This window comes from Brevibacillus sp. MER 51 (genome assembly GCF_023714195.1).
GTDB lineage: Bacteria > Bacillota > Bacilli > Brevibacillales > Brevibacillaceae > Brevibacillus.
The window spans coordinates 399,141-514,483 of the sequence record NZ_JAMAUS010000002.1 but is presented as its reverse complement, the minus strand read 5'-3'; the positions used below and the strand labels follow the sequence as shown (position 1 = coordinate 514,483).

107 protein-coding genes, 2 pseudogenes and 1 riboswitch (2 of these 110 cut by a window edge) are annotated in these 115,343 nt (G+C 47.5%); of the genes and pseudogenes, 72 read left to right on the top strand and 37 right to left on the bottom strand.

Annotated elements, in window-relative coordinates:
- The 5 genes from M3630_RS06725 to M3630_RS06705 all read left to right on the top strand — a co-directional run.
- Window positions 1-520, top strand: partial view of a nucleotide sugar dehydrogenase gene (locus tag M3630_RS06725; protein ID WP_251251629.1) — the 3' portion only. It extends 779 nt beyond the left edge of the window; 520 of the gene's 1,299 nt are visible here — the last part of the coding sequence; the start codon falls outside the window, past its left edge; it ends in the stop codon at window positions 518-520.
- A 145-nt stretch (window positions 521-665) separates the two neighbouring features.
- The gene (locus M3630_RS06720; RefSeq protein WP_173608634.1) at window positions 666-1,253 is read left to right on the top strand and encodes a sigma-70 family RNA polymerase sigma factor; all 588 of its coding nucleotides are present in this window, start codon (window positions 666-668) and stop codon (window positions 1,251-1,253) included.
- Window positions 1,232-1,993, top strand: coding sequence for a DUF4179 domain-containing protein (locus M3630_RS06715; protein ID WP_251251628.1), 762 nt, complete (start codon window positions 1,232-1,234; stop codon window positions 1,991-1,993). Before M3630_RS06720 ends, M3630_RS06715 begins: the two co-directional genes overlap by 22 nt.
- A 106-nt stretch (window positions 1,994-2,099) precedes the next feature.
- A complete protein-coding gene (locus M3630_RS06710; RefSeq protein WP_012685372.1) occupies window positions 2,100-2,300 on the top strand; it encodes a cold-shock protein in 201 nt (66 codons plus the stop codon).
- Between the two features lie 246 nt (window positions 2,301-2,546).
- Window positions 2,547-3,155, top strand: a complete 609-nt coding sequence (locus M3630_RS06705; RefSeq protein ID WP_221867738.1) for a hypothetical protein — start codon at window positions 2,547-2,549, stop codon at window positions 3,153-3,155.
- Window positions 3,156-3,222: 67 nt separating this feature from the next.
- Here M3630_RS06705 and M3630_RS06700 read toward each other — a convergent pair whose 3' ends face one another.
- Entirely contained in the window at window positions 3,223-4,050 is an 828-nt protein-coding gene (locus M3630_RS06700) for a M55 family metallopeptidase (protein WP_016739026.1), read from the bottom strand.
- 163 nt (window positions 4,051-4,213) lie between these two features.
- A complete protein-coding gene (locus tag M3630_RS06695) occupies window positions 4,214-5,347 on the bottom strand; it encodes a glycosyltransferase (RefSeq protein WP_251251627.1) in 1,134 nt (377 codons plus the stop codon).
- A 210-nt stretch (window positions 5,348-5,557) separates the two neighbouring features.
- Between M3630_RS06695 and M3630_RS06690 the strand changes: the two genes are divergently transcribed.
- A complete protein-coding gene (locus tag M3630_RS06690; RefSeq protein WP_251251626.1) occupies window positions 5,558-6,907 on the top strand; it encodes a glycosyltransferase family 4 protein in 1,350 nt (449 codons plus the stop codon).
- 152 nt (window positions 6,908-7,059) lie between these two features.
- Here the strand turns inward: M3630_RS06690 and M3630_RS06685 are convergent, their stop codons facing one another.
- Genes M3630_RS06685 through M3630_RS06675 form a run of 3 tightly spaced genes read right to left on the bottom strand, consistent with a single transcriptional unit; the run spans window position 7,060 to window position 10,766 of the window.
- Window positions 7,060-7,878 carry a hypothetical protein gene (locus tag M3630_RS06685; protein WP_221867739.1) on the bottom strand — a complete coding sequence of 273 codons (819 nt, stop codon included), beginning with the start codon at window positions 7,876-7,878 and terminating at the stop codon, window positions 7,060-7,062.
- Complete coding sequence (locus M3630_RS06680) at window positions 7,871-9,499, bottom strand: hypothetical protein (RefSeq protein ID WP_251251625.1); 1,629 nt, start codon at window positions 9,497-9,499, stop codon at window positions 7,871-7,873. The genes M3630_RS06685 and M3630_RS06680 overlap by 8 nt, the downstream gene beginning before the upstream one ends.
- Window positions 9,500-9,503: 4 nt before the next feature.
- Entirely contained in the window at window positions 9,504-10,766 is a 1,263-nt protein-coding gene (locus M3630_RS06675; RefSeq protein ID WP_251251624.1) for an O-antigen ligase family protein, read from the bottom strand.
- A 189-nt stretch (window positions 10,767-10,955) separates the two neighbouring features.
- On the opposite strand from M3630_RS06675, the gene murJ reads away from it, so the two are divergent.
- On the top strand, window positions 10,956-12,482 hold the full coding sequence (gene murJ / locus M3630_RS06670; RefSeq protein ID WP_251251623.1) for a murein biosynthesis integral membrane protein MurJ: 1,527 nt from the start codon (window positions 10,956-10,958) through the stop codon (window positions 12,480-12,482).
- Here the strand turns inward: murJ and M3630_RS06665 are convergent.
- Window positions 12,457-13,833 (bottom strand): phenylacetate--CoA ligase family protein, encoded by a 1,377-nt coding sequence (locus tag M3630_RS06665; RefSeq protein ID WP_251251622.1) that lies wholly within the window; start codon window positions 13,831-13,833, stop codon window positions 12,457-12,459. The two genes, murJ and M3630_RS06665, sit on opposite strands and share 26 nt — an antisense overlap.
- Window positions 13,834-14,037: 204 nt before the next feature.
- Between M3630_RS06665 and M3630_RS06660 the strand changes: the two genes are divergently transcribed.
- On the top strand, window positions 14,038-15,690 hold the full coding sequence (locus tag M3630_RS06660) for a putative polysaccharide biosynthesis protein (protein ID WP_251251621.1): 1,653 nt from the start codon (window positions 14,038-14,040) through the stop codon (window positions 15,688-15,690).
- Window positions 15,691-15,747: 57 nt separating this feature from the next.
- On the opposite strand, the gene M3630_RS06655 is transcribed toward M3630_RS06660, so the two are convergent.
- Entirely contained in the window at window positions 15,748-16,599 is an 852-nt protein-coding gene (locus M3630_RS06655) for a class I SAM-dependent methyltransferase (RefSeq protein ID WP_173608622.1), read from the bottom strand.
- A 24-nt stretch (window positions 16,600-16,623) separates the two neighbouring features.
- Window positions 16,624-17,721, bottom strand: a complete 1,098-nt coding sequence (gene csaB / locus M3630_RS06650) for a polysaccharide pyruvyl transferase CsaB (protein ID WP_251251620.1) — start codon at window positions 17,719-17,721, stop codon at window positions 16,624-16,626.
- 430 nt (window positions 17,722-18,151) lie between these two features.
- Between csaB and M3630_RS06645 the strand changes: the two genes are divergently transcribed.
- The 18 genes from M3630_RS06645 (at window position 18,152) to M3630_RS06560 (ending at window position 36,456) form a co-directional block, all read left to right on the top strand.
- Window positions 18,152-19,075: a 50S ribosomal protein L11 methyltransferase gene (locus M3630_RS06645; RefSeq protein ID WP_173608621.1), complete on the top strand. Its 924-nt coding sequence runs from the start codon at window positions 18,152-18,154 to the stop codon at window positions 19,073-19,075.
- A 64-nt stretch (window positions 19,076-19,139) separates the two neighbouring features.
- Complete coding sequence (locus tag M3630_RS06640) at window positions 19,140-20,315, top strand: acetyl-CoA C-acetyltransferase (protein WP_251251619.1); 1,176 nt, start codon at window positions 19,140-19,142, stop codon at window positions 20,313-20,315.
- Between the two features lie 53 nt (window positions 20,316-20,368).
- Entirely contained in the window at window positions 20,369-21,358 is a 990-nt protein-coding gene (locus M3630_RS06635; protein WP_251251618.1) for an LCP family protein, read from the top strand.
- A 206-nt stretch (window positions 21,359-21,564) separates the two neighbouring features.
- Entirely contained in the window at window positions 21,565-23,265 is a 1,701-nt protein-coding gene (locus tag M3630_RS06630) for a long-chain-fatty-acid--CoA ligase (protein WP_251251617.1), read from the top strand.
- A gap of 153 nt (window positions 23,266-23,418) precedes the next feature.
- Complete coding sequence (locus M3630_RS06625; protein ID WP_047071034.1) at window positions 23,419-24,009, top strand: fatty acid metabolism transcriptional regulator FadR; 591 nt, start codon at window positions 23,419-23,421, stop codon at window positions 24,007-24,009.
- Between the two features lie 118 nt (window positions 24,010-24,127).
- On the top strand, window positions 24,128-24,901 hold the full coding sequence (locus M3630_RS06620) for an enoyl-CoA hydratase (protein WP_173608617.1): 774 nt from the start codon (window positions 24,128-24,130) through the stop codon (window positions 24,899-24,901).
- A gap of 52 nt (window positions 24,902-24,953) precedes the next feature.
- Complete coding sequence (locus tag M3630_RS06615) at window positions 24,954-25,721, top strand: electron transfer flavoprotein subunit beta/FixA family protein (protein ID WP_088906589.1); 768 nt, start codon at window positions 24,954-24,956, stop codon at window positions 25,719-25,721.
- A 20-nt stretch (window positions 25,722-25,741) separates the two neighbouring features.
- On the top strand, window positions 25,742-26,701 hold the full coding sequence (locus M3630_RS06610) for an electron transfer flavoprotein subunit alpha/FixB family protein (RefSeq protein ID WP_251251616.1): 960 nt from the start codon (window positions 25,742-25,744) through the stop codon (window positions 26,699-26,701).
- A gap of 108 nt (window positions 26,702-26,809) precedes the next feature.
- Window positions 26,810-27,202: a hypothetical protein gene (locus M3630_RS06605; protein ID WP_251251673.1), complete on the top strand. Its 393-nt coding sequence runs from the start codon at window positions 26,810-26,812 to the stop codon at window positions 27,200-27,202.
- A gap of 140 nt (window positions 27,203-27,342) precedes the next feature.
- Window positions 27,343-27,660, top strand: a complete 318-nt coding sequence (gene trxA, locus M3630_RS06600; protein ID WP_007722428.1) for a thioredoxin — start codon at window positions 27,343-27,345, stop codon at window positions 27,658-27,660.
- Window positions 27,661-27,843: 183 nt separating this feature from the next.
- Window positions 27,844-29,025: an ABC transporter substrate-binding protein gene (locus tag M3630_RS06595; RefSeq protein ID WP_251251615.1), complete on the top strand. Its 1,182-nt coding sequence runs from the start codon at window positions 27,844-27,846 to the stop codon at window positions 29,023-29,025.
- A 148-nt stretch (window positions 29,026-29,173) separates the two neighbouring features.
- Window positions 29,174-30,040 carry a branched-chain amino acid ABC transporter permease gene (locus M3630_RS06590; protein WP_173608613.1) on the top strand — a complete coding sequence of 289 codons (867 nt, stop codon included), beginning with the start codon at window positions 29,174-29,176 and terminating at the stop codon, window positions 30,038-30,040.
- A gap of 5 nt (window positions 30,041-30,045) precedes the next feature.
- A complete protein-coding gene (locus M3630_RS06585; protein ID WP_251251614.1) occupies window positions 30,046-31,017 on the top strand; it encodes a branched-chain amino acid ABC transporter permease in 972 nt (323 codons plus the stop codon).
- A 1-nt stretch (window position 31,018) separates the two neighbouring features.
- The gene (locus M3630_RS06580) at window positions 31,019-31,780 is read left to right on the top strand and encodes an ABC transporter ATP-binding protein (RefSeq protein WP_251251613.1); all 762 of its coding nucleotides are present in this window, start codon (window positions 31,019-31,021) and stop codon (window positions 31,778-31,780) included.
- Window position 31,781: 1 nt separating this feature from the next.
- Window positions 31,782-32,495 (top strand): ABC transporter ATP-binding protein, encoded by a 714-nt coding sequence (locus M3630_RS06575; protein ID WP_251251612.1) that lies wholly within the window; start codon window positions 31,782-31,784, stop codon window positions 32,493-32,495.
- Window positions 32,496-32,621: 126 nt separating this feature from the next.
- Complete coding sequence (locus M3630_RS06570) at window positions 32,622-32,873, top strand: DUF2164 domain-containing protein (RefSeq protein ID WP_251251611.1); 252 nt, start codon at window positions 32,622-32,624, stop codon at window positions 32,871-32,873.
- A 38-nt stretch (window positions 32,874-32,911) separates the two neighbouring features.
- Window positions 32,912-34,693 carry an excinuclease ABC subunit UvrC gene (gene uvrC, locus M3630_RS06565; protein ID WP_251251610.1) on the top strand — a complete coding sequence of 594 codons (1,782 nt, stop codon included), beginning with the start codon at window positions 32,912-32,914 and terminating at the stop codon, window positions 34,691-34,693.
- 102 nt (window positions 34,694-34,795) lie between these two features.
- Window positions 34,796-34,983: riboswitch (Lysine riboswitch) on the top strand.
- 231 nt (window positions 34,984-35,214) lie between these two features.
- Window positions 35,215-36,456, top strand: coding sequence for an aspartate kinase (locus tag M3630_RS06560; protein ID WP_251251609.1), 1,242 nt, complete (start codon window positions 35,215-35,217; stop codon window positions 36,454-36,456).
- A gap of 49 nt (window positions 36,457-36,505) precedes the next feature.
- Here M3630_RS06560 and M3630_RS06555 read toward each other — a convergent pair whose 3' ends face one another.
- Window positions 36,506-36,958, bottom strand: a complete 453-nt coding sequence (locus tag M3630_RS06555) for a YslB family protein (protein ID WP_251251608.1) — start codon at window positions 36,956-36,958, stop codon at window positions 36,506-36,508.
- A 428-nt stretch (window positions 36,959-37,386) separates the two neighbouring features.
- Here M3630_RS06555 and M3630_RS06550 point away from each other — a divergent pair, with 428 nt between their 5' ends.
- The 3 genes from M3630_RS06550 to sdhB are packed head-to-tail and all read left to right on the top strand — an operon-like array spanning window position 37,387 to window position 40,543.
- On the top strand, window positions 37,387-37,998 hold the full coding sequence (locus M3630_RS06550; RefSeq protein ID WP_251251607.1) for a succinate dehydrogenase cytochrome b558 subunit: 612 nt from the start codon (window positions 37,387-37,389) through the stop codon (window positions 37,996-37,998).
- Between the two features lie 19 nt (window positions 37,999-38,017).
- Complete coding sequence (gene sdhA, locus M3630_RS06545) at window positions 38,018-39,775, top strand: succinate dehydrogenase flavoprotein subunit (protein ID WP_173608606.1); 1,758 nt, start codon at window positions 38,018-38,020, stop codon at window positions 39,773-39,775.
- 18 nt (window positions 39,776-39,793) lie between these two features.
- Window positions 39,794-40,543: a succinate dehydrogenase iron-sulfur subunit gene (gene sdhB, locus M3630_RS06540; protein ID WP_012685406.1), complete on the top strand. Its 750-nt coding sequence runs from the start codon at window positions 39,794-39,796 to the stop codon at window positions 40,541-40,543.
- A gap of 567 nt (window positions 40,544-41,110) precedes the next feature.
- Here sdhB and M3630_RS06535 read toward each other — a convergent pair.
- The gene (locus tag M3630_RS06535) at window positions 41,111-41,551 is read right to left on the bottom strand and encodes a MarR family winged helix-turn-helix transcriptional regulator (RefSeq protein ID WP_251251606.1); all 441 of its coding nucleotides are present in this window, start codon (window positions 41,549-41,551) and stop codon (window positions 41,111-41,113) included.
- Between the two features lie 190 nt (window positions 41,552-41,741).
- On the opposite strand from M3630_RS06535, the gene M3630_RS30935 reads away from it, so the two are divergent.
- The 10 genes from M3630_RS30935 to M3630_RS06480 all read left to right on the top strand — a co-directional run bounded on the left by M3630_RS30935 (window position 41,742) and on the right by M3630_RS06480 (window position 53,544).
- Window positions 41,742-45,473, top strand: coding sequence for a S8 family serine peptidase (locus M3630_RS30935; protein WP_285860277.1), 3,732 nt, complete (start codon window positions 41,742-41,744; stop codon window positions 45,471-45,473).
- A 71-nt stretch (window positions 45,474-45,544) separates the two neighbouring features.
- A complete protein-coding gene (locus M3630_RS06520; protein WP_221867750.1) occupies window positions 45,545-45,943 on the top strand; it encodes a hypothetical protein in 399 nt (132 codons plus the stop codon).
- 92 nt (window positions 45,944-46,035) lie between these two features.
- Window positions 46,036-46,494 (top strand): chemotaxis protein CheX, encoded by a 459-nt coding sequence (locus M3630_RS06515; RefSeq protein WP_056497752.1) that lies wholly within the window; start codon window positions 46,036-46,038, stop codon window positions 46,492-46,494.
- Between the two features lie 73 nt (window positions 46,495-46,567).
- Entirely contained in the window at window positions 46,568-47,092 is a 525-nt protein-coding gene (locus tag M3630_RS06510; protein WP_251251605.1) for a hypothetical protein, read from the top strand.
- Between the two features lie 20 nt (window positions 47,093-47,112).
- Window positions 47,113-49,203 (top strand): ABC transporter transmembrane domain-containing protein, encoded by a 2,091-nt coding sequence (locus tag M3630_RS06505; RefSeq protein WP_251251604.1) that lies wholly within the window; start codon window positions 47,113-47,115, stop codon window positions 49,201-49,203.
- 32 nt (window positions 49,204-49,235) lie between these two features.
- The gene (locus tag M3630_RS06500) at window positions 49,236-49,760 is read left to right on the top strand and encodes a GNAT family N-acetyltransferase (protein WP_251251603.1); all 525 of its coding nucleotides are present in this window, start codon (window positions 49,236-49,238) and stop codon (window positions 49,758-49,760) included.
- A gap of 350 nt (window positions 49,761-50,110) precedes the next feature.
- A complete protein-coding gene (locus M3630_RS06495; protein ID WP_251251602.1) occupies window positions 50,111-50,974 on the top strand; it encodes an ABC transporter permease subunit in 864 nt (287 codons plus the stop codon).
- Window positions 50,975-51,008: 34 nt separating this feature from the next.
- Window positions 51,009-51,932 (top strand): ABC transporter permease, encoded by a 924-nt coding sequence (locus M3630_RS06490; RefSeq protein WP_173608600.1) that lies wholly within the window; start codon window positions 51,009-51,011, stop codon window positions 51,930-51,932.
- A 44-nt stretch (window positions 51,933-51,976) separates the two neighbouring features.
- A complete protein-coding gene (locus tag M3630_RS06485) occupies window positions 51,977-52,900 on the top strand; it encodes an ABC transporter permease (RefSeq protein WP_251251601.1) in 924 nt (307 codons plus the stop codon).
- 422 nt (window positions 52,901-53,322) lie between these two features.
- Window positions 53,323-53,544: a helix-turn-helix domain-containing protein gene (locus tag M3630_RS06480; protein WP_003387736.1), complete on the top strand. Its 222-nt coding sequence runs from the start codon at window positions 53,323-53,325 to the stop codon at window positions 53,542-53,544.
- Window positions 53,545-54,436: 892 nt separating this feature from the next.
- Here the strand turns inward: M3630_RS06480 and M3630_RS06475 are convergent.
- Window positions 54,437-54,880 carry a hypothetical protein gene (locus M3630_RS06475; protein ID WP_251251600.1) on the bottom strand — a complete coding sequence of 148 codons (444 nt, stop codon included), beginning with the start codon at window positions 54,878-54,880 and terminating at the stop codon, window positions 54,437-54,439.
- A 286-nt stretch (window positions 54,881-55,166) separates the two neighbouring features.
- Here M3630_RS06475 and M3630_RS06470 point away from each other — a divergent pair, with 286 nt between their 5' ends.
- Entirely contained in the window at window positions 55,167-55,337 is a 171-nt protein-coding gene (locus M3630_RS06470) for a helix-turn-helix domain-containing protein (protein ID WP_251251599.1), read from the top strand.
- Between the two features lie 103 nt (window positions 55,338-55,440).
- On the opposite strand, the gene M3630_RS06465 is transcribed toward M3630_RS06470, so the two are convergent.
- Together M3630_RS06465 and M3630_RS06460 are read right to left on the bottom strand one after the other, a co-directional pair.
- The gene (locus tag M3630_RS06465; protein WP_251251598.1) at window positions 55,441-55,842 is read right to left on the bottom strand and encodes a YkvA family protein; all 402 of its coding nucleotides are present in this window, start codon (window positions 55,840-55,842) and stop codon (window positions 55,441-55,443) included.
- A gap of 122 nt (window positions 55,843-55,964) precedes the next feature.
- On the bottom strand, window positions 55,965-56,348 hold the full coding sequence (locus tag M3630_RS06460; protein WP_251251597.1) for a hypothetical protein: 384 nt from the start codon (window positions 56,346-56,348) through the stop codon (window positions 55,965-55,967).
- A 415-nt stretch (window positions 56,349-56,763) separates the two neighbouring features.
- Between M3630_RS06460 and M3630_RS06455 the strand changes: the two genes are divergently transcribed.
- Window positions 56,764-56,919 carry a hypothetical protein gene (locus M3630_RS06455; protein WP_229087990.1) on the top strand — a complete coding sequence of 52 codons (156 nt, stop codon included), beginning with the start codon at window positions 56,764-56,766 and terminating at the stop codon, window positions 56,917-56,919.
- A gap of 130 nt (window positions 56,920-57,049) precedes the next feature.
- On the opposite strand, the gene M3630_RS06450 is transcribed toward M3630_RS06455, so the two are convergent.
- The 4 genes and pseudogenes from M3630_RS06450 to M3630_RS06435 form a co-directional block, all read right to left on the bottom strand.
- Window positions 57,050-57,523 carry a hypothetical protein gene (locus tag M3630_RS06450; protein ID WP_251251596.1) on the bottom strand — a complete coding sequence of 158 codons (474 nt, stop codon included), beginning with the start codon at window positions 57,521-57,523 and terminating at the stop codon, window positions 57,050-57,052.
- Window positions 57,524-57,870: 347 nt separating this feature from the next.
- Window positions 57,871-57,966, bottom strand: a pseudogene (locus tag M3630_RS06445) (VOC family protein); the annotation flags it as partial.
- 189 nt (window positions 57,967-58,155) lie between these two features.
- On the bottom strand, window positions 58,156-58,674 hold the full coding sequence (locus M3630_RS06440; RefSeq protein WP_173608593.1) for a hypothetical protein: 519 nt from the start codon (window positions 58,672-58,674) through the stop codon (window positions 58,156-58,158).
- A 288-nt stretch (window positions 58,675-58,962) separates the two neighbouring features.
- Window positions 58,963-59,484, bottom strand: coding sequence for a M23 family metallopeptidase (locus tag M3630_RS06435; protein WP_251251595.1), 522 nt, complete (start codon window positions 59,482-59,484; stop codon window positions 58,963-58,965).
- A gap of 297 nt (window positions 59,485-59,781) precedes the next feature.
- Between M3630_RS06435 and M3630_RS06430 the strand changes: the two genes are divergently transcribed.
- The gene (locus M3630_RS06430) at window positions 59,782-61,962 is read left to right on the top strand and encodes a glycosyl hydrolase family 18 protein (protein ID WP_251251594.1); all 2,181 of its coding nucleotides are present in this window, start codon (window positions 59,782-59,784) and stop codon (window positions 61,960-61,962) included.
- Window positions 61,963-62,211: 249 nt separating this feature from the next.
- Here M3630_RS06430 and M3630_RS06425 read toward each other — a convergent pair whose 3' ends face one another.
- Complete coding sequence (locus tag M3630_RS06425) at window positions 62,212-62,454, bottom strand: hypothetical protein (protein WP_251251593.1); 243 nt, start codon at window positions 62,452-62,454, stop codon at window positions 62,212-62,214.
- A gap of 269 nt (window positions 62,455-62,723) precedes the next feature.
- On the opposite strand from M3630_RS06425, the gene M3630_RS06420 reads away from it, so the two are divergent.
- Window positions 62,724-64,256: a DUF4901 domain-containing protein gene (locus M3630_RS06420; RefSeq protein WP_251251592.1), complete on the top strand. Its 1,533-nt coding sequence runs from the start codon at window positions 62,724-62,726 to the stop codon at window positions 64,254-64,256.
- Between the two features lie 35 nt (window positions 64,257-64,291).
- Here the strand turns inward: M3630_RS06420 and M3630_RS06415 are convergent, their stop codons facing one another.
- A complete protein-coding gene (locus tag M3630_RS06415; protein WP_251251591.1) occupies window positions 64,292-64,801 on the bottom strand; it encodes a hypothetical protein in 510 nt (169 codons plus the stop codon).
- Between the two features lie 63 nt (window positions 64,802-64,864).
- On the opposite strand from M3630_RS06415, the gene M3630_RS06410 reads away from it, so the two are divergent.
- The 13 genes from M3630_RS06410 (at window position 64,865) to M3630_RS06350 (ending at window position 78,645) form a co-directional block, all read left to right on the top strand.
- Window positions 64,865-66,070 carry an ROK family transcriptional regulator gene (locus M3630_RS06410; protein WP_251251590.1) on the top strand — a complete coding sequence of 402 codons (1,206 nt, stop codon included), beginning with the start codon at window positions 64,865-64,867 and terminating at the stop codon, window positions 66,068-66,070.
- Window positions 66,071-66,221: 151 nt separating this feature from the next.
- The gene (locus tag M3630_RS06405) at window positions 66,222-67,502 is read left to right on the top strand and encodes an ABC transporter substrate-binding protein (RefSeq protein WP_251251589.1); all 1,281 of its coding nucleotides are present in this window, start codon (window positions 66,222-66,224) and stop codon (window positions 67,500-67,502) included.
- Window positions 67,503-67,578: 76 nt separating this feature from the next.
- Entirely contained in the window at window positions 67,579-68,538 is a 960-nt protein-coding gene (locus M3630_RS06400; protein WP_173608585.1) for a carbohydrate ABC transporter permease, read from the top strand.
- A 30-nt stretch (window positions 68,539-68,568) separates the two neighbouring features.
- Window positions 68,569-69,411, top strand: a complete 843-nt coding sequence (locus M3630_RS06395) for a carbohydrate ABC transporter permease (protein ID WP_173608584.1) — start codon at window positions 68,569-68,571, stop codon at window positions 69,409-69,411.
- Window positions 69,412-69,441: 30 nt separating this feature from the next.
- Window positions 69,442-70,431, top strand: coding sequence for a Gfo/Idh/MocA family protein (locus M3630_RS06390; RefSeq protein ID WP_173608583.1), 990 nt, complete (start codon window positions 69,442-69,444; stop codon window positions 70,429-70,431).
- 13 nt (window positions 70,432-70,444) lie between these two features.
- The gene (locus M3630_RS06385) at window positions 70,445-71,419 is read left to right on the top strand and encodes a Gfo/Idh/MocA family protein (RefSeq protein WP_232774264.1); all 975 of its coding nucleotides are present in this window, start codon (window positions 70,445-70,447) and stop codon (window positions 71,417-71,419) included.
- 15 nt (window positions 71,420-71,434) lie between these two features.
- The gene (locus tag M3630_RS06380) at window positions 71,435-72,409 is read left to right on the top strand and encodes a Gfo/Idh/MocA family protein (RefSeq protein WP_251251588.1); all 975 of its coding nucleotides are present in this window, start codon (window positions 71,435-71,437) and stop codon (window positions 72,407-72,409) included.
- Window positions 72,410-72,414: 5 nt separating this feature from the next.
- Window positions 72,415-73,239 carry a sugar phosphate isomerase/epimerase family protein gene (locus tag M3630_RS06375; protein ID WP_251251587.1) on the top strand — a complete coding sequence of 275 codons (825 nt, stop codon included), beginning with the start codon at window positions 72,415-72,417 and terminating at the stop codon, window positions 73,237-73,239.
- A 27-nt stretch (window positions 73,240-73,266) separates the two neighbouring features.
- Complete coding sequence (locus tag M3630_RS06370; protein WP_173608579.1) at window positions 73,267-74,253, top strand: ROK family protein; 987 nt, start codon at window positions 73,267-73,269, stop codon at window positions 74,251-74,253.
- A gap of 163 nt (window positions 74,254-74,416) precedes the next feature.
- Window positions 74,417-75,235 (top strand): hypothetical protein, encoded by an 819-nt coding sequence (locus M3630_RS06365; protein WP_251251586.1) that lies wholly within the window; start codon window positions 74,417-74,419, stop codon window positions 75,233-75,235.
- 127 nt (window positions 75,236-75,362) lie between these two features.
- Window positions 75,363-76,415, top strand: coding sequence for a hypothetical protein (locus M3630_RS06360; RefSeq protein WP_251251585.1), 1,053 nt, complete (start codon window positions 75,363-75,365; stop codon window positions 76,413-76,415).
- A gap of 136 nt (window positions 76,416-76,551) precedes the next feature.
- Window positions 76,552-77,466, top strand: a complete 915-nt coding sequence (gene cysK, locus M3630_RS06355; protein ID WP_088906631.1) for a cysteine synthase A — start codon at window positions 76,552-76,554, stop codon at window positions 77,464-77,466.
- A 15-nt stretch (window positions 77,467-77,481) separates the two neighbouring features.
- Window positions 77,482-78,645, top strand: coding sequence for an FAD-dependent monooxygenase (locus M3630_RS06350; RefSeq protein ID WP_251251584.1), 1,164 nt, complete (start codon window positions 77,482-77,484; stop codon window positions 78,643-78,645).
- A gap of 61 nt (window positions 78,646-78,706) precedes the next feature.
- Here the strand turns inward: M3630_RS06350 and M3630_RS06345 are convergent, their stop codons facing one another.
- Window positions 78,707-79,891 carry an amidohydrolase gene (locus tag M3630_RS06345; protein WP_251251583.1) on the bottom strand — a complete coding sequence of 395 codons (1,185 nt, stop codon included), beginning with the start codon at window positions 79,889-79,891 and terminating at the stop codon, window positions 78,707-78,709.
- Window positions 79,892-80,132: 241 nt separating this feature from the next.
- On the opposite strand from M3630_RS06345, the gene M3630_RS06340 reads away from it, so the two are divergent.
- Window positions 80,133-81,461: an ATP-binding protein gene (locus tag M3630_RS06340; RefSeq protein ID WP_173608573.1), complete on the top strand. Its 1,329-nt coding sequence runs from the start codon at window positions 80,133-80,135 to the stop codon at window positions 81,459-81,461.
- A 76-nt stretch (window positions 81,462-81,537) separates the two neighbouring features.
- Here M3630_RS06340 and M3630_RS06335 read toward each other — a convergent pair whose 3' ends face one another.
- The gene (locus M3630_RS06335) at window positions 81,538-82,725 is read right to left on the bottom strand and encodes an MFS transporter (RefSeq protein WP_251251582.1); all 1,188 of its coding nucleotides are present in this window, start codon (window positions 82,723-82,725) and stop codon (window positions 81,538-81,540) included.
- A 400-nt stretch (window positions 82,726-83,125) separates the two neighbouring features.
- Between M3630_RS06335 and M3630_RS06330 the strand changes: the two are divergent.
- Window positions 83,126-83,255 (top strand): annotated as a pseudogene (locus M3630_RS06330) (IS256 family transposase); the annotation flags it as partial.
- Window positions 83,256-83,625: 370 nt separating this feature from the next.
- On the opposite strand, the gene M3630_RS06325 reads toward M3630_RS06330, so the two are convergent.
- The 6 genes from M3630_RS06325 to M3630_RS06300 form a co-directional block, all read right to left on the bottom strand.
- Window positions 83,626-83,796: a hypothetical protein gene (locus M3630_RS06325; RefSeq protein WP_173608571.1), complete on the bottom strand. Its 171-nt coding sequence runs from the start codon at window positions 83,794-83,796 to the stop codon at window positions 83,626-83,628.
- 26 nt (window positions 83,797-83,822) lie between these two features.
- Window positions 83,823-84,518 (bottom strand): ABC transporter permease, encoded by a 696-nt coding sequence (locus M3630_RS06320; RefSeq protein ID WP_251251581.1) that lies wholly within the window; start codon window positions 84,516-84,518, stop codon window positions 83,823-83,825.
- The gene (locus M3630_RS06315) at window positions 84,511-85,434 is read right to left on the bottom strand and encodes an ABC transporter ATP-binding protein (protein WP_173608570.1); all 924 of its coding nucleotides are present in this window, start codon (window positions 85,432-85,434) and stop codon (window positions 84,511-84,513) included. Before M3630_RS06315 ends, M3630_RS06320 begins: the two co-directional genes overlap by 8 nt.
- 83 nt (window positions 85,435-85,517) lie before the next feature.
- Window positions 85,518-86,459, bottom strand: coding sequence for a sensor histidine kinase (locus M3630_RS06310; protein ID WP_251251580.1), 942 nt, complete (start codon window positions 86,457-86,459; stop codon window positions 85,518-85,520).
- A gap of 4 nt (window positions 86,460-86,463) precedes the next feature.
- The gene (locus M3630_RS06305) at window positions 86,464-87,177 is read right to left on the bottom strand and encodes a response regulator transcription factor (protein ID WP_285860258.1); all 714 of its coding nucleotides are present in this window, start codon (window positions 87,175-87,177) and stop codon (window positions 86,464-86,466) included.
- Between the two features lie 268 nt (window positions 87,178-87,445).
- Window positions 87,446-88,204 (bottom strand): TrmB family transcriptional regulator, encoded by a 759-nt coding sequence (locus M3630_RS06300; RefSeq protein ID WP_173608568.1) that lies wholly within the window; start codon window positions 88,202-88,204, stop codon window positions 87,446-87,448.
- Between the two features lie 396 nt (window positions 88,205-88,600).
- On the opposite strand from M3630_RS06300, the gene M3630_RS06295 reads away from it, so the two are divergent.
- The 6 genes from M3630_RS06295 (at window position 88,601) to M3630_RS06270 (ending at window position 94,700) form a co-directional block, all read left to right on the top strand.
- Window positions 88,601-90,862 carry an immune inhibitor A domain-containing protein gene (locus tag M3630_RS06295; RefSeq protein ID WP_237900435.1) on the top strand — a complete coding sequence of 754 codons (2,262 nt, stop codon included), beginning with the start codon at window positions 88,601-88,603 and terminating at the stop codon, window positions 90,860-90,862.
- A gap of 199 nt (window positions 90,863-91,061) precedes the next feature.
- The gene (locus M3630_RS06290; RefSeq protein ID WP_173608566.1) at window positions 91,062-91,892 is read left to right on the top strand and encodes an electron transfer flavoprotein subunit beta/FixA family protein; all 831 of its coding nucleotides are present in this window, start codon (window positions 91,062-91,064) and stop codon (window positions 91,890-91,892) included.
- A complete protein-coding gene (locus M3630_RS06285; RefSeq protein WP_173608565.1) occupies window positions 91,889-92,911 on the top strand; it encodes an electron transfer flavoprotein subunit alpha/FixB family protein in 1,023 nt (340 codons plus the stop codon). Before M3630_RS06290 ends, M3630_RS06285 begins: the two co-directional genes overlap by 4 nt.
- Complete coding sequence (locus tag M3630_RS06280) at window positions 92,904-94,199, top strand: FAD-dependent oxidoreductase (protein ID WP_173608564.1); 1,296 nt, start codon at window positions 92,904-92,906, stop codon at window positions 94,197-94,199. The genes M3630_RS06285 and M3630_RS06280 overlap by 8 nt, the downstream gene beginning before the upstream one ends.
- The gene (locus tag M3630_RS06275) at window positions 94,199-94,495 is read left to right on the top strand and encodes a ferredoxin family protein (RefSeq protein WP_007726971.1); all 297 of its coding nucleotides are present in this window, start codon (window positions 94,199-94,201) and stop codon (window positions 94,493-94,495) included. Before M3630_RS06280 ends, M3630_RS06275 begins: the two co-directional genes overlap by 1 nt.
- A gap of 16 nt (window positions 94,496-94,511) precedes the next feature.
- A complete protein-coding gene (locus M3630_RS06270) occupies window positions 94,512-94,700 on the top strand; it encodes a hypothetical protein (protein ID WP_173608563.1) in 189 nt (62 codons plus the stop codon).
- Between the two features lie 36 nt (window positions 94,701-94,736).
- On the opposite strand, the gene M3630_RS06265 is transcribed toward M3630_RS06270, so the two are convergent.
- The 5 genes from M3630_RS06265 to M3630_RS06245 all read right to left on the bottom strand — a co-directional run bounded on the left by M3630_RS06265 (window position 94,737) and on the right by M3630_RS06245 (window position 102,473).
- Window positions 94,737-95,126, bottom strand: coding sequence for a M67 family metallopeptidase (locus M3630_RS06265; protein ID WP_251251579.1), 390 nt, complete (start codon window positions 95,124-95,126; stop codon window positions 94,737-94,739).
- A 22-nt stretch (window positions 95,127-95,148) separates the two neighbouring features.
- Window positions 95,149-95,325, bottom strand: a complete 177-nt coding sequence (locus M3630_RS06260) for a hypothetical protein (protein WP_217366941.1) — start codon at window positions 95,323-95,325, stop codon at window positions 95,149-95,151.
- Window positions 95,326-95,408: 83 nt separating this feature from the next.
- A complete protein-coding gene (locus M3630_RS06255; RefSeq protein ID WP_251251578.1) occupies window positions 95,409-100,118 on the bottom strand; it encodes a hypothetical protein in 4,710 nt (1,569 codons plus the stop codon).
- Between the two features lie 154 nt (window positions 100,119-100,272).
- On the bottom strand, window positions 100,273-101,478 hold the full coding sequence (locus M3630_RS06250) for a BMQ_0737 family morphogenetic spore coat protein (RefSeq protein WP_251251577.1): 1,206 nt from the start codon (window positions 101,476-101,478) through the stop codon (window positions 100,273-100,275).
- 110 nt (window positions 101,479-101,588) lie between these two features.
- Window positions 101,589-102,473, bottom strand: coding sequence for a glycosyltransferase family 2 protein (locus M3630_RS06245; protein WP_232774648.1), 885 nt, complete (start codon window positions 102,471-102,473; stop codon window positions 101,589-101,591).
- Window positions 102,474-102,610: 137 nt separating this feature from the next.
- On the opposite strand from M3630_RS06245, the gene M3630_RS06240 reads away from it, so the two are divergent.
- Window positions 102,611-103,969: a hypothetical protein gene (locus tag M3630_RS06240; RefSeq protein WP_251251576.1), complete on the top strand. Its 1,359-nt coding sequence runs from the start codon at window positions 102,611-102,613 to the stop codon at window positions 103,967-103,969.
- 55 nt (window positions 103,970-104,024) lie between these two features.
- On the opposite strand, the gene M3630_RS06235 is transcribed toward M3630_RS06240, so the two are convergent.
- Entirely contained in the window at window positions 104,025-105,113 is a 1,089-nt protein-coding gene (locus tag M3630_RS06235) for a peptidoglycan-binding protein (RefSeq protein WP_251251575.1), read from the bottom strand.
- Window positions 105,114-105,208: 95 nt separating this feature from the next.
- On the opposite strand from M3630_RS06235, the gene M3630_RS06230 reads away from it, so the two are divergent.
- On the top strand, window positions 105,209-105,556 hold the full coding sequence (locus M3630_RS06230) for a DUF1360 domain-containing protein (RefSeq protein WP_137029958.1): 348 nt from the start codon (window positions 105,209-105,211) through the stop codon (window positions 105,554-105,556).
- 4 nt (window positions 105,557-105,560) lie between these two features.
- On the opposite strand, the gene M3630_RS06225 is transcribed toward M3630_RS06230, so the two are convergent.
- Together M3630_RS06225 and M3630_RS06220 are read right to left on the bottom strand one after the other, a co-directional pair.
- A complete protein-coding gene (locus tag M3630_RS06225) occupies window positions 105,561-106,748 on the bottom strand; it encodes a glycosyltransferase family 2 protein (protein WP_173608556.1) in 1,188 nt (395 codons plus the stop codon).
- 123 nt (window positions 106,749-106,871) lie between these two features.
- Window positions 106,872-107,720: a DUF1698 domain-containing protein gene (locus M3630_RS06220; RefSeq protein ID WP_251251574.1), complete on the bottom strand. Its 849-nt coding sequence runs from the start codon at window positions 107,718-107,720 to the stop codon at window positions 106,872-106,874.
- A gap of 214 nt (window positions 107,721-107,934) precedes the next feature.
- Between M3630_RS06220 and M3630_RS06215 the strand changes: the two genes are divergently transcribed.
- The 6 genes from M3630_RS06215 (at window position 107,935) to M3630_RS06190 (ending at window position 113,717) form a co-directional block, all read left to right on the top strand.
- Complete coding sequence (locus tag M3630_RS06215) at window positions 107,935-108,780, top strand: hypothetical protein (protein ID WP_173608554.1); 846 nt, start codon at window positions 107,935-107,937, stop codon at window positions 108,778-108,780.
- 114 nt (window positions 108,781-108,894) lie between these two features.
- Window positions 108,895-110,298, top strand: coding sequence for a sugar phosphate nucleotidyltransferase (locus tag M3630_RS06210; protein ID WP_251251573.1), 1,404 nt, complete (start codon window positions 108,895-108,897; stop codon window positions 110,296-110,298).
- Window positions 110,291-111,382 carry a CDP-glucose 4,6-dehydratase gene (rfbG, locus tag M3630_RS06205; protein WP_251251670.1) on the top strand — a complete coding sequence of 364 codons (1,092 nt, stop codon included), beginning with the start codon at window positions 110,291-110,293 and terminating at the stop codon, window positions 111,380-111,382. The genes M3630_RS06210 and rfbG overlap by 8 nt, the downstream gene beginning before the upstream one ends.
- A gap of 24 nt (window positions 111,383-111,406) precedes the next feature.
- Window positions 111,407-112,186: a glucose-1-phosphate cytidylyltransferase gene (rfbF, locus tag M3630_RS06200; RefSeq protein ID WP_251251572.1), complete on the top strand. Its 780-nt coding sequence runs from the start codon at window positions 111,407-111,409 to the stop codon at window positions 112,184-112,186.
- Window positions 112,187-112,199: 13 nt separating this feature from the next.
- Window positions 112,200-112,793 carry an FkbM family methyltransferase gene (locus M3630_RS06195; protein ID WP_173608551.1) on the top strand — a complete coding sequence of 198 codons (594 nt, stop codon included), beginning with the start codon at window positions 112,200-112,202 and terminating at the stop codon, window positions 112,791-112,793.
- A 36-nt stretch (window positions 112,794-112,829) separates the two neighbouring features.
- Window positions 112,830-113,717, top strand: coding sequence for an NAD-dependent epimerase/dehydratase family protein (locus tag M3630_RS06190; RefSeq protein WP_251251571.1), 888 nt, complete (start codon window positions 112,830-112,832; stop codon window positions 113,715-113,717).
- Between the two features lie 52 nt (window positions 113,718-113,769).
- Here M3630_RS06190 and M3630_RS06185 read toward each other — a convergent pair whose 3' ends face one another.
- Both M3630_RS06185 and M3630_RS06180 read right to left on the bottom strand, forming a co-directional pair.
- On the bottom strand, window positions 113,770-115,209 hold the full coding sequence (locus tag M3630_RS06185; RefSeq protein ID WP_251251570.1) for an FkbM family methyltransferase: 1,440 nt from the start codon (window positions 115,207-115,209) through the stop codon (window positions 113,770-113,772).
- Between the two features lie 26 nt (window positions 115,210-115,235).
- Window positions 115,236-115,343: the end of a glycosyltransferase family 4 protein gene (locus tag M3630_RS06180; RefSeq protein WP_251251569.1), read on the bottom strand. 999 nt of this gene lie beyond the right edge of the window; only the last 108 of its 1,107 coding nucleotides appear in the window; the start codon falls outside the window, past its right edge — the gene reads right to left on this strand; the stop codon is at window positions 115,236-115,238.

Here is a 115,343-nt window from a genome sequence, read left to right as displayed (position 1 = left end):
AGGACCGGGTGTAGGCGGCTTCTGCTTGCCGAATGCACTGTACTACTTGCAGCCTAAGGCACGTGAATTGGAAGTAAACCTGCCGATTCTGCAATTGGCTCGCAACACGAATGATGCAGTCCCTGATGTTTTGATCGGAATGCTCGAGCAAGCCTTGAAAAATAATGGCAAGACATTGGCAGGAAGCCGCGTAGCTGTATTGGGAATGGCGATGAAAGACTTTTCCAATGACGACCGCGTAAGCCCTGTCCATGACCTGATTAAGCTGCTCATGGCAAAAGGAGTAGACGTTCGATCCTACGATCCGGCTGTTCCGACTGTGTATGATCACAAGGTTGACAGTTTGGACAAAGCAGTGAATGGAGCAGATGCGTTGTTCTTGACTGCTGTACAAAAGGAATTTGCTGAGGCAGATTGGGCTCATGTTGCTGAAAAGATGGCTGACGCACCGATCCTCTTCGACACGAAGAACCGCATCCCGCGTGACCTTGCTAGCAAGGCGACTGTGGTGCGCATTTAATTCTTGAACAAGTTCCACTGATTTGAATGCCAAAACCTCTCTAAACGCACGTAAAAGCGTTTGGAGAGGTTTTTTTCATAAAGTAGTGAACCATATTGAATGTGAGAGCCAATACAAGGTGTATACAATTTCAGGGGGCCCTCCGATGAATGATCAAATGTTAGAACTGTGGCTGGACCGTTTGCGTGATGGAGATCAAGAAGCTTTTGAGGTGATCTACAGCATGACGCGGACAAAAATTTACGGTACCGTAGCAGCCATGGTCACGAATAAAGAAGATGTTCATGATATTGTAAGCGAAATTTACTATCAGCTATGGAGATCACTGCCTGCTTATGATCGCAAGCGTCCGTTTCTGTTCTGGGTGAATGGGATTGTCATTAGACAGGTGAAAAACTGGCGAAGACAGATTTGGAGAAGATTCCGTCTGTTAGAACGAAAACAGAGCTTGGAAGAAGAGAAACATGTCGAAACGCCGGATGAGCCAATGCTTGCGATGGAATCTGCCACAGAGATGCAGCAAGCAATCCAAATGCTGCCGTTCAAGCTGCGGATCGTCGTCATTTATCGGTATTACTACGATTATACGTACGACCAGATTGCCGAACTGCTGCAAATACCTGTGGGGACAGCAAAATCGAGAAATCATCTGGCATTAAAGCGAATCCGCGAGTGGATTGACGTTGAATGGAATGAGGAGGAACTCCAAACATGTCTATCGAAAAAATCATAAAACAGTCTCTCACCAAACAAATAGACGAGACCACGATCCCTGATGAACTCGATCAGCGCGTAAGGCAGTCCTTTCATCGCTATCACGAAAAAAAGGAGACTGTAACGATGAAGAAAAAATTAGTTATGATGGGATTAATTGCTGCTATTATACTGCCGACTGGAGTATATGCGGCTTTAAATGGAACCTCTTATTTTGCAGACAATCCAAAAGACTTGAACAAGTTGGTGGGTGAAGGGGTTAAGCGAGCAGCGGCAGAAGGATTGTCCATTCCGATCGATCAAAAAATTACCGATCAGGGGATTACAATTCATTTTACGGAAGTGTATGCGGAAGATAGCAAGGTTCTGTTGCACTATCGCATTGAACAACAAAATGGAGAACTGGTGCCTTTCGAATTCGATACGACAGGTTTAGATGTGGTAGGCGAAGCAAATGGCAATCCCGTGTACCAGGAAAAAGGCTTGGAAGGTACAAGTGTTCTAAACTTTTTCGGAACCAAAGAGGATACTATGCCTTTCTACTTAACAGATGAATCCGGTAAGGAACTAGAGGTAGGAATAGCCGATCATAACAAGCCAGAGGGCGTTCTTGCCTTCACCTCGCATGAATCCAAGCTACCACAACCACTCACCTTAAATATCGATGTGAACCGGATCGGCAAAACAAAGGGCAACTGGAAGGGACAGTTTATTGTGGACCAGAGCAAAGCCAAAGAAGCAACAGAGGCTGCGAAGTAGGAGAAAAAAATTCGGTCACGTATAATAAGCCTCGTAAATGGCAATAGTAACCGAGGTAAGACAATATTTCAAATGTCATGTAAGGGTTACATGCTAGGAGGCAAAAATGGAACGTGGAAGAGTAAAGTGGTTCAACAGTGAAAAAGGTTTCGGTTTTATCGAGCGTGATGGTGGAGATGACGTATTCGTCCATTTCTCCGCAATTCAGGGCGAAGGGTACAAATCCTTGGACGAAGGGCAAGAGGTTGAGTTTGACGTAGAAAACGGTCAACGCGGTCCTCAAGCGACGAACGTTCGGAAATTATAAAAGCTGAAACGACAAGCAGACTCAGATGATGGGTCTGCTTTTTTATTTGGTTGAGGAGTAGCTGTAGTGGGGAAAGAAGTGAATTTCCAGTCTACGCTTCAGCCTACGCCATACTGAGGGAGGGACTGTCCGCTTCGGAATGCGAACAAAAGTGCATTTTTTGCAACTCCACACCATTTGTCCAACACGCTTTGTCCGTCTTTCGCATTTACATGTAATAGTCTCATGTAAAGGAATGAACTGCACATGTCTCGTCGGAAAGATAAGCTGACTGTCATTTACCAAAAGGGTAAAAAGCGAATGGTCGTGAAGACGTTTTTGCACGAAACCAGTAGGGTGGTTGTTGTACTGAATACGCAGTTTACGAACGCCCCAAACACGACTCAAATTGCCAGCGGAGCAGGACGAAGTAGTGCTGCCGGTAATGATGCAGCCATCGATTCAGCCAACACACTGCAACAACAGAGCGTGGGAGCTGGTGGAATTGCGCGAAATCGGGGAATGGCCGGCAAGCAATCGGAGTATCGTGGTCACCATAAGGGCAAAAAGAAAAACGGAAAAGAAGCCATTGTGGTGATAAACGACCAGGTAGTCAAGCTGGCAAGACGCCTTGCAAATGCTTCCGCCACACAAGTAGCAGGTGGGGGTGGCACATACAGTACAGGTGGCACAAATGCTGCGATTGAAAGCTCCAACACGAAGCAACAGCACGCTGTTGGAGGCGGGCCAGGCTCTCGGGCTTCCAATCGAGGAATGAACAACAGGCAAAAGGTGAAAGCGAAGGCAAAAGCAAGAAAGGGAAAAAGAGGATTTCGGTCACGTGTAGCGCGGAAACGGAAGAATGGGCGCGCTTGAAAAATCTCCCGTCAAAATGGAGAACGGAAGAGCTGATTTCAAGCCCTTCCGTTCCTCCCTTCTCTTATTAAAAAAATTCAGCACCCGACGCCAGGTTCAGCATGGCGCGCATTGTTTTGTACATATCTTGCGGATTGGCTGCATTGTAATAAACCGTGTTTGTTGCTGTTTCGTAGCGCGTGCCCGGGACAATTGCGGCCATCTCGGCTTGTCCTGCATGCGAGAATTCCATTGCCAGCTCTACAGGTACAGCTGTACGGAATGGCTGGATGTTGTTCCGGTTGCGCAAGGCATTGGCCGTCTTGCGCTTCAGTTCAGCGGTCGCTTCTTCACGCGAGAGACAGATCGCAGCTGTGCGGGATACCGCTTCCTTCACGATCGCTGTTTGGATGCCCGGAATTAGTTCCTGTGCTTCGACGGCAATGAGATTATCACCAGACACCATGACAACAGGAACGTTGTGCATGCCCGCAATCGCGGCGTTAAAGCCGAACTCACCCACTACTTGTCCGTTGATATACATATTGTGAACCACCCCGGACATCGTATGACTGAGCACGCCAGGAATTCCTTGGCGGGTATGATAGCCGATAAACATCGCTGCATCAAAGCTCTCATCGATTCCCTGCATCATCGATGAATCGCGTGGAGAACCTGCCAACAGTCTCGCTTTCGGATGGAGCTTTTCCCAGAGAATGTTGTTCATGGTGTTGTGGCTGTCTGCTACCACAATTTCCGTTACGCCAGACTCAAGTGCAGCTTCAATAACTGCATTGGCATCATCTGTCATAAACTGGCGGCCACGCTGATAGTTAACCCCCGAAGCCGGATTAATATAGCTCGTATCGACAATGCCTGAAATGCCTTCCATATCTACCGAAAGAAATAGTTTCATCTCATTTTCACCCTTTCTGTCTGGTGCAGCTTGGTATACAAAATAGTTCCAATTCATATGTAACCAGATTGATCATGAGTAGGCAACCATAAAAACAGATTCTTCAAACAAATCATATGAAAAAAGCACGATGCCCGCTGTTCGCGTTTCACCGTGCCTTTCGTCATTTCAGTAACGTACGATAAAGAGCAACAATTTGTTCGGTCATGAGTTGAATGGTAAAAGTGGATTCTACTTTGTTCAGCGCGTTTTGCACCATGGTCTCACGCAATTGTGGTGAAGTCCAAAGCCGTTCCATTGCCTGCGCCAACAATGCGGGATTTCCCGGTTCAACGATCAGCCCCGTTTCGCCATCGAAAACAAACTCTTTCACACCGCCGACACTGCTTGCTACGACAGGAACCTCCGAAGCCATCGCCTCGATAATCGTATAGCCTAGCCCTTCGTACAAGGAAGAGTGGACAAAGCCATCTAAGGCATGCAAGCACGCTGGAATATCTTGCCGAAATCCAGCAAAGCGAACACGTGATTCCAGTCCCAATTCTTTTACCTTGGCTTCGAGCGCAGCACGTTCAGAGCCGTCCCCGATCAACACGAGGTAAGGAGTCTCTTTCTTGTCCGCCACAAGCGTATGAAAAGCATCGAGCAGAATCGGGAGACCTTTTACGGGAACAAAGCGAGCTGCTGTCCCGAACAAAAAGGCGTCCTCTGGTATGTTCCATTCCGCACGCAGTCGATTGCGGTCATTTTCCCGTAAATGGTTTTGCCGATAAGGCTTCATGTCCATTCCGTTATAAATCACGCTAATGTCAGACGAGCGCACACCCTGCCCCCGCAAAATATCGGCAATCGCACCACTGATCGCGATATAATGACGGTTCCAATGTCTCGTGCTCATTTCCATTATGCTGACAATGGCATAGGCCAAAGAGCTTGTATAATCATAACGAAGTGAGCTGTGAACGGTGGTCAGCAAAGGAACCTTCATACCGAGAGCTGCCAGTCGGGAAAAGAAATTGGCTTTAATCCCATGCGTATGAATAATCGCTGGTTGGAATGTGGAAAAGGCAGTCCGCAGAGCCTGCAGCAATCGTAAGTCAAAACGTCCGAACTGATTCAGTGTAATGACCTGGATGCCTGATTCCCGCAACTTACTCGCGAAGAGAGAATCATAGAAGCATACGACCGCGACTTCCACTTCGTCGACTGGAAAAGTAGTGACCAAATTGAGAATATGTTGTTCAGCACCGCCAAATTCCCCCCCGCCAATCACGTGGAGGACTCGTAATTTGCTCATCTGAATTCACCCGAATCGTAATTAAAAAACCTCAGCTGAGGTATGTACATGGAGGCACGACCGAATAGAGGCGGTGTACCGAAAAAAAGGACGATCATTTGTAAACAAAGCCATTTTCACTATAGCAGATGCCTGCTAGATTCGCAATAAGACAGCACTTATGGTATCGTTGATGATGGAAAATTGAAATGGAGAAGGACGGTTACGTAAATGAATACGCACAACGTGTTGATCATATGCTACATATTTCCTCCAATTGGTGGAGGCGGCGTGCCAAGACCGTTGAAAATGGCCAAATATTTGGGGGAGTTTGGCTGGAATGTCCATGTGCTGACAGTAGATCCTGCTTATCATGCGACGCTTGATCCATCCCTTTTGGCACAGCTGCCGAGTGATGTCACTATTCACCGTGCGAAGGAGTGGCAGTTGCTGCCGAATCGAGGGGGACAAGCCGCATCAGCAAGTGCCAATACAGCGTCCGCACCATCACAGCCGTCATTTAAGGCGAAGGTAAAAAAGCAGGTCGTCCATGTGCTGAAAAAAGTAAAGCCATACTTGTTGATTCCAGACGACCAAATCCTGTGGATGCCGAATGCGCTCAAGCTGGGGCGGGAAATAATGCGCCGTGAAAAGATCGACGTGATTTTTTCCACATCGGGACCGGTGACGAATCACTTGATTGCGAAAAAGCTTTCCCGTGAGTTTGGCTGCAAATGGGTAGCGGATTTCCGTGACCCGTGGACGCAAAATATGCACACCTCTGGCATCGAATGGCGAGAGCGCATGGAAGAGCGAATGGAGGAGGCGGTGATGTCCCAAGCGGATGCGATCACGACCGTTACTGCGACCTTCGCCTATAATTTTCGCGAGAAGCACCAGAACCGTATCAAGCGAATGGAGCTGATCTACAATGGGTTTGATCAGGCTGATTTTCAAGGGTTGGCTCCGAGTCATGCTGTTCCGGAAAAGTTTCATGCGGTGTACGCAGGTATTTTGTATCAAAAGCGCAATCCACGCCTCCTCCTGCAAGCCATCCGGGAACTCATCGATGAAAAAGCAGTAGACCGAAATGATCTCTTGCTCAGCTTTGCCGGGGTGTTCGATTATCCGGGGTATTCCGAAAATCGCGATTGTGTGGAAGCATTGGGACTGGGTGACATCATTCGTGTGTTGGGGAACCTGCCGCATAAAGAAGCGCTCGGACTGATGAAAGGCGCCAATGCCCTCTTGCTGATCGGGGATGTGTCCGCTGACGCCGGAGCGTATATTCCGGGCAAGCTCTACGAATACATGGGGATTGGCAACCCGATCCTAGCTCTGAACAAAAGAGGCGAAGCGACAGAGATTATTGAAGATTTCCGTCTCGGACAAGTAGCCGATCCAGAGCAAAAAGATGAGATCAAGCAAGCATACCTGAAGCTGTACCAGGAGTGGAAAGCGCAAGGACAAACGGGTAGCGAGGAACGCGGAGCAGATTTTGCAGAGCGTGTGAAACCTTATGAGCGCCGCGAACAGGCGAAGCAACTGGCGCAATTGATGGATGAACTGGTGAAAAAATAGTACGGCATCGCCCCGGAGCCAATGAAGGCTGCGGGGTTTTCTTCGTGTGGCAGGCATACTTCTTTCGTTTCAAAATAAAAGGACCTGACGATGTTCGCCAGGTCCTGATTCGTACCGATTTGTCTGCTGCCAAGCTAAGGTAGCAGGCTTTTTTAGTACAGTAAATATTTCTCTATTTCTTCCGGTTCCTTAATGTGAATGCCACCAGTATCACCGTATTTAAACAGGTTGAACATCACTTGCTGGTCCATCGTTCCGGCTTCAGGAAGCGGGAGAATGATCCAGGTCTCGTACTGGTGGATCAGACGGTCTTCCTTGCCGAACCAAAACGTTGTTTTGATCGTGGATTCCTTCAAGATGTAATCCAGATCAGGGCGTTCTCCCAATTGCTTTTTCAATGGTTCAAACAGTGGGCTTTGGCTATTTTTCAGCCATTCTGCTCCTGTCATTTTCAATTGGAACGGAACGCTGACTACACCGATAGCTTTTTCCTCAGGCAATTGGACAGCCTTGTCCATGAAAGGCAGCCAGTCCTCGAAGCCCTTCAATACGTCGAAGGCAAGTGGCTCCTCTGGAGCGGTCACGAACTGCTCATTCGCCTTGATATAGCGCTTGTCGTTAATTCGATAGTACGAATACGGCTGGGCCGCGATGCGTGCATCCACATTGTAGCCTTTCCCGTTGATGACAGCTCCATTGAACATACTCGTCGTGGTACGAGACAGGATTGTGTTTTTCACATAACCTTTATACCAGTAAGTCTGTGCCTCTTCATTCGTTTTGCCCTTTTCCAGGGCTGTTTTCAACCACTCGGCCCCTGACTCGGTTTGGACCGTTGTCGTTTGATCCGGCTTCTGGTCAAAATTGGTAGTGGCAAAAGCCTTCGTCCCTGATTCATACGTGCAGCCACCGAGCAGGGAGGCTGTGCAGATGGCAGCGAGCAATGCCCATGCTTTCGTCGCTTTACGCATGGCGAAACCTCCTTACGACTCCGTATCCCAAGAGTCCCACGAATAGCGCGATTGTGAGTCCGAGTACCGGAATGTTGTGCTGCTTAAACACGAGAATACGATGCGTATTGTACATGTTGGCCACAATTTCGTTTTCTTTGTCTCCATCGATATCGCCGATTTGCACATTGATCAGCGGCATGTAAATGCGCCAGGTTTGTTTCAAGCCCTCTGGCGTGTAGTCATAGCCAGACAAATAGCGAGTATCTGTGGTACTGACCCAGCTTTTCGCTTTGGCTACGATCTCAGGCTTGGCGTTGTTACCAATCGTAGCAAAGTTGGAGAAGCGGAAGCTCTTATCGTGGTCACCGCTTGCCCACAAAATTTCCCACGTACCGTCTGCTTTTGGTTTCAAGATGTACGAAGGTTTGCCTGCCACGAGCAGCTCATCGACCTTGTCGTTGTCGATATCGGCAGGAATGAACTCACCAGTTGCCAATTCGGCCTGTTTGCGTGTCAGTGTGTACGATTCTGTCAGTGTACCATCTGGCTCTACAGACAGTACACTCAGGTGCTCGCCCATGACAACGATTCCTTCGCGGCCATCCGGCAGCATCATGGTGGTCATCAGCTTGGTTGCTTTTGTCGTGCCGCCAAAAGGCTTGCCGTCGTAGTTGCCTGTCAGCATACCATCCTTGATGTGTAGATCCGTGTACTTGGAACCCAATGTTTGTCGTACGTCCATACTGCCTGCGTTATCCGCCAGTTGGTTTGCGATGTTCTCCATATCAAGCATAAACGCACGATACGGTGCCGTTCCGATTTGCATCATGCCTTCCGCATATGGTTGGCGTTGGACATTCGGTACCAATTGACCGTCTTTCATCGTGTAATACGGGAAGCCCGGATAATCGGTCGGCAATTTTTCCTGGATGATCTTCATGGTTTCTGCCGGAATCTGATCATTCGGCATCCGTACCATTTGACCATCTTTCCAGGTCAGGACGTAAAGAGAAACAGGTTCCGCCTGCAAATGGCGCAGCTTCTCCGCCATTGCTTTTTTCTCTTCTTCCGTCTCTGGCTTTTCAATTTTTTCCGGCAGTGGAAGCTCCTCGGCATTGCCGTACGTGATGATCTCCATACTGCCATCGCCATTGACGTCATGCAGCGCGATCGGGAAGTAATCCACCCAATCGCCGTTGTACAAACGGTCAGATTCGTATGTCACGGTAAAGTGGCTCAGTGCAGTCAGCGTATCTCTGTTGAACGTCACATTCGCCAAGAGGGCGATCAGAACCAACGAGCCGACTGCACGCCAGTTGAGGCGTCCATACCATTTCACGAGAAGCGCAATCACGATGACTGCGATTGCTCCACCGATCAACAGAGCAGCAGTCGTTTTCACATCGACGCGTGTCAGTGCCCGATCCAGGAGCAAGAAGCCGATGGTAAACACAAGCACTTGACGTCGCTCCGACGGATGCACCACGAAGTAGCAAAAAGCTAGCAGTGGCAGGAAAATGAGTACAGCAATCCACGTTAAATCAAGGAACGCTGGTTTTACGAGCAAATGGTAAATCAGAAACAGGGCAATGGCGTACAGCGCCCAGCTTATCGTTTCGAGAATAGGATTCCGGCGCATGTGCTCACCACCTTTTGTTTTGTGTCTGGTCGACGAATAATGCGCAGAGGAAGCCGCCAAACAGCCAGAAATAGAGTGCCATGAACGGCACCTCGAAAATGTTTTCCACGAGGTTATGAGTAGCTACCGCGATTAATCCGCCCAGCAGTCCGAGAATCGCGAAAAAGTGTGGCGAACCCTGGATGTTGCGGATAAGCCCAGCTCCGTATTTGAACATACTGATCACGGTTCCGATCAACAGGATGATCCCGATCAGACCGTATTCCGCCAAACTTTTAAAGAAGTAGCTGTCTGAATAAATGGTACCGAAATGGCGAGCTGCAACTGCTCCGCCGTGATGACCGAGTCCGACACCGAACAATGGCTCGATACGCATATTGTCATATGCTTTTCCCCAGCGCCCGATGCGTCCACCTTCACTGCTAGATTCGAAGTATTCAGGTGTAAACAGCGTGAAAATGCGATCTTTTACTTTTCCGACAAGCGGAACTGAATCAGGAACGAAGAACAGGGCTACAACCCCGATAATCCCTGCGATCACCAAATATCCTGCTACTCGTTTGTTCCAGATGTAGAAGCAAACGAACACGGCAAAGGCAAGAGCGAACCAGGCACCGCGGGACCCGGTTAATAGCAAAGCAAGCACGGTGGTCAGTGCAACAATGGCCCAAATCAATTTTTGCTTGAGAGTAGTAGCTGTCATGAACAGACCAGCGGCAATCGGTGTAACCAACGCCATATAGCTGCCCAATACGTTCGGGCTCGTTACGAAGGAGAATGCACGCGTTGTAACGGCTTCCCCTTCCTGTACCCAAGATTCAGGGGTTTTAACGCCTATGATGACTTGCAAGACACCGTACAGTGCCGCTACGAAACCAACCAGCACAAGTCCCTTCATGAACTTGTCCAAGTCTTCCATCGACTTCAGTAAATAGAAGCCCATGAAAAAGGCGAGGATGTACTGGTAGACGGAACGGAATCCTTCCACAGTCGCTTCCCAGTTCGCCATGTCAGTCACCATGATGGCAATTCCGAGGACGAAAAAGGCTCCAAGCCAATGTTTGATTCCAGGCATCGTCCGATTTGACTGTAAAAACGCAACGAACGTAAACAGCATCAGAACGATAAGCAGTGCTTCATCCCACAAAGAAGATATGACTGGAATCGGTAGAATCTGTCGCAAGACGTAATCGATTACGGGATAGGCCAACAGCAAATACAACCACGTAGATGATTGGCTTCCCCACTTCAACACGGTTTCTCTCATTTTTATTGTAGTCCTCCTACAGGTAGGGATTAACCTACCTATTATAATGAATCTGACAACCCGGTAGCAAGCCGGGGGGAAAGAGGTTGGTAGGAACGGTAGAAATAAGATATGATAACTAGGTAGTTTGAGGGGTTAGAATCAAGCCTGGAACGTAGGGTTTCAAATAGGGATAGGAGAAAAGTGGACATGAGTTTGTTAAAAATTGCTTCCATGATTGTCGTGCTGACTCTCGTTGGAAGGCTTCTGGGCTTTTTTCGCAGTGTGTATGTATCCAACTTGTACGGTACTGGCATGGAGGCAGATGCGTTTAATATCGCGGCAACGATCCCGCTGACGCTGTTCTTGGTCATACCGGGAGCGGTCAATGCTGTACTGATTCCGACCATGCGCGGCATGATGGAAAAAGGAGAGCGGACGACTGACTTATATCAGAAGATGCTCACGATCATTTTGGGTATATTCGTTGCTCTCTCTGCTTTAGGGGTTGTCTTTTCTTACCAGCTGGCTGCGATGTTTGGACTGACGGGTGAGAAGCTGGAGCTCACGGCTAGCATGCTGCAATGGATGTGGCCATCAGCTATTTTCATCGGGTTAACGGGGCTTTGGTCGAGTATTTGCAATGCTCACCAACATTTCTTTACACCGACGCTCGGCACGGTAGTCAATGGAGCTTTGGTGATTGTCAGCATGTATGTGCTCGTTCCGATGTATGGTTCCATTGGATTGGCAATGGCTACGACAATCGGTTACTTGGCTGCACTGCTGCCGATTCTCCCTACCTTGCGAGGATTCGGCTATCAGCAGCACTTCTCCTTTGCTTGGCGTGAGGACGCAGCTCTCAAAGGCATGGGCGAGCGCGTCATTCCGATTTTAATTGGTGCGGTGGTTGCTCAGGCGACTACATTTTTGGAGCGAGGCTTCGCGGAAGGGCTTGGAACGGGTGTCGTTTCCGCTCTCGCCAACGCGAACCAGATCATGCAATTGCCTCTGGCTATTTTTGTCGGGGCGTTTACGCTGCCGTTATTCCCGCTGTTGGCTAGTCATGTCAAGCGGGGGGAAATGACGGAGATGAAGCAAATCCTGCAAAAGGGACTTGCCTATCTTCTCATTTTGCTACTGCCCGTGACGGTTGGACTTGCGCTATACGCAGAGCCAATCATCCGACTAGCTTTTGAGCGTGGTGCGTTCGATGAGCATTCTGTCGCTTTGACAGCGTGGGCACTGCCGTTTTACGGCGTGGGGCTTTTCTTTTTAGCGTCGAGAGACTTGCTGACTCGCGCCTTTTATGCACTGGAAAACACGAAGACACCCGTTATGATCGGGGCGATTGGGATCGGTGTGTATGCCCTTGCCAACTGGTTGCTCATTCCCTTGCTTGGTCATGGCGGAATTGCTCTTGCCAATGCGGTATCGGCTATCAGTCAAGCGCTCCTGCTGTTCATTTTGCTATGGAGGGCAGTAGGCAGCCCTGTACGAGCGAATTTCCTCATGACCACGGGGAAAACCATTCTGGGCTGCGCAGTCATGGCTGGTGCTATTTTGTTCGTCGATCCATGGTTATCCGTATTGCCTGTCTGGTTGTACCTGCCGCTAGGAATTATGGGCGCAGCTCTTTTATATCTTGTCGTGCTCATTTTGGTTCGCGAGCCAATTGTGTCAGAACTGCTGCAAAAAGTACGCAAGCGGTCTACTCCAGCGGGAGGGCGCTCGTAAGCGGGAATTCCCTGATGGCATAGCGGGTCTTACCCGAGCTTGCGGGGGGAATGGTTTCCACGTAAGAAACGTGGATGCTGACCTGGCCTAATGCCGCGCGAATTCCTTCCAAAAGCTTGGCTTCATCAGCAGGCAAAAAACGTTCGGGCTCCTTCACCAGTCGCAGGCTCAGTCGCTCCGGATCATGCTGGACGATCTGAAAGGTGCGGAAGCTGTCCATATTCCGCACGATGTGATTAAAATAATGTCCGTGCACGTACCGTCCGTTGAGCGATAGGAACATGTCGTCTTCTCTGCCATCAATCGAGGCAAGAAGTGGAAAAGGGAGATTGCAAGAGCAGGTTGAATCGGAAAGCGCGACGACATCTCCTAATTGGTAGCGCAGGCGAGGCATGACGGTATTGTGCAAGTCTGTGACGAGCAGTGCTCCCGGGTGCCCTTTGTGGACGGGAATATGCGTAAGAGGATCGACTACCTCCAAATAACAGTTCCCGGAAAAGGCATGCATGCTCCCAGCCGTGCATTGGTAGGCGATAATTCCGCCGTCACGAGCGCCGTACTCATTCACAACAGGCGCATCAAAAGCCTGGGCAATTGTTTGCCGCTGGTGCTCGTGCAGGCTTTCTGCTGTAGAGACCACGGCTTTGAGCGGGATTCCGAGCGTCATGCCCCGTCGTAGCATCATCATGGCGAGGGTATGCAACGCGGAGGCGTACCCGTATAAATAGGCTGGACGGAATTCCCGGATGAGGCGCAGGTTTGCTTCCAAATGACTTTCGTCCAATTCATAGGCAGAAATCATCATGCGGTTTTTCAACCAGCGTTCCTTCCAGCGGTAGCGGCGAGCTTGCTGGGCGTTTAATTCGAGAGGAGAGCCCCAGATCATCACACATGGGTCTCCAATGCGAATGCCGTACCAGGATAGCCCCAACCAGCGCGCAGCTTCATACCGCTCGACCGTTTGACGATCAAGATAAAAATGGGTAGGTTCACCTGTGGAGCCTCCCGTACGATTTCCAATGAGCCTGCATGTTTGGAGGCCCTGGCTCAAATATTGATCAGCGTTTTGCCGAAAGTGTGCTTTGGTCAGAACAGGAATACGCTGCAAAAAACGTTCAGGCATCTCGCGCATTTTGCTCCAGTCTGGGGCGAAGGCAGTGTAAGCTGGTACGTTTTGTATCGCATGATCGAGTAGCTTCACCAGCTTTTCTCGCTGCTGCACGTTAAGAGCTTCGGCAGATAGACGCTGAGTTGCTTGCAATTCTTTCATGTAAGGACGGATGCGATTTCCTTTCAAGGCCTCCATTAACGGCCACTGTACATGGCGGATCAAAAATCCGGTTGTGGGCATATTTCCCCCTCCTACTCACTGATCACACAGGCAAACGATTAAAAAAAATCAATGCAATCTGTTTTTCACCAGTATTCCTGCGAAATTCCATCGATATACCTGTTTGCTGGAAGAGGGAAATGATAGTAGGATAGAGAGTGGGTTCATGTCGATTGGTGCTGCCTTACGGGTATCCAGTCAAAGAGACGAATAAAGGAGTTACCCATGTTGAAAAAAAGTCATTTTCTCGCGGGAGCGTTGATCTTAGCCATAGCGGGGATTTTGTCAAAAGTTATCGGGATGTTTTACCGAATTCCGCTTCAAGAGATAGTAGGCGACAGAGGTCTCGGACTCTATCAGGAAGTATATCCTCTCTACCTGACCTTTCTCATTTTGGCGACAGCAGGTGTGCCAGTAGCATTGTCGAGAGTGATTGCAGAGGCATTGGCTGAAGGAAAACAAGGCTCTATTGGACAAATTTTGGCCCGTAGCATGGTTATGATGGGCGCCATCGGACTTATCTTGTTTGCGCTCCTGTACGTCAGCTCCCCACTTATCGCAAAGCTCATGGGGAATCCGCATTTGATTGAACCGATTCGAGCGATTTCCATGTCGCTGCTGTTCGTTCCTTTGATTGCGGTTATTCGCGGCTTTTTCTACGGCCATCAAAAAATGTTGTTTGTCGGACTCTCGCAAATTGTGGAGCAGACCTTGCGTGTCGTATTTATTTTGGTAGCTTCCCTGTATCTCGTGTCACTCGGTGAAGATACGGATACCGTGATTACCGGAGTCAACTTCGGTACGATGATCAGTACGTTTTTGAGTCTCGGGTTTCTAGCATTACTCATGTGGCTCCACAACCGGAAAAATTCCGTGTTTAGCGGGGCAGAGTGGGGGCGTCTTACTTGGTGGTATGATCGTGCCTTCTTCGCCTCGATGTGGCGAATTGCCTGGCCAATTTGTATCAGCGCCTTAGTTATCCCGATTTTCAGCCTGACGGATTCCTTTCTGGCGATTAACATCTTCCGCTACATATGGAATGTGGACGGCTTGACGGCGGATACGTGGTTTGGCATTTACAGCAGGGGAGGACCACTTCTGCAAATGGCGAGCTTGTTCGGATCGTCGATTGCTCTCTCGATCGTCCCTGCCATTGCCGAAGCAATCAGACAAAAGGATCAGGAACGGATTACGACCTTGACCAAGCTCTCACTGCGCTTTGCTTGGCTAATCGGTCTGCCTGCCGGGCTGGGACTGACAGCTGTAGCTGAAGGGGCGAATTTGGCGTTGTATGGTGATATGGAAGGCACGCGTGCAATGGCGATTTTAGGAATCACAGCGATCCCGCTTTCCTTGTTGCTTGCTACAAACGGCATTTTGCAAGGGATCGGCAAAGAAAAAATCCCTGCGCGTCATCTGCTTTATGGTGTCATTGTAAAAGTACTGGCAACACTCGTGTTTACCTCGATGTTCGGTATGGATGGATTGTCCCTGTCTTGGCTGGTTGCTACTGCATTTGTCTGCGTACTGAATATGCGAGCCATCAACCGTTACGTATCGATTCCGATTAACTGGCGCTTCGATACCATTTATCCGTTACTGGTGGCTAACCTCATGCTCATTCTGGCTTGGGGAGCGACAGAGGCAGTTGATTTCCTGTTCAGGGGAAGAGAGCCAGTGCGCATTTTGGGAGCGATAGAGACCGTCGCTGGAGTCGGTGTAGGGCTCATCGTCTACCTGGGACTGCTCATCCTCATTCCACTTATTGAAGACAAGGAGCTGGACTGGCTGCCAGGCGGAAACAAGCTGCGCGCCTTTATCCAGTTCATTCGGAGAAAGCAGGCCTCCTCGTTAAAGTCCAATACGAATAACGATTAATCCAATCATAAAACCCCTTTCTCCACAAACGGAGGAAGGGGTTTTATGTGATCTTTCTTATTTCGCTTTTTGATAAACACATACGACCATTTTTACGAAAAATTCACGGGTAGCAGGCAATTTCGCCAAGGCCTGCAACTGATTGCGCAACGGAATCTCTCGCTGGTAAACCGCAGGCTGTACCACGCCTTGTTGAATTTTTCGAAACCGTTTGATCGTCATGCGATTGATGTACGAGATCGTATCTCTGCCATCAGGGAGCTTGTCGAAGCGAAATGCAATCCGGTCAGAACCGTCTGGCAAGTCGCTAACTAGCTTTTTATAGGCGTCAATCAAGGCCTGCTCCGAAAAGAGGGCATGGACCCAAGGAATGCCGATCGCATCTGACAAATGAGCACCGTATGGATGATAATACGGCGGAAAATTGATGTAGAGATGCCCGCCAGGCTTCAAGACCCGAAAGCATTCCTCCAGCGTCTTTTCCGGTTCGCCAACGTGCTCCATCGCATCATTCATGATGATCGTATCGAACGTGTTGTCCGGGAAGTCCATTCTTGCGGCATCACCAGTCATGAACGAGACGAGATGATCCAGTCCCTTTTTCTTTGCGAATGCATTTCCTTCCTCCGCGTAGTGGGGGACGATATCGATGCCGATCATTTTTTTCGGTCCATAGGTGGCGTAATAGCAGGTTTTGCCCCCGCCGCCACAGCCGATGTCCAAAACTGTTTTGTCACGGAACATTTGCTCCTGTGAATGGAAGGGGAGGAAAAACTGAATGGTTTGATCCCCTTTTTGAAATTGCCATTCGGTATAGCTCATTTCCCCGTTGTTTGCCAGGTTGAAAGGGTGAACGGGGAGAGGAAATAATCGATTTAAACGAAGTAACACTTGTGAAGAAAAGGACATGATGTCCTCCTTTCCAGGTCAGCCTTATTTACGCAGCGCCTGCAAAACAAGTTCACTGCTTTTGGATGCTTCGATCGCTAACAGATGGGAATGCTTCGTTACTACATCAATTTCGTGATCGAGGTTGTCCAGTTTTTCAGCGAGCAAGGTCAAAAGTGTAGTTTCATCGAGTTGAGTAATATGACCAGCATTGGGCATTCCAGCGCGTTCAACGAATCGATCGATTTTCGGATCGTAGGAGATACCGATAAAAGGAATTCGCAGCATGCAAGCAAGAATGAGAGAGTGAAGCCGCATTCCTACGACGTAGTTGCATTGCTTCAGTACCGACATGATGTCATGAAAAGTCACAGGTGCATCGAGAAGACGTGCTCCTGGTTGGCTCATCTGGTCCATGATTTCCCGGGACGGTGCCATATCACTAGGGACATGCATCGGGAGGAAGAGAACATTCCATCCGCGCATGATAAACCAATCTGCTGCCCGGGCTATCTTCTGTTTGAATTGTTGTTCCTGCTTCCAGTCCCGAACTGAGATGGCGACCAAAGGCTTGGAAGGATCATCAAACATACCATGGAGCAGCTCTTTTCCCCGTTGATCTGCAATATCGTCTGGGGATATCGTCAGAGCAGGGTCAGCTGTTATATAGATAGGGGCTTTTTTTACGCCGCAGGCTTTGAAGTCCTCTCCTGATTCGTAGTCGCGAACCGTGATAATGTTGACGTGATTCACCACGCGTTTAATCATCGTGCGACTGAGCGATTTGAGGATGGGTCCAAACCCTTGCGCGTAAAAGACCACGGGTTTACCTAAAAGCTTGGCAATGGTGACGATGCCCAAATAGTAGAGGACACTGCGCGGACTGGTTACATCCTGCATCAGTGTACCGCCGCCCATCACCAGCATGTCACTTCGCGAAAGCTCGCGGACGATGGTTCCAAAGCTCCAGCGGTTATAGGCTTCAATCCCGAACAGTTCCGCAGTCCGATCAGGCTGATTGGACAAGACGGCGAGAGAGATATTTGGTTGTTCCCGCTTAAGAGAGCTGATGATGCCGTACAGGACCACATCGTCTCCGGCATTATTAAAGCCGTAGTACCCGGAGATGAGAATTCGCGACATGGAGTGAACCTTCTTTCTATATCAAACGTACAGGAAAAATACATTCTCAAGTATAATCGAGTAAACAAGGGGAAGTAAAGCAACCACAGTAGAAAACTTCACGCCCCAATTGTTTGGACAGATACAGTGGGTGCAGCGAGGTTCGTAGGGTATAATGATGTTGTTCCGACTTACGAGAACATATAGAGGAAACCCATACCGAACATGCCGATGCCAAGAACGATGAGGGCAATCATGACGATGAAAAGTCCCTTGTTTTTGCGGCGACGGTAAAAAAATTCGTCAAACATGGTAAGCCTCCCTGTGGTGGTGATAGTCCATTCTACTATCATACCATGTTCTCTATCATCCTTGCCATCCACAGATGAGTGAATAGATGTCCGCAAGAATAGGGGCGAATGACAGCAAAAGGGAAGGAGCATTTTTCATCATGGAAAGCATGTGGCTCAAATACACATTACTAGTGGAATCAGAGATTGAGGATTTGTTTGTGGCAGAGGTATTGACCAGCTCCTACACACTTGGCTGGATCGAACCGCAAATCGAAGTACTGACAACGGAAAACGGATATGATTACGCAGAAAATACGGAAGGTCCACTTGTTGGTTATCTGTTTGAACCCCAGCACGATCGTGAAGAGGAGCATGTATCCCGCCTGAAGACCTACATTCAGCGGTGGAATGGACAAGTCACTATAAAAGAAGTAGAACTCGTAGCGGAGGAAAATGATTCGTGGAAAGAGGAGTTCCGTGAAGTCAAAATAGGCGACTGGTGGGTGGCACCAACGTGGACCGACCCCGCAGCGCTGGAGTCGGCTCGGCATATCCTATGGATCGATCCAGGTGCAGCCTTCGGAACGGGCTATCATGGAACGACGCAGGACATTCTTTTGTTTTTGCAAGAAATGGATCTGGAGGGTAAGCAAGTCATTGATGTAGGAGCTGGCTCAGGAATTCTCTCTTTGTACTGCGCCTTGAATGGAGCGAAGCATCCTGTATGGGCAGTGGACATTAATCCACAAAGCGAGTATCAGGTTCTCGTCAATGCGACCAATAATCATCTTCCTGACCACGCTGTACAAGTCGTCATTGGGGATGCGAGCGAGGACGCAGTGAAGTCTCAATTGCCTGACCAAGCAGATGTCATTCTGGTCAATATCGGTGGCGATGAAAATGTCGCGATGCTTCCGATGATTACGGAGCGAATGGCACCAGGAGGAACGTTGATTCTCTCGGGAATTGTCGAATGGAATCGGGAAGCTGTCATTGCTACATTTGAACAGGCAGGCTTCCAGGTGGAGAAAGAAAGCCAGCATGACGAATGGGTCACCGTTGTATTGAAAAACATCGTTTAGAACCGCCCTGTAACTTCCGTGTGAGACAATAAAGAAAAAGGTTACTCAATGGAGGGGAAAACAAATGGAGCAGGTTGTCATTGCTGCTGCCGGACGTACGCCTATTGGTACGTTTGGTGGCGTCCTGAGAGATGTAAGCGCTCGCAAGCTGGCAGAAACCGTCATTCGTGGTGTCATGGATCGATCTGGCCTGGAAGCTTCTCAGATCAATGAAGTCATTTTAGGCAATTGCATTCAGCGCACAGACGAGCCAAACATAGCGCGAGTGGCAGCATTAGACGCAGGATTGGGAAAAGAAGTGACGGGCTTCACGATTCAACGTCAATGCGCGTCCGGCATGCAAGCGATTGTGAGCGGCGCTTCCCAAATTCTTTTAGGCGACAGTGAAATCGTTTTGGCAGGCGGCGTAGAGAGCATGAGCAACGCCCCGTATGTCCTGAAAAATGCGCGCTGGGGCAAACGATTGACACATGGGGAAATGACCGATGCGATGTGGGAGTTGTTGACAGATCCCCACCATCAAATCCTGATGGGCGAAACGGCAGAACGGCTGGTCGATCGTTATGGGATCACGCGTGAGGAGTCGGATGAAATTGCCTTGCTCAGTCAGCAAAACGCGATCCGCGCCATAGACAGCGGTTTGTTTGCGGAGGAAATCATAGGGGTTTCTATTAAAAAACGGACCGAAGAAATTATGGTTACGGAAGACGAATTCCCTCGCCGGGGAGTGACTCTGGAAAGTCTCGCGAAACTTAGACCCAGTTTCCGGGACAATGGTACAGTGACGCCAGGCAATGCCTCCGGGCTCAACGATGGGGCGTCCGCAGCCGTTTTGATGAAAGAAGGAAAAGCGAGAGAGCTCGGGATCGAACCACTCGGCAAAATTGTCTCGTGGGCGGTAGCGGGGGTAGAGCCTGATTTGATGGGATATGGACCCGTTCCAGCAGTAAAGCGTGCATTGGCAAAAGCCGGTTTGACGCTCGCGGATATCGAACTGATCGAAGTAAACGAAGCCTTTGCCGCGCAATACCTCGCCGTGGAAAAACTGCTGGAGCTGCCGCGGGAAATAACGAATGTGAACGGAAGCGGAATCGCGCTGGGTCACCCTGTCGGTTCTACCGGCTGCCGAATTGTCGTAACCTTGCTGCATGAAATGAAGCGACGACAGCTGAAACGAGGCTTGGCTGCCCTTTGTGTTGGCGGCGGTATGGGTATGGCGATGGTTGTCGAACGCACATAGGTTTAAACGAAGTCTCCCCTGTTAAAAATGGAAGCAAAGGGGGAGGCTTTGTCATGTTTATATGGTTATTTTTCAAACGACATGGAAAACAGATTGCGTTTCATACCTTATCCTGTTTGGCAATCGGGGCGTTGTTGCTGGTTGCCTACAGTGCCTATCAATACAAGCAAATGACAAATCAGTGGTATGCTCCGATTGATGGAGTCAAAGGAAGCGCAAAGCAGGCAACTGCGTCCCTTCCTCCTCGTAATCTTTTGACAGGAACAGAGCCATTAAAGCCTTTCGTCGCCCTGCTTCTCGGCGTGGATAGCCGAGACGGGGAAAGTGCACGCTCAGATACAATGATGCTTGCGGCGATTCATCCCGGGAAGCAATCCGTCTATCTTTTGGCGATTCCGCGTGACAGCTACATGGAGCTCCCGGGAAAAGGATATGACAAAGTGAACCATGCGATGGCTTTTGGTGGTCCGAAGATGGTGAAAGAGTCGTTGGAAAAATTTTTGCAAATAAAAATTGATCGGTATATCTCCGTAGATTTCGATGGCTTCCGTCAAATTGTAGACGAGCTGGGCGGTGTCACTGTCGATGTGAAGAAACGTATGAAGTACAGTGATCCGAGCGACGACACGTACATCGACATTCAGCCAGGGCTGCAGACTTTATCAGGTAAACAGGCATTGGATTACGCCCGCTATCGCAAAAGTGATCTAGGCAAGGAAGACAGTGATTACATGCGGATTGGCCGACAGCAGGAGATTCTCAAAGCGTTGGCTTCTAAAGGCACCTCGCTTCAAGTGTATACCAAGGCATTTTCACTCATGGAAATACTGGGTCAGCATGTGAAAACGGACCTTACTGAGCAGGAAATCGCCTCTTTATTATTGTCTTATGGCGATGGCACTCCGAACTCCATTCAAGCGGATACACTGGTCGGGCAGGATGAGCGCATTTGGCATAATGGAATCGTTGGCTGGTATCATCTCGTCCCCACAACTGAACGGGAAAGAGCACGCCAGCAAATCATCAAGGAAGTTACGCCGTAAGAAACAAAGACCATAAGAGCAAGAGCAAAGGACACGGCTTTCATCATGGACGTGTCCTTTTTTGTCGAATGCTCTTGTCCCGATAGAAAGCACATGATTTTAATTGGAAAATTGAATATGTTTCGAATACAATAGTCATTAGGAAGAGATTATGAATGTAGATCATAGGGAGAGGCAAGGCCATTTAAGGGATGGAGGGAATGACCATGTCAAATGCCAAGCCTTGGATTGCCAATTACCCGCCCGAAACTGCGCCGTCATTGGATTACCCCCGTGTTCCTTTGACGCATTTTCTGGAGCAGTCTGCAGCTATGTATCCAGACAGTAACGCGATCTATTTCATGGGAAAAAGCATTACGTATCGAGAGCTTTTGCAGTTGTCATACCAATTTGCCAATGCATTGATCAAACGCGGTGTAAAGAAAGGGGACCGCGTGGCGATTATGCTGCCAAATACTCCACAAGCCGTCATCAGTTACTACGGGGCGCTTTTTGCAGGTGCTATCGTGGTCATGACCAACCCGCTGTATACCGAGCGAGAATTGATTCACCAAATGAACGATTCAGGCGCCGAGACCATCATCACACTGGATTTGTTGTACAAACGTGTTACCCAAGTCCGTGCATCTACCTCACTTCAACGAATCATCATCACAAGCATTGGCGATTTCCTTCCCTTATTGAAAAAATGGCTATACCCGTTCGTACAGAAGAAACAAGGACAAAATCCGCAGGTTACATATAGCGCAGATATTGAGCCTTTTCTTTCCGTGTTAAAAGAAAGCGCTACCAAGCCTGCTGAAGTACCAGTCGATCCGACCCAGGACATCGCGCTCCTCCAGTATACAGGGGGGACAACAGGTGTTGCCAAAGGCGTCATGTTGACGCACGCCAATCTCATTGCGAATGCAGTCCAGTGCCAAGCGGTCCTTTACAAGCTGAAAAAGGGAAAGGAACGGATTCTGTGTGTGCTCCCGCTGTTCCACGTGTATGGGATGACTACCGTGATGAACAAAGGCATTTGTATCGCAGCAGAAATTATTCTCGTTCCCAAATTCGACGTGAAGCAAATATTTGAAATGATAGACAAGCGCAAGCCCACTCTTTTCCCAGGGGCACCCACCATGTATATCGGTCTCATCAACCACCCAGACTTGAAAAAGCATGATCTGTCTTCCATCGAAGCATGTGTCAGTGGATCAGCTCCGTTGCCGGTCGAAGTGAAGCTCAAATTTGAGGAGTTGACGGGTGGCAAGCTGGTCGAGGGGTATGGGATGACAGAGGCTTCTCCCGTAACTCATTCCAATCCCATTTGGGAAAAAGGCATTACGGGAAGCATCGGAATGCCGTGGCCAGATACGGATTGCCGAATTGTGGACCCAGCAACAGGAGAAGAGATGCCCCAAGGCGAGGTCGGGGAGTTGGCCGTAAAAGGACCCCAAGTCATGCTCGGCTACTGGAATCGCCCAGAGGATACTGCTGCCGTATTAAGGGATGGCTGGTTTTTGACGGGAGATATGGGCTATATGGACGAAAACGGCTATTTCTATATCGTAGATCGCAAAAAAGACATGATTATCGCTGGCGGCTTTAATATTTATCCGCGCGAAGTAGAAGAAGTGCTGTTTGAGCATCCTGCCATCCAGGAGGCAGCAGTCATCGGTGTTCCAGACCCGTACCGGGGCGAAACAGTGAAAGCATTCGTCGTTTTCAAGGATGGACAACTCGCGAGTGAAGAGGATCTGGAATCGCATTGCAGACAGAGACTCGCCGCCTATAAGATTCCGAGACAATACGAGATTCGTACAGATTTGCCCAAAACCATGGTCGGAAAAGTATTGCGTCGCCAATTACAAGAAGAAGACAAGAAGAAAAGGGAAGCCCAAGAAGAAATCAAAACGAGCTAGTGTAGCTGATGTTTTGAGGCTTGCGATCCCAGGCGGAAAGCGGCCTTTTTTGCTGGCCTCTTGCGATTGACAGAGGAGTGGCCCTGTATTACACTAATTATGAATGAGTGATCATTCATTTCGTCATCAATGTTAGTAAACATGGAGGTAGTTATGGCAAAGAAAACGGGGGAAAAGTATCAAGCCATTATTGATGCTGCTGTTCGAGTAATCGCCAGACAGGGCTATTACAGTGCCCAGGTATCGAAAATTGCGAAAGAGGCGAAGGTAGCAGACGGCACCATATACCTCTATTTTGAAAACAAGGATGATATTTTGATTTCACTGTTTAACGAAAAGATGGGCCAGTTTGTGGAGACAAACCGCAAACGCATTTCGGAAGCGACGACCATTGAGCAAAAGCTGTATGTACTCATTCATGCACACTTGAGCCAGCTATCGAATGACCATGATCTGGCAAAAGTGACGCAAATCGAGCTACGCCAATCCAGTCCGGTCATTAGTGAAGGAATCGGCAACGTGATGAAGCAGTATTTTAACCTCATTGACGAAGTGATCGTAGAGGGTATGGAGCAGGGCGTATTCCGATCTGATCTCGAGGTGCGGATTACGCGCAAAATGATTTTTGGAACGCTGGACGAAGTGACAACATCTTGGGTGATGAAACAGTGCAAGTACGACCTTGTCTCTTATGTTGATTCCATTCATAACCTCTTCCTGCTTGGTATGAAGGGAAAAGAATGAAAAGAAAAGCTTTTTTTGCATGAAAACGTTTGTTACAATGGAAACAGTAAGACTGAGCGATCGCTCGGAATGAATAGTAGCTGTTTTTTATATATGGGGAGAGTTTGGGGGGAGAGGAATGGCGTCGCATTGGAATGTAGAAATCGTTGATCGCGTTGCTACGGTTACGATCAGCAACCCGCCTGCTAACGCACTCAGTCAAGCAGTGCTCGGTCAATTGAGTGAACTTTTGGACCAGTGGGAAAATAACGATGAAATCAAAGCAATCGTTTTGACTGGTGAAGGTCGGTTTTTCATTGCAGGAGCGGACATCAAAGAATTTACCCAACTGAATCGGGATAATGCAGAAGAAATGGCGAAGAAGGGTCAAGCATTGTTTAATCGCATGGAAACGTTCCCGAAGCCAATCATTGCAGCAATTAACGGCGCTTGCCTTGGTGGAGGACTGGAGCTTGCGTTGGCGTGCCATATCCGCTTGGCAGCACCTGAAGCCAAGCTCGGGCTGCCAGAGTTGAATCTCGGACTCATTCCAGGGTACGGGGGGACGCAACGTCTACCGCGTCTGGTTGGTCGAGGCAAAGCGACACAGATGATTCTCACATCAGAGATGATCGGTGGCGAGGAAGCATTGCGTATCGGTCTTGTGGAAGCGGTTTATCCCGTAGAGCAGTTGCTCGCAGAAGCACAAAAGCTGGCGGCTGTTTTCGCAAGTAAGAGCGCGATTACCCTGAAGTTTGCCCTAGCGTCCATCCATAACACAACGGAGCTGTCGCTGTCACAAGGCTTGGAGCAAGAAGCAAAGCTCTTTGGTGATGCTTTCGCGACGGAGGACGTAAAAGAAGGCGTGACTGCATTTCTCGAAAAGCGCAAGCCGCAATTCGCAGATCGGTAGTTAAGCATATAGCTTCACAAGTATGAGGTACCACTAAGGAGGAGGCATCCTGATGAATATCGTGGTTGTGTTGAAACAGACGTTTGACACAGAAGAAAAAATCGTCATCCAAAACGGACAAATTTCCGAAGATGGCGTTGAATTCATCATTAATCCCTACGATGAGTACGCTGTAGAAGAGGCAATCAAGCTCAAGGAAGAGCACGGCGGCGAAGTAACCGTGATCAGCGTCGGACCAGACCGTGCTGAAAGTGCCCTGCGCACTGCTTTGGCAATGGGCGCAGACAAGGCTGTTCTGGTGGATGACGAGTCTCTGTTTGGAGACGAATTCACCATCGCCAAAGTATTGGCGGCAGTAGCGAAAAAGGTTGGCTTCGATATCATCATTGGTGGACAAATGGCTGTAGACTCCGGGGCTGGCCAAGGCGGTCCTCGTCTGGCAGAAGAACTGGGAATCAACCATGTATCGACTGCTGTGAAGCTAGAGGTGGACGGGACGAATGTACGCGTAGAGCGCGATGTAGAAGGGGACCTGGAAGTCGTGGAGACGAGCCTTCCTGTTTTGATTACGGCTCAGCAAGGACTCAACGAGCCGCGCTATCCTTCTCTCCCAGGTATCATGAAAGCGAAGAAAAAACCTTTGGATAGACTCGGCGCTGACGATTTGGGAATTACTGCGGATGAGGTAAAAGCAAAGACAGAAATCGTCGATCAGACATTGCCTCCGAAAAAGCAGGCGGGCCGCATTCTCTCTGGCGAATTGGCAGCTCAAACGTCGGAATTGGTGCAACTGTTGCGCAATGAAGCGAAAGTGATCTAAGCGAGAGGGAGAGGATATCCATGAAAAAAGTACTTGTATTGGCAGAAGTACGTGACGGACAACTTCGCAACGTGTCGCTGGAAGCATTGACTGCAGCACAAGCATTGGCTGAGGGCGGCGAAATTGTAGCAGGTGTATTCGGAGCAGATTCAGCAGCGCATGCAGTGACATTGGGTCAGCATGGTGCGAGCACGGTATATACGGCTGATCATACAGCGCTGGCGCAATACACGCCAGATGCGTATGTGCAGGCACTCACTCAGTTGATTGAGCTGGCTTCTCCAGATGCAGTGGTTTTGGGTCACACGGCGATCGGTCGTGATATCGCACCTCGCGTAGCAGCGAGACTTGGCTACGGTCTGATTTCGGACGTAACAAGTGTAGAAGCGGGACCAGTATTTGTTCGCCCGATCTATGCAGGAAAAGCGACGCAAACACGCAAATTCGTTGATGGAACAACCTTTATTACGATTCGTCCAAACAACATTGCCATCGGCGCTGCTGACCCTTCGAAAACGGCAGTGGTGGTACCAGTTGAACTGGAAATCAAGGATTTGCGGACGATTGTAAAAGATGTGGTAAGAAAAACAAGCGGCAAAGTAGACCTTTCCGAAGCAAAAGTCGTGATCTCCGGTGGGCGTGGCGTGAAAAGTGCAGATGGCTTCCAGCCGTTGTACGATTTGGCGGAAGTGCTCGGTGCAGCTGTTGGTGCTTCTCGTGGCGCTTGCGACGCAGACTATTGCGACTACTCCATGCAGATCGGACAGACAGGTAAGGTGGTTACACCTGATTTGTATATCGCTTGCGGGATTTCGGGAGCGATTCAGCACTTGGCTGGTATGTCCAGCTCGAAGGTCATTGTTGCCATCAACAAAGATCCGGAAGCGCCAATCTTCCAAGTGGCTGATTACGGTATCGTAGGTGACTTGTTCGAAGTGCTGCCATTGCTGACGGCAGAGTTTAAAAATGTATTGGTTTAACAGAAAGATGATGACTAGGCGCTCCTTTTGGGGGCGCTTTTTTTGTCCTTGGCTCTTACTTTATGCTTTCCTTGCTTGGTATAATAGGGGATAAGGAAGGTGATCGGAATGAGCGAGGAGCTTTTGCAACAACTCATTCACATGGTTGCTGAGAATAATCGGCTTGTAAAAGAGGTACAGCAGGATGTGCGTGACTTTAAGAAAGAGATGTATGATTTTCGGGATGAGATGTACGCGTTTCGAGAAGAGATGTACGCGTTTCGAGAAGAGATGTACGCATTTCGAGAAGAGATGTACGCATTTCGAGAAGAGATGTACGCATTTCGAGATGAGATGTACGCGTTTCGAGATGAAATGTACGAATTCCGCGATGACGCTACGCGCCGATTAGACAGATTGGAACGCCAAAATAAACATATCGATGCAGACCTTGATCTGCTGCATCGGAAAGTTAGTGACCACGAACGGGAGATTAACCGGCTCAAACAAGTCGGGCAATAAGGTGCGGTCAGACTGGACAGACTATAACGAGAAGTGCAGGGCAAAGTGTGGAGCGGCGTAGTCAATTTGGTGTTTGAATGATATACTGATAACCGTTAGGAACCTTTATTTAGTAATTGAAATTCAAGGAGGTAACTTCTATGGCAATTGTAAATGCTACCGACCAAAACTTTTCCCAGGAAGTAGAGCAAGGCGGTACAGTCCTGGTTGACTTCTGGGCTCCATGGTGCGGCCCTTGCAAAATGATCGCTCCTGTACTGGAGCAAATCGACGGTGAAGTGGGCTCCCAGCTCAAAATCGTCAAAGTAAACGTGGATGACAACCCAGATTCTGCTGGTCGTTTTGGCGTAATGTCCATCCCAACCCTGATCGTATTCAAAGACGGTCAACCAGTTGACAAAGTGATTGGCTTCCAACCAAAAGAAGCGCTCATGGCAACTGTAGGGAAACATCTGTAAGAGTAAAGCAACGAATGAAGCGGCATAGTCATGTGCCGCTTTTTCTTATGTTTGAAAACGGAATTCTGAACGATCGTTTGTCAAAAAATTAAGTTTACTTGAGCGAAAATAATTGCGTTTTTAGAATACTTTGATTAAACTTCATATATTCAATTTATTTCGAGAATAGAGGGGGCTTTTCTAATGAAGGGATTTCATTTGATGCGCTCGCTGGCGGCAATCTCGCTAGGGGCAGTATTGATGGTCGGATGTTCGAGCGGAGGAAATACAACTGCTCCTGCGGCAGGAGAAAGTGGCTCTGGACAAGCCGCCTACGGACAAGAGATTCAAGCGAAAATTGGCGTCGTTGGTTTCCTTTCAGGATCTGGTGCAGCTTATGGAGAAGCGCAAAAAGCAGGATTGGAGCTGGCGTTGGGCGAGCTGAATGAAGCGAACAAAGGTAAGCTCAAGATTGAACTGAAGTTTGAAGACTCCGCCGGAGAAAAAGAAGGCGCGATTAATGCGGTAAATAAACTGATTAATCAGGATAATGTCGTGGCGATTATCGGACCGACACTTTCCGGGGAAATGTTTGCTGCAGGACCAGTAGCAAACGAGGCGGAGACTCCGATTTTTGGTATCTCCAACACGTCAGAAGGAATCAATGATATCGGGGAGTACGTCTTCCGCAATTCATTGCCTGAGTCCATTGCAATCCCGACAGCTATGAAAGCAGCCGTGGAGAAAAATGGCTTGAAAAAAGTAGCACTCATCCATGCATCCAACGATGACTTCTCCGTGAATGGCTACAAGGTCATGAAAGCAACCGCTGAAAAGCTGGGCTTGGAGATTACCGGTGAAGCGACTTTTGCAAATGGCGACGTAGACTTTTCGGCACAATTGACCAAGCTGAAGCAAACAAACCCAGATGCTTTGCTTGTGTCCGCCTTGTACAAAGAAGGCTCCATGGTTGTGAAAAAAGCACGCGAATTAGGCTTTACAGGGACAATTCTTGGTGGGAATGGTTTTAATAATCCGAAAGTTTTTGAAATTGCAGGTTCAGCTGCTGAGGGCTTGATCGTTGCGACTCCATTCAGTCCTGAAAAGAAAGATGATAAAGTACAAGCCTTTGTAAAAGCATTCGAAGCCAAATATAACAAAAAGCCTGATCAGTTCGCAGCTCAAGCGTACGACTCGCTATACATTATGTCGCAGTCACTGCTTGCCGCAGGAAAAGCAGATCGCGAAGAGTTGCGCGGCCAATTGGCTCAGCTGAAAGACTTCACAGGTGTATCCGGCAAACTGTCCTTTGACGAGAAACGCAATCCGATTGGTGATGCGGTTGTCGTTGTCGCAAAAGAAGGCAAATTCGTCCCGTTTGAATAGGATCGAGCCCGGGGTCGCTCCGGGCTTCTTTTTCTATCGGTTATCTCGCTGGATCAGAAAGTACCAGATCATGTTCTTCGCTTGCTGATCCAGCGAGAATAACTCAATCATCGTGGGATGGTAACGACTTAACAGTGAGGTGAGGCATTTGTTTTGGCAGCAATTAGTCAATGGTTTGACAGTTGGTAGCACTTATTCATTGATCGCATTGGGATATACGCTCATTTTTGGTGTCTTGGGAATCATTAATATGGCACACGGCCAAATTTTTATTTTTGGATCACTAGTTGGCTTGGTATTGATGACCAGCCTTAATATGCCTTTAGGGGTAGCGCTGATCGTGGCAGTCGTCATATCGGCGATCTTGGGTCTTGTACTGGAGTATACAGCGCTTCGCCCCCTTCGCAAGAAAAATGTACCTCATCTGGCATCCTTGATCAGTACGATCGGATTTGCCATTTTGATGGAGGAAGCCATGCACAAGTTTTTCGGTGCTGACTCCCGTGCGTTTCCACAATCCTTCGGGGATACCACTTTTGATCTGGGCATCATTCAAATTCGCAGTGTTGATCTCGTTATTTTGGGGATTTCTGTGTTGCTGATGTTCGTCCTGCATTTTTGGATTCAAAAAACGAAAATGGGAAAAGCGATTCGCGCGACGGCTGAAAATACGGATACCGCAAATATTTTGGGGATTAACACAAATATGGTCATTGTCGTGACCGTCATGCTTGCCTCGGCACTGGGAGGTGTCGCCGGCATATTGATCGGGATGGCGTATTCCGCTCTCATTCCGACGATGGGGATGACGCTTGGCTTCAAAGGTTTGGCCGTTTTGATTTTAGGCGGAGTAGGCAGCATTCCTGGAGCTATGGTGTGCGGCGTATTGCTCGGAATTATCGAGGTGTTTACTGTCGCGTACGGTGACTCGTCGTATCGGGATGCGGTTGCTTTTGGCTTGATCATTCTCATTTTGCTCTTGAAGCCGGAAGGACTATTTGGACGCAAAGCGTAAGGGAGGTGCAGACATTGGACATTCTCAATCCATATAACTTACAAGTACTGACTTTTATCTTGTTAAACAGTATTTTGGCGATCAGTATTTACATTACGCTCTCGACGGGCCAGCTTTCCTTGGGACATGCGGGCTTTATGAGCATTGGCGCTTTTACAGCGAGTATTTTGACGAAGCAAGCGGACGTACCGCTGTTTATCGCCATCATAATCGGAGGACTGGTAGCAGGACTGATTGCACTGTTGATCGGTGCTCCGACATTGAAGCTCCACGGCTTGTACCTGGCAATTGCTACGCTTGGCTTTGGTGAAGTGATTCGCGTTATTTTTCTTAATATGGAGATAACAAACGGGGCTCTTGGATTGACCGGACTTCAATCGGTTGGGAATTATTTGTACGATTTTGAAAAAGCAATGGGGTTAAAAGCGCAAACTCTTGGCATTTCGGTCATGCAAATGAAGTCGTTATCGACCTTTGTGTTTATGCTGCTCCTGTTTGCCTTCGTTCTTTTCTTGACGCTGCGTCTGAACCGTTCGCGTCTTGGGCGTGCTTTTGAAGCGATCAAAGCAGATGAAACGGCGGCACGAGCGATGGGATTGCAAGTCAATTATTATAAAATGCTTGCTTTTGTGATCGGTTCAATTTTGGCAGGGGTATGTGGAGGATTGTTCGCCCACATTACGACGACGATTACGCCAGATGATTTTAACTATCATAAAGTCGTAGAAATTCTGTCTTATGCCGTGATCGGCGGCAGCGAAGTCGTATGGGGGCCGCTGTTTGGTGCCTTGGTTCTTACGGCGCTGCCGGAGGTGCTGCGTGGTTTGGCAGAGTATAAAATGCTCATGTACGGTTTGATCATGGTCGGTGTAATGGCATTCCGTCCGCATGGCTTGATCGGTGCCGATACGTTCCAAAAGCTGTTCAAGCGTCGTCGGGGCAAATCATCGGAGAAGGAAGCGAAGGGGGGAGTATAAGATGTTGCTGGAACTTGCGAACGTAGGAAAAAGCTTTGGCGGCATCACCGCTCTTCGTGACGTTTCTTTTACTGTCGGAGAGGGCGAAATTGTCGGCTTGATCGGTCCGAATGGTGCGGGGAAAACGACCATTTTCAATATGGCAACGGGCATATTCGAACCAACAACGGGTACCTTTTCTTTTGCCGGACAAAAGCTAAACGGCATGGCGCCAAACAAAATTACCGAAATGGGGATTGCAAGGACGTTCCAAAATATTCGCCTATTCGGTCACATGAGTGCATTGGACAACGTGAAGGTGGGATGTCATTCGCGCATGAAGGCAGGCTTCTGGGCTTCCCTTTTAAAAACACCGGGACAACGTGCGGAAGAAAAAGCGGTTACCAAAAAAGCCGAGGAGCTACTCGAATTCGTAGGCTTGTCTGACATTGCTAATGTCCGCTCGGATACATTGGCTTACGGTCAACAACGACGTCTGGAGATTGCACGGGCACTGGCTACTGAACCAAAACTCTTGCTGTTGGACGAGCCTGCTGCCGGAATGATCGAGACCGAGACGAAAGCACTCATGGAGCTGGTCAAAAAAATTCGCGATGACGGGACGACTGTCCTGTTGGTCGAACACGATATGGGATTGGTCATGAATCTGTGTGAAAAGGTCGTATGTATCAACTTTGGGGTCAAAATTGCTGACGGTACCCCGGCAGAGGTACAAAACAATCCAGATGTGATTGAAGCCTACCTCGGCAAGGAGGACGAATAAGATGCTGAACATCCAAAACTTGACGACCTCCTACGGTCAAATCAAGGCGATTCGCGGGATTACGCTGGAAGTGCCTGAGGGCAAAATCGTCTCGCTGATCGGTGCGAACGGAGCGGGCAAAACCACGACCATGCGTACAATCGCAGGTCAACTGAAGCCAGAAGCAGGGACGATTACGTTTTGTGGTCAACGCATAGAGGGTTCGAGACCCCATCAAATCGTAAAAGCCGGACTGGCGTTGGTTCCAGAAGGGCGTGCGATCCTCGGAAAGATGACCGTTCTGGAAAACCTGGAAATGGGTGCATTCCAACGCAACGATGCACAAGGCATCAAGGACGACATGGAAAAGATGATGATCTGGTTCCCTATCCTCAAGGAGCGGCTTTCCCAATTGGGAGGGACGATGTCTGGCGGTCAGCAGCAAATGCTAGCCATTGCTCGTGCATTGATGTCTCGCCCGAAGCTGCTGCTTTTGGACGAGCCGTCGATGGGCTTGGCTCCTATCGTGGTGGCGGACATTTTCAAGGTAATCAAAGAAATCAATGCGGAAGGTACGACCGTCCTTATCGTGGAGCAAAATGTCAAACAGGCCCTCAAAATCGCTGATTACGGGTATGTGCTGGAGGCAGGGCAAATCGTATTGGACGGCACAGGAGAAGCGTTGTTAAACGACGAGCGTGTAAAAGAGGCATATTTGGGCGGTCGCAAGCACTAGGTCTGCCTATAAAAAACTGTCGCCATGGAATGAGGCGGCAGTTTTTTTCGTATTGATTCCATGGTACTATGAAGGGTAGAACGTATATTCTCTTATCATGCGAAAAAGGGAAGGAAGCCGGATACGATGCCAACCAAATTGACGAGAGAGCAAATTGAATATCTTGTTCATCAAGTACAGCGTTACTATAAAGAAGAACGGTCAGAGACACTCGGCAATTTGGAGACGGAAGAGTTGATTGCCTTTTTTTCAAAAGAGCTCGGTCCCTTCTATTACAACCAAGGGGTGCAAGACAGCCGCAAGCTGCTGGTGGAACGGATGAGTTCCTTGGAAGATGAACTGTATGTATTGGAAAAGCCAATTCACAAGAACAAATAGATGCAAGGCAGATATAGAGCAAAGAGGAGGGAGCAGCCATGAACAGCTCCTTAAAAGATAAACTGGCCGTCCTGCCAGATAAGCCAGGCTGCTACCTGATGAAAAATGCGAGCGGGGAAATCATTTACGTAGGAAAAGCCAAGGTGCTGAAAAACCGCGTCCGCTCGTATTTTACAGGCAGTCATAACGGGAAGACGCAGCTGCTGGTCAGTGAGATCGTGGATTTTGAGTACATTGTGGTATCCTCAGCGATCGAGGCGCTCATCCTCGAGTGCAACCTGATCAAAGAGCACGATCCGCGCTACAATGTCATGCTTCGCGATGACAAGACGTATCCGTATATCAAAATTACGAATGAGGCGCAGCCACGTCTGGAGATTACCCGTAAAGTATTAAAAGATAAAGCCAAATATTTCGGTCCATATCCGAATGCCGGAGATGCCTCCGAGGTAAAGAAGCTGCTGGATCGCCTCTATCCGTTGCGAAAATGCCGCAATATGCCCAAGCAGGTTTGTCTTTACTACCATTTGGGGCAATGTCTTGCGCCCTGTGTGTACGAGGTTTCGGCTGAGGAAAATCAGCGTTTGGTGGATGAAATCAGCCGCTTCCTCGAAGGTGGCCATGAGGAAATGAAGCAAACCCTCACGGAAAAAATGCTCCAAGCCGCAGAAAACATGGAGTTCGAACGAGCCAAGGAATATCGCGATCAGATCAAGAGCATCGAAGCGGTGATGGAGAAGCAGAAGATCACGTTCACCGATACGGTAGACCGCGATATTATCGGGTTTGCTGTGGAAAAAGGCTGGATGTGCATTCAGGTGTTCTATATGCGAAAAGGGAAGATGATCGAGCGTCAGACGACTTCCTTTCCATACTATGGCAGCGAAACCGAAGACTTCATGTCTTATGTGAGCCAGTTCTACTACGATAAGCAAAATGCGCTGCCGAAAGAAATTTTGCTCCCGCAAGAGAGTGAACCAGAGCTTTTGAGTGAATGGCTGGGCATCAAAGTCCATGCGCCGAAAAGAGGCAAAAAGCATGAGCTCGTGAAGATGGCTTCCGAGAACGCCCGCATTGCTTTGCAGGAGAAGTTCGCCCTGATGTCTAAAGACGATGCTCGGACGGTCCAAGCGGTGCATAATCTTGGTCACATTTTAGGGATTCCGGTTCCTCATCGAATTGAAGCGTTTGACAACTCCAACATTCAAGGAACAGAGCCTGTGTCTGCGATGATTGTCTTTACAGACGGGCGCCCTGACAAAAAGGAATACCGCAAATTCAAGATCAAAACCGTCGAAGGACCAGATGATTACGGCTCCATGCGAGAAGTCGTTCGGCGACGTTATTCTCGCTTGCTAAAAGAAAACCAGCCAATGCCCGACTTGATTGTGATTGATGGTGGAAAAGGCCAAATCAGTGCGGCTATGGACGTTCTGGAAAACGAGCTGGGTCTTTATATTCCCGTCTGTGGACTCGCGAAAGACGAGAAGCACCGTACTGCTCAGCTCATGTACGGAGATCCGCCAGAGCCTGTGAATCTTAGACGTGACAGCTATGAGTTTTATTTGTTGCAGCGCATCCAAGACGAAGTCCACCGTTTTGTTATTACGTTCCATAGACAATCCCGGACCAAAACGATGCTCTCGTCGCAATTGGATGAGATCCCGGGTATCGGTGAAAAGCGGCGCAAGCTGTTGTTCTCTCATTTTGGCTCTTTGAAGAAAATGCGCGAGGCGACCGTCGAAGACTTCCGCCAATTAGGGATCGGCGACAAGCTGGCAAAAGAAATCATCGGGCATCTGCGCAAGCTCGATACTTAGCAAATGTAACTTTTGGAGTAACCTTTAAAAAGGAATTGATCCATTTTTAGACTCATGATATAATCCGATTCAAACAGAATAGTTAGCCTCACTTCCATTATGGAGTGAGGTAGAGGCGCGAAAACCAAGAGTACCACCCTGAGATCGGGTATCTGTGAAGGGGACGGGAAAGGGGAATTCGCCGAAGTGTGGAGGGAAACCCGCTTTTCTCCATGCTGGGTCTGCGTTGAACAAATGCAGGACTGTCATCTGCACAATGACCAATTGTCAGATGGAGAGCTATCTCACGGTGTGTCAATGTGAGTTTTGATGGTGATGACTGTCAATCTTCGTTGTCCGCGTGTATTGGGAGGGAGGAACCGGTATGTCGAAACAGTAGGCAGCGGCAGGTCTTATTCCTTGTCGGTGCCTTTTTTGTAAAATAAAAATGCAAGACTTTTCCTTATAGAGAAAATAGTGAAAAACCATACGATACGAGATAAATACCAACATTGGATATGAGAAAAAGGGAGAGAAGCCGCATGGGGTTGATCGTGCAGAAATACGGAGGCACCTCTGTAGGTACCATTGAGCGAATTTTACGAGTTGCGGATCGAATTATCAGCTACAAAGAGGAAGGACATGATGTGGTAGTCGTTGTCTCTGCGATGGGGAAATCTACTGACGTATTGGTAGACATGGCCAAGCAGATTAGCGCATACCCATCCGAGCGTGAAATGGATATGCTGCTGACCACGGGGGAGCAAGTATCGATCGCGCTTTTGTCGATGGCCTTGCATACAAAAGGCTACGACGCTATTTCTCTTACGGGCTGGCAAGCTGGAATCACCACGGAGGCGATTCACGGAAGAGCGCGGATCAAGCAGATTGATCCCGAGCGGATTCAATCCGAGCTCGGACGCGGTCGTGTGGTCATCGTGGCAGGATTCCAAGGGATCAGTGACGAAGGTGAAATTACGACGCTCGGCCGCGGTGGATCGGATACATCTGCGGTTACACTTGCAGCGAGCTTGAACGCTGAGAAATGCGAAATCTTTACAGACGTTTCCGGGGTGTATACAGCTGATCCACGAATGGTTCCAGCTGCGAGCAAGCTGGATACGATCTCGTATGATGAGATGCTGGAGCTGGCGAACCTCGGTGCAGGGGTTCTTCATCCTAGGTCAGTAGAGGCTGCGAAAAAATACAAGGTAAGGCTGGTCGTCCGCTCTAGCTTTACTGCCGAAGAGGGTACGTACGTTGAGGAGGTTGCCAACATGGAAACAGGTAGAGTAGTAAGTGGAGTTGCACATGATGAAGATGTAGCCAAAATCACGGTTGTCGGCATGCCTGCCAAGGTCGGGACGCTCTCCCGTCTGTTCAATACGCTGGCAGACAACCAGGTGAACGTCGATATTATTATCCAAAGCTCTTATGATGCGACTGTTACGAATATTTCTTTTACAGTTGCAGCGGATGACCTGAAAAAAGCACTGGATACGCTGGACAGAAACAAAAACGAGCTTGGTTTTGAAAAAGTCGATTTCGAGGAAAGCTTGACCAAAGTATCCATTGTTGGCTCCGGAATGATCAACAATCCAGGGGTTGCTGCCGAAATGTTCCGCGTTCTGGCAGAAAAAGAAATTTCTATTAAAATGGTATCTACATCTGATATCAAGGTTTCTTGCGTCATTCCAGCAGCCTTGACGGAGCTGGCTGTTCGCAGTCTGCATTCGGCCTATGGTCTGGATGTTGAGGAAACCGCAGTCGTGCACGGCGTATAAAAAATGGATGCTCCCTCTCCCTTCCTTATAGGTAGAGGGGGCATTTTGTTCATGACGCCACTTGTACGGAGATACGTATGTCAGAAGAGCTTTCCATTTCGATTTTGCTAAACGTTTCTCTTTCTTTCCACTGCTCAATCATACCAGCGATGATCCCGGCTTCAAAGGAAAGACTGCATCCTAGTCTTTCTATAGACTGATAGTTAAAAATGGAATGAGTGAGTGAATAGACGATCGTTTGATTGGTCTCCTCCACGACGTCTAGCTGGCCTAATCCGAGCCGAATAAAAGGCATAATCGGACCTGTTGCAGATTGAATGGGGATTTGGCGGCCCATATTTTTTCCTATCCAATAGAGAATATGGTTTTCACTGTCGCCTAGCAGGGTACTAGTCAGCGTTTCGCGTAGAAGATGATAGCCAAGGTAGGGCATATTCATTCTTTCCGCATAGGGAATGGTCTCTGGCGGCAACAGTGCTGCAAGCTGATCCTTCTCTTTCATATGTGCTTCCCTCCTGTCTGTACTAGATTATGAGAAGGGACTCGCATTCATGACATCGTAAGAGAAAAAATAGCTGGACTAAACAAAGTTATTCTATCAATGTATTTAGTACATTGATTGTCTTGACGCTCTGTGTCGACAAGAGTACAATTGGATTTGGTCAAAGTTTTGCCCAACTTTTTCTCGTATTTTGACACATTCCGACAAATTCATTTGATCTAGTGAACGCAGTCTTTTTGTGAACGGCTTCAAGACGCTGTACATAAAATGATCGTGGCGGTTTTGCTATGTCTAATGGGTGAGGCAATGGGTTAGGATATTGGGGAAAGGTCTATCAAAACGGTCGAAGCCGTTTTGGACCGCTTGCGGTGACGCTTGACGTTTTTCACAGAATTGAGAGTTACATACATTGAAAGGGGGACCATTGTATGGCGAAAGGCCATAGCTTTCTCAGTCACAAGCTCCACTCACTTCTTGGTTTGTTTCCGATCGGGCTCTTCCTGCTGTTTCACTTGACAGCCAACTACCAAGCGACCCGTGGAGCCGAAGCTTTTAATCAAACAGTTGGTTTGATTGAAAATGTTCCATTCGTATTGGTGCTTGAATTTGTTTTTATCTACCTCCCGATCCTGTTTCACGCTGTTTACGGTCTCTACATTGCGCTCCAAGCTAAGCAAAACGTAGGGAACTTCGGTTACTTCCGAAATCAAATGTTCTTGTGGCAACGTGTTACAGGAGTCATTACCCTCATTTTTATTGTTTGGCACGTTTGGGAAACTCGTATCCAAAAAGCAATGGGTGCACACGTGGATTTTGACATGATGGCAAACATTTTAAGCAGTCCTGCAATGATCGTATTCTACACAATCGGGATTATTAGCACGACTTTCCACTTCTCCAACGGACTGTGGTCGTTCCTGGTTCACTGGGGAATTACAGTTGGGCCGCGTTCCCAGCGCATTGCAACATTCCTGACTTTGGGCGTATTCGTAGTTGTAACCTTCATCGGCTTGCGTGCGATGTCGGCTTTCATTTTGTAGGGATAGGGGGACAAAACTCATGGCAAAAGGTAAACTGATCATTGTCGGTGGAGGTTTGGCCGGCTTGATGGCTACCATCAAAGCAGCAGAAAAAGGCGTTCCTGTTCAGCTGTTCTCCCTGGTTCCGGTAAAACGTTCCCACTCTGTCTGTGCGCAGGGCGGTATTAACGGTGCGGTAAATACCAAAGGGGAAGGCGACTCCACATGGGAGCACTTCGACGATACAGTATATGGCGGAGACTTCTTGGCAAACCAACCGCCAGTTAAAGCAATGTGCGATGCAGCACCTGGCATCATCTATATGTTGGACCGTATGGGCGTTATGTTTAACCGTACGCCAGAAGGTCTGTTGGACTTCCGTCGTTTCGGGGGAACCAAGCATCACCGTACCGCTTTTGCGGGTGCGACAACTGGACAACAGCTCTTGTACGCATTGGACGAACAAGTACGCCGTTATGAAGCTGAAGGTCTGGTAACCAAGTACGAATATTGGGATTTCCTCGGAGCCGTTTTGGACGATACAGGAACCTGTCGCGGGATTACTGCACAAAACATGCGTTCCGGTGAAATTCAATCCTTCCGTGCGGATGCCGTTATTTTGGCAACAGGCGGACCTGGTATCATCTTCGGTAAATCGACGAACTCGATTATCAATACAGGTACAGCAGCGTCTGCGGCGTATCAACAAGGGGTTATCTACTCCAATGGTGAGATGATCCAAATTCACCCAACTGCAATCCCGGGCGACGACAAGCTTCGTCTGATGTCCGAGTCTGCTCGTGGTGAAGGTGGTCGTGTATGGACGTACAGAGACGGTAAGCCTTGGTACTTCCTGGAAGATAAATACCCTGCATACGGAAACCTGGTTCCGCGTGACATCGCGACTCGCGAAATCTTCTCCGTTTGCGTAGACATGAAGCTGGGTATCAACGGCGAAAACATGGTATACCTCGACCTGTCCCACAAAGATCCAAAAGAACTGGATGTAAAATTGGGCGGTATTATCGAGATTTACGAAAAATTCGTTGGGGATGACCCACGTAAAGTTCCAATGAAGATTTTCCCTGCGGTTCACTACTCCATGGGCGGTATGTGGGTAGACTACAACCAAATGACCAATATCCCTGGTTTGTTTGCAGCAGGTGAGTGCGATTACTCTCAGCACGGTGCAAACCGTTTGGGTGCGAACTCCCTCTTGTCCGCAATCTATGGCGGTATGGTAGCAGGTCCAAAAGCGATCGAGTACATCAAAGGCTTGAACCAATCCTCTGATGATCTGTCTTCCACGCTCTTCGACGGCTTCACAAGCAAAGAGCAGGCGAAATACGACAGCATCCTGAAAATGGACGGAACAGAAAATGCTTACCTGATCCACAAAGAACTGGGTGAGTGGATGACTGACAACGTAACGGTAGTTCGTTACAACGACCGTCTGCAAAAAACGGATGATAAGATCGTTGAACTGATGGAACGCTACAAGAAAATCAACATCAACGATACGAATAAATGGAGCAACTCTGGTGCGGCGTTTACCCGCCATCTGTGGAACATGCTCGTACTGTCCCGCGCGATCACAATCGGTGCGCTCAAGCGTGACGAGAGCCGCGGTGCTCACTACAAGCCTGACTTCCCTGAGCGTGATGACGAAAACTTCATGAAGACGACAATGGCGAAGTTCAATGCTGAAACGACTGCGCCTGAAATCTACTATGAAGACATCGACGTATCCCTGATCGCACCACGTAAACGTGACTATACGTCTGACAAGAAGCATTAAGAGAGGAGGAAACTGATCATGGCAGAAAAATTGATTCATTTGATTATCACTCGTCAAGATAGCCCTGACAGCACTCCGTACAAGGAAGAGTTCAAAATCCCTTACCGTCCTGGTATGAACGTGATCAGTGCTTTGATGGAGATTCAACGTAATCCACTCAACGCACAAGGTCAAAAAACGTCTCCAGTAAACTGGGAATCGAACTGCTTGGAAGAAGTATGCGGTGCGTGCTCGATGGTTATTAACGGAAGACCGCGTCAAGCGTGCTCGGCACTGGTTGATAAACTGGAACAGCCGATACGTCTTGAGCCAATGAGCACCTTCCCTGTACAGCGTGACTTGTCGATTGACCGCAGCCGCATGTTCGATGCGCTGAAACGCGTAAAAGCGTGGGTTCCAATCGATGGTACGCATGACCTGGGACCAGGTCCTCGCATGCCGGAAGTTGAGCGTCAATGGGCGTACGAGCTTTCGAAGTGCATGACGTGCGGTGTTTGCTTGGAAGCTTGCCCGAACGTGAATGCGAAGTCTGACTTCATCGGTCCGTTTGCGATTTCGCAGGTTCGTCTGTTCAACCAGCATCCAACGGGTATGATGAACAAGCATGAGCGTCTGGAAGCTCTGATGGAAGATGGCGGTATCGGTGATTGCGGTAACTCGCAAAACTGCGTACAGGCATGTCCAAAAGGCATTCCGCTGACAACTTCGATTGCTCACATGAACAAAGAAACAACCAAACATGCAGTGAAGAAGTTCTTCTTCTCCTAATTGTTTGCAATAGAAAAGGCGTGCACCGGTGATCCGGAATGCACGCCTTTTTTCCATGTCGCTGTAGTGGAGAGAAGAATATTTCCAGTCCAGGCTCCAGGCTCCGTCCTGCTGGGGGGTAGACTGGCCGCTCCGAAGGGATTTGCGGGGAAACGCAAAAGTGGTAGCCGCTTCGTCGCGTGGGCACGTTGCGTTTCTGTTGCCCGCAAATCCCTTCTCCGCTGGGTGGGACTCCACAAGTCGCTACGTCTGGAAATATTCTTCTCTGTCGTGACTTACTGCATTCTTCAATCTTTTAATGCTTTTAAAACCCGTTAACACGGAAAGTTCGTAGAGGAAACAGGAGAAAAAAGCGAAGATCTTTGGTACACCGACCGAGACGCAATGCAAAAAGCGAAACACGCTCTTAAGCGTCCACCTCTGAGAAGCATCCTGAAAGGACCACTTTGGACGCGGTTTCGCTTTTTGCATGGAGGCGGGCAGTGAATCCGCCAGCGGGTGGGACAAGAATCTGAGCGTTCTCTCCTGTTTTCTCCCCACCACAATATCAACGTACAATGAGTTTATTCAATTCGTCTCGATAACCGCCGCCACCGCCAGCTTTTCAAAGATGCTGACGAACTGCTGGAGTTCATCCTCGCTGAGGTGAGAAAACATTTTATTTAGTTGTTCTCTCCGATTCTGCTTGGCTACTTGCAAAATTTTTTTGCCAGAATCACGCAAGCTGATGTAAACAACTCGGCGATCTTCCTCATCACGATCACGGGCGACGAAGCCGTGTTTATCCAAACGGTCGACCATTGCTGTGATTGCGCTTGGTTTGACCCCCATTGATTCAGCCAACTCTCCAACCGTGCATTTTTCCTTCTGTTCCAACTGATGAAGAATGTAAAATTGCGGGCCAGTTAAACCCGATACAGGTTCAGCTAATTGCGTTCCCATCGTGCGCATAATGGTACGAAACGCCTCCTGCAAGCGCTCAAGCGTATCTGTAGAAGGGGAAGGCATTGCTCGTATCATCTCCTTATTTGATCTATTTCTTCGTGAGCGAGAATATTTGATATGTAATATTTAACGCACTTAAATATAGGCAGAAAATACATCGTTTGTCAACCTTCGCGAAAAGAAGGGAATACCCAAGCGATTCCTAGTGAAAACTGAAAACATAATGGAATGACTTCCAGCAAGGGGGCAAACGATGAAGAAAAAGGTATGCAGCATTGGATTGATATTGGCTTTGCTTCCCGCAACGACTGTGAGCACAACAGCGTTTGAAGGAACGGCGACCATTCGTACGCAGATTTTACAGGATCTCGCGGATATGCACCAGCCATTACATACAGGCAAGGCGGACAAGGAATATAAAGCGAAAGCAGATGAATGGCAACGACAAGAACTGCTACTGCGAGGTGAGCAATTAAAATCCGCGCCTGTCGATTCGCTGGAAATGATTGAGGCGACTAAGGCTTGGGAGGAAGCGGGGGTAAAAGGGGAAGGGATGCTCGTTTCCGTGATCGATACGGGAGTCAATCCGCGCCACCCCGATTTGCCTGCCCCACATGATAAGCGTTCAGCCATGCAAAAATCAGGCTCTTCCCAGAAGGTGATCCCTGGCTTTAACTGGGCTGACCGAACGCAAACAACGGAAGACGTTTCGGAATCTCAGCATGGTATCCATGTGGCGGGAATTATTGGTGCCAACGGAAAAGTAAAAGGGGTTGCTCCCGAAGCACAGCTCATTAGCCAAAAAGTATTTTCCAACTATCAAAGCGAGGTACCTGGGCTAGGTGAATCGATTTTATTTGCAATCAATGATTCCATTACGAAAAAAGCAGATGTCATCAACTTGAGTCTCGGTTCCTCAGCGGGTTATGTGGATGAAACAAATGTGGAGCAAATGGCTGTGAAGCGAGCAGTCGACAATGGGATCGTAGTAGTGGCAGCCGCCGGCAATGATGCGTATTTCGGCAGTGATAAGGTACGAGCACAGAATCCGGATATCGCTATGATCGGTTCTCCAGGCTTGAGTCCTGATGCGTTTTCAGTTGCTTCTGTCAACGCTACAGCACTGGCTGGCTATAGCTTTACGGTGCAAGGAGTACCCGGTATGGAGAAAGTCGTGTATTTATCGGGCTATGTGGAAGGCGGGGGTGCAATAAACCCAGTCATGACGCTGATGAAGCCGTATCCGCTCGTCTATATGGGGAAAGGGAAGAAGGAAGACTACAATGTTTCCGTAAAAGATAAAGTGGTATTGCTCGAGCGAGGGGACATTTCATTTGACGAAAAGCTGCGTCTCGCCAAAGAAGCAGGAGCAGTTGGTGCTGTCATCTACAACAATGAAATGGGACCATTGATTATCAGTGCGGAGCATGCCAAACAAATCCCGGCTGTTTCAATTTTGAAGCACATGGGCGAGCAAATGGCACAAGCGATTAAAAAAGGCAAGAAAGTGACCGTCTCCTTTAACGGTGAATATGGACAAAATCCAATGCCCTACCCAGACGGTGGAACGATCTCTGCTTTTTCATCATGGGGACCAACGCCCGATTTGCAGTTCAAACCGGAGATTGCAGCTCCAGGTGGGGGCATCTTGTCACTCACGCGAGAGTCTGAATATGCCGTGAAAAGTGGTACTTCAATGGCGACGCCACATGTGGCAGGAGGAATGGCTTTGCTGAAGCAAGGCTATCTCAAGCAAGGGCGGAACCTGCAAGGCAGATCGCTAGTCGATACGTTAAAGGCTGCGGCTATGAATACAGCAGAGCCGATTATCGATCCGCAAATCAGCGTGGCAGCAGCGGATAAAGAGAAAGCAAAAAAAGTACCTTACAGCCCACGGGTTCAAGGGGCAGGTGTGATGCAAATCGCAAAAGCGATCAAGACCCCAGCCATCGTTGTGACTGCAAAAGGAAAAGCAGGCGTCTCGTTAGGAGAGATCGGGAATTCAACGACCTTTTCTCTGTTTATCAATAACAAGTTTGGCAAAAAGCCGATTACGTATCAACTGCAAAATGAGTTTGGCGTCTTGACTGACTTGCGCAAGAATGGGCTCAACATGCTGACCGATACTCTTTTCGAGGGGGCAGAACTGCAATTTTCCGCACCGAAGATTACCGTTGCCCCAGGGAAGTTAGAGGAAGTGAAGGTAACGCTCACGATTCCGCAAGGCTCCGCACGCAATCAATTTGCAGAAGGATTTATTTCCTTTCAACCAGATGATAAGGAGCTGCCTACGTTGCGCACGCCGTTTTATGGCTTCTATGGCGATTGGGATGAACCAAGGATTATGGATCAGCCCGTATGGGAGGCAGAAAGCCAGGAAAAACGCACAGGTGTCAAGACAACCTGGTATCATGATAAACGCAATGACAAGTGGCGCTATCGCGATTATCTGGGAGTTACAGGTGTCAAAGCCGATGGCGGTGCGAAAGTCGATCCCAATCATATTGCCTTTTCGCCAAACGGGGATGGGCATTATGATGTCGCTGCTCCTTCGATTACGTTTTTGCGGAATGCCCGACATATTATCGTCGAAGTAACAGACCAGTCAGGCAAGCCGATTCGCACTCTTGTTCGTGATGAAAAGGTGAGTAAGTTCGACCAATCCAAGCTGGGGACCCCATACTATTATACGGAAAAGGAAGCGTGGAGCTGGGACGGAAAGATCTTTTCACCGCAAAAAGGCGCCTATATACAGGCACCTGATGGGCAGTACCAATTCTCTATTAAGGCCAAAATAGACGATCGCAATGCAAATTGGCAATCGATGACACTTCCCATCCGTGTGGATACAAAAGCTCCTGTAATTACAGCTTCTGTGTCAGGAAATCGGGTTCAGTGGAGTAGCCGTGATAAAGATATCCAGGCCTATTTCCTTTATGTAAACGGCAAAAGAGTAGGAGGACCCTATTCTCCAAAAGTGTCCAGCACACTCATTAATCAGCCGGATAAAAAAATGAGTGTGGTAGCGTATGATTACGCGGGGAATATCAGTGTGGCACATATAAACGGGAAAAGCGACAGCACCCCGCCATTTGTGGAGTTCCCGGATGATTTGTTTCCTTATTTGAAAATATCCAAGCAGCCGGATGTGGCCTTCAGGGGCAAAGTGACAGGCGAGGATATGATGGACAGAGTACGCTTGTCGATTAACAAAACGCCTGTAAAGCTCGCGACGGATGGATCATTTGAAACCATCCTTCGATTAACGGAAGGTCTCAATTATGTGATGTACAGTGCGATGGATATGTATGGAAACAAGCGCCAATTCACGCAGCGGGTCATTGTCGATACGAGTCCTCCGACATTGCAATTGCTAAACGATGGCAGCGAAGACGTACAGTTCGATCCAGCGACCAAGAACATGCTGGTTCCGGTGCGCTTCATGTACAGAGATCAAACCTACAAAGGTCAGGTAAGTATCAACGGGCAAATCGTGTCCTACTTTGAAGAAGAGCAATTGGAAATCCCTGCGCAAAAATACGTAACGCAAATTTTGAGTATGAAGCAGGGAGAAAATCGCATTTTACTCGAAGGAAAAGACGGCGCAGGCAATCAAAGCATGCTAATGGTGTATGCGTATGTGGATGCAAATGCAGGGGCTGTTGTCATAAGCAATGGGGAGCAGCGTATATCCTACAAGGCGCGAACAGTGCCAGCTCCGACGATACAGCTTCCTAACAAACAGCTGGAAGGGCAGGAAGGCGAAGCGCTGCCCATCGAAGGGAAAGTGACAGGTGCTGGTGCTGTTAACCTCCAAATCAACTACGGATCAAAGAGCTTTCAGACCAACGCGAATGATCATGGGCTTTTTCGCTTGGTGCTTCATGAGGTAGAGGAAGGCAAGCAAAAACTGACGGTTGTTGCTACCGATGCGCTGGGTAGGGAAGCCCGAGCGGAGATGAACGTCGTCGGAAAGAAAAAATAGGCTAGCTGGCCCGTCAGTAGCAGATAAACGGCTATTGCCGGGCCAAATTTTTTTTTGGAGGATACTATTTGATGTTTTACCACGGGATCAATTGGGAATATGTTACGAGAGAGTACCCAGTGCTCTCACCGAGAAGGACAGCCAGAAGGAAGCGTGGAGCAGAGCAATTGTTGGATCGCATTCATCTGATCGAACAATTCGGTTTGGAGCCTGTTCATTTGCTTGAGGCCGATGAGCATTACGATGATGTCCGCTGTATACAGGAATGCTTGGAATTTGGGGATACTGTTTTTGCCTTTGATCAAGTCGAGCTACCGATGTGGCAATTGAGTAAGCATGAGGTCGGTGTAGAAATATTAGACTTGCGAACGTGCACGACCATCTATACCATTCGTCATGAGACAAAAGTAGAGGATTATTTTCCCGGCATACCTTGTTTTCGTGACCTTATGCCTATGAAGTTTTCGTAATCCTATTGCATCTGCCAAAAAGCGACATTATGATAGTCCTATACGAGTACAACCTCTAAGAGTGAATTGCCCGGGAAAGGAAGAGAATGCAGATGATAGTCCAGTACCTTGATCCATTTCTTGAATCAGCTTCGTCCGTGATTCAACAAGTATGCAATGTCGACATTTCGCGTGGAGAGTTAGCTGAAAGAGAATGGAGCCATGTAGAAGGCCATACATGGATTCGAATCGGAATGACAGGCCAATTACAAGGTGAGGTCTTTTTCGGTCTGCAAGAGGAATTGGCTTTGCGCATTGTCTCGGCCATGATGGGCGGCTATCCCGTGCAAGAGATGGATGAGCTCGGTAAAAGTGCCATTTCCGAGTTAGGGAACATGATTTCCGGGAATGCGAGCACGCTTTTATCCAATCGAGGTGTTATTGTAGACATTACCCCGCCCTTATTTCTACACCAGCATGACTTGAAAGACATGGCAGGGACAGCATTGACTGCACCGCTCGATCTTCATGACATGGGCAGACTGGATATTCAAATAATTGTGATAAGATAGGGCGGCTAATGGCCGTCTTTTTTGTGAAGGATACGTACCCACGCTTTATCATTCAAAGGAGGGATAAAAAGAGATGGATCATTACTTCTCGATCTGCTCAGCTGAGATGTATTACGAGAAATACATGGCCTTTTTATTGGAAAATTACGACCAGCTTCGCATGCCATATTCCTATCCTGTGGCGCTCAGTTTTCTGGCGAGTCCTGTTTTACTGGAGGGGAAAGCATTTCTTTGCTTCAACGATGACGATGAAGTGATCGGTGCCTTTTCATATGTTTACGGGACAGGTGAAAATCAGTACGAAGATAAGCATATCGTTCAAATTCAGGTGGTCTATTTTTTGGAACAGTATCGCAGCAGGCGCCTTTTTTTGCACGCCCTTCAGTATGTAACCGAGTATATTGCCTATATGGAGGAGGACGTGAAGGAGTTTCGTTTCTGGGCTTCCTCGGACGACTCTTTACGCAAATTGTTTACCAAGATTGCAGAACGGGTAGCTTCTGTGGAAACGGCAAACGGTCCATTGGATGAATATCGCGCATCTTTTTTGGCTTGGCAATCCTATGCAGCACGGTTTCAACATGAACCATTTTTCTAATCCAAGAAGGAGACGTCACGATGCTGTTCGTCATCAAAAACCTGTTTAGATACATACGCCCCTATAAGCTCCTGAGTTCCCTTTTTTTCCTCACGCTTGCTCTCGATCTGCTTTTTTTATCCTTGGCACCTCTCAGTTTCCAGATGATCATTGATAAAGCGATTGTTCCCAAAGATATGCACGTTTTCACAGTCATCCTGTTAGTATTGGCGATTAGCGGGTTTATCTGTGTCAGCGCTGGAATAGTCAGTGATTATGTGCTGGCAAAACTAAATGCACGTGTGCAAAATGATTTGCGGCAAAAACTGTTTGCACATATGCAGCATTTGCCGGTCAGCTATTTCCACAAAACGCGTTCGGGCGAACTGGTCTCTCACTTTTCAGTGGATTTGCCTGTCATTGACAGATCGTTAGCGATTCTCTTCACGACCGGTATTCAGTCATTGGCGGTGGTGACGATTAGTACGATGGTGCTGTTTTACTTGGAATGGGTGATGGCGCTGTGTATTTTGGTGGGGGCAATCTTGATCTTCTCAGGCCCTTATTTGCTTGGCCGGCGTGCCCACGCAGTCAATGCCGCATACAAAGAACAACTCGCGGCTATGACGAATGATGTCCAGGAAAACACCAGAGCGCAAATGGTTATCAAGGGCTTCAATCTGCAAGCTGTCATGATCGATAAATTCAATGAAAGACTCAAAGTGTTGTTGGTCAGCAACTATCGCAAAAATTTGATGGCAGCAAAGCTGGAACGAATCCCTGCGCTATGCTTACTACTCATCAACTTTACGATTATCGGCTTCGGTTCCTATTTGGCACTCACCGGGCGAATCTCTGTCGGTTCGCTGGTCGCCTTTTTCACCATGTATACGTCGATGGGGAATGCAGTGTTTAATCTGACCTTTACGCTCCCGCTGATGACAGATGCACAAGTAAGTATGGAGCGAATCCAGAAGGTGCTGAACGAACCTAGTGAAAAAGTCGACCATTCTGCGGAACAATTGGATTTGCGTACGACTGAAGTGTCCGTCAAAAATGTTACGTTTGGCTATCAGGACAATCAGTTGTCCATCAAGCAGGTCAGCATGCAGATTCCGGCTCGGAAAAAAGTGGCAATTGTTGGCTCCAGCGGGTCTGGAAAAAGCACGATCGTTCAGCTGCTACTAGGCTTTTATCAACCTAGTTCTGGTCATATCGAGATAAACGGCACAAAACTAGATGAATGTAATCGGGGAGCCTTCCGCAAGCATGTAGGGGTCGTTTTTCAGGATCACTTTCTTTTTCACGGAACAATAGCCGAAAACATCCGGCTCGGCAAACTCGATGCGACCAGCGAGGAATTGAGGATAGCTGCACAGCAAGCGGAGATCCATGACTTTATCATGTCTCTACCTGACAAGTACGAAACACTAGTTTTGGATGGGGGAAGCAACCTCTCAGGGGGACAAAGGCAGCGACTTGCCATTGCTCGAGCGATTGTGCGCAATCCTTCTTTACTCATTCTGGATGAAGCCACTTCTGCTCTCGATCCCATTTCAGAGGCTTCTATTAACAAGACTTTTGCAAAGCTTTCCAGAGATCGGACTGTCATTACGGTTACACATCGTTTGTCGACTATAACGGACATGGATCAAATATTTGTGTTGGAGCAGGGGGAACTAGTCGAGCAAGGGACACATGTTCAACTGTTGCAAAAGCGGGGCTATTACAGACGGCTATGGGACAAGCAAAGTGTTTTGACTGCGACTGAAGGCAATGCGGATGTTTTAGGTGCCGACATGCCTGATATTTTACATCTCTTCCATACCGAGACGTTTACGGCTGGACAGACGATCATTCGGGAAGGAGAAGCAGCAGAGAAGTTTCACCTCCTCGCACGAGGAAAGGTAGACGTATCCCAAGCATCTGCTGAATCTGAGGAGCAGATTCACCTTGCGATCTTGGAGGACGGGGATCACTTTGGAGAAACAGACTTAGCAGGTGCTTTACAGACAACAACCGTGACAGCTCTCACCTCTTGTGTTGTCTTGACCTTACCTTTAAAGGTATACCAGTACATCACGTCCCGACAATCGACGAATGGCAAGAACGTCCAACACCCGATACGTTAACCAACAGAAAAAAGAGAGGCGGTGTGCAAAGAATGCATGTCCAATTTAGAAAATGTACCAGTGACCATGATTTTGCTCAATTTACGCTATTCTTTATGCGCAATCGATTGGAATTTAGTCGAATGTTTTCCCTCAGTGATACGCTTGCTCATATTTTGACGTTTCTCCCGGATTCTCATTTGATCCTGATAGAAGACGAGCGAGGTAAATTGGTCGGATGGGGCCATTATCAATACATGACAGCAGAAAGGCAACCAGACCCACAGGGCGAAATTTGCTATATCCATTCCGTCATCGTCGAAGAAAAATATCGAAGGAGCAGGGTATTTCTGAAAGGCTTTCGCTATCTTATCAGACAGGTTCAAACAGAAAACGCACAAGTGAAACAGGTGACCTTTTGCGCTGATGCTGAACATGCCTATCTGAACCGGCTCTATTCGAAATTTGCACAGGTTGCAGGGGAGCAGGAGGGCTACTACGGACAAGAAAACATCTACATGTCCGAAATCAATCAGCTCGCTTCCTATCTGGGAATGGACGCAATTGACGTTAAATAAGGAAAAATGCTATTCTTAAGAAGATATTGTCAGAAGGGAGGTCTATCAGATGATTCCAATGGTACCACGTTTGAAAGATGGAGTAAGAAAACCTTTTACTGCTTCGATTCAAAATCTTCTCATGAAAAATGAGCAGCTGCGTGTAGCTACTTCTTCTACGAAGTAATCGATCAGCTATCATCTTTTTCGAATCAACTGTTCCCATGAATGGAGAAGTGGTTGACAGGCTATCCTGCTCAACCACTTTTTTATTTCTGTTTGAATAGAATTAAAAAATAAAATATTTTCTATTGTCTGGATGATTTTTAATAGATAGTGTATTGTTGGAAATAGTAAGGAGGTATGAGAGCTTGACCTATGTAAAACAATTAATTGGGATGTTTTTCCTAGTGATCGTCGTTTGCGGTGGGCCGTTCATGCTATATACGCAAAAGGAAGAAATTGTGTTCGAACCGGGAAATATCGTAGTTCATACGGTGTATCTGATTCAGCAGATTGCAGAAGGCTCTCTCGGAACCTATTATTCTGGGCAAACGGAAAGGAGCATCGCTGAGGATATCCTGCCATTTGCCATTAGCTCTTTTGAACTACTATTCGCAAGTGTTAGTGTCGCAGTCCTAGCTAGTATTATTTTTGGATTGTTATTGCAGCGCTTTCGGATTGTGCGTCAATTTCAAAAGGTTCTGAATCTGCTTGCCACGATTCCTGATTTTATCCTGATTGTTGTTTCGATTGTGGGTGCGGTCGGATTCTACAAGATGACAAACATTCGAATTATCACCCTGTCACCTGTAAGTGACTCGGAGAGTACCTGGTTTCCGATTACGCTACTGTCAATTGGACCGACGATATTCCTTATGAAGGTAGTCAGCCTGAAGTATGCACAAATCGGCGGCGAAGACTACATTAAAACAGCACTTGCCAAGGGGATGGGGATCTGGCATGTTCTCATTCACCACGTCTATAAAAATATCAAACCGTTTCTCATTGCTGATTTAAAGAAGACAATTGCGATTTCGGTAGCCAACTTGTTTATTGTCGAGTACTTATTAAACGTCGTAGGATTGACCCGCTTTATTTTCAGCAAAGATGGCGGTTACGAATTCAATGCTGCCGTCATGGGACTGTTAGGTATTATTTTGCTATCCATTTTGGTCTATGTATTGATTCGTCTCATTCTGTATGTGATTGAACGCGCGGTTGTGTATAAATAACCCAGACTTCTTTTGGAATGAGTGAGGGTATGGTATGAGGAAACGGTTCAATTGGGCTTTATGGCTAGGCAGTATCTTGGTAGTCATTCTCATGGTTATCGGTGTAGCCGGACCCTATTTGGCCCCCTATGACGTCGATTACCAGGTGAAAGTGCGCAATGAGATGGTGAACGGGAAGCAAGTGATTATTTCACCTCCTTTGGCACCGTCAAGCGAGCATTTGTTGGGTACGGATAAATGGGGCTATGATTTGCTAACAAAACTGCTCCACGGGGCACCGTACACCATTTTTATTACGCTCATGATTGCGTTATTGCGATTATTGATGGGGGCATGGATCGGACTGTATATTGGAATATTGGACAAGCAGCAGCGCTGGTGGATTGCGATTGAGAACGCCTGGGGATACATGCCTATATTTATTCCTGTCTATTTTTTATTGAAAGGAATCAATATCAATCCCGAATTGCCAACGTTTACGCTCGTATTGTTTTTCATAGTGGTTGTGGCTGTGCTAGGGACGCCTTCGGTAGCTGCGTCCATCCGTCAAAAAACGGAGCAAATCAAGGAATCGCAGTACGTTTTAGCTGCGACTTCGCTGGGGGCCGGGCGGGATCAGATCATCTTTCGACACATCTTACCGCATTTGAAGGAGCATCTGGTCATTGTCCTGGTAACAGAGATGATCGCCACCATGACGTTGATGGGGCTTCTCGGGATATTTGGTCTTTTTGTAGGCGGCACGATTATGTACTATGACCCAGTTGAGTATCACTCGACCACACATGAATGGGCAGGACTGCTCGGGACTTACCGAAACTTTGTCTACACGAATTACACGTGGATTTTCCTGATCCCACTTGCTGCTTATATGGTTGCAATTGGTTCCTTTAGTCTACTGGCCAAAGGATTGCGTGATAAATTCGAACAGACGTATAGTCGTACCCCATTTATTTAAGCAGCTGGTCAATTTTCAGCATGAGGGATAAGTGAGGTTTTTGGATGAAAAGACGATTCCATTTTTCTTTATGGCTAGGCAGTATTTTCGTGCTCGCTCTGATGGTGATCGCTGTGGTGGGTCCTTACTTGGCTCCCTATGATCTGGAATATCAGGCGAAGATGCGTCAGGAGATTGTGAACGGGAAACAAGTCATGGTCTCTCCGCCTTTACCACCGTCAGAGGAACATCTGCTCGGCACGGACAAATGGGGGTATGATTTACTGACCCTCTTGCTCCATGGAGCGCCATACACTGTTTTTATTACTCTTGCGATCGCATTCATTCGCGTGTTACTGGGTACATGGATTGGACTCTATATCGGTATTCAAGATAAAGAGCAGCGTTGGTGGATAGCGATTGAAAACGCGTGGAGCTATATGCCTGTGTTTATCCCCGTGTATTTTCTTTTGAAAGGGATCAATGTGAACTCCGAGCTGCCGACGTTCACGCTCGTTCTGCTTTTCATAGGGCTTGTCTCTGTCCTTGGAACTCCTTCTGTAGCCTCTTCTGTGCGTCAAAAGGCCGAACAAATTAAGGAATCCCAATACGTCTTGGCTGCCATTTCACTGGGAGCTGGACGGAATCAAATCGTCTTTCGCCACATCTTGCCACATTTGAAGGAACAGCTCATTATTATCTTGGTGACAGAAATGATCGCTGTCATGACCTTGATGGGGCTTCTCGGCATATTTGACCTGTTTGTTGGTGGAACCAAAATGACCTTTGACCCGATTTTGTATCATTCTATTACACACGAATGGGCCGGGTTGCTCGGGTCTTATCGAGGCTTTATTTACAGTAACTATACGTGGATTTTTCTCGTACCGCTGGGGGCATTCATGATCGCCATTGGATCGTTTAGCTTGTTGGCAAAAGGGTTGCGTGATAACTTCGAACAAACGTATAGTCGTACTCCTTTTATTTAAGGTGTGGTGCCCTTGGTTTTTACGAATCAAGGGCACTTTTGGTTGATCCGGTTAAAAATAGTGGAATGGAAGCCGAATTGTAGGGAGCAGTATATGTGTCGGCTGAATAGACTGGAGTGTCGGGGGCGGTGTTGGCCTTGGGTTCCGATGGCAATCTCATCAGGTTGAGGCGAACTCGTCGCGATCTGAACGGGGGACAACTGGCGACCATCGTCGTCTCGAACGGAAAAATTCACGGCGGATGTCGAAGAGGTTTCTCAGCGGTGTTCGGAACCCATTGCCCATTTTCTGAATAGGATGTAAGGCAAAAGCCTAAAATCCTTGAAATTCCGGCACCATCACCCACCCCCCATCATAGGATAAGGTGACTCTGTAATCCCTCAACCTTGTTCCTGTAGAGCCCACAAGGAGGGGTGGCACGATTGAAGGGTAGCGACCAAACCAAGCCGTTGTTAACGAATCGCGAAAGAGAAGTGTTTGAACTCTTGGTCCAAGATAAGACAACCAAAGAGATTGCCGGACAACTCTTCATCAGCGAAAAGACTGTGCGCAATCACATTAGTAATGTCATGCAAAAATTAGGTGTCAAAGGTCGATCTCAGGCAGTAGTCGAACTCGTTCGACTTGGTGAACTAGAGATTTGAACCCAGTCCACCCAGCCTCCCTTTTCTTCCCTTGGTCGGAAGGGAGGGTTTTTTTATATTCAACGATTTATCACTAGCTTCATTTGATAAATCGCCCTCCCAGAAACTTATCTTGCAGATGATATATGTACCAGGCGGTTCTTCATCTAGTATTCCGAACATGTTGTTACAAACCCGCGAGCTGATGCCGATTGCATTTCGACGTCAGCTCGCGGACTAGATGCATTGCTATGTGCTCTTTGTTTTAGCCAATTTTCCTGATCACTTTCGAATTTCCACCTGAACTGATAATGATCCATCCTCCAGGAACAGGCGAGGCTTGCAGTACCTCAATCTGAGTTCCGTTAGGAGCACTGGAAACCATCATTGAGTAGAGGTCAATTGTTGCAGCAGTTCTTGCAAAAAAAGAAGTGACTATCATCCTTTTCCTAAAATACCAATATATAACACACCATCACAAAATCGATCCTCGCAGCTTCAGGAGAAATTGTCGAATAGCGGTTAAGGTTGACGATATTTCAAATAATTAAAGGAGGTGCACATGGAGGCAGTTGTGCGATTTGGCCAGATCAGAGCATTAAAAGAATAGAAAAGCACCCAATTTCTCCGAGACATGTATGGAAGGCTCCAATGCTCTGCTTCCATTCGCGGTAATTAGATTCTCGTCACGGACAGTTTGAGCCTACTTAATGTTGATCTCCTCTGTATTTTGGGGCTCCTTGCTTCTCTGCATTCGGTTATTGTATTGGAAAAAACGGACTGGACTCTTCCAGGATGGTAAGGAATGGAACCAGTTTCCCGGAGCAATTTAACGTAAGAGTAAAAGGGTGAAATAAACAATAAAATAAAAAGAGGCCTCCAGTAGGAAGCCTCAATCAATTAGCGGGATGGTTTATGGAGTGGTGACTTTAACTGATCCGCTGACTTTGCCAACGCCACTGTTGTTTACTCTAATATAGTATTCACCAGGCGGTAATACTTGGGTGCTGGTAAAGCTGAATGCACCTGTTCCTTCAAATCGTTCACTACCATAGGATGTAGCAGTACCGTCATAATGTGGTTTCATTATTTTATAAGAGACCACAGGAGTACCAGTAGCAGCACCATTACCTCGCTGAGTCACATTTAGAGTAATTTTAGTAGGTGTAGTAATGTAAATCCCTTGAAGATCTGCAAAGCTCCTGTTACTTAGTTCTGCAAAGGTACTATCAAGTAATAACGTAGCTGGAGCTACTGTATTCGATGACTGTTGGGAATTGGCGGCTAGTGTATCTGAGGGCAGAAAAAAGGATACAGAAAGTACTGTCACCAAAGCAGCTTTACCAAACCATTTCAATTCTATCATCTCCTGTCCGCATATTCTAATAAACATTACCAATATTTACAATTTATTACAATGTTTTTCGTTACGAAATAACTTTGCTTTAAATTGGTACGATGAACCCTAAGGAGGCTTCCATTCAACTTTCCAGAACACCAACGATTCATTAGGGGGGATGGAATGTGTTTTAATTGCCGCCGTTGGCATTTAGAGCATACAGGGTGTGGTGAGTGAAAGGGGAATAATATCTAAGGGTGGTAATCGGTTGTGGTTTGTATCAGTGGCAAGCGGTTTTTGAGAAGTGTTTGAACTCTTGGTCCAAGACAAGACAACCAAAGAGATTGCCGGACAACTCTTCATCAGCGAAAAAACTGTGCGCAATCACATTAGGAATGTCATGCAAAAATTAGGTGTCAAAGGTCGATCTCAGGCAGTAGTCGAACTCGTTCTGCTTGGTGAACTAGAGATTTGAACCCAGTCCACCCAGCTCCCTTTTCTTCCCTTGGTCGGAAGGGAGAGTTTTTTTGCTCAACCATTTCATCACAATGTGTAGGGAGGAAAGTGAAAGCCGTCAATCATGAAAATAGCAATTTGTAGAGGTACCAACATACCCCAATTCCAAGGAGAATCCAAATGAAAATGAAAAGTACGCCAATAATCCAATTTTTCGGTTTACCTTTAGTGAGAAGCTGTTGAGCTTTTTCTCGACAATCACTAATCACAGGTTCAGGTATAAGCTTTAATGCGAGCCATATCCCTAGTGGAACTAAAATGATGTCATCCAAGTACCCCAAAATTGGGATGAAGTCAGGGATTAAATCTATCGGACTAAAGGCATATGCTACAACGAGAATTGCAAATAGTTTTGCATACCAAGAAACTCTGGAGTCCTTATATGCAAAATATAATACATATGCTTCTAATTTTAAGCTTTTGGCTTTTCTTTTTATGGTTTGAAAGAAGGTTGCTTCGGCCAACGATATCACCTCAAGAGTAATGTAACAAACGATATGGTTTCATTCAATTCAACTCCATAAAAAAAGCCTGCAGCAAGATAGGTATCATCTTGTGCAGGTTAACAGTCGCTTAGGTGAAATTGTTAGAAAGGTCTTCTAATTACCTTAATTCTCCGTGCTCCATTGCGGATAAGCCTTTGCGCTCGTTGACGGCTGATTCTTACAAGTACTGAAATATCGGTGGAGTTTTCCACGTCAAAAACTGAGAAAAACCGACCATTAGCGAACAGTACACCTTTAAATTCAACTTTCAATCCTGGACAAGCTCGCGGTCGTGTGTTCTGAATTATAGTACGCATTACACCTGCTTTGATGAGCGCCCTCGCTTGTTGGGGCGTCGTACGAACTGCAAAAACAGGGTCAATTTCAACTCCAGGCGCCGTTGCTTCTACTTCAACAATTAGGAAAAATCGGTCTCCAATCTGTGCAATGCTATTTGCCCCGATTGTAATCGGCTTTGTTGCCATGAGAGATATCACCTCCTTGTACCAAAATATGCAGGTGGTCACGAAGGGGACAAGGGCATCACTACAATTTTTCAAATTTGGTATTTGAACTAGACTCAAAAGCGGATGGGAAATAAAGGGCTAATAGTAAAATACGATGTGCGTAAAGTTGACACTAGCGAGTTGGCAAACACCTGCTTTGTTCTCCGGCCAGAAATAGATGGCGCTGCGGTAGATATCTGGAAGTTACGACCAATGAAATCATGGGTACATGATGCGTTTTTGGGGAATTCACCAATGGGATAACAGCTAAGTGAAGAACGTGACACGACGCATGATTTTATGGCGGGTGTTGAATGGTTTTACTCGATCCTAAAAGGATCGAGTAATCAAAAAGTCCCTGGCGGTCGGGGATGAGTGCTAACGGGTGGTATCGGTGGGGGATCAGGATGGAGTGGAGGGAGTGGTACAGGAGTTGGTGGGTGTGGATCCAGACTGTGTGGTGGCCAAGGGGCAGGTGGATGAGGGAATGCCCCCGGTGGCGGGAATTGTGGATCGGGTAAGTTACAATCTGGTGGACAATCAGATTTAGGTTTGGGATCGTCATTTGTTGGAGTCAAACTGAACTACCTCCTTTCATTGTTTTTAGTATCTAGAAATTGAAAGGGGATTATACGAATTTATCAGATGATCCTTTGGATCGATAGGAACGCTGGTTCGTATTATTTAAAATCGGGATCATGCTTTTCCAATACTCCTTTGGCTTTCAAAAGAACGAAGTACATGTATGTGATTATGGCGGGGATCAAATAGGATAAAAAGGTTCCTCCAATATTCCAACCATTAAAATATTGTACTTTGTCAAAATAATAGGCGATGGATTCTAAAATAGTTTGGGCAACAGAAAAAAATAGGATCCAGAAATATGGATGGATTCTGGTTCGGAGAATGAGATAGTAAGTAAAGCAGGCAATCACAGGGAATATGCCGAGGTTCATTGGCAGCACAGAAGCGGTCTTGACCTCTAAAACAGGTGTCAATATCCAGTAATGGTTATAAATCCCCCAGACATTCACGATGTACGACAAGACTGATGCAAATGGACCAATCGTGAGAACAATTTTAGGTGATTGTAAATACAACCAAATTCCAAAAATCCAAGGAAATACGAAGCCAAGCAAAATGTTTATTAGCATTGCTTTATTTTCTCCCAAAACTTTTTAATGAACATTATTGCCGTAGGATACAAGACTTATGACAATGCTCAATTCGAATAATAAAGGATCGAAAAAAAGAGAATATGTATAAGCCCCGTTGGGATGGGGCCTTGAACCTAGCAATTGGATGGGAAAGAAAAGAGGTTTATAACGAAATTTAATGGAATGGTGATGATGGTGAACGTCTCATTGCTACCAGTGAAGACCCGAAGGCGAAAACCATTTGGTCCGACACTGAGCAAACAGCCCGTAAATGTATCGAATGACTACCACGTCAGTTTCTCGGCAAATTAATCATCTTGCTTATCTATGTACGTTGATGCGCAAATCAATAAATTTAGGCCGAGCACGTCCTGATAAAAGCATGTAGCTGCGGCGATATCCTGGGTGTCTATATTGGCGACGATTCGTTTGACCTTCATTTCGTACCCTCCAAATTATTCGCGTTTTTATTAATGCTTTGATTATTTTACATGGAATACAAGAGATTAACAAAAAGGTCAATCGATGAGATCATGACAAAATTGCCGTTGAGATACGTAAAAACGTCAACACACCTCTTAACCCATGTAAGAGGTGTGTCTATTTTCACACTTTGCTAAAATGTAAATTTATTTGTCTAGTAGGGAACCGTCGGGAAATGCATTCTTTAGAGAGTCCGCAAGTACAATAATTTTACTCCAATCAAAATTGTATTTGTTAAAAACAGATGCGCTTGTGATGCCGCGCTTAACAACTCTTCCATTTTCCTCATCTAAAAGATAGACAGTTGCACTGTTTTGGAACTTTATCAGTTGAGCATTTTCACCAATGACTTGCCCATCGGGAATACTGCTAAGAGACGAATATTCCCTAATACCATCCCAACTATTAAACAATTTAAAGTAAACTTCGGCACTAACAATGCCTCTTTTTTTACCATCCATGACCAAGTATACAGTTGCACTGTTAGTTTCTTTCACCCGAAACCCATTCAATAGATGTGGATCTATTGCTTTTGCTTGAATTGACTGATTTGACTTTGAAGATGGAGAGGTGGCAGTCGTCTTATTTGATTCAGCATACGATGGTGTAGCCAACATACTAGCTAAAAGTAATGTAGCAGATAGGCAAGACAAAGCTCGCTTCATAAAAACAACTCCTTAATTGTAATTTTTTTCCAATTCAATATGAATTTCTTTGCTATCAATTGTTTTCCTCTGGATGTATGGAGGGATTTGTTACAAAAGTGTGAATACTTAAATGCACCGGCCCACAAGAAAAGGAGCAACGCTAAGAAAACTTTAGATATTAGCAACAATGTAAATCATCTCCTATATGTGGATAGTGATCCCGGATAGGAATGCTAGTCTTAACATAATCGTTATTGTGTGGAAATTAAAAAAGCCACCAATCCTTACGGAAGGTGACTGGAATCCTCATTGGGTATTTTGTGGTAAATAATCAGTAGGATTTACTAGAGTTCCTTGTTTCATAACAGAAAAATGCAACATATCTCCTGTTTCGGACGAGCCTACTTCTGCTATTTTTTGACCTTTCTTTACGGTATCTCCGGGCTTCACAAGAAATGAACCAAAGAGAATGTGACCATAGAGAGTACTGAATTCGGAATTGTGCTTGATTATGATAGTTTCTCCATAGCCTTGATTACTGCCAGCGAAAAGAACGATACCATCATTTGCTGCAAAGATAGCTGTACCTTTAGCGGTTGCATAGTCCAGTCCGTTATGACCTTTTGATTCCTTGGTGTCGGGATTAATTTGCAAGCTAAAATCAGAGGAAATTACATAAGTACCATGAATGGGGCCTTCTAACAAAAAGCGTGTCTCGTTCATTTTACTGGGCTGACTCGAATTACTTGCCTCCGCCGCGAAAGCTGTTGGTTTTAAAGTAACTGCTAAAGTTAATAAACTCAAAATGGCAATGTTTCTGATTTTCATATTTCCTCCTATTTCCTTTAAAGTTAGTTTCGTTATGAAATACGAGAAATATGGAAAAATGTAACTGTAAACGGAACTTTATTTTTTGATGGTTAGGGAGGAGACGCAGAATTACCGTGAATGAAAATAATCTTGGATATATGAACCCAGTCTAATCAGCCCCCCTTTTCTTCCTTTGGTCGGAAGGGAGGGTTTTTTATGTTCGTTTGCGTTTCACCACCCTTTTATTACCATTTATGTAAATGTATTAGCATATCGTGATATAAGTCGCAATAAGATGGATTTGTAATAAAATCCATGAAGATCGAGAGGGATACTATGAAATTCGGGAAATGTGTTAGGAATGTGCTAATGGTAGGTGCTCTGCTGGTCACCTCCGTGTTACCCATGGCGGCACAGGTGGCGCAAGCAGAGGAAAATCAAGCGGAGGCGACAGCGGTATCCAATTACAAAATTATTGGCTACTATCCCTCATGGGGAGCTTATGGACGAAACTACAATGTAACGGATATCGATCCCAATAAAGTAACGCATATTAACTACGCATTTGCGGATATTTGCTGGAATGGCAGACACGGCAACCCAGATCCAACGGGGCCCAATCCACAGACTTGGGCTTGCCAGGATGAAGTAGGCAATATTAATGCCCCGAATGGTACAGTTGTCCTCGGAGATCCATGGATTGATGTGCAAAAATCCTTTCCCGGAGATACGTGGGATCAGCCGATCCGCGGAAATCTGAATCAATTGGCAAAATTAAAGCAAAAAAACCCTCAATTAAAGACATTGATATCAATCGGGGGCTGGACGTGGTCCAATCGCTTCTCTGATGTAGCAGCAGATCCGGCTGCACGCCAAGTATTTGCACAGTCCTCGGTAGATTTTATTCGGAAATATCAGATGGATGGGGTTGATCTCGATTGGGAGTACCCAGTTGAAGGAGGCTTGCCTGGAAACAGCAAACGTCCAGAAGATAAGCAAAATTACACGCTCTTACTACAGGCTGTCAGAGACAAACTCGATGCGGCTGAGGTAACGGATGGCAAACAGTACTATTTGACGATCGCCTCTGGTGCCAGCCCTAGTTATGCAGCAAATACAGAGCTTGGAAATATTGCCCGGGTTGTGGATTGGATCAATATTATGACCTACGACTTCTATGGAGCCTTCCAAAAGCAGACTGGGCATAACGCTCCGTTGGCCTATGATCCGGCAGCAGGAGCAGCAGGTTTGCCAAATGCTCAAACCTATAATGTCCAAACAGCTGTAGAGGGCCATCTTCGTGACGGTGTACCTGCCAGCAAGCTTGTTCTCGGACTTCCGTTTTACGGAAGGGGCTGGTCGGGTTGCGGAACGGCTAACAATGGGGAATATCAAAATTGCACAGGGCCTTCAACAGGAACGTGGGAAGCTGGCATGCTTGACTTCACGGATATCCAAAATAATTATGTGAACAAAAACGGCTTCACACGCCACTGGAATGACGCTGCAAAAGTGCCTTACCTCTTCAACCCCGCTTCGAAAACATATATCAGCTATGACGACGTGACTTCAATCGGTCACAAAACCTCTTATATTACATCCAAAGGATTGGCAGGCGCAATGTTCTGGGAATTTAGCGGGGACCGTAACAAGGTTCTGCTAGACAAAGTGAATGGCGATCTTCTGGGCGGGACAGCTCCGGTCGACAACGTACCGCCGACAGCACCAGCTAATCTCCGATCGACGGCAATAACAGCGACAAGTGTGAGCCTGACTTGGGGAGCTGCTACCGACAATGTAGGGGTTACGGGCTATGAGGTATACAATGGCAATCAGCTTGCGAAAACGGTAACCGGTACAAATACGACGATTAGCGGGCTTACACCTGGCACTACGTACCAATTCACAGTGAAGGCGAAAGATGCAGCAGGTAATTCCTCAGCAGCAAGCAATGAGGTAACGGTTACTACGGATACGACTCAACCAGACAATCAACCGCCAAGCACACCTACCAATCTAGTCATTACAGGGAAAACAAGCACGAGTATCAGCTTGAGCTGGGCTGCATCTACAGACAATATCGCGGTGACGAATTACGAGGTTTACAACGAGACAGCATTAGCTGCGGATGTAACGACTACGACGGCAACTGTCACAGGACTCACGTCTAACACCTCTTATACCTTCTCTGTGGTAGCGAAGGATGCAGCAGGTAATTCTTCACAGAAGAGCATTGAGGTCGTAGGTGTGACAGATTCTGCGAATCCGGGAACTCCTGCATGGGCGCCAAATGTAAACTACGTAGCTGGTGACTTGGTCAGCTATCAAGGCAAGGTATACAAATGTCTGCAACCACACACTTCTCTCGTAGGGTGGGAGCCACCAAATGTAGCGGCTCTCTGGCAAGTTCAACAGCAAGCGGCAGTTGAAGGAGTCGAGGGTTATGTAGATGAGCAGATGACGGAAGAAACAGAAGGAAATACAGATACCCAATAAATAGGGAAGGGGCTGTCCCTCCAGTCATGAAAATGACGGAGGAACAGCCCCTAATTGTTCGTTTGGAAATTAAGCAAAGGCTTTTAACAGTTGGAGGACTAATGGAATAAGATCTCCAATAAAAGTAAGAATCGCAATTGCCGTATTCATAGAAGCCCCTCCTTAAAATTCCAAATTCACTATTATTATATTAATGTTCATAATAGTAATCAAGAAATATTTTCCACCTATACTGAAATAAAAAGTGGCTTATGTGAAAAAGTTATACAATGACTTGATAAAAATAGCGATTTGTAAGGCAACCAGTCCAAAAATAATGACAGCCCAGTCTCTGTTCTTTTTCCATTCCAATACGCCTTTCGAGGCACAGATAGCGACTAAGCCTACCATTGCTAATAGCTGAATGAAAGCGACACCTGTTAGTAGTGCTAGAATCCCAATGACAACGAAAACCGTCACGGTCGCTTTAAACCAAAAGGGCTGCTCACTCATACTAACGCCCCATTCCCTTTTTTGTAAATTTTACCATACACACAAAAAAAGCCAAGCCATAAGGCTGTTAGAGACTTATGAAAAGCAAAGGGGGAGCATTCCGCCTTCTTACCAAGGAAGGCAGAGCGGGCATAGATGCCCATCGTTTCTTCGATTTATCTGAGGAATGTATGTATATGTTACTTTTTTTTAGAAAAATGAAACAAAACAGATTCAGGTTCGAATAATGAGTGTGAGAAAACAAATATGGACAGACGAGAGGAAGAGAAATGATGAAAAAAGTTACGCACGCTGTGTTCCTCCTGATGGCTGCAAGTATTGCGATGTCATCTTCTAGTGGTGCACTGGCAAGGGAGAATACGCTGGAAAAAATAAAAGTAGAGCAAATGACACCTGAAATAAATAGGCTGGTAGAAAAAGGGGTAAAGAAAGCAGCTAGTCTCATCCCGTATTTGAAAGATTATCCTGTTAGAGAAGTAGTAGTGAAAGACACTCCTTATCTGCTCGTGAACAACTACAAGTCAAAAGAAAACAATGCAGAATTCGTTACCTTGGTGCTCGACAAAAATACTGGTGACCTGCTTGAGTTTGGCAAACAAGAGCTATATAACCAAAAGAGCCAAACGCTTTACCCGATCGACAAATCGAAAGAAATAGCCGTGTCGTTTATGAAAAAGTTGTACGGTGAAGACATGGCAGGATACCAGTTTGATGGGGATGGGGTTGCGAAAGTTTTCGATGGTCAAACAAATACCATTCAGTTTGTACGTATGGTCAACGGAGTTCCTTTCACAGACGACATCGTTCAGATACAAGTTGATCACGAAGGGGAAATCACAGGAAAATCTCTTGGCATGAATATCGAAAAAATCTCCTTTGCGAACCTGGATCAGATCCTATCCAAAGAGAAAGCCGTGAAACAGCTGTCCACCTATATGAAATTACGGTATTCCCTCGATCAAGACGGAAAAACATACAAGCTCCTCTATGTTCCTGCTTTTTCCGGTAAGTTGGATGCCGTGTCCGGCAAAGACAGCGTGAATATGCCTTATCATAGCAAAGTGAATGTGAAACCAAAGGGTGCCAGCCAGCCCGTAGCACAATCCCGTGAAGAAGCACAAGCGTATTTGACTCAGCGTACGGGTTATGATTTTGCAAAAGGGAATGTCTTTTTTGAAGATTTAACTGGTGAAAAACCCGTGATTATCCAATATTTCTGGAAAACAAGGAAATGGGAGGGACGTACTAATTATTCGTGGAGAACAGACGACGGATGGATTGGGAGCATGCTAATCGAACCGAAGACAGGGTCAATTGTGAGCTATCATGTCATCGATACAAGTGTGTCAAAGACCGCTACCAAAAAATTGACGCAAGAGCAGGCTTTGCGATTGGCCATAAATGAATTAGCAGAGATCACTCCAGCTGGTACAGGCGAGCTGCTGCTACTTCAGCCCGGAGAATATGATGAAAGTACAAATCAATACGACTTCTTTTTTGTGAGGCAAGAGCAAGAGATTCCTGTTGAGGATGGGCTGACGCATATCTCGATCAACGGCAGCAACGGGAAAGTCATGGGGATCGATCTCAATGAAAAGGTCGATGGCGTGATGGCTGATCCGAAGAAGGCAATCTCCCAAGAAGAAGCGGCAGCCGCATTGCTTAAGAAATATCCATTGCAGCTACAGTATAGCTTGCAAGAGGAAGGCAAAGCTTCTCTCGTTTATACGATACCTAGGCTATTCGATGCAAAAATAGATGCGTTGACGGGTGAGTTTTATACGTACGGGTCCACAGAATAAGGAAGAAAGCAAGAAGAACCTCCCTTTCCAACGCATTAAGGGAGGTTCGTTTCTTTATAGGTATTGGCAATCTCCACCAGCCTGGCTATCACATCTTCCTCATAATAAAAATGGTACGTTAGTTCATAGTGGGTGGCGCCGTTTTTCCAGATGAGAGTGGCTAATGGGCCGTTGTAACCGAACTTGGCTGTTCCATTCTTTAGTGGAATGGTGCTCGTTTCATCGTAGCCTCCTATAAAATCTCCAGAACTATTGGAATCCAAGGTGAGATAGGCGCCTAAAGCGATATGCTCTTCAGGAACATAGGTTTGCGTTAATACCTCGTCCTGCCGCGTCAATCCTAAATTTTCGAAGCGATGCAACGTTTTTTGCGAAAAGGAGTAGGCATGAATGGGTGAAGCGGATAGGACTGGAATAGCCGAAGCTTCAGAAGAATCGTAGCTTTTGGAGAACAGCAAGTACAGGGTTGATTGTTGGCGATGGTATACGGAATATTCAATCAGAAAAAGTTGATCGAAATCTGAGAAAAAACGAAATTGACACAAAATACAAATTTCAGTATGATCACTTTATAAAGTCATTGGAAAAATAAAGGATGAACGAATACGATGCGCAGAACTGGAGATTTGAAACTAATCCAAGAGCTCAATCGCTTTATTATACTCGATACCATACGCCAGTTTGGGCCCATCTCGCGAAGTGATATCGCCAAAAAGCAGGGCATTAGTCCAACTACAGTCACCTCGGCAGTCAATGAGCTGATCCGTGACGGCATGGTTGCAGAAGATGGAACAGGTGAGTCAAAGGGTGGCCGTAAGCCGATTATGGTTCGCTTCTGTCCAGACGGGAAGTTTTTGATTGGCGTATCTATTACGAATACAGCGATTACGATAGCCGAAATGAATTTGGAAGCGGCTACAAAGCAAAAGAAAATCTATCCCGTAAAAGCTGGGCTGGTGAGTGACCTGATCATCCAGTATGTACTGGATTCGATCCAGGACTTTCTCCAATCGGTGGGTGATGTCAGCCGTTGTCTGGGCATTTCCATCATCGCACCAGGGATTGTTGATGCAGCTAGTGGGGTTATCCGCTTCAATTCCAAGTTGCGCTTGCATGATGTTCCGTTAAAGGACATGGCAGAAGACCGTTTTAGGCTAAAGACGTGGCTCGACAATGATGCCAATGCAATTGCCCTGGCGGAAAAAAACTTCGGTGGTGGACTAAATGCCGACAATCTTCTGTTTGTTACCGTAGGAGAAGGGGTTGGTTCGGGACTCGTTGTAAACGGTTCCATCTTCCGTGGAAGCCGAGGTGGAGCAGGCGAATTCGGGCATACGACAGTCGATCGAAGTGGGATGCGCTGTGACTGCGGCAACGTCGGCTGTTTGGAAAACTACGTGGCGTGGCCGGCCATTTATTCAGGCTTGCTGTCCGCTGTTACACGAGGAAAAGAAACGCTCGTGATGGATTTGGCTGAGGGAGATATGACAAGAATCACATTTGATGTCTTCCGCCAAGCACTGCATCAAGGGGATCAAGTATGCCAAGACATCGTCGACGAAATCGCTTCTTATTTATCGATCGGCATTGTGAATCTGGTGAATTTGTTCAACCCGAGCCTGATCATTCTGGGTGGAGAAATGATCCGGGACAACCAAGTGTTGTTTGAGCGCATCCAAAAACAAGTGATGGCCCAAGCGATGGGGACGATGGTCGAAGGACTGGAATTCCGTCCAACTGTGTTGGGGGCTGATTTCGAGGTCAAGGCTGCTGCTGCCGTTTTGTTACAAGATGTTTTTCACTTCAGCTTGTAACATCTTTTTATATACTTTATTTGGTCATTGGAAAAAGAAAGTTTCACCATCAAAAATCGTTGAAAGGGGGCGAGTCGAAAAGGGAAGCGTGTTGCGTTTGGCCATATTTTGGGGGTAAAAGAGGAGAACGTAAATCGAGGAGGGATTTCTGATGAAGAAGTTGGTATCGATTGCAATGGCTGCTCTCTTGGTAGCAGTGGCAGGATGTTCAGGTGGCGGGCAGGGCTCCGCACCAGCTGGAACAACTGACAGTGCTGCTTCAGGCGAAAAGGTAACGCTCACATATGCGCTGTGGGACAAAAACCAGATGCCTGCGATGGAGGAAATGGCGAAAAAGTTTAACGAAAAGAACCCGAACGTTGACATCAAGATCGAGCTAACGCCGAACAAGCAATACTGGACAAAGATGGAGGCAGCCGCAACGGGTGGCACCTTGCCGGACATTTTTTGGATTAATGGTCCACGTATCATTAAATACGCAGATAATGACATGCTCTTGCCGATTACTGATCAAATCAAGGCAGATGGCATCGATCTGAACAATTATCCGAAAGCTCTCGTTGATCTCTACACCTATGATGGACAAAACTACGCGCTACCGAAAGATTTCGACACCATTGGCCTTTGGTACAACAAGAAGCTATTTGACGACGCAAAAGTACCGTATCCAGACGAAACCTGGGATTGGAACAAGCTAAAGGAAGTAGCAAAGCAACTGACTGATGAGAAAAAAGGCGTTTGGGGAATTGCAGCACCTCCTTATGGACAGGACGGCTTCTATAACACGATCTATCAAAATGGTGGCTATATCATTTCGGAAGACAAGAAAACGTCCGGCTATGACAAACCTGAAACGATTGAAGGCCTCAAGTTTTGGACAGACCTGATCAACGAAAAAGCATCGCCAACAGCAGCGCAATTGTCTGAAACAGAGGCAACACAGCTGTTTGAATCAGGCAAGATCGCGATGATGTACAACGGATCATGGATGGCATCCGCTTTTCATAAAAATGAGTATACAAAGGACAAAGTGGACGTGACGTATCTTCCAAAAGGAAAAGAGAACACAAGCGTCATTCACGGCTTGGGCAACGTGATTTCGGCTAATACCAAACATCCGAAGGAAGCATGGGAATTCGTAAAATTCTTGGGCTCGAAAGAAGCGGCAGAAATCCTGGCCAAATCGGGTGCTGCGATTCCGGCATTTAACGGAACACAGGATACTTGGGTACAATCCATGCCGAACTTTCAACTGAAAATTTTTATTGATCAGGCAGCAATGGCGAAACCATATCCGATCTCAAAGGACACAGCAAAATGGGCCAAGCTGGAAACAGAGCTCATGACGAAGGCTTGGGCTGGACAAATGAGCGTAGAGGATGCATCCAAAGAGCTGGCGCAAAAAATGAACGAAATGCTTAGCCAAGAATAAAAGGTCCATGATGGATGGCTTCGCATCATGGACGAGGCGAGGCCATCCTTTTTCGAAAAGCTTCTGTAAGGAGGGAATGAATGCGATGAGCAGCCAGTTGCAGCCTGAAATGCACGCCGCCGTCCAGCCAAAAACGAAAAAATCGTTGAATCGCATGAAGAGAAGTGATTGGTTCTGGGCGTATCTCATGATTGCTCCCACACTGATCGGTTTGGGTGTTTTCTACTTATGGCCGATTGTACAAACCATTTATTTGAGCTTTACCAAATGGGGAGGATTCGGAAAGTACAAGTGGGCTGGCTTACATAATTACGAGTTGTTGTTAAAGGATCCTTACTTGTGGATTGCACTGAAAAACACGCTGATTTATACAGTAATCGCAGTTCCAGTGGGTATCGCTATCTCCATTTTTATCGCTGTGCTGCTTAATCAGAAAATTAAGGGGATTACGATTTATCGCACCCTGTACTTCCTGCCCGTCGTGACGATGGCGGCAGCGGTGGCGATGGTGTGGAGATGGTTGTACAACGCTGATTACGGTCTGATCAATTATTTGCTGAGCATGATAGGCATTGAGGGACCACGCTGGATATCTGATCCCGCCATTGCACTGTATGCGGTGATTATCGTTGCCGTTTGGAGCTCCATCGGATACAACATGGTGATTTTTCTGGCCGGACTGCAAGGCATCCCGAGAAGCTATTACGAAGCGGCAGAAATTGATGGCGCGGGACCAGTTCGTATGTTTTTCAAGATTACGTTGCCGCTGTTGACTCCTTCGATCTTTTTCGTCAGTATCACTTCCTTGATTGGGGCTTTTCAAGTATTTGACCTGATTTATTTGATGCTCGGAAGCAAAATGGGCAATCCGGCAACAGAGCAAACACAGACGATGGCGTACTTGTTCTTTACCAATGGATTTGAATCAGGGAACGGTGGCTATGCGGCCGCAGTTGCCGTCGTGCTTCTGGTGATGATTCTGATCGTCACTGCTATTCAAATGAAGTTGCAGAAAAAATGGGTTCACTATGATTAAACAAAGCTGAACAGACGGGAGGGATATGGAATGAGTGTTTATACGAGTCGGAATAAAACAACCAAGAAATTGTTGATTCATCTGCTGTTGATTGCAGGTGCTCTCGTGATGATTGCGCCATTCGTCTGGATGGTTCTCACTTCGCTCAAGTCACTCGGCGAATCGACACAGGTGCCGCCGGTCATTTTGCCGACCAAGTACCAATGGGAAAATTACACCCATATTTTTGAGATGCTGCCGTTCTTGGACTTTTATTGGAATACGGTGATTACAACAGTAGCCAAGGTAGTCGGACAAGTATTCCTTTGCTCGCTTGCAGCTTACGCATTCGCGCGAATTGAATTTCCAGGGCGAAACGCCTTGTTCATCCTGTTCTTGACCGTCTTGATGGTGCCAGGTCAGGTGTTTCTGCTCCCGCAATTTATGATCATGAAAGAGCTTGGCTGGCTGAATACGTTGACAGCATTGATTGTACCGGGATTGTTCAGTGCATTTGGTACGTTTCTTCTGCGCCAATTTTTCATGTCGCTGCCAAAAGAACTGGAAGAAGCGGCGAAGCTCGATGGTTGCAACCATTTTCAGATTTATTGGAGAATTATGCTGCCGCTGGCGAAGCCCGGCTTAATCGCACTCGCCATTTTCGTAGCATTGTGGTCTTGGAATGACCTGATGTGGCCGTTGATTGTCAACAGCACGCCGGATAAAATGCCACTCTCCGCTGGTTTGGCGTACTTGACGGGCGAGCACACCAATTTGACGAACTACCCGATTTTGATGGCGGGCTCCGTTCTTGCCATTTGGCCGATGATCATCGTCTTTATTTTCATGCAGAAGCATTTTGTCGAGGGAATTACCCTAACTGGGTCCAAATAGTCATTTTTTGAAAAAAGGAGTGAAACCATTATGCATCATGTTCTGGTAATCGGAGCAGGAACCATGGGGACTGTTCACGCGAAATCGTATGCTGCCATGGAAAACGTCAAGCTGGTTGGGATCGTCGATATCCGCAGCGAGAGAGGAAAAGAGCTGGCAGCCGAGACAAAAACGGAATGGTTTGAGAGCTATGAAGAGGCACTAGAAAAACTGGCGCAGGTAGATATCGTAGACGTGTGTTTGCCTACGTATCTCCATAAAACCTATGTGAAAAAGGCTGCGGATGCAGGCAAGCATGTCATTTGCGAAAAGCCGTTGGCACGTGATAAGGAAGAGGCTCGTTTTATCGTTGATTATTGCCGGGAGAAAAACGTCAAGCTGTTCGTCGGTCACGTCCTGCGCTTCTTCCCGGAGTATGAAAAGTCCCGTCAGCTGGTTAATGACGGCGCGATTGGCAACGTTGGTGTGGCACGTACGTTCCGTGGCGGTATCTTCCCGACAGCGTGGAACGATTGGTACGCCGACTACAAAAACAGTGGCAGTCTTGTTTTAGATATGATCATTCACGATTTTGACTTTTTGCGCTGGTGCTTCGGGGATGTGGAGCGTGTGTACGCGAAAGGCTTGCTTGGTCGAGGTTTTGCCCGGATGGATTACGCACTTGTCACGCTTCGCTTCAAGAACGGCATGATTGCACATGTGGAAGGCTCGTGGGCACATGAAGGCTTCGCGATGAAAATGGAGCTGGCAGGCAAGGAAGGCATCATTGCCTACGACAGCTCGAAGGAGAAGCCACTAGTGGCGGTTAATCGCTCGAAGCAAGCAGGCATGAGCGGAGTCGCAGTTCCGGAGAGTCCGTTGCGTGAAAACCCGTATTTCAGAGAACTGAAGCATTTCATTGAATGCATCGACCGCGATCTGGAGCCACTCGTGACGGCAGAAGACGCCGTTAAAGCGGTAGAAATCGCTCGTGCTGCGCTTGTGTCAATCGAAACGGGCAAACCCGTAACTTTGGTGTAGGAGGGGACTGGACATGAAACTCGGAATCATCAGTGTTGCACATATGCATGCATACAGCTATGCAAATGCGGTTGCGAAATTAGATGGAGTTCAATTGGTCGGGGTAGCAGATGAGGATGAAGTGCGTGGAAAGGCGGCGGCTGAGAAGTTTGGCGTTCCGTTTTTCGCTGATTATCATGAGTTGCTCGCAACGGATATCGATGCGGTCATCGTCACTTCGGAAAACGCCAAGCACCAAGAGCATACGTTAGCGGCAGCGAAGGCAGGCAAGCACATCCTGTGCGAAAAACCGCTGGCGACAACAGCCGAGGCTGCTCAAGAGATGATCGACTTTTGCCGCGAACAGGGTGTCATTTTGCAGACGGCATTCCCAGTGCGATTCCATCCGGCTGTTGTTCGTGCAAAGCAATTGGTGGAGCAAGGCAAGGTCGGACGTATCATGGCGATCCGGGGTACGAACCGTGGACAAAATCCGGGTGGTTGGTTCGTCGATCCGGAAAAATCGGGCGGAGGAGCAGTGATCGATCACACGGTTCACGTTGTTGATTTGATGCGCTGGTTCATGGACTCTGAAGTGCGTGAGGTTTATGCCGAGGTAGACAGCAAGTTTTCCGATACGCCGATTGATGATTGCGGCATTTTGACCATGGAATTTGAGAATGGGGTATTTGCCACACTCGATTGCAGCTGGTCTCGGAACAAGGCCTTCCCAACTTGGGGAGATGTGACAATGGAAATTATCGGGACAGAAGGAACGATTTCGCTCGATGCTTTTTCTCAAAAGCTGGATGTCTATTCCAATGAAAAAGGTTTGAAGTGGGTCAACTGGGGCGATGACATGGACAGTCAATTGGTCAAGGATTTCGTCACCAGCGTGCGTGAAAAGAAAGCGCCGTCGATTACGGGTGAAGACGGCTTGCGAGCTGTGGAAGTAGCACTCGCCGCTTATCAATCCGCTGAACAGAAGCAACCAGTCGTATTACGGTAGGACGGTGAGGAACGCATGAGTGTACGTGTAGGCATGATCGGCGTAGGTGGAATCGGACAGCATCATCTAAAAGGCTTGTTGACGGACGAGAGGGTAAAGGTCGTTGCAGTGTGCGACGTGAACCAAGAGACGGTAGCAGAGACTGCTGAGCGCATTGGTGCGCATGGCTACACCTCTTGGCGTGAGCTGGTAGAGGCAGAAAAGCTGGATGCTTTGTTTGTATGCGTCCCACCTTTTGCGCATGAAGAGATTGAGGAAACAGCGGCGGCGAAAGGGATTCATCTGTTTGTGGAAAAGCCAATCGGGCTGGATATACAGAAAGTGAACGAAAAGCAAGCAGCGATTGAAAAGGCAGGGATTATCACCGCGACTGGCTATTGCCTGCGCTATCTCGATATCGTGCAGGAAGCGAAAGCGTACTTGGAAGGCAAGTCGATTGCTCTTGTCCGCGGCCATTATTTGACCAAGTTCGTCACGACACCTTGGTGGAGGGAAATGGGCAAGTCAGGTGGACAGCTTGTCGAGCAGGCGACACATACGCTGGACATGATGCGGTATTTGGCTGGAGATATCGAGAAGGTCTATGCGCAGATGGCCTTGCTCGTCTCGCGCGACATTCCAAACATCGATATTCCAGACGTGACTTCCATCAGTATGGTGTTTCAGTCAGGGGCGCTAGGACATTTGGATACGTGCTTCATCCAACCGGATCACCGTACCAATGTAGAAATTTTGGGCAAAGATTTCCGTGTCATGATTGACGGAAAGCAATTAGCGATCATGGATGAGCAGGGAACACGTACAAAAGCGAGCGCAGTGGATATGTACGTGGAGCAAGATCGGGCGTTTATCACAGCGATTTTGACAGGGGATCGCAGCTTGATTCTGTCGCCGTATGAATCAGCGAAAAAGACGCTAGAAGTAACGTTGGCAGCGAATCAATCGGCACAAGAAGGAAAGCCGGTCACCATTTTGAGAAAAGGAGAGTGAGGCGAATGGCTTTTCAAAAGGGGATCAATGCTTGGTGCTTCCCAAAGGAAACGAGCGTACAAGAAATGTTTCGCCAGGCGAAAGCACATGGCTATCAAGGGATAGAATTGAATTTGGACGAGGGAGAGGCTCCTTTTCATATAGAGATGACAGAGCAGGAATTAAAGGGGCTGGCAGACGAGGCTCGTGAGCTCGGATTGGAGCTGCCAAGCGTCTCTACGGCCCTTTTATGGAAATATCTGTTGACACACAATGAGGAAACGATTCGCGAGCAAGGTATTCGTGTTGTCGAGAAAATGATAGAGGCGGCAAGCATTTTTGGCTCACGGACCGTCCTCGTGGTCCCAGGTCTCGTAACGGCAGAAGTGTCGTATGATGCGGCCTACGAGCGGGCGTGTGAAGCATTGCGGCGCTTGGCGAAAAAGGCGGAGCAGCATCAGGTATACATCGGGGTAGAAAACGTGTGGAACAAATTTTTGCTCAGTCCACTGGAGATGGCCCGCTTGATCGATGAAGTAGACAGTCCTTGGGTAGGCGCTTACTTTGACGTAGGGAACGTGCTGCAATTCGGTTTTCCTGAGCAATGGATTCGCATTTTGGGCAAGAGAATCCAAGCAATTCACGTCAAAGATTTCAAGACGACAACAGGCAACATCACAGGTTTCGTCCCACTGCTCGCTGGCGATATTCCATGGAACCGCGTGGTGGAAGCATTGCGTGAAATCGGGTACGACGGCTACATCATCCCGGAAATCTCACCTTACAGCCAGTTCCCTGAGCAATTGATCTCGCATACGTCTCAAGCGTTGGAAGCCATTTTTCAATCGTGAATGGACAACAAGGATGTGAAGCGGAAGATGAATCAAGACAAACCATATGCCATCGGGATTGATCTGGGTGGTACAAAGATCATGGCCGCGATCGTCGACCAGCATGGCAACATCCTCAGTCAGGCGAACGCAGCGACCCCAACAGAAGAGGCAGCTCAGGCAGTCATCTGCCGTATCGGTGATTTGGTGCAGACGGTATTAGACGAGAGTGGCATCAATCTCTCACGCATTCGCGGGATCGGGATTGCAACTGCCGGAATTATTGATACGCAGCGTCAAATGGTCATTTTTGCGAGCAATCTAAACTGGAGCGATGTGCCGATCGGCGCGATGCTTCAGGAGCGGTTTGGCGTAACCGTGCAATTGATCAATGATGCCAATGCAGCAGCGGTAGCAGAATGGGCGTTTGGAAGTGCACGGGGCACGAAAGACTTGATCTATGTAACGGTCAGTACGGGTGTTGGTGCCGGCATTATTAGTGGAGGACGGCTGGTTACAGGTGTTGGCGACAGTGCCGGGGAGTTCGGGCATATTTCGCTTGATCCAGAAGGACCGCTGTGCGCGTGCGGGAATAGAGGGTGCCTGGAAAATTACACGTCTGGGCTGGCTTTGGCAAGTAGAGCCAGGGAACAGCTTCTACAGGGTGTTACAAGCTCGTTGCTTGTTGAAAATGGGAATGACCTGAGCAGGATAACGGCTAGAGAGGTCGGAGAGGCAGCGGTACGAGGTGACTTGCTCAGCATGACCTTGATGAAGGAAGCAGGTTATTATCTCGGGGTCGGACTGACGAATCTGATCCATCTGTTCAATCCGCAGGTGATTGTCATTGGTGGCGGTGTGATGAAGAACGGACAGCTACTGCTTGCAGAAGCGAAGAACGTCATTCGCGAGCGCTCTATCTCTCGGATGGCAAATCAGGCGAGCATCCAGTTGACTACAATTGGAGCGGAAGCAGGCGTGCTCGGTGCTGCAGGCATGTATTATCCGTCCGAGCGTGAAATGGTTGAAGTATAACGGAATGATAGTACGAGAAGCCGATGTTTGGTAGACATCGGCTTTTTTCTGTTCCCTGTGCAGTACGAGTCATAGGAGCCTAGACCTAGATTCTATCTATTGGTAAAATATTGATTGGAAAAATCTTCACATATCATGATAGAGAGACAGACGGAGGGGTACCATGGCAGATGCCGAAACAGCAAAAGCAGCGAAGAAGCCCGGATTTTTCAAAGAACTCCTTACTTTTTTATTGGTAATTGCCATCATCCTTGGAATTGCTAGCGGTGCTATTTTCTATTTATCTGGGAAAAACCTTGAGGATCTGCTAGGATCGAGACCCGTAGCAAAAAAGGAAACGAATCAGCCTGCACCCGTAAATCCAGTGTCTACAGGTCAGGAAGCGGGCACAAATCAGCAGTCAAAAGATGTAGCTGTATCGTCGGAGGGGAAAAGTACAACGGACGTGGCGATGCCGGCAGCTTATCCGGTTGAAACGGTAGGCCAACAAAATAATGTCGTAGGACAAGTAGCACAACCAGCAATTCCTACCCAAAAGGGATCGCTCAAGGGTACGATTACTTGGCAGTATAACGATTTTGTTGGGACGAAGCCGGATGTGAATGCAAGGATTCTACTCATTTCCAAAGGTTATGATAAGAATACGCTCACTGATGATGAAGAGAGTATATTTGCAATAGGTACAGTACCAAAAAAAAACGTGGGATTATTTGCTGCAAAAGCAAATGGATATGGAAATTACGAGGTTGGTAACTTACCGGCTGGAGAATATCACATCTTGGTCGTATCAGCACAAACCACTCGCAATATTAATGAGCCTATTGATGAATATTTCACAAGTATATTGAAACCTTACATCAGAAATTGGGATTCATTTGTAAGGATTAGTCTATTACATTTAAAATATGAACTCTCCACGATTACAATCGAAGAAGGTCAAACACTCGATTTTAGTCACGATTTTGGTAATACGTTCTATTAATCTTGTTTTGGCCTTTAGACTCATAGGGTTTTCCCCCGCGATTCATGTATCATAAAACTATGGCACGTTTTGGCAGGAAAAACAGGTCAAACGTAATAGAATTTGTGGGTAAAGGGGTCGCCGCAGCATGAAGGGAAAAAACAAAAGCATCATGATCGTAATGGCTCTGGTCATCGTCGCATTGCTGGGATACGCAGGCTATCGTTTCCTTGGTCCTGTGACACTGGCGGAAGGGTATTTGTACGAAGACGATACACGCATGCTATACACAAGTGTCACGGTAAATAACGAGAAAGTAAACGTAGAAATAACAGATTCCATCGTCGAATCGGAAGACAGCATCCCCGTTCTGAAAACCGAGTCGATCTTGCTGGAGGGAACGCTGGATGGGAAGCAGTTAACCCTCAAAAATCCGGCGACTGGTCAGGATATCATCGGCACAGTGAACGGTGACGAGCTCCAATTTGACGGCCTGCTTATGGAAGAAAATAAGGAACAGACGAGTCTTGTTGCCACAAACAAAAGCGCGTACGAAAGCAAATTGACGACATTAACCAAGCGCATCAATGAGGAAGCAGAGGTAAAAAAGAAAGCAGCAGCAGAACAACAAGCCAAAGAAAAAGCGCGTGTCGATTTCGCCAAAAAAGTAGAAAAGACAGGAAAGCTAGAGGCTGATCTGATTGAAACAGCAAAGTATTTGGACGAGCTGCAATTTACGGATGAAGCGCAGTTTTCAAACGATCAAATAGCGGAGCTACAAAGACTGTTGGAAGAGATTCGTACCTATTCGACGCAGCCAGGCTTGAGCAAGATGGAATTCGAGGTCATGCAAGGAACGTTGGGCAGTATGAAGGTGTTGGTCGATGGGATGAACACGATGGATGGCTCGATCCAGGATAAAAACAAAAACATGCAGGAAATGATCGCCATCATGGAGACCGACATGAAAGACATCCAAACGATTTGGGCGGAAATCAAAGCGAGCGTGCCGGATGCCGAGAAACGGGAAAAAGCAGTCCACGCGGCTATCAAGACGGCGACTGATTCCATCGCGCAGGCAAAAAAGCGCCAAGGCTCGGTAGACAAAAGCGGACAAGCAAAAGTAAAAGAAACCGCGAACAGTCTGTATCAACAAGGGGTGAATGTACTGAATCAGACAAAAGCAAAGTATGGTTTTTAGACAGGAACAAGGCTCTCCTTCGAGAGCTTTTTCCCATTTGAGCACCCTTATCGTTTTCAGACCGGAAAAATTGTATTATTCTTATAGTATTACTAAGGGATAATGACTTGAAGGCATATTTCCCAGGAGGAATACGATGAGCGTCTACCAGAACATTACCGAATTGATTGGAAACACGCCGATTGTTCGACTGAGGCGCATGGTTCCTGAAGGAGCAGCAGAAGTTTTTGTGAAGCTGGAGAAATTCAATCCGTCCGGGAGTGTGAAGGACCGCGCTGCCTACAATCTGATTTTGACGGCTGAGCAAGCGGGGCTGATCCAACCGGGGGATACGATCATAGAGCCGACGAGCGGAAATACCGGAATCGGTTTGGCGATGAATGCCGCAGCAAAAGGCTATCGCGCGATTTTGGTCATGCCTGACAATATGTCAAAGGAACGGATCAATATATTGAAAGCATATGGGGCAGAGGTTGTCTTGACTCCGAGCGAGCTGAGGATGCCAGGGGCGATTGCCAAAGCGCAAGAGCTGCAAAAAGAGATTCCGCGCAGCTTTATTCCTCAGCAATTCGAGAATCAGGCAAACCCGGACATCCATCGAACGACGACAGCTGAGGAAATTTTTGCGCAAACGAATGGTCGACTGGATGCTTTTGTCGCTACAGCCGGGACAGGTGGAACGATTACCGGAACCGGCGAAGCGTTGCGCGAAAAGCTTCCGGAGCTGTATATCGCCGTTGTCGAACCAAAAGGCTCCCCGGTTCTGTCTGGCGGCAAGCCTGGTCCACATAAACTGGTCGGCACGAGCCCTGGTTTTGTTCCACAAATCCTCAATACTAGCATTTATAATGAAATTATTCAAATCGCGGACGAAGACGCCCTACAAAGCATGAGGCAGCTGGCGGCCCTGGAAGGGATTCTTGTCGGACCTTCATCGGGTGCCTCGGTCTTTGCTGCCATCACGATTGCCAAAAGGCTGGGAGTGGGTAAGCGGGTCGTGTGTATTGCGCCTGACACAGGGGAGCGGTATTTGAGTATGAATCTTTTCTAATGAGGAGAAAAGGCGATGAGCAACGAAAAACACGCGCTGATCATCGGGGCAGGTTTGAGCGGACTCGCATCAGCGCTTGCCTTGAAGCAAAAGGGTTGGCAAGTGACGCTTTATGAGCAGGCAAAAGAGCATAAAGGCATCGGTGCTGGAATCGTGTTGGCTGCCAATGCCATGAAGGCATTGGATAAGTTGGGAGTTGGACAGGAAGTACGCGAGCTGGGAGCAGCTGTCCGCTCAGCACGGATTCGCGACTGGAAGGGAAATTTGTTGGTTGAGCTGCCTGTCGCGGAACAAGCAGAACGGTACGGGGCTGACAGCTACTTGATTCATCGGGCTGATCTACAGCAGGCACTTTTGGCAAAAATCTCGACGCATGAATTGGTTTTAGGCAAGCAGTTCGTCTCTTTTTCTCAAGAAAAGGAAAGGGTTCATGCCGCTTTTGCAGATGGGTCACGTACACATGCGACGATTCTGATCGGAGCGGACGGGATTCACTCCCGTGTACGGAAGAGTTTGTTCGGGAAAGAGTCGATGAGATACTCCGGGTATACGGCGATTCGCGGGATTGCTACTTATCAAGACCCTCGTTATCCATTGGAATCAGGAGGAGGCTTTGAAGCATGGGGCAAGGGAATTCGTTTCGGATTTTCCCATATTGGCAACAATCGAATACATTGGTTTGCCGCCATCAATGCACCTGAGGGAGAAAAAGATGGGCCATCGGGCCGGAAGCGAGAGACGTTGCGCCGACTGGACGGCTGGTATGAGCCAGTACGTGCAGTGATTGAGGCGACAGAGGATGCAGCCATCTTGCGGCATGATATTTACGACCGTACACCACTCAGGAGATGGGGTGAGGGCCGGGTTACATTAGTGGGCGATGCGGCACATCCGATGCTGCCGAATCTGGGGCAAGGGGCGGGGCAGGGAATGGAAGATGCGCTTGTGCTAGCCAGATGCTTGGCAGATGACGACACGGACTCGGCTCACGCTTTGCGCATGTATGAAGAGATACGGAAGAAGCGAGCGAATGCGATTGTGAAAGGTTCCCGCTTGATGGGGGCTGTCACCCAATGGGAAAATCCGCTGGCCATCGCGGTTCGTCATTTTCTGCTAAAAACGATTCCTGCCCGTATCCAGAGTCGAAGACTGGACTGGATAGTTGGACATGAAGTGTGAATACGGCGGACAAAAATGAAAGGCAAGGAGCATGAGGCCCTTGCCTTTAGACTTTTTCCGCTTATTGATGACGTGCCTGATAGGCAAGCAACGCTGCAATGAACAACTGACCAGTTTGAATCATGGAGCGCTCATCGACGTCGAATTTGGGATGATGATGCGGATACGTCGCCGAAATCTCCGGGTTGCGTCCACCAACCATGAAGAAGGTAGCGGGGCGCTCTTGGGCAAAGTAAGCAAAATCCTCTCCGCCCATGCCAGGTGGGATTTTCAATACGCGCTCCTCACCAAAAATGCGTTTGGCTTCTGCTGTAAGCAGCGGAGTCTCTGTCTCATCGTTCCAAGTAGCTGGGTAGCCGCGTTGGTACATGATTTCGCAAGTAGCGCCGACAGCCTGGCAGCTGGCTTCCACAATACGTTTAAGAGATTGCTCGACCGCGCCCCTCACTTCCTCGTCATATGTGCGAACAGTCCCCTTGAGCCTCACTTGATCAGGAATGACGTTGAACGCTTCGCCCCCGCCTACGAAGGAGCAAACAGACAAAACGACTTGTTTCAGCGGATCTACCTGCCGGCTGGCAATCTGCTGCAAATTCATAACAACCTGACTGCCCAATACGATTGGATCAACGGAGGTATGAGGATAAGCACCGTGTCCGCCTTTTCCGTACAAGACGATCTCAAAGCTGTCTGCTGCTGCTGTAATGTAGCCATGTCCGATCCCGACAGTGCCTACGGGAAGCTCGGAGGCAACGTGCGCGCCATACACGACATCAACACCTTCGAGGCAACCCGCCTCCACCATGGCTTTGGCGCCACCGGGTGGCAGTTCTTCCGCGAACTGATGCAGGAATACCACATTTCCTGGGAGCTCGTCACGGAACTCGCTCAACACTTGTGCGACTCCCAAAAGTCCGGAGGTATGTATATCGTGACCGCACGCGTGCATGACGCCTGGAATGCGGGACTTATACGGTACTTCTTTTTCATCTTGAATGGGCAAGGCATCGAAGTCAGCGCGCAACGCAACTGTTTTTCCTGGCTTTCCACCCCGCAAGAGACCGACAACACCCATGCCGCCGACACCGGTTTGTACTTCTATACCAAAAGAAGCCAGCTTGTCTGCTACTTTCTTCGCTGTGTTTTCCTCCTGAAAGGAAAGCTCGGGATACATATGCAAATCACGTCTGAATGTAACAAGCTCTGGATAAATCTCCTGTAGCCGGGCAAACAGTTTTTCTTCCATCGAACCCACTCCTTTTTCCTGGGGAAAGAGATTGGTATTTCGTATTTGTCTTATTATAAAAATATTCCGAATCATAATTCAATGTATGATTTCGAGAACTATAATGAAGCGAAATTCATATTATGTAGACATTTCCAGTAGAAATCTCTAAAATATTAGAGAGACATGTTCAAAAAGTCGTGTTTTTAGTATAACTGCGTAATCAAAAGACGACTCTTTGAACAGATGGATTGAGGAGATTATGACGAGTACACACCCGAAAAATCCCAGAGTTCTAGTCATTATGCTCGTTTCTGGCATCCTTGTTTTGATCTTGACTTGTGTAAGCATCGCGATTTCCTATTTCAATACGATTCAATCCGTCCGACTCTCCATTGCGAATCAAAGCATGAAAGCTGCTTCTACAGTAGCAGACAGTCTAGATGTTGACGCGTACCAAGAGTTTTTACGAAATCCGGTAAAAGAGACCCCCGCCTATAAACGAATCGAACAGCAATTGAATCAAGCGCGTGAGCAGTTCGGTTTGCTGTATTTATACACGATTCAAGTCAGTGAAGACAGGCAAAGTGGTCGCACAATGATCGTCGCAAGGCCGCCAAATGCGAAGCAAAATTTTGATATCGGTAATCCTATTGTTCTATCTTCTGAGCACATTCAAACGATTTACGAAGGATCATCAGCGTACTACTCAGAGATTATCAGAGATCCAGATTACGGGGTCTACATGTCTGCGGGCGCGCCGCTTAGAGATAGAGAAGGAAAAATCATCGGAATCATCGGAGTAGATACGGACGTAGCCATCATCGAGGACATTGGAAACGATGTCGTTCGTAGCAGCATTCCTGTTTTTGCGATTCAAGGTTTGTTTGTCGTCGTACTGATCTTTCTGGTTCTTTGCATGGAACGCTGGTACCAACGCGCCATCAAGGCAGCAGTTGGGGAGACGGAAGAAACCTACCAGGAAGAATTGCGCTCAGTCATTTGCTCGATGCGCTCCATACGCCATGATTTCGTCAATCACATGCAAGTGCTCTACGGTTTGATCGAATGCGGATATTATCCAAAAGCACGAGATTACGTGCAGTCGTTGCTGAAAGAAACCAAGCTTTTGGACCTCACCGTGAGATTTGCGAATCCTGCTTTAATGGTATTGCTTCACACCAAATGGGAGCAGGCCAAATCCAAACAAATCGTCATGCAATTTGAAGAATGCTCTGATCCAATCGATAGCATTCCTTCCATTGATCTGATCAAAATTTTATCGAATCTTATTGATAATGCGATTGAAGCGGCTGAGTTAGCGGATGGGGAAAAGCGAGTCAGCATCTATTTTTGTTGTGATGAAGAACACGTTGTTTTCCGAGTGGAAAATACAGGACCGGAAATAACGCCAGAACAACGTGCACGTATTTTCGATAATGGCTATACAACGAAAAGAGAGAAAAAATGTGGTGGGCGCGGAACGGGTCTGACGATCGTAGATGCAGTTGTTCACAAGTACAAGGGGAAAATTGAGGTTTGGTCCGAGCAGGGAATCACGAGATTTACCGTTTGGTTGCCAGTGAAATAGGCTCATAACGAAAACGATTCTAGGATGATACGAAAAAGCCGTCAAATAGTTGACGGCTTTTTGCTTTTGCGAGGCGCTAAGCATGGTGTCCTGGCGCTGGCTGCACCACTTGGCTTTCCTGTGCTGGAACAGGGCGTGAGATTGAGTAGAAGGCAAATCCGAACGAAAGCAGTACGAACACGGCTCCAACCCATGGTGTGTAAATAACGGAGGATCGCTCGACGACGAGGCCGCCAGCCAGAGAGCCAAGGGCGATACCTAAATGCTGGGCAGAAGTATTCAGGCTTAATTGAATGTCCGCAGTAGCAGGTGAGCAGGAGATCAAATAGTTTTGCTGTGCTGGCGAAATAGCCCAGCTAAGCGCACTCCAGATGACCATGATCGGCAAGAACAAATAAAGCGAGCCTGTAAAAAACGGCAAGACACACATGATCAAGCCGAACACTGGAATAATCAACAGAATGCTCTTGGTTGCTCCCCACTTGTCAGCAATCCAACCGCCAATACCACCACCTGCAACGGCAGCAATCCCGAACAGGAGATAAATCCAGCTCAGTGTCGTTGCGTCTACATTCATCGTCGTTTGCAAATAAGGGGTAAAGTATGCATACAGCGTCAAGTGACCTGTCAGCATTAACATGACGATAAACAAGGCGCTGAATAGCTTGCCGCTACGGAGGGTAGTCATTTGATCACGCAGCGGAATCGGCGGTGCAGTTTGAACTTTTGGCAAAAACATGAGGATAAAAATCATCGCAACGATACTCAGAGCCGCAATCAGCCAAAATGGGGCACGCCATCCGAAGGCATTCCCCAGAGCCAGTCCGACAGGGACGCCGAGTACAAGCGAACCGCTAATCCCCATGAAAATAACGCCAATGGCGCGACCACGGTAAGCAGGTTCCACAAGACTCGTTGCAATGGTAATCGACAGCACAATCAGGATGGAACTACTTGCTGCACTCAAGATACGTGCTGTCATTAATACGGCGTAGCTCGGACTAAGTGCCGCAAGCACATTGCTTAGGAAAAAGGCTGCTAATGCAAACAAGTATAGCTTTTTGCGCTCGACACGCTTCGTAACATGCAGGAGCAAAGGAGCAGCAACAGCAAAGGCAAGCGAGAAAATGGTGATTAATTGTCCGGCGGCACTAATCGATACCTGAAGATCACGAGCAATCAGATCGAGCGTACCACCGATAATCAATTCCACCGTACCTACGACAAAGGTAGCAATCGCTAAGATGAAGACACGTGGATTCAAAACAATAGCTCCTCTCGACTAAAAAGGTTACTACTATAATAGTAACCTTTTTAGTCTTCTGCAACTAGAAATTTCTCCATATAAATAGAAAAGACTCCGGCCAACTGTAGAATGAAAAACATAGAAAGTTCATTCGATAAATGTCACAAGCGGTTTGTCAAATTTAAACCCATTAAAATAACAAAATAGGGAAAGGATATGAAGTGGGAAAAACAAGATATAGTTTACGAGCACTATTTTAATGAAGAAAAAAATCGCCAAGCTCATGATTAATAAAGCTATAGAAGAGGCACAGAAACGTCCATATAATCTTCCGATAGAGTTTCATTACAACGAACCTGAACGCATTTGAGAATGTCTTTATTTCCGTTTATGGGACAAGCCATCATTTGTCTAGGACCTGTTTCGTGACACGATCCAGCAGTTCTTTGAAGCTGAAATGGATGATCACTTAGGTTAAAACAAGCATAGTTCCGACGGTGAAAACGAAGTTTGGCAACACAGAACTTCGTGTGCCTCGCAATCGTAATACACTAAGGAACTCGAGTTTTTCATATTGCCGGTACCCTTGGTAGTAGCAGCCATTGTTCTCTGGGATACAGTACTTGGAGTGAGCGACAATGTTGGCGTTCGCCCTTAACGTACGATTTTTTCCATTTCATGAGGTGACTCCAAGCTGGCCGTCTTGCCACGATGGTGCCAGTGGGCAGGTCTTCAAGGCTGATGGAGGGAACAGGAGCTTTTAGCATCTAAGAAAAAAAGAAGGAGCTTGTCGCGCCCCGACAGCTCCAAGAAACCCCAATTCTTTACCTTTGGCTCTACGTCCATGATTCTTTCGATTGCAGTAACTCCGCCACTACAATAGCCCTCGTTTCATTTCACCCTGATGCTCCTGCCGCTTCACTGCTTTTTCTTCGCGAACAGCAACCAGCTCGCGGACAGGACCGCTAATCCGACAGCACCTAGCATACTGATCAGCACATGTCGGTCTCCCGTTCCCACATACAGCAGTCCATTCAAGACAAAAGAAGCGGTGCAAAGCAAAAAGCTCCATTTCAATACTTGTCGCATGATCCTAATCTTCTCCTCCCGTTCTGCTACTTGAGCACATCGACATGCTCGATGTTTCGAATCGACATATACGCGACGACCGCGCCGAGGAGTGCCAGGCCAATCGGCACTGCAAGAATGGAATATAAGGTGAAGCCGTTGACGTTCTGGCAGACGAGCATCACGACAATGAGTGACGACACGATGGTAGCCGCGCCTGAATGTTTGCGCATGCCGAAATTCAGAGGAATCAGGCTTAAAAAGCTGGTCGCCAGCGCACTCATCACGACCGCAAGCAGCGATTTGGTTGCAACGGACCACGAAAGAGGCTCTGGAACAACGGAGGCGAACAGATTGAATACATAAAAGCCAACACCAACAAACAGGTTCGCCGCAATATCCGCAACGAGCGTAAACAGCACGACGACGAGCAGCTTGGCTGCGATGAGCTTTTTGCGATTGATCGGGTACATGAACAATACCGTGATCGATTTGTTGCGGAACTCGTTAATGACAAGCCGGGAAATGAGCACTGACGCGAACACAATGTACGTTCCCCGAATGAGTGTATCAATGACGGAGAACGCCATATCGTAGCTCGTAAAAGGTATCTTTTCTGTAATTTTCGAGTCAAGGCTGATAAAGCAAATGAGACTTAAGATCACGACGTTGGCGATCATCGCTGCCCGAATATAAGACCCGATCCGAAACTTGCGCATTTCGAGCTTCATGAGCTTAAACACCGACGCCACCCCCATTCAGAATGGACAGGAAATAATCCTCAAGCGACCCTTTTTTCTTATGAACCGCTTCGATCTTGACATCGTGCAGCACCAAAGTCTTCATCAGCTCGCTTTGCGGAATGCGGCTATCGTAAATGCGGATTTGGCCATCGTCGGTGACGCGGACATTGGATATTTGCAAATAGTTTTCAAGCACGTAGGCCGCTTTCCTACTGTCGTTCGTCGTGATTTCGATATACTCCTGTGTTTGCTTGACGATATAGTCCATCGAAACTTCCTGCAGCAGCTTGCCGCCGTTCATGACGGCGATCGTGTCGGCGACCAGCTCCACTTCCCCAAGAATATGGCTAGAAATGAGAATCGTGGTCCCATATTGCTTGCACAGCATTTTGAACAGATCGCGAAGCCCCTTGATTCCTACAGGATCGAGACCATTCGTCGGCTCATCGAGAATCAGCAGCTCCGGCTTGGTCGTGATCGCCCGCGCGATGCCGAGCCGTTGCTTCATCCCCAGCGAAAATTCCTTTACCGCTTTCTTGTCGATCCCTTTCAGATTGACCAGCTCAAGCGCCTCATCAATCGCCTTTGGGTCATGGTAGCCCATATATTCGCAATGCAGCTCCAGGTTTTCACGGGCCGTCAGCTTTTCGTAAAAGATCGGGTTTTCGATGATCGTGCCCATTCGCCCCAACAGTCGGTACGACGTATCAGTCAGCCGCTCACCGAAAATTTCGATCTCACCTGCCGTCGGCTTCACCAGGTTCGTGATCATTTTCATGACCGTTGTTTTGCCCGCACCGTTTGGACCAAGCATGCCGTATATTTCGCCTTGCTTGATGTTCATATTGACGTTCGAAACAACTTCCTTACCCATGTAAGCACGAGTCAGTTGATTCGTTCTTACGATATACGTCATCGTTCGATGCCCCCTTCGTTCGTTACAAGCTCTATCGTAAGCATCGAATTTTGCTTTTTCCTTACCTGATTCTTACAAATTCCTTAAGCCCCGAATGCGATTCGCTTCAGTCTGACGGTAAACACTGTTTTTTCGTACGGCTTGCTATGGATGCGGATCGTCCCTCCTTGAGCTTCGATCAGCCTTTTCGTAATTGTCAGCCCGAGACCGCTGCCCTGATACGATTTGTTACGGGAGTCCTCCAGCGTGTACATCCGCTCGAACACCCGGTCCTGATGCAGCTCGTGGATCCCTTTGCCCCGATCCCATACGTCCACATATACAAACTCGTCGTCTCCGCGCAATGTTAATCCGACCACCATCGCCTCTCCGCCATGCTGAATCGCATTGGCGATCAAATTGTTTAGGGTGCGGTCCAGCGCTTCCTCGTTCCCCCACGCATACATTGGCTTGTCCGGGATCTCAATCGCGACCTCAAAGCCTTTGACCGTCAGCGTGTCATAAAATGCGAGTATATTTTTTTCGCAAATATCGTTCATGTGGATCCGAGAAAGCGGCATCGGCTCGTCCCCTGACTCCAGTCTCGCCAAATCAAAAAACTGTCGGATGAGCTGCAGCACCTCGTTGGCCTTGGCGTGCACCTTGGACAATAGAACCTTTTGTTTCGCTGCGTCCATGTCCGGATCCAGATTGATCGTTTCGATATAACCAAGTACAACGGTAAGTGGCGTCTTCAAATCGTGCGATATGTTCGAGATCATTTTCCGCATCGACTGCTCCATCTTCAGGAAATTCGCCGCTCTTTGCTGGTTGTGCTCCAGCAAATGATTGATTTCAACCAAGACCGGTATCAATGCGCGATCGTCCGTAAAAACAAGCAGCTTTTCGCTTGTGCCACCCTCGATAATGTCCTTTAATTTGTGGTGAATCAGTTCCAGGCTGGAGCTTCTAGCCCGGTAAGCTCGGTATTGAGTCGCAATCACGACGAGCAAAAGAACGACCAGCACAACTAGCGCGATCACCATGTCATTATCCTTCCCACTTGTAGCCAATGCCCCACAGCGTCTTGATATAACGTGGTGCGGATGGCTGGTCTTCGATTTTTTCCCGCAACCGGCGGATATGGACGTTAATGACGTTTTCGTCCCCATAATATTCGTCATTCCAAATAAAGCCGTACAGCTGCGCCTTCGTGAACACACGATTTGGATTCGTGGCGAACAGCTTCAGGATTTCGAATTCTTTGGCCGTCAGCTTCAGATCGACATCGTTTTTCGAGACTGAAAAATTTTCCAGATCAATACGCAGGGCTCCGAATATCAGCACCTTGGCCGCTGGAGATGCCTGATCTGCTGAGCCCGCTCCCGCATTCGAATACGTCGTGGCACGACGAATCGCCGCTTTGATCCGAGCCGACACTTCAATGAGAGAAAACGGCTTTGCAATGTAATCGTCGGCACCGAAGCCGAGCCCGATCGCTTTATCGACGTCGTTGTCCTTTGCCGACATGATCAAAATCGGCACCGAGCTGTTTTCACGGATCCGCTTGATTACCTCGATGCCGTCCAGCTTTGGCATCATGATATCGACAATGACAATATCGAAGTAGCTTTGCCGAAACTGGGCAATTCCGTCCAGTCCATCAAACGCTGCCAAGACGTCGTAGCCTTCTTTGATCAGATGATTCCGAAGCATCTCGACGATTTGGGCATCGTCCTCAATCAGCAGTATGTTGTGTGGCATGGTGTTCTCTCCTTAATCCTATCCTTTTAAAAAAATCTCTTCCGAAACCATCACGATGTTTCCGAATACGCACATAGGAGTAGCGCTAGCAAATCGCGTTTATCTTAACTTATTGTGACCATCATTGTTAAATCAATGGTTGTCACATTGGAGTTAAGATAAACGCGTAATGTAAATGGCTAACATAGTATTTAGTTATTTATATTTATTGGTTATTTTGGATACTTTGGAGTTTTTAATAAAACCAAAAGCCAAAGTCCAGGGATTGTCAGTATCGGAGGCGGATAATCATCTTGCGGATTTCTTCATCGTCAAACAGTTGATCCACGTATTTTTGGGTGATTTTTGTCAGTGCGACATCATGGTAAAAAGAATCGGCAAAAAATTTGACGAACGGTTGACCGCGTGTCTTGATCGCGTGCCAGCCTGTTTCCTCCTCGCCTGCAAAAATCATTTCGTCTTGGTCCGCTACAATTAGCTGATAGCGCTCCAAGCCTTGATGCTCTTGCACAGGGATAAAGGAATGAACACAGGAAAGCTTGGTGGTAATCTGCCCGATCACCAATGCTTCGATCTCTACGCCTTCCTTTTCTTTCATTTCCAGTAGGGGTACATACTCTAAAAAATCATCGGACCAGGCGGAGATACGAATAGACCGGGTCGCTCGTTGGATCAATTGTTTGCATTCCGCGCGGATCGATTCGTCAACCTTCAGACTCCAGACTCGGTCATCACGTACAGTTTTATGGGAAAGGGAGCTGGTCAATTTTTTGACGTCCGTTTGAAATTGGCGGGTCAGCTTTTCTACCAGGCTGTCCAGGGGAAGGGCTGTATACCGCTTTTTCTTTTCCGATACGGTGTCAAGGACCATCCCTTTTTCTACCAGACGATTCAACACCTCGTAAATTTTTGCCTTTGGCACCCCCGAATGCTTCACGACCATTGCTGCATCGAGAGGCTCGCCGCTAGACGCCAACGCTTCATAAACTTTACTCTCATACAGAGAAAAACCAAATGTTTGCAGCATCAAAATCCTCCATGGAAAACACGAGCATTTTTATTCGATCGTACCGATAATCGAGTTGTTTTGCAAGAAAGAGGAGGGGCGAAAGGAATATTTTATCGGAATGTATCGAGCTTTTTCGACAAAATTCGCTAATTTTCTGTAGGTCTTTAGGCAGTAGACACACCATGCATATATCAAATTGAGACCCTGTATATAAATGATTAGCCGAAAATTCGGCACTTGTTCCGAGTAGGTCGATAGCCTTATTGAGCAATTTCTTTTGAACGTGAAGGTTTTTTTGTCGAAGGAAAAAATTTGGCAAAGATTACGTATCACGTAATAATTAAGAATAGTCGGAATTGGGGGTTTAATTTTTCCGATGCATCACAAATAGATAGAAAAAGAGGGTGAACCTTAGTGAAGAAAAGCAAAAAGCTCTTATCCGTTTTATTTTCCTCCTCACTCGTGCTCAGTACTTTCGTGGCTGCACCTGCAACGGGTTTGGCCAAACCCAAAGAGGACAAGCATGATCTGCATGTAGATTTGTCCACTGTTAACCTGGAGCGACTGATTAAAGGGTTAATGGAGCAAGGAATCATTGATGAAGACGCCGATCAGGAAGAGATTGACGAAGCGTTGCTCGAGTACTTCGAAGACAAAAAAGTCCCGCACGGCATTGATGAATCGTCCTCTTACGGTAAGGAAGCGAGCAGAGGACAGCAGGCAGCATTGGCTGATGCTGTGCAGAAAGTGGCTGAGATGGAGGACGGCGATGAAGTACGCTCTTCCAAACGACTACATACGGATAACATCGTTGTCGCTCTTATCGAGTTCCCTGACCGGGAGCATAACCAGCTACCAAAAGTGAGTGACTCGCTTTGGACAGAAGACTTCAACGAAAAGCACTATAAAGAGATGCTGTTTGATCAGAAGGGGTATGAAACTCCTGAAGGTATCGGCATGACAACAATGGCGAAATATTTCTACCTGCAATCGGGAAGATCTTGGACGGTTGACGGTGTGGTAACGCCATGGCAAATGGCAGAGAACGGCTACAAGTATTATGGAGGAAACTCCAAAGCCGGTGACGATTCCAATCCGCGCGATCTGGTAATCGAGACCTTGGCGGCAGTTGGGGAATCCATTGCTGGGAAAGAGGAATTGTACGATCAGCGTGATCCGTATGATATCGATGGTGATGGAGACCTGATGGAGCCGGATGGCAATCTGGACAACCTCATGCTCGTTCATGCAGGGATCGGAGAAGAGACAGGGGAAGACCCAGATGCGATCTGGTCTCACCGTTGGACCTTGAAAAAACCAGTGGATATTCCAGGTACTAGCCTCAAAGCATTTGATTACATGATCCAGCCAGAAGATGGCGCACCAGGCGTATTCACTCACGAGTACGGACACAATCTCGGTTTGCCAGACTTGTATGACACCTCAAGAGCTGGAAAAGACTCGCCAGTAGGTGCTTGGTCCCTCATGTCGTCTGGTAGCCATACAGGTAAAGTCTTCCAAACGGAACCTACAGGCCTTGATCCTTGGTCCAAAATGGTTCTGCAACAAATGTTTGGCGGCAATTGGATTGCTCCGACTGTTCTGGACTACAAGGATGTAGAAAAACGCAAGAAAACGGTTCCGCTCATTGATGCGAGCAGCACCGAGAAAAGCGGAAAAGTCGTTAAGCTGAATATGCCGAAAGTTGAAAAGAAACCGCCGGTTGAGCCAAAAGATGGTGGCTACGCATACTTCTCGGATGAAGGCAACAAATTGAACACCAAAATGACTTCCGATGTGATCGATTTGACTGGGGTCAGCTCCGCCACGATGAAATTCGACTCATGGAGGAACATTGAGGAAGGCTATGATTACCTATCCGTCAATGTAATCGATGCGGATACAGGTGAGAAAAAAGAAGTGCAAAAATTCGATGACGTAACAAAAGGCTGGGACAAAGAAGAAATCAGCCTGAACGAGTTTGTCGGCAAAAAAGTGCAAGTCGAGTTTAACTATGTGACGGACGTCGCTTACGTGTTGGACGGCTTCTATCTGGATAACTTTGAAGTAGAGGCAGATGGGCAAGTTATCTTCGCGGATGATGCAGAGGGTGAGAAGAAGTTCAAGCTGGATGGCTTCATCCACTTTGATGGAAAAGGCAAAATGTATGATGCGTACTACTTGGTTGAACTGCGCTCTCATGAAGGAATTGACGCTGGACTGAAGTACTTCCGCCGCAACGACTCCTTCTTCACGTATGATCCAGGTATGGTGATCTGGTACTTTGATGGTCGCTACGAAAGAACACGTGATAACAATACGAGCCAGCATCCAGGCTATGGTTTGCTCGGTGTAGTAGATGCCCATCAGGAAGTGCGTTACTGGAACAATGATGAGGGTAACAAAAGCGCAATCGCAGACTCCCGCTATCAGGTGAACGATGCTGCGTTTAGCCCGAACAAAACGTCCGGTATGGATCTGGATTACATTTATGGAACGATGAAATACGATCCGTTGAAAGGCGTTAAGGAGTTTGACGACAGTGATGATTACTCGATGCCGGAAGTACCGGAAGTCGGAAAAATTCTGCCGCAAATCGGTTTGCAAATCAAGCTGAAAAGGGTAGACAAAAAGTTCACGGATGCTTCGGTTGAGTTCTCCATTGACAAACATTAATGAATAAGCCAAAAGACGCCACACAGCGCCAAGCTGATGTTTGGCGTCTTTTTCGTTTCCATGATTACTGGTCTAAGCTCGGCTGCATCGAAATAGGCTATAACAATGAACGACAAGCTGCCTGATCTGATTGCGCGTAAGAAAGGCAACCTTTTGTACAGGCATAGGAATCGCGCCCGGCAGCAAGGGGGGATCAATCATGCTGCATATTGTCGCTTGCATTAAGCAGGTGCCGGACACCAAAATCATCAAGATGAATCCGAAGACGAATACGATGGATCGCGCCAGTGCGCCAGCCATTCTCAACCCGTATGATGCACATGCGGTGGAGGAAGCCGTTCGTTTGAAAAATCGATATGGGGGTGTGGTCTCCGTCGTCACCATGGGACCGCCGCCAGCGGTGAAGGCCATTCGGAAGTGCATAGAGATCGGGGCAGACGCAGGCTATCTGGTAACGGATCGTGCATTTGCCGGAGCAGACACATTGGCGACCAGCTATGCAATTACCAAAGCCATTGAGAAGATTGCAGAAAGCCAGCCAGTCGACCTCGTCATTTGCGGGAAGATGACCATCGACGGTGATACGGGACAAGTCGGACCGGGAGTCGCCAGACGGTTGGATATTCCGCCGCTTACGTGTGTGAAAAAAGTAGTGGAGATAAACAAAGAACAAGGTTACGCCATCGTGCATCGAAAGCTGGAGGATGGTTATGAAGTCATCCAGTCGACCTTGCCTTGTTTGTTTTCCGTGGAGAAGGAGATTAATGAGGTCCCTTATTCTCCGCTGCCCAACATGCTTCGAGCTGCCAGATATAATCCTGTTGTCTGGTCCGTCGATGACTTGGGGGATATTGATCGGGCGCAGTTAGGTCTGAAGGGCTCTCCTACCATCGTTGCAAAAGTTTGGCCCCCAGAGAAACCAAAGGGTGGCGAAATGCTCGAAGGAAGCGCCAGCGAGCAAATTGCACGCTTGATGGAAATTTTGCACGATAAACAGCGACTGTTTCGGGTGAAGGAGGAGCAGATATGAATCTGGATGATTTTCGTGGCATCTGGGTGTTTTTAGAGGTGAGTGACGGGCGTATCGCCCCTGTATCACTCGAGCTGCTGGGGGCGGGAAGACAAATGGCTGACAAGCGAGATGTGCCGCTTGCCGGTTTGTTAATCGGAGATGGAGTCAAGGAGTTGGCCCACACGGCGTTTCCCTACGGTGCGGACCAAGTGTACGTATACGATCACAAGATTTTTCATGAGTACCGGACAGAATCCTACATGCGAGCTGTCATCGCATGCGTCCAAAAACACAAGCCGGAAATTATCTTGTACGGGGCAACCTCAACGGGAAAAGATTTGGCGAGCGCTGTTGCGACGGACTTGGAGACAGGGCTGACCGCCGATACGACCATGCTCGATGTGAACGCGGAGACAGGTTTGTTGGAGGCGAGCCGTCCAGCGTTTGGTGGTAACATCATGGCGACGATTTTGTGCAAAAAACATCGACCGCAAATGGCGACGGTTCGCCCAAAAGTCATGAAAGCGCTTGAGCCAGATGAGTCACGTACAGGAGAGATCATAGAAGAAAGCTTGAAGCTGCGTGAAGAAGACATTCGCACAAAAGTACTGAAAATTGTCCGGGAGACGAAGGAAAAGGTGCGGCTGGATGAGGCGGATGTGATCGTCGCTGGCGGCAAGGGACTCGGAAGCAAGGAAGGCTTTGCGCTTATACATCGCTTCGCAGAACGAATCGGGGCAACCGTCGGGGCCAGCAGAGATGCGGTGGAAGCTGGCTGGATCGGTCATGAACATCAGGTCGGGCAGACGGGAGTGACGGTCACACCCAAAATTTACTTTGCCATCGGCATATCAGGAGCTATCCAGCATTTGGTCGGCATGCGCAACTCAGGATTGATTATTGCCATCAATAAAGATCCGAATGCACTCATCTTCCAGTCTTGCCACTACGGTATTGTCGGTGATGCGTTTGAAATTGTGCCATTGCTCATTGAAGCTTTCCAAAAGGAGCCGGACAAGGAGGTAACGTATGGCTGAGAAATTTGATGTAATCATTGTCGGAGCAGGTCCGGCTGGAACAGCTTGTGCTTATACACTTGCCAAAGCGGGCGTAAATGTTTTGTTGATGGAACGCGGGGAATATCCGGGTTCCAAAAACGTCATGGGAGGTGTTTTGTATCGCAAAACGATGGAAGACATTATCCCCGAATTTTACAAGGAGGCACCTGTTGAACGACCAATCGTCGAGCAGCGGTTCATGATGCTCGATAAGGAATCAGCTATCAATTTCAGTTATAAAGGCATGGAGTGGGCCCAGGAACCTTATAACAATTTCACGGTGCTGCGGGCGAAATTTGACCAATGGTTTGCAGACAAAGCCGTGCAGCAGGGAGCACTTTTACTCAATGAGACCGTCGCTCTGGAGTGCATTGTTGAAAATGGCAAAGTAGTCGGTGTGAAAACAGATCGACCGGATGGGGATCTATACGCAGATGTTGTCGTTCTGGCAGACGGCGTCAACTCCTTGCTGGCGAAATCGTTAGGTTTCCACAAAGAGTTTCGCCCAGACGAAGTAGCGCTCGCTGTCATGGAAGTACTGAAGCTGGATCGCAAAATAATTGAAGATCGCTTTAACCTCGAGGGTGATCACGGTTGTACGATTGAAATTTTCGGGGATTCGACCAAAGGGATTCTGGGGACGGCTTGGTTGTATACGAATAAGGACAGCTTGAATATTGGGGTAGGGACGATGCTGTCGGGTCTAATCAAAAACAAGATCAAGCCGTATGAGTTGTTGGACTATGTAAAGAATCACCCGATGATTCGGCCGTATATCCAAGGCTGTGAGCAGCAGGAATACTTGGCGCATCTGATTCCCGAGGGGGGATATCGTTCCATTCCCAAAATTGTCGGCAATGGTGTCCTTGTCGTAGGAGATGCTGCCCAGCTCGTCAATGCGATCCATCGAGAGGGATCGAATATGGCAATGGCATCTGGTGTCATGGCGGCGGAAACGATCCTGGCGGCAAGAGAGGCAGGAGACTATTCCGAAAAAATGCTCGACGGATACCGGATCAATCTCTTGAACAGCTTTGTGGGTCAAGATTTGAAAAAGTACAAGGACGCAACGCATCATTTTGAAAAATTCCCGCAGTATTTCGAACAATATATTCCGATGATGAACAAAGCGGCGAGTCAGATGTTCACGGTTGATGGCAGCTCGAAATGGAGCAAGCAGAAGAAAATCTGGAGCGACCTCGGCTCTGCGAAGGACAAATGGAGAATGGCGCGTGATTTGATGAATGCGTGGAGGGTGATGAAGTGATGCAGGATCTACCGAAGGGCCAGTCGATCGAGGAGAAACAGTATCTCGTGCGTTTCAAAGCAGATACGGAGTCACATCTGCATGTTCTCTCCGCTGATGTTTGTGCAACGCAATGCCCTGATAAGCTCTGTACCATCTTCTGTCCTGCGGAAGTATACAAATGGGAAGAAGTAAGGATGCACGTCGGTTACGAAGGGTGTCACGAGTGCGGGAGTTGCCGCATTGGTTGCCCGTATGAAAATATCAAATGGGTGTATCCGAAGGGTGGACACGGAATCATCTTCAGACTCGGGTAATGGGCGGCGATGAGCGGTGATACAAGTAGGCGATCTGGTCGTATATGTAAAGGATGGGGCAAAGGGAGTCGTCATTCATATTGAGGAGGACCGCTTCCAGATAAAGTGGGAAGATGATTTTGTCAGCTGGGAGAAAAGGGAATGGCTGCTGCCCAGTTCCTTGGAGCCAGGCGACCATCTAAAACAGAAAGAACAGCGGGAGTAAATTCCCACTGTTCTTTTGTTTTGAGGAATTTGACTACTAGTTTCGGACTGTATAAGGATACACCCGAGCAAAAGACCCCTCAATTCGAAAACAGCCGAGAACTGGTTGTGGAGAAGCGAGCGAAACGATGAGATACGCAGCCTCCGGGTAATGACAGTAAGCAATATCTTCAGGTGACGGAATGGGAGGAGCAGTAGGGTGGGAGTGATAGATCCCGACCAAATGCTCCCCGCGCAACGCCATTTTGTGGAAAACGTATTGAATCTGCTTGGGGTCCATGGCGAAGGCCACGGGGCTTTTTAATGTATTTTCCATTCGCCAAACCGTTTGTGCACTCCCATTTCTACCGGAAAGCAATCCACACGTTTCGTTTGGCCTCTTCTCCAGGGAATCTCGGATGATCTCATCATAGACGGCACGGGTCATGGAAAAGGGGGTCTCTAAAAGATCAGCCCTGCCAACGCCTGCCGCAGCATCCTCCACTCGTTCTAGTCTGGACGGACGGTTGAACTCTGTGAACCGGACCGGATTTTGGCAAAGGTGATGGTGGCATTCGACGCTGGGTAGGTTGGACAGGGTGTTGTTGACGCTGTTGGTACAGTGCACGCATTTGTTCAGGTGTCATGGTTTTTTCCTCCCTTTCTGGACTGTACTATGTTGTATTCAGTATGGCTGCACATGGTAACGGCTCTCGCACATTTTACTTATTCAACGAAACGGGTTGAAGGCGTTGGCGTTTGGGGGATACATCGGCATTTTTACTGGTGTGGGAGTTACTTGTTGCGTCGAGGGATCGGAGCTTGGCATAAATGGAGTGGTTTGTTGGAATTGGGTGCCTGGCTGGAATTGAGTATTTTGTTGGAATGAAGCGCTATGCTGGAAATGGCTGAAGGCTTTATTGGATCGAGTTTCTTTTTGCGTGAATTCTTTGATGATTTGTTTGTATTTTTCTTCGTTGTTCTGGAACTCTTTCACCATGTTTTTTAGTCCGGCTATCGTCTTTTTCATCAATTGCTCCTGGGATGTAAACTCTTCAATGGCTTTTTCTTTTTCCGTTAGCAGAGTGTCATATTTTTGAGTTGTTTTCTCTAGCATTTCGTTCCATTTATTTTTTTGAAGAGACACGTTCGCGAGCTTCTCGTCGGTTTCCTTGGCTTGTTGCTGAAAAGCTTTGATGCGATTCTCCGCCTCCGTTAATTGCTGTCGTGCTTCTTTTAACTCCGACTGGAGACTCTTAACGGTGTTTTGTGTTTGTTGGATTTCTTCGTCGCGTTTTTGGATGCTTTGCTGCAATTCTTGCTCATGCAGGGAATGGGATTCGGCCAGCTTTTTATAGTCAGCGACGAGTTGATTTTTCGTTAACCGGGCTGCTTCCAGCTCAAGCAGAGCTTCCGTTAATTGTTGAGAAGTGGCTTCGTGTTTGGCTGTCCAACTCTGTTCGAGATCGATTGCTTTTTGCAACATCTCCTGGCGGGTCGCTTCTAGTTCTTGCACTTTCGTGTGTAAATCTTGTTTTTGCGCTTCGAGTTCTTGCTCTCGGGTGTATCTATCTTGATTCTGCACTTGCAGCTCCTGCTCCCGGATATGCAAATCTTGCCTTTGAACTTGGATTTCTTGCTCCTGAGAGAGTAGTGCTTGTTCCAGTATGTGTAGTTCTTGCTCCCGAGTAAGCAACTCCTGTTCACGAGTTTGTAGGGTATGCGCTTGAGCGAGCAGCTCCTGCTCTTGGTTGTGTAGCTCTTGATCTCGCGCGTTCAGCTCTTGTTTCAGCGTGAGTAACTGTTGCTCGTGGGAGTGGATTTCCTGCTCATGAGAGAGAAGCTCCTGTCCGCGAAGCTGCAGCGCTTGCTCTCGGGATTGAAGTCCTTGTTCTTGTACCTGTAGTTCTTGGCTCTGAGTCAAAAGTGCTTGCTCCTTGGAGAGGTTGGCTTGTTCCCAATCCCGAAGCTCCTGTTCATGGGTCTTGAGTTCTTGTTCTTGAACCTGCAACGCCTGCGAATGAGCTTGTAGTTCTTTTCCTTGAGCCTGCAGCTCTTGTTCAAAACCGTTTAATTCTTCTACCCGTACTTGAAGGTCTTTCGTCTGCTGGAGAAGTTCTTGCTCTCTCGCCTGAAGCCCTTGCTCGAAAGCGAGCAGATCTTGTTCTTTTGTCTGGAGGTTTTGATTCTGAGAGTGAAGTTCTTGCCCGCGCGTTTGCAGCTCTTGCTCGAGAATGTAAAGGTCTTGCTCTCGAGCTTGAAGGTATTGCGTCTGTGTGAGAAGGTCTTGCCCTCGAACTTTAAGTCCTTGTTCGAGGATTGTAAGTTCTTGTTCTTTTGTTTGGAGGTTATCTGCTTGTGATTGCAGTTCTAGGCCCTGTGTCTGCAGCTCTTGTTCGAGAACATGAAGGTTCTGCTCCCGTGCGTTGAGGTCTTTTGTCAGGGAATGCAGCTCTAGCTCTTTGGAAGTGAGCTGTTGTTCTTTCGTCTCGAGGTTATGCGCTAGGGATTGAAGTTCTTGGCCTTGAGTCTGCAGCTCTTTTTCGAGGACGTGAAGGTCCTGTTCCCGTGCGTTGAGGTCTTTTGTCAGGGAATGTAGCTCTAGCTCTTTGGAAGTGAGCTGTTGTTCTTTCGTCTCGAGGTTTTGAGCTAGGGAATGAAGTTCTTGGCCCTGTGTCTGCAGCTCTTTTTCGAGAACATGAAGGTCCTGCTCCCGTGAGTTGAGGTCTTGCGTCAGGGAAAGCAGCTCTAGCTCTTTGGATTGAAGCAGTTGTTCTTTCGTCTCGAGGTTATGCGCTAAGGATTGAAGTTCTTGGCCCTGTGTCTGCAGCTCTTTTTCGAGAACGTGAAGGTCCTGCTCCCGTGAATGGAGGTCTTGCGTTTGGGAGTGCAGCTCTAGCTCTTTGGAAGTGAGCAGTTGTTCTTTCGTCTCGAGGTTATGCACTAGGGATTGAAGTTCTTGCCCTTGAGTCTGCAGCTCTTTTTCGAGAACATGAAGGTCCTGCTCCCGTGAATGGAGGTCTTGCGTTTGGGAGTGCAGCTCTAGCTCTTTGGAAGTGAGCAGTTGTTCTTTCGTCTCGAGGTTTTGGGCCAGGGATTGGAGTTCTTGGCCTTGCGTCTGCAGCTCTTTTTCGAGAACGTGAAGGTCCTGTTCCCGTGAATGGAAGTCTAGCTCTTTAGAAGTGAGCAGTTGTTCTTTCGTCTCGAGGTTATGCGCTAGGGATTGAAGTTCATGGCCTTGTGTCTGCAGCTCTTTTTCGAGAACGTGAAGGTCCTGTTCCCGTGAGTTGAGGTCTTGCGTCAGGGAAAGCAGCTCTAGCTCTTTGGAAGTAAGCTGTTGTTCTTTCGTCTCGAGGTTTTGCGCTAGGGATTGAAGTTCATGGCCTTGTGTCTGAAGCTCTTGTTCGAGAACGTGAAGGTCCTGCTCCCGTGAGTTGAGGTCTTGTGTCAGGGAATGCAGCTCTAGCTCTTTGGAAGTGAGCTGTTGTTCTTTCGTTTGCAGGTTTTGGGCCAGGGATTGGAGTTCTTGGCCTTGCGTTTGTAGCTCTTTTTCAAGACCGTGAAGGTCCTGCTCCCGCGCGTTGAGGTTTTGCGTTTGGGAATGCAGCGCTAGCTCTTTGGAAGTGAGCTGCTGTTCTTTCGTCTCGAGGTTATGCGCTAGGGAATGAAGTTCTTGACCTTGAGTCTGCAGTTCTTTTTCGAGAACATGAAGTTCCTGCTCCCGTGAATGGAGGTTTTCCGTCAGGGATTGAAGTTCGAGTCCCTTAGCCTCGAGTTTTTGCTCAAAATCGAGCAAGCCCTGCTCCCGAGCGTTGAGGTCTTGTGCCAGGGAATGCAGCTCTAGCTCTTTGGACTGAAGCAGTTGTTCTTTCGTCTGTAGGTTTTGTTTTAGGGAATGAAGTTCTTGGCCCTGTGTCTGAAGCTCTTGTTCGAGCTCGAGAAGTTCCTGTTCCCGTGAGTTGAGGTCTTGCGTTTGAGAATGTAGCTCTAGCTCTTTGGACTGGAGCTGTTGCTCTTTCGTCTCGAGTTTTTGCTCCAGACCGAGAAGTTCCTGCTTCCTTGCATGAAGGTCTTGTGCCTGAGAGTGCATTTCCAGTCCTTGCGCTTGTAACGCTTGTTCAAGACCGAGAAGTTCCTGCTCCTGTACTTGAAGTTCTTGTCTCTGAGAATGCAACTCCAGCTCCTTAGCCTGGAGGTCTTGCTCAGTAACAAGCAGCTCTTGTTCTTTGGTCTGCAGGTTATGTTTTAAGGATTGCAGTTCTTGACTTTGCCCCCGCAACTCTTGCTCAAAACCGAGAAGTTCTTGCTGCCGCGCTTGAAGCTCTTGTGTCTGGGAATGCAGCTCCAGCTCCTTAGTTTGGAGCTTTTGATCTGTGGCAAGCAGCTCCTGTTCTTTCATCTGCAGGTGATCCGCTTGAGAATGTAGTTCTAACCATTGGGTCTGAAGCTCTTGTTCAAGACCGAGCAGCTTCTGTTCCCGTTTTTGTAGGTGTTGCGTCTGAGAATGCAGCTCTTGCTCCTTCGACTGGAGGTCTTGTTGGAGAGCGTGTAGATCCTGCTCGTGCGCCTGGAGACTATGCTCAAATGCGTGGAGGTTTTGCTCTCGCACCTGTAGTTCCTGTTCCCGCACATCCCCATTTGCGCTTGCTTCTTTAAGCTGCTGTAGGGCAGAGAGTGTCTGCTCTTCCCGTGCCCGTGCGTCCGCCAACTGCTGATTCAATGATTCGATTTTGGATTGTTGCTCGTGCTGCTTCATCTGCGCACTCTCAAACTCTTCATTTGCATGATCCAAAGCTTGCTTCCAGGTAAGCTGTTGCTGCTCCAGATGCGCGATCATGTCTAAATGCTGCTGTCGTTCTTGCAGGATTTCCTCGATTTGACTCAGTTGCTGCTGATCTTGCTCGTGTAACTCTTTTTGCCATTGTGCCTCTTTTTGTTCGTAGCTTTGTATACGCCGTTGGAGCAATTCAATGTGCTCCCGCAAGTGTGCTTCTTGTGCTTGGTGTTTCGACATGATTTCTTCAAGCCGTGGACCTTTTCGTTGCTCTCTGATCTCAGTCTGCAAGCTTTCGATCGAACTCTTTAGTTTTGCCTCTGTTTCCTGGTGGTCGGCTATGGCATTTTCGCGTTGTTTCAAGAGATGCTCGTAGTAGTCGAGCTTGCTTTTCATTTCTTGAAGCATGTCTTGTGAATCGTTCAAGCGCTGTTTCCATTCTGCCCCTTTGCTGTCCAAATCGTGGAGGTTCTGGTTTAATTGTTCAAGCTGGTCTCTGTATGCTTCGTTTTTTTGGGATGTTTCCTCTATCAGCTTTTGTAGGTGCCACACTTCTTTCATGAGTTGGTTTGCTTTGTCTTCGTAGTAGTGTGCTTGTTTTTTTAGCAGGAGGAGCTTCTCATTTTCTTTCGGCTTGTTCGCATTGGAGATTCTCCTTTTGTACACAGTGTTGTCCTCCTTTTTCCGTCTGGCATTCCCATATAGTCATATGTACGGGGTGGGAATTGGTGCCTGTATTGTAGTGACTGTTTTCCATAGAAAAAACGGGAGAAGTGCTGGTCTTCTCCCGCCTGATTGGTAATCATCTTTTTTGTTTTGCTTACGGAGAAGTGATGACAATATCTCCGAAAGTGATGCAATCGGCAACCAGCAATTGTTCGTCTGGCACAACGGTGACGGTTGCGGAGAAAATGAGGACACCGGCAGAGTTCGTGAGTGTCAGGATGATGACATCAGGCAGGCCGAGACCTGTTTCCGCCAAAGTGAGGGAGTAGGTTACGGTCTCCTGTGCCCCTGTTGCGGTAAATGTCTGAACGCCGGTACCTGTTACGACGAGACCTGTTACGATAGGAAGGATCGGCAAGACGGTAATGCAGGTCGGAGAGCTGATAGTCGTAGGCGAGAAGCTGAAGCTTTGATCGCCTGGGAGTACATCAGGCAAGATATTATCAAAGAAGTTAAAGGTAAACGAGCTGCTGGACGGATCGCAGCTTGGGCAGATATCTGCGATAAGCTGAATGGTTCCGGCCGCGAGTACGAGCGGGATACCGAGCGATACGGAAATGTTCGGTACCAATGCGTTGACGGACGCCTGGCAATCGCAGTTGCGTACTGGGAAGATTGGTGGGCATTGTGGCGGGAATGTGATCGGCGGGCAACGGAAAGATGGCGTTGGCGATGGAATTGGAATGTTGTTTGGACGCGGCGCGCAGAATTTCGCCAATACTTCCAGTTTGACTTCAGCTTCTACCTGGATTTCTACGCAGACAATGACGTCGAGTTGAACCATGCCACCGAGGAGAACGGTACCGGTTGGTGAGCACTCAAAAGCACTGATTCGGCACAGGATATTGTCCTCATCAAGTGGTTCAGGCAGGCAGAGAACGACTTCCTGATCGAATTGCACGGTTGTTGTGAATTCGCAGAGAGGTGTTCCGTCTGCAAATACACGAACCAGCACAGTGGCTCCGAACACGAAGCGAACGACCCCGACCCGAACGGTGGTTCCACCGACTGTAATGTTCTCGCGGCGAATACTGACGACTCTGCAAGTAGGACCAGGAGTAACTGGCTCAACGCAGGAGAGCGTGATATCTTGCCCTGCACGAATGGCAGCGTCTACCAGAGCTTGACAATCGTCGGGAAGGGCAATCTTGTTTCGGTAGCTGTTCGCTAATACTACCCAGTCATACACCTTGTTGACGCGAATGCACTCTTCCTGCAGGTTGTTCGATATAGGAGGAGTTGCTGTAGGCGTCGGTGTAGGGAGCTGGCGACCCATAATGGGCTTCACGTGATGTTTCACCGTAAGAATCCTTCCTTTCCTAGGGAGTTTGCTTTGCAGTTACATACTATGTGGGCAACGGGAGTTTGGCATGTTGAGCATGCGCCTATTTTTTAGGTCACTATCTTTTGTTAGAACGGAATTTGGAATTTTTGGAAGAACCAATTGTCGTCGAATTTTCTTTGGGCAGCATATCGAACACGCTGAGCGGCCGCCCCGCAAGTCAGCACATCATCCGCAATTTCACTCGCATTTGCGTAGAGTACAAGTTTTTTCGCTGCCTCAATCCGCTGCTCGTTAAAATGGCTGTACGCCATTCGAAGCATATTGTAATAAATGTGCTCATGTGCAACTGTGTAGGGGTGAACTTGCCTAAACAAATGCAAGATTTTTACGGATGGCTGTACCATACACGTATATCCAAAGAGCCACATCTTAATGGAAAACTCGATATCCTCAAATCCCCATATGCGAAAACCACGGTCAAAGCCCCCGACTTTCACAAAAGCTTCTCTGGTGACCAGGAAGCATCCCCCTGGCAATATCGCAACCGGTGCAGGGCCCATTGGTTTTGGATACCAGGTAATCTCGAGCTTCTGATTCAGATTTTGCCCATATCCAATTTTATGTGGCTCTGTCATGGAAGCGATTCCGGGAGCAACGCCATCTGCTTTTTTTGTCAGAATGAGCTCCATCATACGATCGATCCAAAAGTTTTCAAAAGACAGATGGGCATCACAAAAAATAAAGTAGTTGCCACGGGCATGATTCACGCCCAAATTTCGTGCTGCTGCAGCACCAATGCCTTCTGTCGTGATTAATTTTATTTTTTCATTTTGCCCTTGGCTTTGTAAAAAGTGACAGCCGTTATCAGTTGAGGCATCATCAACTACGATCACTTCATACGGATACGTGGTTCTTGTATTCAAAAGGGAAGTGATGGTAGAACGCACATTGTCCCCCTCATTTTTTACAGGAATGATAATGGAGATCAGGGGCATTTGTGAGGTGGGCATATAACCACTCCTTTCTGTAGCCATCGTATGCGCAAAGCGCTTCTTCGGAACAGTCATCGCCAAAAATGTTCACTTTGGACACTGGGCATTCATACAATATCGCGGACTGAAGGAAAGTGTCGTAAGGAGAGATGGGAATGGATGTTGAGGTATATTACAGTGGTCAACGTGGCGGGACCATGCCGTACGCGGCTCTGCCAGCGTTCCGTTTATTTTGCAAGCAAAATGGCTTTCAATTGAAGTGGGATTCGACGAATAAAAGAGTTGACCTGGATTCGGGGTTGAAAGGAAAAGTTTGCGTTCTTTTTACAGGCATATCTTCAGGAGGGACTGCCTATGAGTGGGAGGTATTGGGGAACGTTCAAAAATTTCTTTCTGATAGTGGGATGGAGGTTGTCTTAAGTCAAAACAATCCGTCTCTGGCGAAAAATACAGATGTCGCCATACGTTTCAGCTTGAAGGAAATGAGAGTCCTGGAAAAGCCGCGACTGATTTTCTTTCAGTCAGAGGATGAAAAGCGGCAAGATCTGATCAAGTGTTTGCGTACAGAGATGCAGCAGTCAGGAATCCCGTGTCACTATAAAGTAACCAAAAATCAAAAGCAACCATCGATCGTTCACATCCAGTTGCAACTGCCGCTTTTTACGGAAGTGAGCAAACGTAAACTGTATTCGGAAAAAATTTCGCTGCACTTAGCATCAGGGGTTTTGGAGTATTTCCAAAATGGATTGCACATTCAACCAATGGCTTTTTTGCCACCCAATATTTTAAAACTGTTTTATTCCACGATGCTCTTTACCTCTGACAAGGAAAGTCAACAGGGAGAAGAGGAAAAGCCATTGGCAGAAGAACAAAACACGATTCAGGAAAGTGACCAGCCGAGTGCTGAGGTCATTGACTTAAATAGAGAAGTAAACAGCGAGTCAGAAAGTGAACGGGAAGAGCTGTTGATCCTGGCAGAAGAAGAATTGCTGGAACAGGTAGTGACCATTCATCCAGTTGAAGAAGTGCCTGAACAGGTCGAATTGCGTACAACGGCCGAAGTGTATTTTGATTACACGTTGATTCACTCTGAATCAGTGGAGAAGCCGTACCTGTTGATTGGGACACTTCAGGTGAAAAATACGGGGAATGTTGAACTGAAAAATCCAATCGTTTGCCTGCGTGTCTCACCCGTCGATTCAATCAAAATGGGAGGGCAGGTATTGCCGCCGAAGCTCGTGGAAACGATGGCCGTGCAAGGTACATCGGGCTTAAAAGGCTGGAGATACTTGGAAGACGATTGGTTTGCCCAAGCGATGGAGAGAGGGGAATACTGGATAGCGCCGATCCAGCCTGTAACCATTGTGCCAGAATCGACGGAATCCTTCCAAAATTTTCAGATTTCTTTTATGAAACAAGAAGCGGGGAAGGGAATCGTGGTCGAGGGTGTCGTGTTGTGCAACGATCAGACCGTACACTTTTCCGCCAATAACCGGATCGCCGTGTCTTTCTAATAGGGAAGAAAAGCCACCATTTCAGTAGAAATGATGGCTTTTCCGTTCCGCGTCTCTATTTTTTCAAGAACATTTGTACGAACGTTTTCCCGTACGGACCGCCATTTACAACAGCAATGGCAACGTAGTCGTATGTTGGACTCATGATATTGGCTTTGTGCCCGGAGGAATTCATGAACATTTGATGAGCGCTGCTTACGGAATAGTTTTGGGCAATATTTTCAGCAGCAGCAATATAGCGAATGCCAAAAGTGTCCATCATTTGAAACGGTGAGCCGTAAGTGGGAGACGTGTGGCTAAAGTACCCTTTGTTTACCATATCTTGGGCTTTTACACGTGCAACGTTCTCCAACTGCATGTCCACTTGATAAGGAGCGAGTCCGTGGCTGGTGCGCTCTTGATTCACGAGCTGAACCATTTCTTTTTCCTCAGCCGTCAAACCAGCGGGAAGAGGAACTTGCGTGCCAGCACCAGGGTTTTGCGGTTGCTCAGGCTTGCTTGGTGTTACGGGAGTCGTTGGATTTGTTGGAGTAGTTGGCTTCGTATCTTGCCCGGGCTGCACTGGATTGTTCTTGTATTGCGTTTGAATGGCTGTATAAGTTTTGGCATCTGCTTCACCAGTCAACGGTTGTTTATTGCGCGACTGGAATAGCATGACGGCAAAGCGCGTAGATTCATCGTAATAACCCGAGGCAGTTACTTTGTATCCGAGGCCAGCGAGCATCTTTTGCAATTCCTTCACGTTTTCACCGCTAGCACCCAATTTCAGCGTAACGTAATCGTTGGATTCAGCAGGCTTGGACGGTGTGCTCGGCTGTGTCGGTTGTTCTTGATTGCGTGCTTGGTACGCGCTCTTCAGTTTATCGTAAGTAGCTTTGTTTACAATTCCTGTTTGCTTGAGCTTGTATTTTTTCTGGAACGCTTTGACGTTATAAACTGTGTAGCTGTTGTATGTCTTGTCCACTACCAGCTTGTAGTCGTAATGGAGTGCATCGAGCATTTTTTCCACTTCAAGCACACGCGAGCTTTTCATTCCTTTTTTCAAAGAAGTAAAGCTTGTTTTCGCAAATGCAGGTTGTCCGATCATGGTAACGAGGACGGACAGGGAAAGGATCGTTGCCATTTTCTTTATGTTGCGATTCATCTCATCACGCCTTTCTCTGGTTTGTCGCACCACAATGGTACTAAATGTGGAACAAATGAGAAAAGCACAAAATATTGGAAAGAGGTGGAGGTGGTATGTTTGACCTCTCATGGATTGACCTAATCATTCTCGTGCTGGCAAGCTTTCGTCTCACGCATTTGATTGTTTTTGATGAGATTACGTCTTTTCTGCGAAACCCATTTTACCAGGTGTTATATGTACCTGATGAGTCGGGGCAAATGGTTCGGGACTTTCAATTTAAAGGTGGTAGGGTGCGCCAATGGATAGGTAGACTGTTGAGCTGCCATTGGTGTGTGGGAATATGGGTAGGCGCTTTGATCGTTGGGTTGTATATGTATGTGCCAGCCGCCTATCCGTTGCTGCTCCTGCTTGCCATAGCCGGAGCGGCGGCTGTCATTGAAACGAAGCTATATACGAGTTGAATGATTAACTCCTTGAAAATGTTCTGTACACGATCACTTCGTCATACGAAAGAGGAATAATTTCTTCGGCCATGTATCCCCCCACGATTCTTTGCTGGACTTGCGGAGTGCTCGGTACACCGACACTGGAAGAAGCGATGTCCACACGGAGTGTTGTGGCATTCGGATCGAGTGGAATTTCGAGGGCAAAGGTGGGTTTATCAACGGTGTAACTTTTTACGTTGACGCCATTCACGAGCGCAGTCAAGACTATGGGCTTTGGCAATTTTGCAGGGGATCCTGGGACTTTGCCCTTCAGTAACAACATTTGAGCCGGCGCTGATGGATCTGATTCTACAATCGCACGCAGGACTGGAGGCGCCCACAAGTCCATCCCCCGATTCATGCTTGTAATTCTGGTTGTATTGGATGGAAAGGACTTATAGATCCTCAAGAGGTCGAGTACACCCATACCTTTGTAGTGTGGAACGTACGATATCCAATGGCTGGGGATAGACGAATAATTTTTCGCAAGTGATCGTAATACTTCAGGTACGCCGACAGAATGCCATTGTGTAGCTGATTTGCAGGTCGTGTGGATTCGGGCGTTTCCTAAGTAGTGAGGCACATAACCGATGGGATAAAATTTGGCGATGCGCATCCACAGATCGTAATCCATGCAAAATTGCAGCTTTTCATCCACGCCCCCCATATGCCTGAAAACGTGGGTCCTGATGAAAGCGGATGGCTGGCAAATCACGCAGCTCTGATACAACTTCTTGGAATCAGCCTGTTCTGACGGATAGGTGGAAGATACTTGACCGTACTCGTTCATCACTTGGCAATTGCCGTGAAGCATTCCCCAGCTCGGGTTGTTCGCAAAAGCGTGAACAGCCAGCATGATGGCGCCGGGTACATAGGTGTCGTCTGAATTCAGCCAGCCAATAATTTCCCCTCTTGCCATTGCCAGACCTTTGTTAAGCGCGTGAGACTGTCCGCGATCCGGTTCGGAAATATAACGGAAGCGCGGATCTTTTTGTGCATATTCTTGCAGGATGGAGAGCGTATCGTCAGTCGAGCCTCCATCTACCACGATATGCTCAAGGTTTGCATAATCCTGGGTCAATATGCTATTTATCGTCTCACGAATAAACCGGCCTTGGTTGTAAGAGGGGGTAATGATACTCACTAATGGTTGCTGTGAGTGGGACACGAGATTCACTCCCATCTTTCCATCATAAAAAATGCATGCACTACCTTCAGACTATGAAAAAATGGAAAATCGGGTACACAAGCATCGTCGATCTTGTGCACCCGATTTCAAATTCTCCGGATATTACAGGTAGTCCGGAATGATCCCTGGATTGCGGAATATACGGAGCAACTCCGCGTGACAGTTATGGTCGATTGCGCTACCAGGAATGGCTCTTGCCACGAGGCTGATGCGACCTGCATCGTAATTGTTGATTTTGCCGGAGGGGATGGTCCGAATGGATTCAGGAAGAACTTCAAACAACGTTCCTTTCAGCATCTCCTCAATGCAAAGCACGGATGGCAACCACCAAGTCGTATCGTCCTTATAAATCCGGTTCATTTGTCCAGGAGCTCCGTTGTAGACCATGATGGATTGATTCGTATCCAAAATACAGGCAGTTTCCAACAAGAGGTGCCCACCGGGTTTAATCACGCTTCGGCATTGCGACAATGTCCACATTGGATCGCGCAGATGATAGAGCAGACCAAGATGCTGGACGATATCAAATTGATTGTGCCGAATTTGATGGGGGAATGGCAGTGGTTCTGTAAAATCGTCCATCAGCAATACCTGTAGCCCCTCCCAAAGTTTATAAGGGCTGGTATTGTACAACGGCAAAACTTTGCTTTGCAGGATGTTCTTGCAAAACTCAAAATTCAAATAGAGTGGCTGCATACAGTCCGTAGCCACGACAAGACTTGCCCCTCTCTGCTCCGCTTCAAAAGCCCACATCCCGTCAAAGCTAGCGAGATCAAGAACGCGTTTCCCCGAATATTGGATGTATTCTCTGGATTGTCTCGTCATATTCCATACATTTTCCAGAAGCGTAATCCCGGGAGTGACAATACCGGGTCGCAGTGCGATTTTATGGTACCATCGTCGTTTGTTGATCTCATCGAGGATTTCCTGATCTGTCCAAAATCTTCCCATCGACATGTCCCCCTTCATTGCAGAGTGCTTGGTGCTTGCCCTATACGATATGTTCGGAACATGCTGGGGGAAATGATATAAATGCATTAATTTCGTCCTATTCACGTCTAAAGTTGCTTGGTTACAAGCAGGTTTTCGGAAAAAAGGCATATGCCCGTTTCTCGTTGTCCGTCACCTACATAAAGTATGGGGAGAAAAAGGAGGTGGAAAGAGTATGCCCTTGCCCATCGTGATCATCCATCGCGGGGACGATGATTATCTCACATACAGCTTGCAGCAAGCGAAAAGAAGCAACCCCCATTCGCCCGTCTATCTGATAGGGAATGGAGGGAATAGGAGGCATGCTACGAACGGCATCCTTTACGAGATGATAGACGATTACATGCATGCTGCAGCCGACATGACGAGAGTCTATAAACATATTCATTTCATGCCCTATGAGTACAATTTGTTTTGTTTTCAGAGATGGTTTATTTTGTTGGCGTTTATGGAAAGGCATCAGATTCCGAAATGCTGTTATATCGATACGGATGTCTTGCTGTTTACCGATGTGAACCATCCGCGCTTTGGCAACTTTACGATGGAATTCGTATGGACAAATTTCGTAGATAGGCAGAAGTTGGAACTATATTGCGAGTTCATGAAATCTCATTTTGCCAATCCGATTGCATTCGCGCAAGTCGTTCAATACACCATGCAAAGAAAGGAACATGTACGATTCAATCAGCCTCTCATTACGGATATGGTGCTGGCCTTGCTATTTCTTGAGCGGTTCAAGGATTACCAAATCACGAATGGTTTGTTTCATGATGGCATAATTGATGGGAATATTCAGCAGGCTACATCAATGGAAAATTTGTACGGCTATAAGAAAGTGTACTCGATAAATGGTGTCTTGTGCTGCAAGGATAAGGCAACGGGGCGATATCTGCCGTTGTTTTCTCTTCATTTTCAAGGATACACGAAGCACTTTATGAGGTTTTTCATGGCTCCCTATCTTCCACAAGCAGGTTCTTACATTTTCGATTATATCTCCAATCGATGGATTCAGTTTTTATAGGCTTCTATCATCCCTCGTGTTATTTGACCATTTTCATTGGATCATAGAGCATCGACTGCGACAAACGCATAAGATGGTGCATACAACCACGATAAACGGATAGAGGTGGCCTGGGTGAAACTGATATTGCTATCGGGTGGTTCAGGGAAAAGGCTGTGGCCGCTCTCCAATGATGTCAGGTCCAAACAGTTCTTGAAGTTGATAGGCAATGCACATGCCCAACCAGAGGCGATGGTTCAACGAGTGTGGAGACAACTGGCCTCCCGCAATTGGTCGGAGCCTGTTTATATTTCAACAGGCCGCTCGCATGTTGATTTGCTTCAAAGCCAACTAGGTGAAGGCGTTCCTTTGATCGTGGAGCCGGAAAAAAGGGATACCTTCCCTGCCATTGCTTTAGCGGTGACCTATTTGTACTCTGCTATGACAATGGACCCGGATGAAGTCATCACCATCATGCCTGTAGATCCATTCGTTGAGGACCGCTTCATGGACAGGATCAAGGAGTTGGAGAAGGTCATCCTCAAATCAGGCGCGAATCTCGCATTAATCGGAGTGAAACCAACGTATCCATCTACCAAATACGGCTACATTGTCCCACAGTTAGAGGCAGAATCGAATGAGGGTAAAAGGCCACATGCCTATCAAAAAGTAAAAAGCTTCAAAGAAAAGCCGTCCCTTGAGCAAGCGCAGGATTTAGTAGAAAAGAAAGCCCTGTGGAATTGTGGAATTTTTGCTTTTCGATTGGGTTATCTGATTCGCGAATTGGAGCAAAAAGGATTGCCTACTGAATACAACCGCATGCTTGAGCAATATAGCCAAATGCCTGCTATCAGCTTTGATTATGAGATCGTAGAAAAGGCAGAGAAAGTAGTCGTTCTCCCGTATGACGGAGCCTGGAAGGACTTAGGGACGTGGAATACGCTCACGGAAGAAATGAGCGCGAATGCTATCGGTAAGGTTTTGCTAGATGAGAATTGCACCAATACGCACGTTATCAACGAATTGGACATACCTATCGTGTCCATCGGTCTATCGGATATGATCGTGGCGGCGAGCCCGGATGGCATCCTCGTTTCTTCCAAGGAACAAAGCCATATGGTCAAAAATTTGGCTTTGGATTGGACAAAGCGCCCAATGTATGAAGAGCGGCGCTGGGGATGGTATCAGGTTATGCATTTTCAGAAGAATGAAGACGATTTGGAGGTATTAACGAAAAGAATCCATGTATACGCCGGGAAAAATTTGAGCTATCAGTACCACCACCACCGTAGTGAAGTATGGATCATCGTAGAGGGCTGCGGCGAGTTCATTTTGGATGATCTGCTGAGAGAGGTTGGACCAGGTGACGTTTTGCAAATCCCGGTCGGAGCCAAACATGCAATCAAAGCTACGGCCGAGCTGGAATTCATCGAGGTACAGATGGGCAGTCAGCTGGTAGAAGAAGATATCGTTCGACTTGGGATGACGTGGTCAGCGATTCTGGAGCAGATAAGGAAGCACGGTGATCGCAATGATTGATCCTGCGTTCTGGAGAGACAAAAAAGTGTTGATCACAGGTCATACAGGCTTCAAAGGCGCATGGCTGTGCTTATGGCTGCATGACTTGGGGGCGAAGGTAACAGGGTATGCGCTTTCGCCTCCAACAAACCCGAGTATTTTTGAGTGTGCCCAAATCAGCTCATTGGTTGATTCCATCATTGATGATGTCAGATCAAAGGAAAGTGTTCAAAAAGCGATCAACCAAGCAGAACCAGATATCATCTTCCACATGGCTGCTCAGCCGTTGGTGCGCCTGTCGTATCAATATCCGGCGGAAACCTACGAAATCAACGTCATGGGTACGGTGAATGTACTCGAAGCGGCGAGAGTGGCTGTTCAGAATGGAATGAAAATCAAAGCGATCATTAATGTTACGACGGATAAGGTTTACGAAAATCGGGAGTGGGTGTGGGGATACCGTGAGCAGGATGTGTTGGGTGGCTATGACCCGTATTCCAACAGCAAGGCATGCTCGGAGCAAGTGACTGCCTCCTATCGCAATGCTTTCTTTCACCCCGACCAGTATGACCAGCATGGCGTAGCCGTTGCTTCAGCGCGAGCAGGCAATGTAATCGGCGGCGGTGATTGGGCTCTTGATCGCTTGATACCGGATTGCCTTCGTGCCTTGATAAAGGGAGAGACAATCACTATCCGAAATCCAAAAGCAATCCGGCCGTGGCAGCATGTCCTGGAGCCCTTGAAGGGGTACTTGATGCTCGCTGAAAAAATGTGGGCGAATGGCAAGGATTGCTCTCAGAGCTGGAATTTTGGTCCGAATGAGGAAGATGCCAGATCGGTAGAGTGGATCGTCCATCAATTGTGTGAGCGATGGGGGGCTGGAGCCTGCTTTGAAGCAGAGCGAACCGATCCACAATGGCACGAAGCCCAATATTTAAAGCTGGACTGTTCCAAAGCCAAAAGCGTAATCGGTTGGAAGCCCAACTGGTCGCTCGAACAGACCTTGGACAGTATCATTTCTTGGCAGAAGGCTTATCAGCAAAAGCAAGACGTAAGAGAAATTTGTTTGGCCCAAATCGCAGCGTATACAAATAAGGCCCAATGAACAACAGAGGAAGGAGGGCAGCCAATGAAAGTCGTCATCCTGGCAGGAGGGTATGGTACGCGCATTGGAGAAGAAACCCATCTTCGTCCGAAGCCGCTCATTGAGATCGGTGATTGGCCCATCATTTGTCATATCATGTCCATTTATTCCAAGTACGGTTTCCATGATTTCATCATCTGTCTCGGGTACAAAGGCTATATGATCAAGGAGTACTTTGCGCACTACTTCCTCCATCATTCTGATGTGACGTTTGATTTTCGTAATGACAATCAGGTCACTTTTCACAACCACAATGCTGCTCCGTGGCGAGTCACATTGATTGATACGGGGAAAGACACAGGGACAGGTGGAAGGGTGAAGCGCATTCAGAAGTATGTGGGAGAAGAAACATTCATGCTGACGTATGGAGATGGCTTATCCGACATCGATATTGAACAGTTGGTAAAATTTCATCGTACGCATAAAAAACTCGCAACGATCACCACGACTCAACCGCCAGGCAGATTCGGAGCATTGGATATTGCGGATGGGAACACCGTAACAGGATTCCAGGAGAAGCCAAAGGGGGATGGCGGATGGATCAATGCTGGTTTTTTTGTCATGGAGCCGGGTGTATTTGATTATATTGCGGGTGATGAGACGGTCTTGGAAAAAGAGCCGTTGGAGGGCTTGGCCAAGGCGAATCAATTGATGGCCTTCAAGCATACCGGTTTTTGGCAGCCAATGGATACGCTTCGAGATAAAAACTACTTGGAAAAACTGTGGAAATCCGGAAAGGCAGCATGGGCAACCAGCCGAATATAAGGAGGAAGCAGGAGTGGGCGGATTAAACGAGAACAGTGAAGAAGTTTTTTCTCCGATCGGATACGGGGACATAACGATCGATTGTGGAGCGAATTATGGGGTCATTTCACAAAAAATGGCGGATAAAGGCGCCCTCGTCTTTGCTTTTGAACCGAATCCATACGTATTTGAGGAATTGAAAAAAAGGGTTGGTTCCTATCCCAATGTCGTATGTATAAACAAAGCGGTATGGCATAAAAACGACAAGCTGCGCTTGCATTTGCATGATCTTTACCATACCGATCCGGCAGGGTCTGCGTATGCCTCTTCTCTTTTGACGAATCATCCTGTTACGAATCCCGATAAGTATGTAGAGGTTGAGGTAATCGATTTGACACAGTTCATCCAGATGCTCAATCGGCCGATCAAATTAATCAAAATAGATATCGAGGGAGCAGAATTTGAACTATTGGAAAAAATCGTAGAACAAAATTTACACCTGCAAGTAGAAAAAATCGTTGTAGAAAATCATGAATGGCTGATCGAAGGCTTGAAAGCGAAAGCCGATCACTTTCGGAGGGTCATGCAAGAAAAACAAATTCACAACATCGACTTGAACTGGATATAAGAAGAGTGCATAGCAGGTGAAGGGGAGCGATCCCAAATGAAGATACTTGTGACCGGCGCGACAGGCTTTCTCGGAAGCCAGCTCGTAAAAGCGCTGCTATTGGACGGACATACCATCATCCTTTTAAAAAGGAGCACTTCTGATTGCTCGCGTATCCAGGACATACTGCCTGATTTGATTACGTATGATACAGATCGCGGTCAATGGGAAACTCCTTTTTTCAAGCAGGGGAAAATCGATGCGATCATCCATACGGCAACCTGTTATGGACGCAACAACGAGAGCAATGCCACGATGGTAGATGCCAATGTGACTTTTCCGCTTAAACTGCTGGATATGGCTATGCGCATTGGTACCCCTGTTTTTCTAAATACAGATACGTTTTCCAGTGCGCCCACTCGATTATCCAATCATCTACAACCATACAATTTGACGAAGCGTCAATTTCGAGAATGGGGAAAATGCCTAGCAGATACATCTTCCTTGCAATTCATCAACGTTCGGCTGGAGCATGTGTATGGTCCTTATGACAATACGAATAAGTTTGTCACTTCTGTCATCAAAAGCTGTCTCGAAAATCAGCCCGAACTAAGGCTGACAGAAGGAAAGCAAGCCAGGGACTTTATTTATGTGGAGGATGTCGTTTCTGCCTACCGCGTGCTTTTGGCCCATGCTGCCCGTCTACCCGCAGGCTTTACGGAATACCAGGTAGGGACAGGTACGGCTACCTCGATCCGGGAGTTTGTAGAACTGGTTCATCAGATGACGCATTCTAGGACAGTCCTGAAGTTCGGATCGATTACGTATTCAGATAGGGAAATCATGCATTCACAAGCAGATACCCGATCGCTGCAAGCACTAGGGTGGAAACATCGAGTGAAGCTGGAGGATGGATTAAGAAAGGTAATGGCCACTTTCAAATAGCAACGCAACAAAAAACATGGCGAGCCAACAGCCATGTTTTTATTATGTGCGCTTAATCGAGGAAAGTCTTGTTTGTGCAGAAAAGATCAGCGTGGAAAGGTTTCATTTCGTCTAATAAATGGTTGTAGTTCTTCACTTTTACCACCGTATTGTCCCGCTTGAAAATATAAATATGGGTAAACAATTTCTCCAGCAGTGTGTATAGCACGAGTGGATGTCTGCCGAAGTTTTCCCTGATGCTTTCTGGGTTGAATTCAATGATTACATCCGGGTCCCACTGCTTAAGCGTTCGCATGGCACTTTCCAGGACGACGACCTCCGAGCCTTCCACGTCAATTTTAATGAGGTCGATGCGCGAGATCATATTTTGCTCTACCCAGTCATCCAGCCTGACACATGATATGAATTGGGTGGATTTCCCCACGTCTTCTGGCTCATACGGGATATAAGACCATCCGCCTCCACGTGGATCGTCATTAAAATGAATGTTCCCGTTGCGGTCCGCTATTCCGAGCTGCAGTGGCTCGACATTGGTGATGTGATTCTCGGCCAGGTTCCGCAGAAGATAAGGATAATTGGCATCGGAGGGTTCGAATGCGTACACTCTGCCTAGAGGTGCGAGATAGCTCAGGGCGAGCGAGATCGCACCGATGTTTGCTCCGATGTCTAGGCAAACATGGTCAGGTTGTACGATTTTTTTCAGAGGAAGGATAACATAGTCTTCATAATATCCTTTGTAATACTCCATAAAGTACAGGACGCTTTGATCGGAGTCGTCCCCATAGACGGAAAAGGTTCGATTGTCAAACGGCAGGTGAAAGTCAACTTTCTTCATCGAATTTGTTGCTCCTTCAAGTGGATTGTAGATCATGATGATGTCATTTCCTACGACAAATAGGAGGTCAGGACGAAGAGAATGAACGAATTCTCGTAGTTCCTGGATAGTGGGATAATCTTTCAACAATGGATTGGGACCAATAAAGCAGCGAGCATCATCAATCAAAATGACGTGATTTTGAACAGAATGCTGCAGAATGGCAGCTAACTCATGCAAGATAGGGGTGTCCAGGTCTCCCTTGGCTGCCTCCGTTGAGCGCGGGATGTAATGACCGTCCAGCCAAAACAGGCAAGGTGTTGTAACAGAGTGCATCAGGTTGGTCAATACTGCTCCACTGTCACCGTGGAGGATATGGATGTGGCTGTCGCCTGAGAATCTCTCTTTTGCCGCTATAAACAATGCTTCATCCAGCTCAATGGAAACGAGCAGGTCGAAATGGTTTTTCATCGCTTCCAACATGTCGCCCTTAAACGTGCCTGTCTCGATCAAGGTGCGGATGCCCATCGTTTTCGCTATATGCTTGATCTTCGACTTTTTCAAATCGTTTGTCGGTGCTTCCAACAGCCAAAAATCCCAAGTTTCTTGTTCTGTTAACGGAAACGGGATTCGGCGCTCCTTCCTCCACGTCTCCCGAATTTGCTGCATCCGAGACATACAAAGATGACCTCCTTTCAATGACATTAGCGTGCGATGGAAGAAAAAACAGCCAATGTTTCGCGTGCGCATTTCTCCCACGAAAAATGCTTGGCTTGATGGATGCCTTTGGCAACCAGGTCTGCTCTTGCCTC

Bases quoted from the DNA above. Each gene is read 5' to 3' on its own strand.
- M3630_RS06720 (WP_173608634.1), top strand. From the start codon at position 666: ATGAATGATCAAATGTTAGAACTGTGGCTGGACCGTTTGCGTGATGGA.
- M3630_RS06715 (WP_251251628.1), top strand. From the start codon at position 1,232: ATGTCTATCGAAAAAATCATAAAACAGTCTCTCACCAAACAAATAGAC.
- M3630_RS06710 (WP_012685372.1), top strand. From the start codon at position 2,100: ATGGAACGTGGAAGAGTAAAGTGGTTCAACAGTGAAAAAGGTTTCGGT.
- M3630_RS06705 (WP_221867738.1), top strand. From the start codon at position 2,547: ATGTCTCGTCGGAAAGATAAGCTGACTGTCATTTACCAAAAGGGTAAA.
- M3630_RS06700 (WP_016739026.1), bottom strand. From the start codon at position 4,050: ATGAAACTATTTCTTTCGGTAGATATGGAAGGCATTTCAGGCATTGTC.
- M3630_RS06695 (WP_251251627.1), bottom strand. From the start codon at position 5,347: ATGAGCAAATTACGAGTCCTCCACGTGATTGGCGGGGGGGAATTTGGC.
- M3630_RS06690 (WP_251251626.1), top strand. From the start codon at position 5,558: ATGAATACGCACAACGTGTTGATCATATGCTACATATTTCCTCCAATT.
- M3630_RS06685 (WP_221867739.1), bottom strand. From the start codon at position 7,878: ATGCGTAAAGCGACGAAAGCATGGGCATTGCTCGCTGCCATCTGCACA.
- M3630_RS06680 (WP_251251625.1), bottom strand. From the start codon at position 9,499: ATGCGCCGGAATCCTATTCTCGAAACGATAAGCTGGGCGCTGTACGCC.
- M3630_RS06675 (WP_251251624.1), bottom strand. From the start codon at position 10,766: ATGAGAGAAACCGTGTTGAAGTGGGGAAGCCAATCATCTACGTGGTTG.
- murJ (WP_251251623.1), top strand. From the start codon at position 10,956: ATGAGTTTGTTAAAAATTGCTTCCATGATTGTCGTGCTGACTCTCGTT.
- M3630_RS06665 (WP_251251622.1), bottom strand. From the start codon at position 13,833: ATGCCCACAACCGGATTTTTGATCCGCCATGTACAGTGGCCGTTAATG.
- M3630_RS06660 (WP_251251621.1), top strand. From the start codon at position 14,038: ATGTTGAAAAAAAGTCATTTTCTCGCGGGAGCGTTGATCTTAGCCATA.
- M3630_RS06655 (WP_173608622.1), bottom strand. From the start codon at position 16,599: ATGTCCTTTTCTTCACAAGTGTTACTTCGTTTAAATCGATTATTTCCT.
- csaB (WP_251251620.1), bottom strand. From the start codon at position 17,721: ATGTCGCGAATTCTCATCTCCGGGTACTACGGCTTTAATAATGCCGGA.
- M3630_RS06645 (WP_173608621.1), top strand. From the start codon at position 18,152: ATGGAAAGCATGTGGCTCAAATACACATTACTAGTGGAATCAGAGATT.
- M3630_RS06640 (WP_251251619.1), top strand. From the start codon at position 19,140: ATGGAGCAGGTTGTCATTGCTGCTGCCGGACGTACGCCTATTGGTACG.
- M3630_RS06635 (WP_251251618.1), top strand. From the start codon at position 20,369: ATGTTTATATGGTTATTTTTCAAACGACATGGAAAACAGATTGCGTTT.
- M3630_RS06630 (WP_251251617.1), top strand. From the start codon at position 21,565: ATGTCAAATGCCAAGCCTTGGATTGCCAATTACCCGCCCGAAACTGCG.
- M3630_RS06625 (WP_047071034.1), top strand. From the start codon at position 23,419: ATGGCAAAGAAAACGGGGGAAAAGTATCAAGCCATTATTGATGCTGCT.
- M3630_RS06620 (WP_173608617.1), top strand. From the start codon at position 24,128: ATGGCGTCGCATTGGAATGTAGAAATCGTTGATCGCGTTGCTACGGTT.
- M3630_RS06615 (WP_088906589.1), top strand. From the start codon at position 24,954: ATGAATATCGTGGTTGTGTTGAAACAGACGTTTGACACAGAAGAAAAA.
- M3630_RS06610 (WP_251251616.1), top strand. From the start codon at position 25,742: ATGAAAAAAGTACTTGTATTGGCAGAAGTACGTGACGGACAACTTCGC.
- M3630_RS06605 (WP_251251673.1), top strand. From the start codon at position 26,810: ATGAGCGAGGAGCTTTTGCAACAACTCATTCACATGGTTGCTGAGAAT.
- trxA (WP_007722428.1), top strand. From the start codon at position 27,343: ATGGCAATTGTAAATGCTACCGACCAAAACTTTTCCCAGGAAGTAGAG.
- M3630_RS06595 (WP_251251615.1), top strand. From the start codon at position 27,844: ATGAAGGGATTTCATTTGATGCGCTCGCTGGCGGCAATCTCGCTAGGG.
- M3630_RS06580 (WP_251251613.1), top strand. From the start codon at position 31,019: ATGTTGCTGGAACTTGCGAACGTAGGAAAAAGCTTTGGCGGCATCACC.
- M3630_RS06575 (WP_251251612.1), top strand. From the start codon at position 31,782: ATGCTGAACATCCAAAACTTGACGACCTCCTACGGTCAAATCAAGGCG.
- M3630_RS06570 (WP_251251611.1), top strand. From the start codon at position 32,622: ATGCCAACCAAATTGACGAGAGAGCAAATTGAATATCTTGTTCATCAA.
- uvrC (WP_251251610.1), top strand. From the start codon at position 32,912: ATGAACAGCTCCTTAAAAGATAAACTGGCCGTCCTGCCAGATAAGCCA.
- M3630_RS06560 (WP_251251609.1), top strand. From the start codon at position 35,215: ATGGGGTTGATCGTGCAGAAATACGGAGGCACCTCTGTAGGTACCATT.
- M3630_RS06555 (WP_251251608.1), bottom strand. From the start codon at position 36,958: ATGAAAGAGAAGGATCAGCTTGCAGCACTGTTGCCGCCAGAGACCATT.
- M3630_RS06550 (WP_251251607.1), top strand. From the start codon at position 37,387: ATGGCGAAAGGCCATAGCTTTCTCAGTCACAAGCTCCACTCACTTCTT.
- sdhA (WP_173608606.1), top strand. From the start codon at position 38,018: ATGGCAAAAGGTAAACTGATCATTGTCGGTGGAGGTTTGGCCGGCTTG.
- sdhB (WP_012685406.1), top strand. From the start codon at position 39,794: ATGGCAGAAAAATTGATTCATTTGATTATCACTCGTCAAGATAGCCCT.
- M3630_RS06535 (WP_251251606.1), bottom strand. From the start codon at position 41,551: ATGCCTTCCCCTTCTACAGATACGCTTGAGCGCTTGCAGGAGGCGTTT.
- M3630_RS30935 (WP_285860277.1), top strand. From the start codon at position 41,742: ATGAAGAAAAAGGTATGCAGCATTGGATTGATATTGGCTTTGCTTCCC.
- M3630_RS06520 (WP_221867750.1), top strand. From the start codon at position 45,545: ATGTTTTACCACGGGATCAATTGGGAATATGTTACGAGAGAGTACCCA.
- M3630_RS06515 (WP_056497752.1), top strand. From the start codon at position 46,036: ATGATAGTCCAGTACCTTGATCCATTTCTTGAATCAGCTTCGTCCGTG.
- M3630_RS06510 (WP_251251605.1), top strand. From the start codon at position 46,568: ATGGATCATTACTTCTCGATCTGCTCAGCTGAGATGTATTACGAGAAA.
- M3630_RS06505 (WP_251251604.1), top strand. From the start codon at position 47,113: ATGCTGTTCGTCATCAAAAACCTGTTTAGATACATACGCCCCTATAAG.
- M3630_RS06500 (WP_251251603.1), top strand. From the start codon at position 49,236: ATGCATGTCCAATTTAGAAAATGTACCAGTGACCATGATTTTGCTCAA.
- M3630_RS06490 (WP_173608600.1), top strand. From the start codon at position 51,009: ATGAGGAAACGGTTCAATTGGGCTTTATGGCTAGGCAGTATCTTGGTA.
- M3630_RS06485 (WP_251251601.1), top strand. From the start codon at position 51,977: ATGAAAAGACGATTCCATTTTTCTTTATGGCTAGGCAGTATTTTCGTG.
- M3630_RS06460 (WP_251251597.1), bottom strand. From the start codon at position 56,348: ATGGCAACAAAGCCGATTACAATCGGGGCAAATAGCATTGCACAGATT.
- M3630_RS06450 (WP_251251596.1), bottom strand. From the start codon at position 57,523: ATGCTAATAAACATTTTGCTTGGCTTCGTATTTCCTTGGATTTTTGGA.
- M3630_RS06440 (WP_173608593.1), bottom strand. From the start codon at position 58,674: ATGAAGCGAGCTTTGTCTTGCCTATCTGCTACATTACTTTTAGCTAGT.
- M3630_RS06435 (WP_251251595.1), bottom strand. From the start codon at position 59,484: ATGAAAATCAGAAACATTGCCATTTTGAGTTTATTAACTTTAGCAGTT.
- M3630_RS06430 (WP_251251594.1), top strand. From the start codon at position 59,782: ATGAAGATCGAGAGGGATACTATGAAATTCGGGAAATGTGTTAGGAAT.
- M3630_RS06425 (WP_251251593.1), bottom strand. From the start codon at position 62,454: ATGAGTGAGCAGCCCTTTTGGTTTAAAGCGACCGTGACGGTTTTCGTT.
- M3630_RS06420 (WP_251251592.1), top strand. From the start codon at position 62,724: ATGATGAAAAAAGTTACGCACGCTGTGTTCCTCCTGATGGCTGCAAGT.
- M3630_RS06410 (WP_251251590.1), top strand. From the start codon at position 64,865: ATGCGCAGAACTGGAGATTTGAAACTAATCCAAGAGCTCAATCGCTTT.
- M3630_RS06405 (WP_251251589.1), top strand. From the start codon at position 66,222: ATGAAGAAGTTGGTATCGATTGCAATGGCTGCTCTCTTGGTAGCAGTG.
- M3630_RS06400 (WP_173608585.1), top strand. From the start codon at position 67,579: ATGAATGCGATGAGCAGCCAGTTGCAGCCTGAAATGCACGCCGCCGTC.
- M3630_RS06395 (WP_173608584.1), top strand. From the start codon at position 68,569: ATGAGTGTTTATACGAGTCGGAATAAAACAACCAAGAAATTGTTGATT.
- M3630_RS06390 (WP_173608583.1), top strand. From the start codon at position 69,442: ATGCATCATGTTCTGGTAATCGGAGCAGGAACCATGGGGACTGTTCAC.
- M3630_RS06385 (WP_232774264.1), top strand. From the start codon at position 70,445: ATGAAACTCGGAATCATCAGTGTTGCACATATGCATGCATACAGCTAT.
- M3630_RS06380 (WP_251251588.1), top strand. From the start codon at position 71,435: ATGAGTGTACGTGTAGGCATGATCGGCGTAGGTGGAATCGGACAGCAT.
- M3630_RS06375 (WP_251251587.1), top strand. From the start codon at position 72,415: ATGGCTTTTCAAAAGGGGATCAATGCTTGGTGCTTCCCAAAGGAAACG.
- M3630_RS06370 (WP_173608579.1), top strand. From the start codon at position 73,267: ATGAATCAAGACAAACCATATGCCATCGGGATTGATCTGGGTGGTACA.
- M3630_RS06365 (WP_251251586.1), top strand. From the start codon at position 74,417: ATGGCAGATGCCGAAACAGCAAAAGCAGCGAAGAAGCCCGGATTTTTC.
- M3630_RS06360 (WP_251251585.1), top strand. From the start codon at position 75,363: ATGAAGGGAAAAAACAAAAGCATCATGATCGTAATGGCTCTGGTCATC.
- cysK (WP_088906631.1), top strand. From the start codon at position 76,552: ATGAGCGTCTACCAGAACATTACCGAATTGATTGGAAACACGCCGATT.
- M3630_RS06350 (WP_251251584.1), top strand. From the start codon at position 77,482: ATGAGCAACGAAAAACACGCGCTGATCATCGGGGCAGGTTTGAGCGGA.
- M3630_RS06345 (WP_251251583.1), bottom strand. From the start codon at position 79,891: ATGGAAGAAAAACTGTTTGCCCGGCTACAGGAGATTTATCCAGAGCTT.
- M3630_RS06340 (WP_173608573.1), top strand. From the start codon at position 80,133: ATGACGAGTACACACCCGAAAAATCCCAGAGTTCTAGTCATTATGCTC.
- M3630_RS06325 (WP_173608571.1), bottom strand. From the start codon at position 83,796: ATGCGACAAGTATTGAAATGGAGCTTTTTGCTTTGCACCGCTTCTTTT.
- M3630_RS06315 (WP_173608570.1), bottom strand. From the start codon at position 85,434: ATGACGTATATCGTAAGAACGAATCAACTGACTCGTGCTTACATGGGT.
- M3630_RS06310 (WP_251251580.1), bottom strand. From the start codon at position 86,459: ATGGTGATCGCGCTAGTTGTGCTGGTCGTTCTTTTGCTCGTCGTGATT.
- M3630_RS06305 (WP_285860258.1), bottom strand. From the start codon at position 87,177: ATGCCACACAACATACTGCTGATTGAGGACGATGCCCAAATCGTCGAG.
- M3630_RS06300 (WP_173608568.1), bottom strand. From the start codon at position 88,204: ATGCTGCAAACATTTGGTTTTTCTCTGTATGAGAGTAAAGTTTATGAA.
- M3630_RS06290 (WP_173608566.1), top strand. From the start codon at position 91,062: ATGCTGCATATTGTCGCTTGCATTAAGCAGGTGCCGGACACCAAAATC.
- M3630_RS06285 (WP_173608565.1), top strand. From the start codon at position 91,889: ATGAATCTGGATGATTTTCGTGGCATCTGGGTGTTTTTAGAGGTGAGT.
- M3630_RS06280 (WP_173608564.1), top strand. From the start codon at position 92,904: ATGGCTGAGAAATTTGATGTAATCATTGTCGGAGCAGGTCCGGCTGGA.
- M3630_RS06275 (WP_007726971.1), top strand. From the start codon at position 94,199: ATGCAGGATCTACCGAAGGGCCAGTCGATCGAGGAGAAACAGTATCTC.
- M3630_RS06265 (WP_251251579.1), bottom strand. From the start codon at position 95,126: ATGACCCGTGCCGTCTATGATGAGATCATCCGAGATTCCCTGGAGAAG.
- M3630_RS06260 (WP_217366941.1), bottom strand. From the start codon at position 95,325: ATGACACCTGAACAAATGCGTGCACTGTACCAACAGCGTCAACAACAC.
- M3630_RS06245 (WP_232774648.1), bottom strand. From the start codon at position 102,473: ATGCCCACCTCACAAATGCCCCTGATCTCCATTATCATTCCTGTAAAA.
- M3630_RS06240 (WP_251251576.1), top strand. From the start codon at position 102,611: ATGGATGTTGAGGTATATTACAGTGGTCAACGTGGCGGGACCATGCCG.
- M3630_RS06235 (WP_251251575.1), bottom strand. From the start codon at position 105,113: ATGAATCGCAACATAAAGAAAATGGCAACGATCCTTTCCCTGTCCGTC.
- M3630_RS06230 (WP_137029958.1), top strand. From the start codon at position 105,209: ATGTTTGACCTCTCATGGATTGACCTAATCATTCTCGTGCTGGCAAGC.
- M3630_RS06220 (WP_251251574.1), bottom strand. From the start codon at position 107,720: ATGGGAAGATTTTGGACAGATCAGGAAATCCTCGATGAGATCAACAAA.
- M3630_RS06215 (WP_173608554.1), top strand. From the start codon at position 107,935: ATGCCCTTGCCCATCGTGATCATCCATCGCGGGGACGATGATTATCTC.
- rfbG (WP_251251670.1), top strand. From the start codon at position 110,291: ATGATTGATCCTGCGTTCTGGAGAGACAAAAAAGTGTTGATCACAGGT.
- rfbF (WP_251251572.1), top strand. From the start codon at position 111,407: ATGAAAGTCGTCATCCTGGCAGGAGGGTATGGTACGCGCATTGGAGAA.
- M3630_RS06190 (WP_251251571.1), top strand. From the start codon at position 112,830: ATGAAGATACTTGTGACCGGCGCGACAGGCTTTCTCGGAAGCCAGCTC.
- M3630_RS06185 (WP_251251570.1), bottom strand. From the start codon at position 115,209: ATGTCTCGGATGCAGCAAATTCGGGAGACGTGGAGGAAGGAGCGCCGA.